Source organism: Leifsonia sp. NPDC058248 (assembly GCF_042881905.1).
GTDB lineage: Bacteria > Actinomycetota > Actinomycetes > Actinomycetales > Microbacteriaceae > Leifsonia.
The window spans coordinates 442,160-555,457 of record NZ_JBHVXB010000001.1; the positions used below are offsets into that span (position 1 = coordinate 442,160).

A 113,298-nucleotide genomic window follows, 5' to 3' on the forward strand; every position below is an offset into this window, starting at 1 on the left:
TCCGTCGTGGTCTTTGAGGAAGCCCGGCATGTCGGGGAACCCGACCTCGACGTCTTCGATGGGCAACCGGCTCGCGATCGCCACTCCGTTCCACTGGTTGAGTCCGTGCAGCACCACCTCGTAGCCGGCGTCTTCGAACAGCTGCATCGGGAACTGCTCGGGTTTGCACTTGATCTCCTGCATGGCGAGGACGTCGACGTCTTCGCGCACCATCCAGTCGACCACCCGGCCGGCTCGGGTGCGGATCGAGTTCACATTCCAGGTCGCAACACGCATGTCCCGATCGTATCCGGCGGTACCGACGCGGCTCGAACGTGCATCCAGGCCTGTGGATGATTCACCCTCAGGCTGTTTTGCGAAGAAGGCGGTTCACCGGCCTTCCCCTCTAGAATCAGAGATGTGACCGACGCAAGACAGCAGCTCATCGACTACATCTCGACGGACGCCGTGTTCCACGGCGACTTCACGCTGACCAGCGGCAAGAAGGCCACGTACTACGTCGACCTGCGCAAAGTGAGTCTCGATCACCGGGTCGCACCGCTCATCGGCCAGGTCATGATCGACCTGATCGCCGAGGTTCCCGATGTCTTCGCCGTCGGCGGCATGACCATGGGCGCCGACCCCGTCGCGGCCGCCATCCTGCACCAGGGTGCGGCGCGCGGGCTCTCCTACGACGCCTTCGTCGTGCGCAAGGAGCCCAAAGACCACGGCCGCAGCAAGCAGGTCGAGGGCCCCGACCTCGAGGGCAAGCGCGTGATCGTGCTCGAAGACACCTCGACCACCGGCGGTTCCCCTCTCAAGGCCATCGAAGCACTCGAGAAGGTCGGCGCCGAGATCGCCGCCGTCGCCGTGGTCGTCGACCGCAACACCGGCGCGCGCGAGGTCATCGAAGCCGCCGGCTACCCCTACTACGCGGCCATCGGCCTCGACGATCTGGGGCTCTCGTAGTGGCCGATGACCGCAACCGGGACGACGACGAGCCCGAGGCCGGCACCGGCCCGGGGTCGGCGGAGCCCGAGTTCGGCAGCTCGGAATGGCTGCTCCAGCAGCTGAGCGGCGGCCGTCTGACGGGGGCCGAGCCCGGCGCCGACGCGCAGGACACCGACACGGTTCCGGATGCCCCGGCCACGGCCGCCGACGCGGTCTCCGCTGCTGCGGCGCCGGGCATGGTTCCGGATGCGACTCCCGGCGATGTCGCGGGCGCGCCGCCCGCAGGCGCCCGGCGCTCCTCCTGGTTCGACCTGGAGACGGCCGGTGCCGCCCCCGCGCCGTCCACTCCGCCCGTGCCGCCGGTTCCTTCGCCGGCTGAAACGCAGGAGGCTCCGATCGCTTCGGCGGAGCGTCCGGTCGCCCCAGCTGCGCCTGTGCCCGGCGACGAGACCACCGCGGGCGCTCCGCTCGAGAACGAACCCGTCATCACCTTCGAGCCGGCCGAACCCTTCGTCTGGCATCTGACGCCGGGAGTCGGTTCGGACCCGCTGGTGGAGGAGCCCGAGCAGTCGTCCAGCCCGTTCTTCGAGCACCCGGCCGAGGCGAGCGCGTCCGGAGCGGACGAAGAGGCGCCTTCCGAGCCCGGAGTACCCGCGGCACCGGCCGCGCCCCCGGTCCTTCCGGTTCCTCCGGCGGCGCCCGCCGATGCGACGCCGACCGCGGCGTTCGCGGGTCCCTCCTTCGCCGAAGCGCTTCGGATGCCCGAGCCGCCGACCTGGGACATCGGAACGCCCCCGGCCGATGCCGAGCAGGGGCCGGCCGCGGGTTCGCGTTCGCCCGAACAGCCGGTCGAGCCGTCGTCGTGGAACCCGTTCGCGACCGGAACGGGCGCAACGAACGTGCAGCAACCGCCCGACACGACCGAGAACCCCTTCACGCCGCCGCCGTTCCCGTCGCTCATCGAGCCTTCCGCGCCCGTCGTTCCCTCCGAGCCCGCAGCCTCGGAGCCCGCAGCCTCGGAGCCCGCAGCCTCGGAGCCCGCAGCCTCGGAGCCCGCAGCCTCGGAGCCCGCAGCCCCGGAGCCCGCAGCCCCGGAGCCCGCAGCCCCGGAGCCCGTCGTGACGCCGCCGAGCTTCTTCACTCGTCCGGTCGACGCGATTCCGCTGACCCCCACGCCCGCGGTCGTGCCGCCGCCTGCGGTCGTTCCGCCGCCCGAACCCGCACAGCGCCCCGAGCCCGCCTCGCCGGACGCCACCGCAGACGACGGGTCGGGGGAGGGTCACGGACTCGCGGCTCTGCTGGGCTTCTTCGACGGAGAGGGCGAAGACGACTCCGCCGAACCGTCCAGACCGACGAGCCGTTCGGTCATCGGCGACACCACTGGGATCATCATGATTCCGGATACCGAGCCCACCGCGGAGGACGGCGCACCCGACCTCGCGACTCCGGAGCCGACGACGGACGGCCTTCCCGCCGCGTTCGGCACGCCCGCGCCCGCGAGCAACGCCCCGTCTGCGGATGCGCCCGGCGCGGCCACGGCGGCGTTCGGCGTCGCGCAGACCACCCCGGGCGTCGACGACGCGCTCCCGATCGTCGCTCCCGCGCCACCGGTGTGGCCGGCTCCTCCGGTGGTCGGTTCGGTCACGCCCGCACCTCCCGTGCTTCCGCCCGTGAACGCCGGGTCCCTGTTCGAACCGGGCTCAGACGTGGCCAACGGCACGTCCGCTGCGGACACGGACACGACCAGGCTCGACACGGCGGAGATGGCGGCGCTCCTCAACGCCCGCACCGGTGACCCCGACCCCGACTTCGTATCCCAGGTCGACGCCGCGGAGGCGGAGGCGGAGAGCGGGATCGCGGCTGCTGTCGAGCCTCCGGAGCCCGTCGCCCCCGAGTCGACCACTCCGGGCGCCGCCCCTCTGCTCGAGGACGCGACGCTGCTGATGGGCGCTTTGCCCTCACCGGCGACGCAGCCGCTCGACGCCGAGAGTCTCGCCGAGGTCAGCGAGCCCCTGGCCCCGGAGCGGTCGGCGGCCGACGCCATCCTCTTCCCGGAGCTGGCGACGACGGCCGCCGTGCCGACCTTCGCGGTTCCGCCGGCCGACGCCGACATCGCCTCCCAACCCACGACCGTGCTCCCGGCCGCGTCCGCTTCGGCCGCCGCAGCCGCTTCGGCAACAGCCGTCCCCGCTCCCGCCGGGCCGGTGGGCCCAGGCGCCGGAACGGGCGACGGAGCCGGAACGACCACCGGCGGCTCGGCCCGCGTCAACCGCATGCTGTTCTGGGTGGCCGGCGGCCTTGCGGTGGTGCTCGTGCTCATCGGACTGTTCGCGCTCGGCACGCAGCTCCCCGCTCTGTTCGGCGGCGCTGCCCCGGCGCCGATCGCAACGACGTCCACCTCGGCCAAGCCGACCCCCACCCCGACACCGACCCCCACCCCGACGCCGAAGCCGACGGTGCAGCCCAAGCCGGCCGCAGCGCAGCCCCCGGGCGTCCACCCCTGGAACACGCTGGGCGGCGGAGAGTGCATCCAGCCGTACACGACGCCGTGGGCCGAGTCCTTCACCGTCGTCGACTGCACGGCGCCGCATCTGGCCCAGATGGTCTACACGAACCTGTTCTCGGCCGACCCGGCGGCGGCATACCCGGGCGCCGACGCGCTCGCGGCGCAGATCAACGTGCTCTGCACCAAGCCCGGGATCATCGACCTGAACGCCGCATCGGCGTATCCCGACCTGCAGCTGCAGGGGACGTTCCCCGCGACCGACCAGCAGTGGAAGGACGGGCAGCGCTCGTACTACTGCTTCGCGAACCGTTCCAGCAACCAGCCGCTCACGTCATCCGTCGCCGGCCCCGGCCCCACCGGCTGACCCGGGCACCCGGCACCGCGCCCTGGCATCCGAGACTGCGCCCGGGCATCCGGACCCCGCACCTCAGAGGTCGGACTCGACCGGCTCCCGGGCGATCAGCTCGGTGACGCCCGAGACGATCTCGTCGGGACGGAACGGGTACCGCTCGATCTCACCCCGGTCGCTGATGCCGGTGAGCACCAGGATCGTGTGCAACCCCGCCTCGATGCCGGCGACGATGTCCGTGTCCATCCGGTCGCCCACCATCGCGGTGTTCTCCGAGTGCGCGCCGATGCGGTTCATCGCCGAGCGGAACATCATCGGGTTCGGCTTGCCGACCACATACGGCTCCATGCCGGTGGCCTTCGTGATCATCGCCGTCACCGCACCGGTCGCGGGGAGCGGCCCGTCCGCGCTCGGGCCCGTGGCATCCGGGTTGGTCGCGATGAAGCGGGCGCCCCTGCCGATCAGCCGGATCGCCTTGGTGATCGCGTCGAACGAGTAGCTGCGCGTCTCGCCCACGACCACATAGTCCGGATCGGTCTCGGTCATGATGAACCCGGCCTCGTGCAGAGCCGTCGTGAGCCCGGCCTCGCCGATCACATAAGCGCTGCCGCCGGGGATCTGCGACTTGAGGAAGTCGGCGGTGGCGAGGGCGGAGGTCCAGATGGCCTCCTCGGGCACATCGAGACCGGATGCCCGCAGCCGGGCCGCGAGGTCGCGCGGCGTGAAGATCGAGTTGTTCGTGAGCACCAGGAACGGCGTGCCCTGATCGCGCCACTGCTGGATCAGCTCCGACGCACCGGGCAGCGCGTGGTTCTCATGGACGAGCACGCCGTCCATGTCCGTGAGCCAGCATTCGATCTCGTCGCGTCGCGCCACGCAAACCCCTTTCGACGGGTACAGCTTATTGGGTGCCCTGTTGCCGAAGGGTTTCGCGGGGGTTCCGCGCGTGTGCCGGGAGCCTGAACGGCTGCCGATACTCTGAAGACGTGGACCCGACCCCCGACCCGACGCCCGACCCTGCCTCCGCGGCCACACCGGAGCTCACGACCTACGGTGTCGGACCGTGGCTGGGCGAGCTGCCCGACGACCCGCACTTCGATCCCGACCTGCTCAAACACGGCGACACCCGCAACGTCATCGACCGCTATCGCTACTGGCGCATGGACGCGATCGTCGCCGATCTCGACGACCACCGGCACCCGTTCCATGTGGCCATCGAGAACTGGCAGCACGACATGAACATCGGCTCGATCGTGCGCAGCGCCAACGCGTTCGCCGCCGACACCGTGCACATCATCGGCCGACGCCGCTGGAACAAGCGCGGCGCCATGGTCACCGACCGCTACCAGCACGTGCAGCACCACGACGACGTCGCCGGCTTCGTCGAATGGGCCCGGGATGCCCGGCTGCCCATCATCGCGATCGACAACGTTCCCGGCTCGGTCATCATCGAGACGTACGCCTTCCCGCGCGACTGCGTCCTGCTGTTCGGCCAGGAGGGGCCCGGGCTCTCGGACGACGCGATCGCCGCCGCCGACGCGGTGGTCGAGATCTCGCAGTTCGGGTCGACCCGCTCGATCAACGCGTCCGCGGCGGCGGCCGTGGCCATGCACGCCTGGATCACGCAGCACGTCACCTTCCCGCACGCACGCTGAGGCTCCTAGCGGTTCGCGAGCCGCCAGACGAGCTTGAGTGCCGACCAGTCCGTGTCGGCGGCGGCGACCTTGACGTCGACCAGCCCACGCGTCAGCGCGGTGTCGCGGATGAGGTTCTCGTCGAGGTCGCTCACATGCCCGGCTGCCTTGCGGGGCCACCCGATCCACAGCATCCCGTCGGGGCGGATGCGCGCGCCGAGAGCGTCCAGTTCCGACACGAAGTCCGCGGCCTCCCGGTAGAAGGCGAGGATGAGTGCGGCGGGCCGGTCGTCGGCCGGCCCGAGCCAGTCGATCCCCTCCGGACCGTCGTCCAGCGGGATGCTCCAGCCGTCGTCGGCGTGGAGCACCTGCACGGTCATCCCGGGCTTGAGCCCGAACTTCCGCCACAGCGGGGTGCCGGAGTATCCGGCCGGTGTCGCGGTCACCGGTCGCTCAGCCGGCGCTGCCGGGCCAGCCGGATTCGTCGGCGATGCGATCGATCGTCTTCTGGTCGAGGTCGTAGACGCTGTGCCCGTCGTCGGCGGCGGGCGCCGTGACGATGTGGGTCCGCACCGGGCCGGCGGCCGGCAGCTGCACGAGCGCGAATCCGGAGCCGCGCACGGCGCGCTCATGCCCGGCCGGCGACAGCACGTCCGTCGTGTTCGCCACGGCCGGTGCGACCACCACCGGGATCGACGTCGGCCCGGCGGAGGTGATGAGCGCGTGATGATAGTGACCGGCCAGGACGAGCCGCACATCCGCCGCCGCGCACACCTCGAGGAACGGCGCCGGGTCGACGAGCTGCAGCCGCTCGAAGAGCCCGGTCGTCGGGGGGACCGGCGGATGGTGCAGCGCCACCACGGTCCCGCGCGGCGCCGGCTCGGCGAGCTCGTCGGCCAGCCGGCGCAGCCGCTCACCGTCGACGAGCCCGTACGCGGCGCCCGCGACGGTGCTGTCGACGGTCACGATGCGCACGCCGTCGACGATCAGGGAGCGCTCGCGGGCGCCCAGCACGCCCTCGAAGTTGCCGGCCAGGTCGTGGTTGCCCATCGCGTAGACGATCTCGGCGCCGCGTTCGGCCGCCCACGGTTCGAGGCGAGCGGACAGCAGCCGGTACGACTCGATGCTCCCGTCGTCGGAGAGGTCGCCCGACGCGACGACTGCATCGACCGATCCGAGGGATGCGGCCCGCGCCAGCACACGGTCGAGTGCGGCCAGCGTGTCGACGAGCCCGTAGTGCAGGCGTCCGTCCCCGTAGAGGTGGGTGTCACTGAGGTGCAGGATGCGCAACGATTCGCTCACGCCGACACCATACCCGCCGCGTCCGTCACGCGGGGGAGTCGTCGCCGGCGGGAACGCCCTCCCACCGGCTGCTCCAGTTCACGAGGGGCTGAAGCCCCTGGATGAGTTCGCGGCCACGCCGGGTGAGCGAATAGCGGATCTGGACGGGCGTGGTGGGGATGACGGTGCGGGCGATCAGGTCGTCGGTCTCGAGTTCGCGCAGTCGCACGGAGAGCATCCGGTCGGACACACCGGCCACGAGGCGACGGTACTCGCTGAAGCGCTCGGCGCCGCGGTAGCCGGCCAGGAGGATCGAGGCCGTCCACTTCTTGCCCGCCAGTTCGGCGGCCTGCTGGAAGCGGCGGCATTCTTCGTCGTCGATGTCGAGGGGAGTGGTCTCGCTGGTAGTCACTTACCCATAGTAAGTCACATACTGTTCGGTTGTCACGGCGAGCACACAGGCGCACGATGAAAGGACGACATGAGAGGAACATCGATGGAACTGGGGATCTACAGCTTCGGCAACGGCCTGAAAGACGAGACGGGTGCCTTCGAGCCGTCCGCGCGGGCGACCCGCAACCTCGTCGAGGCGATCGCGCTGGCCGATCAGGTCGGGCTCGACTTCTTCGGGATCGGCGAACACCACACGAAGGAGATGCCCGCGTCGTCCGCGGCGACGATCCTCGCGGCGGCCGCATCGATCACCACGCGCATCCGGCTGGGTAGTGCCGTGACCGTGCTGTCGACGGACGATCCCGTTCGGGTCTACCAGCAATTCGCGACCCTGGATGCGGTGTCGAACGGTCGCGCCGAAATCACCGCCGGCCGCGGTTCGTCCACCGAATCGTTCCCGCTCTTCGGCTACCGGCTCGAGGACTACGACACGCTCTACGCCGAGAAGCTCGACCTGCTCCTGGCCCTCAACGACTCGGATACGGTCACGTGGCGCGGCACCGTGCGGTCGGCGCTCGAGCAGGCCGTGATCGTCCCGCAGCCCGAGGGCGGCCGCCTGCGCATCTGGCTCGGCACCGGCGGCAACCCGGGCTCGACCCTTCGGGCGGCGCAGCTCGGACTGCCGATCTCCTACGGCATCATCGGCGGCCGTGCTGCGCGTTTCGCGGCGCTCGGCGACCTCTACCGCCGAGCATCCGAGGAGGCGGGCGCGCCGCTGGAGAACCGGATGATCTCGGTCGGCACCCCCGGCTACGTCGCGCCGTCGAGCGGCGAGGCCCACGACACCTTCTGGAACGCGTGGCACACCACGATGAGCGTGATCGGCGAGCAGCGCGGGTTCGCCGCACCACCCCGGGCGCATTTCGACGCCGAGTCGCACGAGGGCGGTGCGCTCTTCGTGGGCGAGCCCGAGGAGATCGCCGAACGGATGATCACATTCCAGCGGCAGATGGGCCACATGCGGCACTTCCTTCAGACCGATGTCGGGCAGCTGCCGCATCGCGAGTTCCTGCGCTCGATCGAACTGCTCGGCACGCAGGTGAAGCCGCTGGTGGACGCCGAGCTCGGCGGCGAGGCGAGCGCGGCGGCCTGAGCGGCTGCCGCGCGCCGCCCTCCGTCACCCGATCAGGCTGGGCCGCAGGTCGCGCAGCGTGCGGAAGTGCGTCATCCGGGTCACCCCGATGGCCGAGACCAGAAGGGCGACGAGCATCCAGAGCGCCAGCACCCCGGCATCCGCCCACGCCGTGGCCGGGTTGCCGCCGTACATCAGCTGGCGCATCCCGTCGACCGCGTACGACATCGGCAGCACGTGGTGCAGTGCCGCGAGGGGGCCGGGCAGGGTCTGCCACGGGAACGTCCCGCCCGCCGTCACGAGCTGCAGCACCATCAGCACGAGCCCGAGGAACTGCCCGACGCTGCCGAGCCACACATTGAGGGCCAGGATGATCGCAGCGAACGTCATCGACGCGAGAGCCATCAGGCCGAACATCCCGCCCGGGTTCTGGATGCTGAACTGCAGCGCTCCGGCGACGATCGCGAACAGGCCGATCATCTGCACGGCCCCGAGCAGGCCGGGTGTGAGCCAGCCGGCGAGCGTGATCTTGATCGGCGAGTGCAGGGCCGTGATCGCACGGCGCGACACCGGCTTGACGATCAGGAACAGTGCGTAGATGCCGATCCACGCGGCCAGTGCGACGAAGAACGGCGCGAGGCCGGCCCCGTAGGTCCCCGCCGACGTGATCGAGGTGTTCTTCAGGTCCACCGGGTCGGCGATCGTGGTCGCCTGCTGCTGCTGCAGCGCGGGGGAGTTGTCCGGGATCTTCGCGACACCGTCCTTCAGGCCGTCGCGCAGCTGGGAGGTGCCGCTGTGCAGGGTGGTGAGGCCGTCACGCAGCTTTGCCGCGCCCGTCGACACCTGGGCCGCACCGCTCGCCGCTTCGCCGGTCTTGGCGGCGAGGGCCGCCGCTCCCGACGCCGCTTGGCCCGATTTCGCCGCGAGGGTCGCGCTCCCCGACGCGACCTGGGCGGCGCCGGCGGACACCTGGTTCGCGCCGGCCGAGAGCTCGTCGACCTTGCCGACGAGGGTCTGCACCTGCGTGTTGCCAGCCTGCACCTGGGCGAACAGCTTCTTGGCCGACGCGAGCTGGTCGGCGCTCGCACCCGCGTCGGTGAGCTTCTGCAGGATGCTCGCCTCCTGTGCCGCGGCCTGATCGGCCAGCTGCTGAGCCGTGGAGCCCGCGCTGTCGGCCGCGGCGGCCAGCTGCTGATTGCCGCCGGCGACCTGCTGCGCTCCGGACGCGACCTGTTGAGCGCCGGACGAGAGCTGCTGCGCGCCGGTCGCGAGCTGCGCGTTCCCGTCGGCCAGTTGCGACGCTCCGGCCGCAAGCTGCTCGGTGCCGTCGGCGAGCTGGGCCGTTCCTGTCGCCAGGGTGGATGCGCCCGACTGCGCCGTGGCGCTCCCGTCGACCAGCTTGCTCGCACCGTCGGCCGCGCTCACCAGGTTGCCGCGGATGTCGGCCAGTCCCAGCAGGAACTGCTCGGCCGCCTGCTGGTTCACCTTCGTGACGATCGCTGTGCGGATCTTCTCCGCCGCCTGCGTCCCGATCGTCGAGGCGAGGTAGCTGTTGGTGTCGTTGGTGGTCAGGGTGACGGTCGCCTGGTGGGGCGAGGTTCCGGATGCCGAGGCCAGCGCATCCGAGAAATCGGCCGGGAACGTGATGCTGAAGTCGTACTTCGAGTCGTCGACGCCGCTGGCGGCGGAGCCGGGCGTCACCCGGTGCCAGTCGAAGGATCCGTCGCGGATGAGCTCCTGCGCCACGTCGTCGCCGTAGTTGCTCGTCTTCCCGTCGACGGTCGCGCCGGTGTCGTCGACGACGATCGCCGCGGGAATCCGGTCGAGGTTCGCGTAGGGGTTCTGGTTGGCCCAGAGGTAGAGGCCGCCGTAGAGCACGGGGACGGCGATCAGCGCGATCAGGGCGACGATCGACATCGGGCTGGAGGTGAGGCGGCGGAGTTCTGCCGCGATCATCGGGGGGATCTTCATACCGTGTCCTCTGCGAACGCTGTCGCGTGGATTTCGGGTTCGGGTTCGGGTTCGTCGTCGGACGCGTCGGGGCCGGCGGCGCGCAGGGTGTTCGCATCGTCGAGCCGGGCGACGAGCGTCGTGGCGGCGATGGCCGCAGCGGACGCGTCGCCGGCGACGATCAGGATGGCGAGGTCGCGGGCGGCGAGCCGGCGCGCGAGCTCCCACCATTCGTTCGGGTCTCCGCCGTGCCGGTCGGGCGAGGTGATGACGAGGCCTTCCACGCCGGGGCGGAGCAGAGCGAGCTCGGCGAGCAGTCCGATGCGCACGGTCGGCAGCACGGTGGCGATGGCGGAGCGCGCCCACTCGGAGACGCCGAGGGTGCTGAGCGCGCGGTTCACGGCGACGGGATTGGAGGCCCGGCCGGCGAACATGAGCTCTTCGGCCACGATCCCGGCGACGGTGACGTCGGCTGCCGGCTCGCACACATCCGGTGCGTCGATGAGGGCGATGCGCTTGCGCATCGCCGAATAGTCGGTGGAGCCGTCGATGGTCACGGTGCCGGAATCGGGTCGCATGCGACCGGACGCGATGAGCCCCAGGACGGTGGGGCGCTGTTCGGTCTCGGCGCGGGCGAGCGTGACCTCACCGGTCTGGAACGACGCCGAGGCAGGCGGCAGTGCGGCATTCCGGGCGCCTTTGGCGACCCGGTCGAGGACGATCTTCACGCAGAGGCCTCCGTGAAGGCGAGTTCCGGTGTCCCGGCGATGAGGGCGTCGGCTTCGCGCCAGCCGAGGCCGGCGGCGCTCAGGCCCGCGAGCATGACGAGCTGGTGACCGGCCTCGCGGGAGAGCCCGGTGCGAGTGGCGTCGTCGAGAACCGAGATCGCCGCGTTCTCGATCAGCCGCGAGACGGTGTCGACGTCGAGGTCGGCTCGCAGCTGACCGGCGGCGACGCCGCGTTCGACTGTGCCGTGCAGGCGTTCGCGGGCCGGGTCGAGGGCGGCCCCGACGCGCTCCCGGTACGGGCCCCGCACGGCAAGGGCGGCGCTCACGCGCACGTGCTCGACCTCCGCCCAGAGGGTGGCGCCGAAGAGGGCGATCTCGACGCGGGCATCCGGATGCGCGACAGGCTCGAGCAGGACGGCCAGACGTGCGGCGCCACGGGTGAACACGTCGACGAGGAGGTCTTCGCGGGTGGCGAAGTGGCCGTAGAGGGCACGGCGGCTGAGGCCGGCGCGCTGGGCGATCGCCTCGAGGGACGCGTCGATGTCGTCGTTCAGGGCTGCGGCTGCAGCGACGAGGATCGCTTCGCGGTTCTCGGTGGCATCGCGTCGCGGGGCACGGGAGGAGGGGGTGGTGGGCACGGCATCCATCGTACTATCTTGCACACGACTGTGCAAGATAAGGCGCCGGAGGCGGCCACGATAGGATCGAGTGCGACGGTAATCCGGCCGGTTGACGGCTGCTCCGGCGCTCCCCATCCCATCGAGAGGACTGAACAGTGCCCGCGATCGTGATCATCGGAGCCCAGTGGGGCGACGAAGGCAAAGGCAAAGCGACCGACCTCCTCGGCAGCCGCATCGACTATGTCGTCAAGTTCAACGGCGGCAACAACGCCGGGCACACGGTCGTCGTCGGCAACCAGAAGTACGCTCTGCACCTGCTTCCGTCGGGCATCCTGACCGAAGGCGTCACGCCGGTCATCGCGAACGGCGTCGTGGTCGACATCGAGGTGCTCTTCGAGGAGCTCGACGGGCTGATCGAGCGCGGCGTCGACGTCTCGCGGCTCAGGGTCAGTTCCAACGCCCACGTGATCACGCAGTACCACCGCACGATCGACAAGGTCACCGAGCGTTTCCTCGGCAAGCGTCAGATCGGCACCACCGGCCGCGGCATCGGCCCCACCTACGCCGACAAGATCAACCGGGTGGGCATCCGGATCCAGGACCTCTTCGACGAGAACATCCTCCGCCAGAAGGTCGAAGGCGCCCTCGACCAGAAGAACCACCTGCTGGTCAAGGTCTACAACCGTCGCGCCATCTCCGTCGACGAGATCGTCGAGGAGCTGCTGAGCTACGCCGAGCGTCTGCGCCCGATGGTCGTCGACAGCTCGCTGCTGCTGCACCAGGCGCTCGACGCCGGCAAGTACGTGCTGTTCGAGGGCGGCCAGGCCACGATGCTGGACGTCGACCACGGCACGTACCCGTTCGTCACGTCCTCCAACTCCACCTCGGGGGGCGCGGCCACCGGCTCGGGCATCGGCCCCAACCGCATCGACCGCGTCATCGCCGTCGTCAAGGCGTACACCACGCGGGTCGGCGCCGGCCCGTTCCCGACCGAGCTGTTCGACGAGTGGGGCGAGTTCCTGCGCGAACGCGGCTTCGAGTTCGGCACCACCACGGGCCGCCCGCGCCGCACCGGCTGGTACGACGCCCCGGTGGCGCGCTACTCGGCTCGCATCAACGGCGTCACGGACTTCGTGCTCACCAAGCTCGACACTCTCACCGGCATCGAGCGCATCCCGGTCTGCGTCGCCTACGACGTCGAGGGCGTGCGCCACGACGAGGTGCCGGCGTCGCAGTCCGACTATCACCACGCGGTGCCGATCTACGAGGAGTTCCCGGGCTGGACCGAGGACATCAGCGGCGCCCGCACGTTCGACGACCTGCCGAAGAACGCGCAGGACTACGTGCTCGCCCTCGAGAAGCTCAGCGGTGCCCGCATCTCAGCGATCGGCGTCGGTCCGGCCCGCGACGAGATCGTCGTGCGTCACGACCTGATCGGCTAGCGGGCGGGCTTCGCCCTCCCGCCCTCCCCTCGGGCTCGCTCGCGCCATCCCACCCTCCCTTCATCCCACCCTCCCATCCCGCCCCCTTGGCCGTGAGTTGCCCCAAAGTGTCGTTATGCGTGCGATTTCGGCGCCCGAAACGACACTTTGGGGCAACTCAGCACAGCGCGCGGCGCTCAGCCTGTGGATAACGCTCGGGGAGCAGCGGCTCCGCCGCCAGCGGCGCCCGGACCACGGCACACGCCGACGCTGCACCCCCGCACCGGTCGCCGCCGGCCCGTGACAGCGTGCGTCCGGGATCGACGGATAGGCTCGTCGCATGGGTCAGAACGAAGAGGAAGCCGAAGCGCTCGCGCAGCTCCACAGCATCCGTCAGAGCATCGACAACATCGACGCTGCGCTGGTGCACATGCTCGCCGAACGCTTCAAGTTCACGCAGCAGGTCGGCACGCTGAAAGCCACCCACGGCCTCCCCGCCGCCGACCCGCAACGTGAGCGGGAGCAGATCCAGAGACTGCGCGCGCTCGCCGAAGAAAGCCACCTCGACCCCGCCTTCGCCGAGAAGTTCCTCAACTTCATCGTCGCGGAGGTCATCCACCACCACGAGCGGATCGCCTCCGAGAGCACGCGTTGAGCTGGGATCCCCGAGCCCTGCCGCACGCGGTGGGCAAGACGGTGATGATCACCGGCGCGAACGCCGGCATCGGGTACTTCGCGAGCGAGCAGCTGGCCGCAGCAGGAGCCCACGTGATCCTCGGCTGCCGCAGCCCGGAACGCGCGGAGGCCGCCGTCGCCGCCATCCGGCGCCGCGTGCCCGGCGCCATCGTCGAGGCGACGCCCATCGACGTGTCCGACCCCCGTTCGGTCACCCAGGCGGCTGAAACTCTCCTGGAACGCGACCGGCTCGACGTCCTGATGCTGAACGCGGGCATCGTCCACCCTCCGGCCACCCGGGCGACGGACGCCCGCGGCAACGAGCTCGTGCTCTCCACCAACGTGATCGGGCACTTCCAGCTGGCGGCACTCACGATGCCGCTGCTCGCACGCAGCGCCGGAGCCCGCGTCGTGTCGCTCGGATCACTGGCGACCCTGCTGTCGCGCTTCCCGCTCGACGGCCTGCAGCTCGAGAAGTCGTACACGTCGTGGACGGCGTACGCCCAGTCCAAGATCGCGCTGCAGGTGTTCGGGTTCGAGCTGGACCGGCGGCTGCGTGCATCCGGAACCGGCGTTTCGAGCCTGGTCGTGCATCCGGGATATTCGACGTCGGGGCGCACCCCCGGCATCCGCGGCGTCAACCATCCGTCGCGCGCCAAGCGCTTCGCCGACAACCTGCAGGCGGCCTGGACGCAGGGCAAAGACCGCGGGGCGTGGTCGGCGGTGCGGGCAGCGATCGATCCGGATGCGGCGGGCGGCCAGTTCTACGGACCGCGCTTCGTGACCAAGGGCGAACCGGCGCTGGCACCGGCGGCGCCCACCACGCGCAGCCCGCGGGTCGGCGCACGGCTGTGGACGCTGCTGGAGGAGTATTCCGGGCAGACGTTCGAGCTGTCGTCGCGTACACCATAGGGGTCCCCCGACCTCACAGGTGCCGCTCAGATCGCTGGTATGGGCTGAGCGTATGGACATCGCTTACACCGCAATCGCGCACGCATCTGGTGGGGGACGGGACGGACACGTCCGCAGCGAGGACGACCTCATCGATTTCGACACCCGCCCGCCCAAAGAGCTGGGCGGCTCGGGAGCGGGCACGAACCCGGAACAGCTGTTCGCGGCCGGCTTCGCCGCCTGCTTCCTCAGTGCGATGCACGCGGTCGGACGGCGCGAGAAGATCGACACGAGCGACTCCGCGGTCTCTGCGAGCGTCGGCATCGGCCCGAACGGCGACGGCGGCTACGGTCTCGCGGTGGAGCTCGACATCTACGCTCCGCGCCTGGGGCGCGAGCAGGCCGAGCAGCTGGCCGAGGCGGCGCACCATGTGTGCCCGTACTCGAACGCCACCCGCGGCAACATCCCGGTGAAGCTCACGATCGTAGAGTGAAGCCGGGCGACCGGATGCTCGGCGGGCATTCGCTCAGCTGGTGGCGATGCGGCCGACCTTCTCGGTCTTGTCCCAGCGCGCCTCCGCGTGGCTGAGCTCTTTGAGGTACGAGTCGAACGTGATCGCGCACAACAGCGAACCGTAGCCGGCCAGGTAGATGAGTGTCGGGGTCAGCCACCGCCCGGCACGCGTCGGCTCGGCCTTGCGCGCCAGCCAGGCGACCACCATCGACACCGGGATCCAGATGTAGATCGCGAGCGTCAGCACGAACAGCGTCGTCCCGCTGAGCGTCGCGCCGAACAGCCCCGGAAGCCAGACCAGCATCAGACCCGGGAACAGCGCGGTCAGCATCACGATCGTGTTGACGATGCCCGGGAACAGGATGATGTGGCCGATGGAGCGCCTGCTCGTGCGCCCGTCGGTGAGCGACCCCAGCACCAGCGTGAACACGTACGCCAGGGCGGCGCCGATCCACAGGATCCGGAACGCGGTCGTCGCGAACTCGCTCTGCAGGAACAGCAGTCCGACCAGGCCGATCGACGAGACGATCATGATGACGGGCAGCAGCCACAGGCTGAACCACGTGATCCCGAACGTCCAGGCGCCCAGGTGGTGCGTTCGTGACGGGCGGAACCACACGTTCCGGTAGCGAGAGGTGACGGTGACGTTGCCACGCGCCCAGCGCAGCCGCTGCTTCCACAGTCCTTCGACGGCGCGCGGCTCTTCGGCGAGCACCTCGGCCATCGGCTCGAAGACGACCTTGCGTCCGGTGAGCTGCGTCTCGAAAGTCGTGATCGTGTCTTCGGCGAGCGACGACGTGTCGATCCGGCCGCCGATCGCGAGCACGTTCTCGCGGGTGTGCAATTGGGCGCCGCCGGCGAGGCAGGCCTGTGCGCCCAGCACGTTCTGCGCGCGGCGCACCGCCGGCTGCGACAGCACGTACTCCACGGCGATGAACTTGGTGAGGTAGTTGCGGTCGGCGCTGCCCTCCCGGATGTACGCCGAGACCGCGCCCACCTCCGGATCGGCCAGGTGCCTGGTCATCCGGCGCAGCGAGTCGGGCAGGTAGATGACGTCGGCGTCCATGATCAGGAGCGCCTCCATCCAGTCGTCCTTGAGGATCTCAGTGATCCCGTGGTTGAGAGTGTGGGCCTTGCCTTCGCCGCCCTTGTCACGCCGCAGCAGCACCACGGAGCCCGGGTAGAGCGCCGCCTTCTCGCGGACCACGTCCGGCGTCGCATCCGTGCTGGCGTCGTCGACGACGTAGATACGTAGGGCCTCGCGCGGGTACTCGAGCTGCATCAGGCGATCGATGGATGCGCCGATCACGGCGCCCTCGTTCCAGGCGGGCACGACGATGGCGACCCGCGGCAGGTACGGCTCGGCCTTGCGGTAGTGGTTCACGAAGGCGTGAAACGGGATGGCGGCGAACGTGGCCGCCGCCGCGATCACCGGGACGAGCCCGGTGAGAGCCAGGACCAGGCACACGATGACGCCGGTCCACGTCAGCACGGACAACAGGTCCATCGACGCCCCTTCCATCTGCGGACACCCTATCGCGTGGGTGGGACGGGGCGTCTGCTGGTGGGCGGTTCGGGTGGGTGGTTCGTGCGGGTGGTTCGTGTGGGTGGGGTTGGGCCCTCGGAGTGCTCGGCGGATCGTGATCGCGGCCGTCGGGGGCGGCGCTGCGGGCATCCGGATGCCGTGTCCGAAAAGCGCGAGCGGATGTCGGCGGCGACCACTAGCGTCGACATGTGAAGGTCGCACTCCAGTTCATCGCCATGGGTCTCGTCTGGGGCGCCAGCTTCCTGTTCATGAAGGTGGGGCTCGAAGGCGTGAGCCCGGGGCAGGTGGCGTGGGCGCGCCTGGTCTTCGGCGCGGTGACCCTCGGCATCATCGCCCTCATCACCCGCAGCCGGCTGCCCCGGGAGCCGATCGTGTGGCTGCACTTCGTCGTGGTCGCGATCACCTACTGCGTCATCCCGTACCTTCTGTTCGCCTGGGCGGAGCAGTACGTCTCGTCGAGCCTGGCGAGCATCTACAACGCGGTCACGCCGATCACCACGGCCATCCTGGTCACCACCGCGTTCCGCGTCGAGAAGCTCAACCGCGACCAGGTGCTCGGAGTCCTCATCGGGGTCGTCGGCGTCGTGGTCGTGGTCGGGCCCTGGCAGGTGGCCACGCTCAGCGGGAGCCTGTGGGGCCAGCTCGCCTGCCTCGGAGCGGTGACCTGCTACGGGTTCAGTTTCGGCTACATCCGCAAGTTCATCAGCCACCGGCAGATCTCCGCCACCAGCACGGCTGTGATGAACATCGGGCTCGCCGCCGTCATCATGCTCGTGCTCACGCCCGTCATCGCCGTCGGCCCGATCACCTTCAGCTGGCCGGTGCTCCTCAGTCTCCTCGCGCTCGGCGCCCTGGGCACGGGAGTCGTCTACATCTGGAACATGAACGTACTGCGCGCGTGGGGGCCGACCGCGACCTCAGGGGTCACCTACGTCACGCCGATCGTCGGGGTCGCCCTGGGCATCCTCGTACTGCACGAGACCCTCAGCTGGAACGAGCCGGTCGGCGCCCTCATCGTGCTGGCGGGCATCCTGCTCACGCAGCAGCGTGTGCGCGTGCTGACCCGCCGGCGGGCACTGCCCGAGCCGCTGCCGGAGCCGTCCGGCCGCCGGTAGGGGTGCGTGCTGCGGCAGGTGCTGTCGCCCGGGCGGGATGCCGCCGCGGGGACGGGCTGCCGCCGCCGGGACGGGGTGCTGTCGCTGGGACGGGGCCCCGCCGTCGGATGTTTCCGCCTTGCCGGGTGCACAGGTCCTGAAAAAGTGCTCGCGGTGGCCGGTGAGCGCTGCCACGCGTCAGCAACTCCGGAGGATTCGGACGACACGCCGTCGATCGAGCGGGAAAGGCCGATCGCAGGCGGCGTGTCGGGCGGATTCTCCGGAGTTACCGACTGCCCAGCCCTGCAGGAGCGTTACGCGACGACCGGGCCGAAGTGCTCGGGGAGCGTAGAGCGGTGGGTGCCGCGCAGTTCCTCGAGGCCGACCGTGAAGAGGTCCTGCACCTCGAGGACCGGCTGGGTGCCGACCTCGGCGTCCGTGACCCCGATGCGGAGGACCGGGAAGTCGCGCCCTTCGCAGAGTCCGCGGAACTTCACGTCGTCTTCGCGGGGCACGGACACCAGCACGCGCCCGGTCGACTCGCTGAAGAGGGCTGTGGCCGCATCCACGGCGTCGCGCTCCATGATCTCGGTCAGCCAGACGCGCGCGCCGACACCGAAACGCATGACGCACTCGGCCAGGGCCTGAGCGAGGCCGCCGTCGGAGAGGTCGTGGGCCGAGGCGACGAGGCTCTCGATGGAGGCCGCGTGGAGCAGCCCGGCGAGGTCGCGCTCGCGATCGAGGTCGACCGAGGGCGGGCGCCCCCCGAGGTGACCGTGCACGGTGCCTGCCCAGGCGGAGCCGTCGAGTTCCTCGCGGGTGACACCGAGAAGGTAGATGTTGTCGCCTTCGTCCTGCCAACCGCTCGGGATGCGCCGAGCGACGTCGTCGATCACGCCGAGCACGCCCACCACAGGGGTCGGGAAGATCGGCGTCGAACCCGTCTGGTTGTAGAAGGAGACGTTGCCGCCCGTCACCGGGATCTCGAGCTCGAGGCAGGCATCCGACAGCCCTTCGACGGCCTGCGAGAACTGCCACATGACCTCGGGGTTCTCGGGGCTGCCGAAGTTGAGGCAGTCGGTGACGGCCGCGGGCACCGCGCCGGTGGCGGCGACGTTGCGGTAGGCCTCGGCGAGCGCCAGCTTGGCGCCCTGCTTCGGGTCGAGCTGGCAGAAGCGGCCGTTCGCGTCGGTCGCGATCGCGAAGCCGAGCCCGCTCTCCTCATCGACCCGGACCATGCCGGCGTCGTCGGGGAACGCGAGGGCTGTGTTGCCGCCGACGAAGTAGTCGTACTGGTCGGTGATCCACCCCTTGTCGGCCAGATTGGCGCTGCCGAGAAGCGCAAGGAACTGGTCGCGCAGCTCGTCCCCACCGGTGGGGCGGGCCAGACGCGAGGCACTGTCGGCCTGCAGGGCGTCGATCCAGGCCGGGTAGGCCACGGGACGCTCGTACACCGGGCCGTCGACGGCGACGGTGCGGGGCTCGACGTTCACGATCTCTTCGCCGTGCCAGTTGATGATCAGCCGGCCGGTGTCGGTGACCTCGCCGAGCACGCTGGTCTCGACATCCCACTTGGCCGTGACGGCGAGGAAGGCGTCGAGCAGCTCCGGCTTGACGACGGCCATCATGCGCTCCTGGCTCTCGGACATGAGGATCTCCTCGGCCGTGAGGTTCGGGTCGCGCAGCAGCACCTTCTCGAGCTCGATGAACATGCCGCCATCGCCGTTGGAGGCCAGCTCGCTGGTGGCGCAGGAGATGCCGGCTGCGCCGAGATCCTGGATGCCCTCGACCAGCTTGTCGCGGAACAGCTCGAGGCAGCACTCGATGAGCACCTTCTCGGCGAACGGGTCGCCGACCTGCACGGCCGGGCGCTTCGTCGGGCCGCCCGCGGAGAACGTGTCAGAGGCCAGGATGCTCGCGCCGCCGATGCCGTCCCCGCCGGTGCGGGCGCCGAACAGCACGACCTTGTTGCCGGTGCCCGAGGCGTTGGCGAGGTGAAGGTCTTCGTGGCGGAGCACGCCGACCGAGAGGGCGTTGACGAGCGGGTTGCCCTGGTAGATCGGGTCGAAGTAGGTTTCGCCGCCGATGTTGGGCAGGCCCAGGCAGTTGCCGTAGAACGAGATGCCGGAGACGACGCCGTGCACTACGCGCGCCGTGTCGGGGTGGTCGATGGCGCCGAAGCGCAGCTGGTCCATGACGGCCACCGGGCGCGCGCCCATCGAGATGATGTCGCGCACGATGCCGCCGACCCCGGTCGCCGCTCCCTGGAACGGCTCGATGTAGGAGGGGTGGTTGTGCGACTCGACCTTGAAGGTGACCGCCCAGCCTTCGCCGACGTCGACCACGCCCGCGTTCTCCCCCATACCGACCATGAGGTTCTTCTTCATCGCCGGGCTGACCTTCTGGCCGAACTGGCGCAGGTAGATCTTGGACGACTTGTAGGAGCAGTGCTCCGACCACATCACCGAGTACATCGCGAGCTCGCCGCTGGTGGGCCGGCGGCCGAGGATCTCGCGGATTCGCGCATACTCGTCGTCTTTGAGGCCGAGCGCCCCGTAGGGCTGCTCCCTCTCGGGCGTCGCCTGTGCGCTGGCGACGGTGTCGACGACGTGCGCGGTCACGGTGGTGGGGGCTTCGGTCACGCTGGCACTCTCCAAGATTCGTGGATGCCGGGGAGGGTTTCAGTCTACCGGCGTTGATTGCGCCTGCTCGCCTGGTCCGCCAAGCTGTGGCTCATGGTGAAACGCCTGGGTCTCGGGGGTGGGCGAGCGGCGCTCGCAGCGACGTTGCTGGTGGCCGGAGGGCTGTTGTGCGGATGCACGGACTCCCCGCCGCCCGCGCCGACCGCCGCTCACGGACCGGCCGCGCGCGTCGGGTCGGATACGACACCGACACCGACACCCACGCCCGTGCCGCTCGACGATCAGTTCGAGTACCTCCCGCCCGCGAACACCGTGCTGGCGACCGGATCGTTCCAGGATGTCACGGGGCGTGCATCCGGAGCCGTCACTGTACGGGTCGCGTCGGATCTGAAGCTCGACGTGGAGCTGACCGGATTCAGCACGAGCGACGAGTCGGGGGTCACGATCGCGCTCAGCGTCGATCGCTTCGGTCCATCGGCCGGGGCGCCGACCGTTCCGGCCGTCGACCTGCCGCTCGGGGTGGTCTACGGCGCCGGGGGAGACACCGCTTTCCGTATCGACACCGAGGGCCGGCGGGATCGCGGCGATCTCTCCTACTTCAACAGTCTGGAGGTCGTGCATGAGGGTGGGACGGTCGTCGCGGCGGCCCCGCTCACCTGGACCGTGCCGGACTTCTACCCCGGGCTGAGGCTCGTCGACTCCGGGCCGGCCGACTATGCGCGCGGGAGGGTCACCGACTACCGGGGACGTCCGGCGAGCTACGAGGTGTGGGGGAACGACAACCCGGGGGCCGTGGCGAGGCGGTTCGGGATCACGCTCAATCAGCTGCTGTACCTGAACCCTCAGGTGCGGCGCGACTCCGGTCTGGAGCGGGACACTCGCCTCAATCTCAGTGTCGACTACCGGTAGGTGGGGGTCTTGTCGCCGGCGCCGCTCCTGAATTAAGGCGGGTGCGCTGCGCGTGCTGACGTGATGGGCGATCCGGATGCGCGTGCGGGCTTGGCTGCGGCCCGCACGGCGGCGGCTAGGCGGCGACGAGGGTCGCGCGGATGACCGACGTGAAGAAGGTGAGGCCGTCGACGCCGGAACGCATCGCGGCCGGAGTGTCGGGGCCGAAGCCGGGCTCGACCGCGTGCTCCGGATGCGGCATCAGACCGACGACGTTGCCGCGCTCGTTGCGAACGCCGGCGATGTCGTTGAGCGAGCCGTTGGGGTTGATGCCCTCGTAGCGGAACGCCACCAGGCCCTCGCCCTCCAGACGGTTCAGCTCTTCGGCGGAGGCGATGAAGCCGCCCTCGCCGTTCTTGAGAGGGATGACGATCTCCTGGCCGGCCTCGAACCCGCTGGTCCAGGGGGTGTCGGTGTTCTCGACGCGCAGGTGCTGGTCGCGGCGGATGAAGTTTCCGTGATCGTTGCGGATCAGGCCGCCCGACACGAGGTGGGCCTCGGCGAGCATCTGGAAGCCGTTGCAGATGCCGAGCACGGGCATCCCCTTGCCGGCCGCGTCGATGACCTCGGTCATGATAGGCGAGAGGCTGGCGATGGCGCCGGCGCGCAGGTAGTCGCCGTAGCTGAAGCCGCCGGGGAGGACCAGAGCGTCGACGCCCTGGAGGTCGTGGTCGCCGTGCCAGAGGGCGACGGGATCGGCGCCGGCGCGACGGATGGCGCGCAGGGCGTCGCGGTCGTCGAGCGAGCCGGGGAAGGTGACGACGCCGATTCGCATCAGGCGCCGGCTCCGTTCGCGAGGGCCTCCGACGGGTAGTGGATGCCGACGACGTCTTCGATCACGGAGTTCGAGAGCACATCGTTCGCGATCTGCTCGACGGCAGCGCGTGTGGCGTCGTCGATGGGGCCCTCGACGGTCAGCTCGAAACGTTTTCCCACGCGGACACTGCTGAACTGGCTCTTGCCCGTGCGCGCGAGGGCGCCGGCGACGGCCTTACCCTGCGGATCGAGCAGCTCGGCCTTCGGCATGACTTCGACAACGATCGTTGGCAATGCTTCACTCACCTTCGCAAGGGTCGGGGATGCCTCGATTCTACCGGGCCTGCGAAGCCGCCGTGTCGCGCACCCCCCGCCTGTGCGCGCAGCGGTGCGATCGCGAGACGAGCACGGATGCGCGACCGCCGTCAGAGCGCGGAGCGGCGCGCGTGCGCGACGGCGCGCGGCTCGAGCGAGGAGCGCAGCGCCGCGAAGAGGGCGGAGCTCGCCGTGGCCGGCCAGTCGGCGGGCAGCGCCGCAGCCGGGAGACCCGGATCGAGGTACGGGATCACGCGCCACTCGTCGAGCACACGGATCCACTGGGCGAACGCGCCCCGGTCGTCGGACGGAGCAGCGGCGTCGCCGAACTGCCGGAGGAAACCGTCGTGCGCGGCACGGATGCGGTCGAGGTCGTACCATCGCTCCAGTGCTCCCGAGAGCGAACCGCGGGTCCGGGCATCCGTGAAGAGCACCGTCTCGGACTGCAGGCCCAGCTCCGCGAGCATCCGGTCGACCTCGTCCTCGAGCTGTCGCGGCGCGATCCAGAGTCCGTCGGCGACCGTTCCGCAGCCGAGCGCCGCGAGCCGCCGACGCAGCTGGTGCCGGCGGTCGCGCTGCCGTTCGGGGATCGAGAACGAGACGAGGCACCAGCCGTCGGCGTCGGCCGGGCGCCGGCCGAAGATGCGGCGGTCGCCCCGTTCGAGCATCGGTAGCGCGGCCGGGTCGAGCGCGTAGCCGGCGACGCCGACCCGAGGTTCGCGCACCAGCACTCCGCCCGCGCAGAGGCGGGCGAGACTCGATCGCGCGGTGCTGGCGGGGACGTCGAGGGCGCCGAGCAGGTCGACGGCACCGGATGCGGTCATCCAGCCCCCGAGTGGCCGCAGCACGCTGCCCACCACGGTCCGCAGGAGCGCGGTCGAGCTCCCGGTCCGTGCTTCGAGGTCCTCCCGGTCAGTCATGTGCGAGGTCGCGGAGCGCGTCGCGGATCGCCGCCACACCCCGGTACGTCTCCTCGAAGCTGGTGCTCAACGGCGAGAGGCCGATCCGGAGGCCGTTCGGGTCGCGGAAGTCGGGGATGACGTCGCGCTCCCACAGCAGAGCGGTCACGTCCTGCATGGCGGGGTGGTTCACCGTCACGTGTCCGCCGCGCCGCTCCGGGTCGCGCGGACTGGCGACGGTCACCCCGAGCGGGCTCAGCAGGTCGTCGCTGAGGGAGATCGCGAACTCGGTGAGTGCGACCGACTTCGCGCGCACGGCCTCGATGCCGCATTCGGCGATCATCGCGATCGTGTCCTGCATGGCGAGCATCCCGACGATCGCCGGAGTGCCGCTGACGAAGCGCCGAACGCCGGCCGCCGGCTCGAACTCCGGCCCCATCCGGAACACGTCCGCCACGCCCATCCAGCCCTGGATCGGCTGCGTCAGCTCCTGCTGCAGGTCCGCTCGCACGTAGCCGAAGGCCGGGGAGCCGGGGCCGCCGTTGAGGTACTTGTAGGTGCAGCCGACCGCGAGGTCGACCCCCCAGGCGTCCAGCTTCATCGGCACCGAGCCGGCCGAATGACACAGGTCCCAGAGCACGAGGGCCCCGGCGTCGTGGGCGATCCGCGTGATCGCGGGGACGTCGGCGAGGAAGCCGGACCGGTAGGAGACGTGGCTGAGCAGCACGAGCGCCGTCTGCGGGCCGACCGCTTCGGCCACCTGTTCGGGCGTGACACCCGCCTCGGTGTCCGCCTCGATCCAGCGCAGGGTCAGGCCGCGCTCGCGGGCGATGCCGTCGACCACGTACCGGTCCGTGGGGAAGTTGTCGGTGTCGATCACGATCTCGGAGCGGCCGGGACGGGCATCCACCGCCGCGCGCGCCAGCTTGTACAGGAGGACCGTGGTCGAGTCGCCGATGAACGCCTGGCCGTGGGCTGCGCCGAGCACGGTGTCGGCCAGGGAGTCGCCGATCGTGAACGGCAGCTCCATCCACTGCTCGTCCCAGCCGCGGATCAGCCGGCCTCCCCAGCCCTCGACGAGGAAGCGCTGGATGCGGTCGATGCCGGCGCGGGTCGGCCTGCCCAGAGAGTTGCCGTCGAGGTAGGCGACGACGTCGCTCGTGCCGTCGTCGATCCCGGCGAAGCGGGTGCGGAAGGCGGCGAGCGGGTCGGCCGCGTCGGCGGCGCGTGCTGCTGAGAGGTGGCCGGCGGCGTTTGCGGTTGCGGCGGCTGTTGCGGCGGCGTCGGCGGTTGCGGCGGCGTGGTGGTCGGTCATGCGAGTCCTCCCGGGATGGTGGTGGTGAGGCCGCGCGCCGTGGCGAGCCAGGCGGGCAACCCGGATGCGGCGGGATCGCCCGTGGGGTCGTCCTCGGGCGCGGGCGGCGGAGTGGGGATCCAGGCGAAGCGGGGACCGACGTCGCCGAGAGGGGCGTCCCCGGCGATGGTGCGGACGAGTGCGTCCCCGCCGAGTCCGGCGGCGGCGATGCCGGTGAGTTCCCTGGCGTTCACGCCGTTCGCGAGCGGGCCGTTGCCGAGATCGGTCCCGTACAGCACGCGGCCGCCCGCCCGGGCGAATCGGCGCAGGTTGTCGACGGCCACGGCGAACTCCGGCGACGGCCGGCCCCACCCGTGGATGTCGAGGGTCGAGACCCAGGTCATGCCGGCCGCGACGGCTCGGAGGATCGTGCCGTCGTCCACCCGTTCGCTGAACGGCGTGTGGGCGAGCTGGTCGATGCCCGCGTCGATCGCTCGAGCGGTCTGGCCCGTTCCCTGCACGTGCACGGTCACGGGGACCCCCGCCGAATGAGCCGCCTCCACAATCGCGCTGAGCGTCAGGTTATCCACAGTTGGCCCCGCGTCGGTGTTCAGCGTGACCTTGATCCGCGAGGCTCCCCGTATGAGTTGTCCACGAACCGCTTCCTCCCCCTCATCCGCACTGCCGACCTCGGCCGACGACCCCGGAGGAGCCCAGCCCGCGTTGATCGGATATCCGCCCGGCGCAGTGAGCAGGGCACCCGCAATCTGCACCGCCGGATGCCCGGGCGCATCGATCAGCCAGCCGGAGGCTACCTCAGGGATCCAGCCGAGGTCGACCGCGTCGGTGATTCCGTTGGCGAACAGCTCGGCTGGGTCGGTGAGACCCAGGTGCGTGTGGTGATCGGTCAGGTGCGGGATGAGAGCGCCGCCGAGTTCGCGGTCGGCCCTCTCCTCGTCGACAGGGCGGAGCATCCCCTGCTCGATCGCGAAGACGGTGTGGCCTCGAAAGCGCTCGCCGTCCCAGGCGGCGTCGAAGCCGATCGTCACTGCGGCGCGCCGATCTCGGTGCGCACGGCGAAGAGCTCCGGAAAGAACGTGAGCTCGAGGGCCTTCTGCAGAAAGGAGACGCCGGTCGATCCGCCGGTGCCCGTCTTCATGCCGATGGTGCGCTGCACGGTCTTGAGATGACGGAAACGCCAGAGCTGGAAGTTGTCCTCCAGGTCGACGAGCTCTTCGCAGGCCTCGTATTCCGCCCAGTGATCGGAGGCGTGCTCGTAGATGCCCTGGAACACGGGGACGAGCTCCGGCGTGAACGTGTACGCCTCGGTCACGTCGCGCTCGAGCACGCTTTCGGGGATCGCGAAGCCGGCGCGCGCCAGGTAGCGCAAGAACTCGTCATAGATGCTCGGAGCCTCGAGCAGTCCGGCGAGCAGCGCGTGCGCCGCTGGATCGTTCTCGAACACGCTGAGCATGCGGCGGTTCTTGTTGCCCAGCACGAACTCGACGGCCCGGTACTGGTACGACTGGAACCCCGACGAGTTGCCGAGGAAGCCGCGGAACTCGGCGTATTCGGTCGGCGTGAGCGTGGCCAGCACCGACCACTGCTCGGTGAGGGTCCTCTGGATGTGCTTCACCCGGGCGATGCGTTTGAGCGCGGGCGGAAGCTGGTCGGCGCGCAGCAGATCGCGAGCCGACTCGAGTTCGTGGAGCACCAGCTTGAGCCACAATTCTGTGGTCTGGTGCTGGATGATGAACAGCAGTTCGTCATGATGCTCCGGGATGCTCACCGGTTTCTGCGCGCTCAGGAGGGTCTCGAGGTCGAGGTACGACCCGTACGACATGCGTTTCCTGAAGTCGGTGACTATGTCGGGATCGAACTCGCGCGTGTTGTCGTCGACGGCCATGCTGCAATTCTGCGCCGGGCGTCACGAAAGTGCAACAAGGAGGCGTCGGTCTCAGGTGCGGAGTCGCTCCGGAGGCGGAGCGTTAACCCTCCCGTAACCTCGGGTTGCCGCATCCGTCGTCCCGCGAACGTAGCCTTGCGGAACGTCGTTCGCAGCGCCGCTGCTCGCGCACTCACGGGAGGTCTTCGATGGAACCGTCCAGCTTCACGACGCTCACCACCGAGACGGATGCCGTCGACGATCGTCGCAGCTACGAGTACTGGGAGAACGGCAACGAACTCGCCGACGATCAGCTCGGCGACGACGAGTTCGCCGACGATCTCGACGCCGACCTCGAACTCGTCGTGCTCGACCTGGCCGGAACCGTCATCGTCGATGACGGGCTGGTAGAGCGCGCCGTCGAGCGGGCGCTGCAGGCCGCGGGAATCGGCGAGACTCCCGACGACTGGGAGGACGCGATCGACTACGTGCGCCTGACGGCGGGCCTGCCCAAGATCTCGGTCTTCCGCGACCTCGCCGACGACGAAGACCAGGCTCAGCACGCCAACGCCGCGTTCGAGAGCGCCTACTCCGAGCTCGCGACCGAAGAGGGCGTCAGCGCCGTTCCAGGCGCCGAACAGCTGATTCTGCGACTGCGTGCCGCCGGCGTGAAGGTCGCCATGACCACAAGCCTCTCGCGGGCCACCCAAGACGTCCTTCTCGACCAGCTCGGCTGGCACGGCCTTGCCGACCTGACTCTCAGCGCGGCAGAAGCCGGCCGTGGGCGTCCGTACCCCGACCTCCCCTTGACCGCGCTCCTGCGCACGGGCACGTCCAGCGTCGAGGGCATGGTGGTCGTCGGCGACACCGCGAGCGACATCGCCTCGGGCATCGCCGCCGGTGCGGGCCTCGTGGTCGGCGTCCTGAGCGGGGCGGATGACGAGGACACGCTGCTCGACGCCGGGGCGGACGCGGTCATCCCGAGCATCGCCGACCTCGCCGAGCTGCTCGGTTTCGATGTGGACGAGGCCGACCTGGACGACGCCGACTCGGATGAAGCCGACCTGGACGACGCCGACCTCGACGACGACGAGCGCGACGACTCCGACCTGGACGACGAAGACCTCGACGACGCAACCCCAGCGAACGACGAGCGGTGACCGTCAGGGCCGTCACTCCGCGCGTCGTCGAGCCACCGGCGCGCGCGGGCAAGGGCGTGAGCGTGTACCCGTCGGCGACGGCGATGGTGTGGCCGGGCCAAAGGCACCACCATGAGGCCGTAGCCGTTCCGGGGGTGCGACTCTCGCCGGGTGACGCGCTGGTGGAGATCGAGCTGGCGACCGTGTGCGAGTCCGATGTGCGCACGCTGGCCGGGCATCGGGAGGCGCCGGCCCCGCTCGTCCTGGGGCACGAGCAGGTCGGGCGCGTCGTGGCGCTCGGACGCGGCGGCGCCAAGTCGACGGACGGGCATCGCATCTCGCTCGGCGAACGTGTCGTATGGTCGGTGGGGGTGCCGTGCGGCCGCTGCGCCCGGTGCCGTCACGGCCTCCCCCAGAGATGCGTGCACCTGCAGCAGTACGGCCACGAGCGGATGCGCCGCGGCTGGGAGCTGTCGGGCGGATTCGCCACACACGTCCACATCCTCGACGGGACCCCGATGGTCGCGGTGCCCGACGACATCCCGGCTCGGGTGCTCGCGCCCGCCTCCTGTGCGACGGCGACGGTCGTGGCCGCGCTGGAGGCCGCCTCGGCGATCACTCCGCTGGAGGGCGCACTCGTCGTCGTCGCCGGGCTCGGGATGCGCGGGCTGACGGCGATCGCGATGGCGACCGAGGCGGGCGCGCGGGTGGTCGCGAGCGATCCGGACCCGGCACGCCGAGACGCCGCCCTGACGTTCGGGGCCGCCGCCGTCTCCGACCCCCGCGTCGCGCCGGACTCGGGCCTCGGCCTCGCTGCCGCGCTCGGGCGGGCGGGCGGCAGAGGAGCGGCGCCGACCATCGCCCTCGAACTGTCGGGAGCCGCGGAGGCAGCCCGCTCGCTGCTCGCGGCGATCGACGTGGGCGGCGCGCTCGTCCTCGTGGGATCGATGTCGCCCGGCCCCGAGCTGGTCGTCGACCCCGAGCAGCTCGTTCGTCGCCTGCTGACTGTGCGCGGTGTGCAGGACTACGCTCCGCGGCATCTCGAGGGGGCCGTGCGCTTTCTCGCCGACGCCTGGACCCTGTATCCGTTCGCCGAGCAGGTGGGGCAGACGTTCGCGCTCGCCGACGCGGATGCAGCGCTCGCCGCAGCCGCCACCGGCGCCTTCGCGCGCGTCGCCGTGAAGCCCTGCTGAACCGCCCGCTGCGCGCACACTCGCACGGGACGGCGAGTGCTCCGGATGCACGGACGAGCGATGCTGGGACGATGAGACCAGCGACGGACCGATTCTTCGAACTCCTGGCGGAGGTGCCCGCGCCTGCCGACGCCGAATACCTGTACGGCAGCGACGATCTCGGCAGGATGCGCGGGCGCAACCTGCGGCGATACTTCCACGCGATCGCCGAGTCCGGCCCACGGGTGCTCCTCCTGGCCGAGGCTCCGGGGTGGCGCGGGATGACCGTCACGGGCATCCCGTTCGTCTCGGTTCGCGAGGTACGCGCCGGGCTCTTCGAGGGGCTCGAGCTGCCGCCGGAGCCGGCGGCGCCCTGGGAGGCGTCGAGCGCGGCGGTCTGGTCCGCGCTCGCGGCCTGGCGCGGACCGCTGCCGCTCGCCTGGCCGATCTACCCGCACCACCCGTTCGTCGCCGGCGACCCGTGCACGAACCGCACCCCGCGCCCGGGCGAGGTGCGCGCCGGCACTCCTGTGGCGCTCGAGCTCGCCCGCGCGTTCGGCATCGAAACGGTGGTGGCCGTCGGGCGCAAAGCACAGGGCGCCCTGGCGGCCGAAGGGGTCGAGGCCCCCGCTGTTCGCCATCCCGCACAGGGTGGCGCTCGCCTCTTCGCCGAGCAGCTCGCCGCGCTGAATCGGGAAACTTCCGATTGACAGCAGGCTAGTCCGCGCCGTATATTCCAAGTGGAATAATCAGCCATGCCCCCCACCACCACCCTCACGCCACTCGGCGTCGCTGCGCTCGCGCTGCTCGCCGAGCGGCCGATGCACCCCTACGAGATGTACCAGACGCTCGTGCAGCGCTCCGAAGACCGCGTCGTCAAGGTCCGGCCCGGCTCGCTGTACCACACGGTCGACCGACTCGCCGGGCAGGGCCTGGTGCGGGCCACGGGCACAGAACGCGAAGGCAACCGGCCGGAGCGCACCACGTACGAGATAACCGAACAGGGCACACTCGCACTGAGCGAGCGGATCGCCGGCATCCTCGGGACGCCGTCCAACGAGTACCCCGAGTTCCCGCTCGGCCTGGGGCAGGCGCACAACCTGCCGGTCGAGACCGTCATCCGGCTCCTGCGCCAGCGTGTGGAGCTGGTGCGCGCCGACCTCGAGGACCTCGAGCAGGGCATCCGGAGCATCGAGGCGAAACAGCTGCCGCGCAAGTACTGGATCGACGTGCAATACACCCGGGACCTCAGCCAGGTCGAAGCGAACTGGCTGGAATCCCTCATCGACGAGCTCGAATCAGGCGTACTGTCCTGGTCCGAGGAGAAGCACCCCTTAGAGAGAAAAGACACATGGAAAAAGAATTGAAGCCGTGGCCGGCGCTGTGGGCGCTCGTCATCGGGTTCTTCATGATCCTCATCGACACGACCATCGTGTCGGTGGCGAATCCCGCGATCATGAAGGGCCTCGACCTCGGCACCGACTACAACGCCGTCATCTGGGTGACGAGCGCCTACCTCCTCGCCTACGCCGTGCCGCTGCTGATCACCGGCCGGCTCGGTGACCGCTTCGGTCCCAAGAACCTCTACCTCATCGGCCTCGTGATCTTCACGCTCGCCTCCGCATGGTGCGGGTTCTCCGGCGTGCTGCCCGGGGGCGGCATCGCGATGCTCATCGCGGCCCGCGTCGTCCAGGGTCTGGGTGCATCCCTGATGACGCCCCAGACGATGGCCGTCATCACGCGCATCTTCCCGCCCGACCGCCGTGGTGCGGCGATGGGACTGTGGGGCGCGGTCGCCGGTGTCGCCACGCTCATCGGCCCGCTGCTCGGCGGCATCCTCGTCGACGGTCTCGGCTGGGAGTGGATCTTCTTCATCAACGTGCCGGTCGGCGTCGTCGCGTTCATCCTCGCGATGCGCCTCGTCCCCAAGCTGCCGACGCACTCGCACAGCTTCGACATCCTCGGGGTCATCCTGAGCGCCGTTGGCATGTTCCTGCTGGTGTTCGGCATCCAGGAGGGCGGCACCTACGACTGGGGCGTCATCGTCGGTCCGATCACGGTCTGGGGTCTCATCATCTCGGGCATCGTCGTGCTGATCGCCTTCGTCGTGTGGCAGGCGTTCAACAAGAAGGAGCCCCTGCTGCCGTTGCAGCTGTTCCGCGACCGCAACTTCTCACTCTCGAACGGTGCGATCACGACGGTCGGCTTCGCCGTGACCTGCATGGCGCTGCCGCTGGTGTTCTACTTCCAGACCGTCCGCGGTCTCACCCCGACCGAGTCGGCTCTGATGCTCGCCCCGATGGCGGTGTTCTCGGGTGTGCTCGCGCCGTTCGTCGGCAAGGCCATCGACCGCATCAACCCGCGCTACTTCGCGACGACCGGTCTCGTGCTGTTCGCGCTCTCGCTGTTCTGGTATTCGCGTCTGCTGACTCCGGATGTCTCGATCTGGTGGCTGCTCGCCCCGAGCGCGCTCCTCGGCATTGCGATGTCGGGGGTGTGGGGCCCGATCTCCACGACGGCGACCCGCAACCTGCCCATGAACCAGGCGGGCGCAGGCTCCGGCGTGTTCAACACGACCCGTCAGGTCGGCGCGGTCCTCGGTTCGGCCTCGATCGCGGCACTGATCTCCGGTCGTCTCGCGGCGGACCTGCCGACGCCTCCCGCAGGCTCCGGCAGTGCGGGAGCCGTGACCGGCGGAACCGAGCTCCCCGAGTTCCTGCACGCCGGCTTCACGCAGGCGATGTCGGAGTCGCTGCTGCTCCCGGCCGCCGTGGCGTTCCTCGGCGCGATCATCGTCGCGTTCTGGCAGAAGCCGAAGCCGCCGGCCTGGGGTCCGAATGCGCCGAAGGCTGCGGGTGTTCCGGTCGGCGTCGGCGCTGGTGCCGGTGCTGGCGCAGGTGCGGGTGCGTCCGCTGGTGCGGCCGGCGAGCCGGTTGGAGCGGGCGTGGCGACCCACGGGTCGCACGCGGCTCCGGTGCCGGTGGATGCGGTGCCGCACGGCTCGCACGCCGCCGATGTCCCGGCGGCCACCGACCTGGCTCCCGACGAGGTGCCGCCGCACGGCCTTCACGCGGGGCCCACCACCGCTGCGGACTAGTCTCAGCGCTCAACGACGGAGATCCCGGCCGCTTCCGGCCGGGATCTCCGTCGTTCGTTTCTCGCACCGGCCGCAACCCGCGTTCCTGAATTCAGGAGAGGTGCGACGCCGGATGCCGTCGGCTCCTTTATTCAGGAGCCGGCGGCCGCGGGGTGCGCGATTCTCCTGAATTCAGGAGTTGCTCAAACCTCTGCGGTCGCCGACGCCTCCGCGGAGACCGCGTCCGCCGGCACCGCTCGCACGACATTCGCCCACGGGTCGTCGAACGTGACCGAGCGGCCGTCGTCGCGGGCATCGATGCCGTAGTGGCGCATCCGTTCGGCCAGCTCGCCCAGGTCGTCGACCGTCGGCACGTGGATCTCGACCTGCCCGAGGCCGAGAGCGAGTCGCCGGCGCCCGGCGCCGCGACTGTTCCAGGTGTTCATCGCCATGTGGTGGTGGTACCCGCCGGCGCTGACGAACAGTGCCTGCGTGCCGAGCTCCGCGGTGGTCTCGAACCCCAGCCGGTCGACGTAGAACGCGCGGGCGGAGGCGACATCGCCCACCGAGAGGTGAACGTGACCGACGACCGCCGTGCCGAACCGCGCCGCCCCCGAACCGGCGCCCGCGTCAGAAGCGGAAACCCCGGCCAGGGCAGCACCCCGATCCGTGAGGTGCTCGCTGAGGAACTCGTTGGGGTCGAGGTACAGAGTCGCCATCTCGACCTGGCCGTGGGTCCAGCTCCACTGCGTGCGGTCGCGGTCCCAGTACAGTTCCACGCCGTTGCCTTCGGGGTCGGTGAAGTAGAAGGCCTTGCTCACGAGGTGGTCGGCGCTGCCGGTGAACGTCCCCGGGGCACGGGTCGCGACCGAGTAGATCGCGGCGGCAAGGGCCTCTTCGCTGTCGAACAGGATCGCCGTGTGGAACAGGCCGGCCTCGTGCGGCGACGCGTGGCGCAGTTCGGGCGCATGCTGCAGGATCACGATCGGCGTGGCACCCCGTCCCAGGATCACCTGGTCGCCGTACTGGGCGAGAACGTCGAGCGTGACGGCATCGCGGTAGTAGGCGGTCATCCCGTCGAGGTCTGCGACGCGCAGAGTGACGGCGCCCATGGCGGAATCGGCAGGCAGGAACTCGTTCATGAACAGTTCAACACGCATGCGCACGCATAAATTTCAGAGCAGGCTCAGCGACCTGTACTGTGAAGCAGGCTGACGATCCCAGGGCTGGGAGTCCGTCGTGAAGGGGAAACGATGAGCGATCCGTCCACGCGTGCAGCGGCGCGCGCCCAGCGAAGTCCTGCCGGGCCCGGCATCGCTCGGCACGGGCGGCTGAAACAGCACCACCCCATCCGCTTCGTCCTCAAGATCATCGCCGCCGTCGTCGGCGTCGCCGTCGTGAGCAGCCTGTCGGTCACCGCGTACGCCGTGCTGAACGTCGCGTCGAGTGCCAAACCGTCGGTGGTGCTGGTCGACGCCAAAGGCAAGCCGATGGATCCGGTGCCGCAGGTCGGCGCCATCGGCGGTGCGTTCAATGTTCTCCTCGCCGGCAGCGACAGCGGTGGCGGCAATGCGGCGTACGGGGATCGCGGCGAAGTGCTCAACGATGTGACGATGCTGCTGCACGTCTCCGCCGACCACCAGAACGCCACCGTCGTGAGCTTCCCGCGTGACATGTTCGTGCCCATCCCGTCGTGCCCGATGGAGGACGGCAAGGGCAGCTACGACGCGATGAGCCGGCAGAAGATCAACAACACGCTCAGCTATGGCGGGCTCGCCTGCACGGTCCTCACGGTCGAGAAACTGACCGGGCTGACCATTCCCTATGCCGGACTGATCGAGTTCGACGGGGTCATCGAGATGTCGAACGCGGTCGGCGGCGTGCCCGTCTGTGTGACCGGCGACATCAGGGACGACAACACCGGGCTCAACATCAAGGCCGGCCAGAACACTCTGCAGGGCTCCCAGGCGCTGGCGTTCCTGCGCTCCCGTCACGGTGTCGGCGACGGCTCGGACCTCGGCCGCATCAGCAGCCAGCAGGTGTTCCTCTCCTCGCTGGTTCGCACGATCAAGAGCTCCGACACGTTGTCGAACCCGGTCAAGGTGTACGGCCTGGCCAAGGCTGCGGTCAAGAACATCAAGCTCTCCGAGAGCCTCAGCAACATGACCACGATCGCATCGATGGCGGCCGCGCTGCGCAACATCGACCTCAACAAGGTCGTCTTCGTGCAGTACCCGAACCATTATGTCCAGGGCGGGGGCGGCGTCGAGCCGACCACCGATGCAGCGGATGCCCTGCTGACCGCCCTCATGGCCGACAAGCCGATCTCGCTGACCGGTGACACAGGAGTCGGTTCGGAGGCCGACCCCAACGCACCTGTGGCGAACCCGCCCGCGCAGGTTCCCGCGACCCAGCCTCCGGCCCCGCAGACGTCCACCGTTCCGGCCCCGACCCCTTCGAGCGCGGCACCAGCGGCGCCGGCGGGCGACCCGGTCGCGCTGCCGTCGGAGGTGCACGGCCAGACCGCCGGTCAGGTCACCTGCACCAAGCCGTTCAGCGACTAGCCCGCCCGCACGCACCTCTCGCGCCCTCAGCTCCCGAGGCGGCGAAGCTCCTCGGAGACGATCGCGCTCGCCTCGTCGGGTTCGAGTGCCGGATACGGTCCGACGAGATGCGCGGCCATCCCGTCGATCAGGGCGCGCAACCGCCCGGCCGCCCGGTCGAGCTCGGACGCCGGAGTCCCCGAGGGCGATCGCGCCGCCACGACCCGCCGGATGACGGCGAGCATCGTCGCGTCCGAGTCGCGCTTCACCGTCGCGAGCGAGGGATCGGAGACCGCGGCTCCGGCGAAGACGAGCCAGACCTCCATCTCCTCGCGCCGTTCCACGTCGAACGGCAGGTACTGCTCGATCAGCTGCTGAGCATCCGGACCCTCGTCGCCGGCCAAGGCGACAATGCCGCGGATGCGCTCGCTCGAGCGGTCGGCGACGAGCTGCATGGCGAATGCGATCACGTCGGATTGACGCGGAAAGTAGTGCCGCAGCGACCCGAGCACCATTCCGGCCTCCGTGGCGACCGAACGCGTGCTGACCGCGTTGATGCCGTCGCGCCGCACGATGCGCCAGACTGCTTCGCCGATCCGTCGCCGGCGCTCGTCCGCGGTTTCGTTCGTTCGCACGGTCTCAGCCTAGAACGAGTGTGTTAGGGCGGGTCCGCGCCTCAGGTCTCGATCGCCCCGCCGGTGTCCTGCAGGTAGCGCCGCAGGGTCAGCTCGGGGTCGAGCGCCTGGCGGCGGCGATACTCGGCGAAGTCGAGCTGCCGTCGCAGGGACGCTCCGCCGCGCATCCGGTCGGACTGCGCTCCCTCGACCGTCTGGATGCGCGCCGCGACCTCCACGAGTTCGTCGCGTCGCTCCGGCCCGATCACGAGCACGCCGTCGTCGTCCGCGACGATCCAGTCGTCGCCCGTCACCGGCACCCCGTCGAGGAAGGCGCTGCGCATCGCGCGTCCCGCGGGGGGCACGCGGCGTGGCCCGAACGGATGCGCGCCGAGGCTGAACAGCGGCAGCCCGATCTCACGCAGCTGCGCCGTGTCCCGGTGGCGGCCCCAGATCACCGCGCCGCGCATGCCGGCCATGGCGGCCTCGAGCAGCATGAGGTCGCCGACGCACGCCTCGTCGTGGCGGCCCCCGTTGTCGACGACGAGGACCGCGCCGGGTGGGGCGTCGTCGATGGTCTCGAGGAGCACGTCGACACTGCCGAGGTGGGTGACCGGTGCGGCCGGGCCGGCGAACGCCCTTCCGGGCAGCAGCGGGACGAGCGCGACCGGTGCGATGCCGATCCGGATGCCGAGGCGCACCGCCGCGTCGGCCAGCGGCGCCGTCGGGCGGGGGATGCTGAGGTCGATCATGCCTCGAACCTACTGCTGACCGTCTACGCGTGCTCGTGCCGTCGCGCATGAGGTGTGTCGGTGCGTCGCCGCACCCCGAGTTCGGCCGAGCCGATGACGATGCCGAGGATCACGACCGCGGCCGCGACACTCGCCGCCGCGGGTAGCGCCAGAGCGGCGAAGACGAGAGCGACGGGAAGACCAATGGCCGGAACCGCCCAGCGGAGCACAATCTGCCACGGGTCGCCGAACCGCCGCGAGATCACGGCGTTGGTCGCGAAGAAGAGAGCGATCCCACCCCCGAGGGAAGCAGCCGACACTGCGGGCAGAGGTTCGTCCGGATGCGCGATAGCGACCGACAGGGCGCCCGCTATCACGGTCACACCGGACACCAGCAGGAACGGCAGGAAGGCGACGGTGTCGCGAATGGCGCGGACGTCTCCTGCCTCCCGCAGCCGCTCGAGTCCGGTGACCATCGCATCCGCGCCGTAGAAGAAGAACGACCACGCCAGGAGGGATGCGATCACCAGGCCCAGTGCGGCGGTGACGCCGGACGCGACGGTCCAGGCGAGGTCGAGCGCGGCGACGACCGACAGGACGGACTCGCCGAGCACAATGATCACGAGCAGCCCGAAGCGCTCCGAGAGGTGCTCGACGTTGAGTCTGCCGAGGACGTCGCCCGACCAACCCGACAGGCTGACCACGAACAGGGTGATCTCGACGACGATGGCGACGGCCCACAGCACGAACGACGCGGGCTGCGGAACCCAGATCGACGCAAGCCACAATGCTGCGGTCACCCCGTTGTAGACGATCACCCGCACGCGCGACGCCGGGCCGGCCCCCCACGACCGGTGGATCCACAGAGCGAGCAGCACGAGGCGCAGGAGCGCGTTGCCCGCCGCGAACAGCCAGGCCCGGTCGCCGGTGGCGTCCGGCGCGGCGACGGCGATCGCGCCCACGGCGAACATCGACACGAGCATCACCAGGGCCAGCGTGCGCCGGCTCAACTCGGGCATCACGTTCACGGCGAACGTCAGATTGACCCACGACCACCACACGGACGCGAAGAGGGCGAAGAACAACGCCAAGGAGCCGAACGACGGTCCGTGACTGAGGTCGTGAGCGAGCTGGCCGACGAGCGCGACGAAGATGAGGTCGAAGAACAACTCCATCCAGTGCACCCGCGACGGATCCCGGTCGGACTCGGCCATCAGCGCGCCCGCACGAACGTCAGTGCGTCCGTCGCCACGGCGTCCCACGGAACGGAGGACGCCGGGTCGAGCGCGAGCCACTCCCTCATCGGCGTGCCCTTGTTCGCGTCGAAACGCTCGCCCTCCTCGGATGCGACCAGCTCATCGACGCGCGAGGCCGGAAGCTTCACGACCAGGCGTCCGCGCACGAGCATCGCGAAGATCCTGCCGTCGACGCGCAGGGCGCTCGAGCCGAAGCCGCGTCCCGGGCTCGGCGGCGTCACTCCGGGGTGCTGGAGGAACCGTGCGACCAGGTCGTCGAAACAAGCGTCGGCATCCATGGGTGCCATGTTCCAGCGTGCGCATCCGGAGCACAAGGATGCTCAGCGAGCGAAGCGGGGTCGGCTAGAAGCCGCCGAAGTCGCCGCCGCCGCCGAAGTCTCCGCCGCCGCCGCCGCCGAAGTCGCCGCCGCCCCAGCCGCCGCCGTCTGCGGATGCTGTTCCGGAGTCCCAGCCGCCGCCGTCTGCACTGGAAACGTCGCCGCTGCCGGCGTCGCCGCCGCCGGAGCCGTCGCCGCCGGAGCCGTCGGAGTTGTCTCCGCCCGAGCCGTCGGAGTTGTCGGCGCCGGCCGCCTGCTGGTCGACCGGGTCGGGGAGGAAGGAGCTCACGATCGCGGAGCCGATCACGTAGCCGGCCACGCTTCCGAGCAGCGAGCTGGCGAACATCCCGCCGAAGCCGATGCCGCCGGCGCCTCCGCCGCCGCCGAGCGAGCGCTCGAGGGTCCCGGGCTGGCGGATCTCCGAGCGCGTGGCGGCCTGGGCGAGCGAACGCGGATCGTCGCTGCGGGGCTGCTCGCCGGCCGGGGCGTTCTCGCTGAGCTGCGTGAAGACGAGCCGGCGCTGTTCGGGGGTCAGCTTGGCGAAGGCTTCTTCGTGCACCTGCTCGATCGTCTCGGGCGGAGCGGTGCGAAGGAGGTAGCGGTAACGCTCGACGGCGATCTCGTCGTCGCTGTGCTGCGGGTTGCCGGGCGCCGGGGCGCTCTGTCGAGGCGCGGCGGACTGCGGCTCTTCGCGACCCAGAAGGCGGTCGAGGAATCCCATGGTGCTCACTCCGATCGGGTGTGCCGCGGATGCGTCGATCCGGGCGAATCTTCGAGTTCGTACAGAAAGAGTCTGGCGTGAGCGGCTGTGCACGGGCTGTGTTGAGAAGGGGTGGCGTCACCAACTCCGGAGAATGGGGACGGCGCGCCGGGCGAAAGCCAGTAGCGACGGCGGAGTCGGCGCGAAAGGAGCCGGATCTCCGGAGTTGCCGACAGCGCGGCGGACGGCCGGTCAGCCGCCGGTCAGCCGCCGGTGAGGCGCTCCAGCAGTTCGCGGTAGCGGGCGGCCGTGCGCTCGACGATCGCGGCCGGGAGCTCGGGAGGCGTGCCGGACTTGTCCCAGTTGGCGGCGAGCCAGTCGCGGACGATCTGCTTGTCGAAGCTGGCCATCCGGTCGGCCGGGGTGGAAGCGGTCGCGTAGACCCCCGCATCCCAGTACCGGCTGGAGTCGCTGGTCAGCACCTCGTCGGCGAGCGTGATCTCGCCCGTGGCGCGGTCGGCGCCGAACTCGAACTTGGTGTCGGCGATGATCACGCCGCGCTTCTCCGCGATCTCGGCGCCGCGACGGTAGACGAGCAGCGACAGGCGTCGAAGCTCCTCCGCGACGCGAGCGCCGACCAGCTCGACAGTGCGTTCGAAACTGATGTTCTCGTCGTGCTCGCCGAGCGGGGCCTTCCAGGCCGGCGTGTAGATCGGCTCGGGCAGCCGGTCGCCGTTCTGCAGGCCGGCGGGCAGCTCCACGCCGCACACACTCCGCGTCTCCTGGTACTCGGTCCAGCCGCTCCCCGTGAGGTAGCCGCGGACGACGCACTCGATCGGGAACATGTCGAGCGGCTTCACCAGCATGGAGCGGCCGGCCACGGCATCCGGGATCTCTTCGACCACCCGGTCGCCCACCAGCCGGTGGTCGGGGATGAGGTGGTTGGGCACTTCGCTGAGCTGGTCGAACCACCACAGGCTCAGCGTGGTGAGCAGTTCGCCCTTGCCCGGGATGCCCGGCTCGAGCACGTGGTCGAAGGCGCTCACCCGGTCGCTCGCCACGACGAGCACGGCATCGGTGTCGTCGAGCCCGGTCGCGGCCTCGGGAACGTAGAGGTCGCGCACTTTTCCTGAGTACGCGTGCGACCAGCTGGGCAAGGCAGGGGAGGAAGTCACGCGTCCATCGTACGGGTCGGCCGCGCAGAGCCGGCCAGCGATCCGCCGCCGCGACCCGCCCGCGCCGCGGCCTGCCCGCGCACCTCGCTCAGCGATCGAGTCCGGGACGAATCCGCCTCCGCGGCCACGGAACGCGGAATCCTCACGGACTCGACGGCGAACCCGCGTCAGACGACGGCCGACTTTCCGCCGTCCACCGCGATCACGGTGCCCGTGACATACGACGACGCCGGCGACGCGAGCCAGCGGACCGCCTCGGCGACCTCCTCGGCTGTGCCCATCCTGCCCATCGGCATGTACTGGCCGACCTGCGTGCGCACCGCCGCATCCTGAGCCATGATCGGCCCGGACTCGATCGGCCCGGGGGCGACCGCATTCACCCGGATGCCGTGCCGCGCCTCGTCGATCGCGGCCGTCTTGGTCAGCCCGATCACCGCGTGCTTGGAGGCCGAGTACGCCGACATGCCCGGCGCGCCGCCGATGCCCGCGCTCGACGCGACATTGACGATCGCCCCCGGGTCCCCGCCCGCGCGCATCGCCCGAAGCTCGGCCCGCATGGCGACGGCGACGCTGCGGAACGTCACCGCGACGATCGCGTCGAACTCCGCCAGGTCGGTCTCGGCGAGCGGCGCCGGCCGATGCCCGCGCCCGACGTTGTTCACGGCGACCGCCAGGCCGGAGTCGGCCGCCGCCGCGATGGCGCGTTCGAGCGCGCCGTCGTCGGTGGCGTCGAGGGCGATCGGCTCGGCGCACTCGGCACCGGATGCACGCAGCTCGTCACGCAGCCGGCTCAACGCTTCGGCGTTCCGGCCCGCAGGAATCACGGTGTAGCCGTCGGCTGCGAGCATCCGGCAGATCGCGTTGCCGATGAGTCCGTTCGCGCCGAGCACGAACGCACCTCGCCCGCCGCTCATGCGTCGGCCCGCTCGGTGCCTGCGCCCCTGCCTGCGCTGCTGCCTGCGTCGGTGCCTGCGCCGCTGCCTGCGCCGCTCCCGGCCCCGGATGCGTCGCGGTCGCGAACGTCGCGCCGGTCCGTCGGGAGCAGGAAGCCCGCGACGATCAGCCAGAGCATGCCGCCGAACCGTCCGATCGGGAGGAGGAACTGCAGCGGTTCGATGGCCAGCGAGAGAAAGCTGAGCTCGGCCAGGGCGGCGATCACGAGCCCCGTCCACGACACCCAGCGCGGCATCAGGCGCAGGATGAGGGAGGGCACGGCGATCCCGGCGAGCAGCAGACCCATGCCGGTGACGTAGCCGACGCCCCCTGTCGCGAAGGCGAGGAACGAGAGGGCGAGCGCGACGGAGGCGTCGGCGGTGACCTCGGGGCGGCTCAGCGCGTAGGTGGCGAGCGACGAGATCATCAGCATGAGGGAGGCGGTGAGGCCGCCGAACAGGCCGATCGCCGGGCCGGGGACGCGCACGCCGAGCTGACGGAGCCGCGCGTAGGCCGTCGCCGCGAAGATGCCGAGCGGAACGGCGGACCCGAACTGCAGCATCGCCGACACCCGGATGCCCGCCCAGTCGGCTTGGGCGTAGGCGGCGACGGCGTCGCGGCCGGCGAACGGAGAGACGAAGCCGGTGCCGCCGGCGAGGGCGGTTCCGAGGATCAGTGCGAGGGCGAAGAGGACCGCCGAGACGATGGCGAGGATGCCGAGGTGCGGGCCGCTCGGCCGCCGCCCCGGCCGGCGCTCGAAAGATGTAGCGTTCATAGTCGTAATGATTACACTTTGTAATCGTTCCTTGCAAGGGGTATTCTGAACCCGTGACCGACGCACCCGCTCCCCGACCCGAACGGCCGAGCCCGCGAACCGCCTTCCTGCTCACGCAGCTCGGAGCGCATGCGGCCGACCTCTTCGCGGCACGCGTTGCCGACCTCGGTCTCAGCCCACGGGATGCCGGCGCTCTGCGCGTGCTCGGCCGCAGCCCGGGCATCAGTCAGCGCGAACTCGCCACCCGACTCGGCACGGTGCCGAGCAGGTTGGTGGCCCTCGTCGACGACCTCGAACGCCGCGGGCTGGTGGAGCGTTCCCGAAGCGCCAATGACAGGCGCAACTACGAACTGCAGCTCACGGCTGCGGGAGCGGCGCTGCTCGCACGACTGCGCTCGGTCGCCGAAGAGCATCAGGGGGACGTGCTGTCCGCGCTCGACGACGCCGAGAGTGCCGCCCTGTCGCGGCTCCTCGCCAAACTCGCCGCCGGCGCGGGGCTCGGCCCGGACGGGCATCCGGGATATCGCGACGCCAGCGACGAGCGAGACGCCGGCGACGAGCGCGACGCCGGCGCGGTCGGCTCGGTGGCTTCGCCTCCGCGGCGCTGAATTCGCCTGGCCGGTGCTCGAAAGGGGCACCCGATCGAACGTTCTCCACCCGGGCGAGCTCGAATGTTCACGTTCACACCATGTGCGAGACTGAGCCGACGAGAGGTTCGAAGGAGACCATGGTGGGCGAGCGCAACTGGGCAGGGAACTACGAGTACCGGGCGGCGCGCATCGCGCATCCGGAGTCGACGGTGGAACTCCGCGACCTGGTCGTCGGTGCGAGCTCCGTGCGTGCGCTCGGAAGCCGGCACTCCTTCAACGACCTGGCCGACGACGCCGAACTGCTCGTGAGCACGGCGGGCCTGCCCTCGACCGTGCGGATCGACGAGGAGTCGCGCACGGTCACCGTCGGCGGCGGCGCCCGCTACGGCGACCTCGCGCGCGAGCTGCAGGAGTCGGGCTGGGCTCTGCACAATCTTGCCTCCCTGCCGCACATCTCGATCGCGGGTGCGATCGCCACCGCCACCCACGGGTCGGGGGACCGCAACGGCAACCTCGCTGCGGCGGTGCGCGGGCTGCGCATCCTGCGGGCCGACGGCGAACTGGTCGACCTGGTGCGCGGCGAGGGCGGGTTCGACGGCGCCGTGGTCTCGTTGGGAGCGCTCGGCGTGGTCACCGAAGTGACCCTCGACATCGAGCCGACCTTCGACGTCGGCCAGCGCCTGTTCGAGAACCTGCCGTGGGATGCGGTGCTCGGCCGTCTCGACGACGTCACCTCGGCCGCCTACAGTGTCTCGCTCTTCACCACCTGGGACGAGGACGCCGTGAGCCTCGCCTGGCTCAAAGAGCGTGCGGATCAGCCGACCGACATCGGCGACGACCTCTTCGGGGCGAAAGCGCTCACCGTCCCGCGGCACATGATCCGGACGATGGATGTCCGCAACACCACCGAGCAGCTCGGTGTGCTCGGCCCGTGGAGCGAGCGACTCGCGCACTTCCGCTTCGAGTTCACCCCGTCGAACGGCGAGGAGATCCAGTCGGAGTACCTGGTCCCACGTGCTCGTGCCGTCGAGGCGATCGAGGCCGTGCGGCGGCTCGGCCCGCTGGTGGCGCCGCTGCTGCAGATCAGCGAGATCCGCACGGTCGCGGCCGATGAGCTCTGGCTGTCGTCGGCGCAGGGCACCGACGTGGTCGGACTGCACTTCACCTGGTTCCGCGACCAGGCGAGAGTCGAGGCGATTCTGCCCGCGCTGGAGGATGCTCTGCTTCCGCTCGGCGCTCGTCCTCACTGGGGCAAGGTCTACGCCGATCGCGACGGCGTCGTTCCGGGTCTCTATCCGCGACTCGGGGACTTCCGTGAACTCGTCGCCGCCCACGACCCGAGAGGCGTGTTCCGCAACGCGTTCGTGGACCGCCTGCTCGGCTGAGTGCTGACCGCTGGAGCCCAGCGTTCGAGATACGAAGGCAAACTTGGTAGTTTGCCTTCGTAAGGCGTAGGATCGTCCCATGACCGACCACCTCGAAGCTCCCGACGCCTCGGAGACCGCGGCCGTGGCCACCGACCTGCGCGTCGTCGTCGCCCGCCTCCGACGACGGATGCGCGAGACCGGCGACGCAGGCGACTTCACCCCGTCGCAGTCGGCGGTCCTCGCGCGGCTCGACAGCGGGGGTCCAGCGACAGTCACCTCGCTGGCGAAGGCCGAAGGGGTGCGGCCGCAGTCCATGGGGAGCACCGTCGCGTCATTGCAGGAGGCGGGCTACATCACCGGGATGCCCCACCCCACCGACGGCCGGCAGACGCTCCTCACGCTGACGGACCGATTCCGCGGAGAACTCCACGCCCACCGGGCGGCGAAGGAGGACTGGCTCTTCCGCACCATCCGCTCCGCCCTCACGCCGGAGGAGCAGCGCGAACTCGCCACCGGTGTCGCCCTGCTGAAACGGATCGCCGCCGCCTGATCCGGCCCCGGCCCCGGCACTCCACCGACCCGCTCGCCGTGGCGCATCCTCGCGCCCCACCGCATGCGCTCCATCCGCCCCGCCCCGCCCTCCCCGGAGTTCCGCCCGTGACCCTCACGACCCTCGACCAGAACACGGCCCTCGTGCTCGCGAAGGTCTCCGCCCTGCTCGCCTCCACCAGCCGATGACAGACATCCCGGCGGAGTCTGCTGCGAGCATCCCGAACCGCAAGCCGTTCAACTGGCGGTTCGTCACCCCGCTCATGGTGGGGTCGGCGCTCAACCCGATCAACAGTTCGATGCTGGCCACCGCGCTCGTCGGCATCGGCACCGACCTCCAGGTCGGCCCGGGCACGACGACCCTGCTCATCTCGGTGCTCTACCTCTCGAGCGCGGTCGCGCAGCCGACGATGGGCAAGATCTCCACGATCCTCGGGCCGCGCCGCACCTTCCTGAGCGGGCTGGTCATCCTGTTCGTGGCCGGCGTGATCGGCGCGTTCGCGCCCGCCTTCGGCTTCCTCCTGGTGTCGCGCGCGCTGATCGGAATCGGCACCTCGGCCTGCTATCCGACCGCGATGGCGCTGATCCGGCAGCGCGCGGACGAAGCGAAGACGGGCGTGCCGACCAGCGTGCTCGGCAACCTGACGATCGCGGCGCAGATCACGGCGACGTTCGGGTTCCCGCTCGGCGGCATCCTGGTGGGAGCGTTCAGCTGGCGTGCGATCTTCGCCGTGAACATCCCGGTCGCGATCATCACGGTGCTGCTCACGTTGTGGGGCGTCCCGAAAGACCCGCCGCGCGCCGAGAGCGAGCGCGGTCACGTGCTGAGGGCGCTCGACCTGCCCGGAATCGTCCTGTTCGCCGCCGCCATCGTGAGCCTGCTGATCTTCCTCTCGAGTCTGGCCGCGCCGGTCTGGTGGCTGGCCGGACTGTTCGTCGCGCTCCTCGCGGCGCTCATCCTCTGGGAGCGGCGCGCGAGCCGTCCCCTGATCGACGTCCGGATGCTCGCCGCGAACGGTCCCCTTCAGCGCACCTACATCCGCAGCGGCCTGGTCAGTCTCGCGAACTACGCCGCCCTCAACGGGCTGAGCCAGTGGCTGGAGCAGGGGCGCGGGCTGAACGCCTGGACGGTCGGCCTCATCCTGATCCCGCTCGCGGGCTTCGCGGCGGTGCTGAGCAGGATCGTGTCCCGCCGCGGGTGGATCCGCTGGCCGCTCATCGTCGGCGGCCTCGCGCAGGCTGTGGCGGGGCTGGCCATGCTGGCGATCACCCACGAGACGAGCATCCTGGTGCTGGTCGGGATGACGTTCCTGCTGTCGTGCTATGCGCTCGGCACGGTCGGGAACCAGGCCACCCTCTACCTGCAGGCTCCGCGCGACGAGGTCGCTGTGGCGTCGGGCCTCTTCCGGACCTTCAACTACATGGGCGCGATCTTCTCGTCGAGCCTGATCGCGATCTCGTACGGTGCGAAAGCGACGGATGCGGGCCTTCACAACCTCGGCCTCGGCATGGTGGGGATCGGCGTCGTGATCGCGCTGTTCGTCGTCTTCGACCGGAGCATCCCCACGCGCGCCAACTGACGGATGCTCGGCAGTGGTACGCCAACTGGTGAGGGGTGTCCAACGCGTCTGAACCTTGCCGGTTTGGGTGCGTTGGACACCCTCAACGGACGGCGCGGAGCGGCTAGCCGGCTACACGGGCGGCGATGTCGGTGCGGAACTGGGCGCCCTCGAGCTCGATACGGTCGACCGCCTCATAGGCGCGCGAGCGGGCCTCGGCGAAGGTCGTTCCGCGGGCGACGACGCTGAGCACGCGCCCGCCGGTCGCCAGGAGTGCGCCGGTGGCCGGGTCGATCGCCGTGGCGGCGTGCGCGATCGTGACCTCGGGAACCGCTTCGGCCGCCTCGAGCCCGACGATCGGCCGCCCCGTCTCCGGAGCCTCGGGGTAGCCTTCGCTGGCGAGCACGACTGTGACGGCGACGTCGAGAGCGAACTCGGGGCGCGCCACAGCGGCGAGGGCGCCGGTCGCGGCGGCGAACAGCAGCTCCGACAGCGGCGTGACGAGGCGCGGAAGCACGACCTGGGTCTCGGGGTCGCCGAACCGGGCGTTGAACTCGATGACGCGGATGCCGCGGTCGGTGACGATGAGGCCGCAGTAGAGGAGCCCGATGAACGGGGTCTGCTCCTTCGCCAGCTCGCGCACGGTCGGCAGCGCGATCGTGTCGATCACTTCGTCGACGAAGGTGTCGGGCAGCCAGGGGAGAGGCGAGTAGGCGCCCATCCCGCCCGTGTTGGGTCCCGCGTCGCCGTCGAGCAGGCGCTTGTAGTCCTGCGCGGGAGAGAGGGGGAGCACGTCGTGACCGTCGCTGACGAGGAAGAGCGAGACCTCCGGGCCGGCCAGGAACTCCTCGACGAGCACGGGGCCGTGCCCGAGCCAGCGCCGGCTGTGCGCGACGGCGGCGCCGCGGTCGTCGGTGACGAGCACGCCTTTGCCCGCGGCCAGGCCGTCGGCCTTCACCACGTAGGGGGCCCCGAATTCGTCGAGGGCCCCTTCGGCCTCCGCAAGCGTGGCAGCGCGGATCGCGCGACCCGTCGGAACGCCTGCGGCATCCATGATGCGCTTCGCGAACGTCTTGGAGCCCTCGAGCTGAGCCGCCACCTTGCCCGGCCCGAACACCGGGATGCCGCGCGTGCGCAGCGGGTCGGCGACCCCGGCGACCAGCGGGGCCTCCGGGCCGATCACCACGAGCTCGATGCCGTGCTCGATCGCGTATTCGGTGACCGCGTCGCCGTCGAGAGGGTCGAGGCCGGTCTCCACGGCGACGTCGCGCGCGATGCCCGCGTTGCCGGGGGCGGCCACGATCTCGTGCTGCGCGCCTTCGCTCAGCAGCGATGTGATGATGGCGTGCTCTCGCGCACCCGAACCCAGGACCAGAATCTTCACGCGACCAATGCTAGAGGACCGGCTCCCGGCGGGGCCCGCGACTGTTGCGCATCCTGTGGAGAACGTGCACGGGTGGAAGGATGTGGAGATGGCCAAGGCGAAGATTCAGGATGCGGACGGCGAGCCCGCGGTCCGCGCTGCCCTCGCAGGCGCCGCCGATCGCAATACGACGGCGATGGCCGTGCGATACCTGCTTCAGCTGCTCGCCGAACGCGCCCCCGGCAACACGGTCGAAGTGCGTGTGCCGCCGTTCGGCGCTGTGCAGTGCATCCCGGGCCCGCGTCACACCCGCGGGACGCCGCCCAACGTCATCGAGACGGATGCACCGACGTGGCTCGCCCTCGCCACGGGCGGCACGACGTGGGCCGACGCCGTCGCGGCCGGAAACGTGCACGCCTCCGGCCAGCGTGCCGACCTCCAGGGACTGCTGCCGCTGCGCGTGGCCGGCGTCTCGTAGGGCACGAGTGCCGGTTGCGAGTGCCGGTGCGACTGCCGCCCAACGGTCCGACTCTCAGGCGAATTAAGCGAGAATGGACTCATGAGCGACAACCCCGAGGAGCACGGCACGGTCACCGAGAGCTCGGTGCGCATACAGCGGTCGCCGCGCTACTTCCGGTTCATGCTCGCGGGCGCGATCCTGTTCGCGATCATCGCGCTCATCCTCACCTTCGCCTTCCCGGCCAACCCCACGTACGACCGCGGAGCCGTCTTCGGCTTCCTGCTGGCCGTCGGCGTCGCGTTCGGCGTGACGATCGGAGCCGTCATCGCCTTGCTGGTCGACCGGTCGAGCATCCGGAAAGCGCGCACGGTCGTGGCCGATAGACTGACGGTGCTCGCCGAGAAACCGGAAGGGACCGTCGCAGACGGTGAACCCGCCGCAATCGACGAAGCATCCGAATCCCGCAAATCCATCGAGAACTAACGAGAGTTAAGGGGTCCCGGTTTGGCCGGAGGCGACGGTCTTCTCAGTCACGATCTTCTTCCTGGTGAGAAGGGGCCACAGGATGCCTGCGGCGTCTTCGGGGTCTGGGCGCCCGGCGAAGAGGTCGCCAAACTCAGCTACTTCGGGCTCTATGCGCTGCAGCACCGCGGGCAGGAGTCCGCGGGCATCGCGACCAGCGACGGCACGAAGATCCTCATCTACAAAGACATGGGTCTCGTCTCGCAGGTCTTCAACGAGAACGCCCTCAACTCGCTCCCCGGCCACATCGCCGTCGGCCACACGCGCTACTCGACCACCGGCGCCTCCAGCTGGCAGAACGCGCAGCCGACCCTCGGCCGCACCGCCAGCGGCACCGTCGCCCTCGGCCACAACGGCAACCTGACCAACACCGCCGAGCTGATGCAGCTCGTCCACGACCGCTACCCCGAGCTCGACGGCGAGCTCGCTCGCGGCAACACCACCGACACCGCCGTGGTCACGGCGCTCCTCACCGGCGACCTCGACCACACCCTCGAAGCGACCTCGCTCGAGGTGCTTCCGCGTCTGCGCGGGGCCTTCTGCCTCGTCTACATGGACGAGCACACTCTCTACGCGGCACGCGACCCGCAGGGTGTCCGCCCGCTGGTGCTCGGCCGGCTGGAGCGCGGCTGGGTCGTAGCGTCCGAGACCGCCGCCCTCGACATCGTCGGAGCCAGCTTCGTGCGCGAGGTCGAGCCCGGCGAGCTCATCGCCATCGACGAGAACGGTCTGCGGACCCAGCGGTTCGCCGCCGAGAAGCGTGCCGGCTGCGTGTTCGAATACGTCTACCTCGCGCGCCCCGACACCACGATCGCCGGTCGCGGCGTCTACGAGGCCCGGGTCGAGATGGGGCGCCGGCTGGCGCGCGAGCACGCGGTCGACGCCGACCTCGTCATCCCCACGCCCGAGTCCGGCACTCCGGCGGCCATCGGCTACGCGCAGGCGTCGGGCATCCCGTTCGGGCAGGGCCTGGTCAAGAACTCCTACGTCGGGCGAACGTTCATCCAGCCGTCGCAGACCATCCGCCAGCGCGGTATCAAGCTCAAGCTGAACCCGCTCAAAGAGGTCATCAAGGGCAAGCGGCTGATCGTGGTCGACGACTCGATCGTGCGCGGCAACACGCAGCGCGCGCTCGTCTCGATGCTCCGCGAGGCGGGAGCAGCCGAGGTGCATGTCCGTATCTCGAGCCCGCCCATCACCTGGCCGTGCTTCTACGGAATCGACTTCGCCTCCCGCGCGGAGCTCATCGCCACCGGCCTGGGTGTCGACGAGGTGCGCCAGTCCATCGGAGCCGACAGCCTCGGCTATCTCTCCGAAGACGGGATGATCGCCGCCACCGAGCAGCCGCGTGAACGTCTCTGCACCGCCTGCTTCACCGGCGTGTACCCGATCGAACTTCCGGATGCCCACCACCAGGGCAAGAACCTGCTCGAGCGCCCGGGCGGCCCGGAGTCGGCCGCCGACGGTGTCGCCGCGGCCGACGGCTGCGACCCCGGACCGGACTCGGAGCTCGAGGTTCTGGTGCAGGGCCAGGCGGGCTTCGGAGACCCCGCACGCAAGGAGTAGCCGGCGACGGCCGACCGCGGCCGCCCGCCTGCCCCGGTACGATTGACCGGTGACCGAACAGCCCGCATCCTCCTCCGCCTCCTACGCCGAGGCCGGCGTCGACACGGCCGCCGGCGACCTCGCCGTCGAGCTGATGAAGTCGGCCGTCTCGCGCACGCACGGGCCCGAGGTCCTCGGCGGTGTGGGCGGGTTCGCCGGGCTGTTCGACGTCTCGTTCCTCACGGCGTTCGACAAGCCGCTGCTGGCGACCAGCACCGACGGCGTCGGCACCAAGGTCGCTATCGCCCAGGCGATCGACAAGCACGACACCATCGGGCAGGATCTGGTCGGCATGGTCGTCGACGACATCGTCGTGGTGGGTGCGAAGCCCCTGTTCATGACCGACTACATCGCCTGCGGCAAGGTGGTCCCGAACCGCATCGCCGACATCGTCGCCGGGATCGCGCGGGCCTGCGAGGCGACCGGAACGGCCCTCGTCGGCGGCGAGACCGCAGAACACCCCGGGCTCCTCGGCCCCGACGACTACGACGTCGCCGGCGCGGCCGTCGGCGCTGTCGAGGCGGATGCTGTGCTCGGCGCCGACCGCGTGCGCGACGGCGACGTGGTGGTGGCGATGGCATCCTCCGGGCTGCATTCCAACGGCTTCTCGCTGGTGCGGCACATCCTCGCCAACAACAGCATCGCGTTCACAGACCGGCTCGACGAGTTCGGCGGCCAGGTGGGTGAGGCGCTCCTCGAGCCGACCCGTCTCTACACGTCCCCTCTGCTCCGCGTGCTGGGCGCCCCCGAACTCGCCGGCGCGATCCATTCGCTCAGCCACGTCACCGGGGGCGGGATCGCGGCGAACCTCGCCCGCGTGCTCCCGGTCGGCTCGTGGGTCGAGGTCGACCGCGGCACGTGGTCGCCGAGTCCGGTCTTCCGGGTTCTGAGCGACCTCGCCGGGTCGAGCCTCGAGTCGAGCGAAGGCACCTGGAACCTCGGCATCGGGATGTTCGCGGTCGTCGCGCCGGACAAGGCCGACGCGGTCGTCGCGGCGATCGCAGCCGACGGCATCCCGGCCTGGACGGTCGGCACGATCTCCACGTCCGCTCGCGACCTGGCCGGGTTCGAGCAGGGCGCCAAGGGTGTCGACGGCGGCGCTGTGCGCCTGGTCGGGTCTTACAGCGCCTGACCGCTTGCGGCGGGTCGGCGTGCGCGTCGCCGATGCTGGGAACTGACTTCGAGGGGCCCTGTACCCAGCCCCGCTCTCTACAATGAGAGCCTGATGAGGATCAGCTGAGGGCGGCAGGACGATGCACATACGAAGGGCGATCGTTGCGGGTGTTCTCGCTGCCGGTCTGGGCATTCTGGCGATGGGCGCGGCGACGGCAGCGTACGCGGAGCCGCCGGTGGCGTTCGGCCCGGGGCACATCGTCGATGACGCCGGAGTGCTCGGGGGCGACGCCGCAGCCGTCGAGAAGGCCGCCACCGATCTCGAGTCGCAGCACCACATCAATCTGTATGTCGTCTACGTAGACACGTTCACGTCGCCGTCCGACGCCAGGACGTGGACGAACACGACGGCCAGACAGAACAACCTCACGCCGAACGACTACCTGCTCGCCGTCGCGGTGAGCGCTCGCACCTACTACTTCTCCGGTGACACCTCCGGACCGGTGAGCAATGCGCAGCTCACGAGCATCCAGAAGAACCTGATCGAACCGCGTCTGCGGAACGACGATTGGTCGGGCGCGGCGATAGCGGCGGCGAACGGGCTGGGCGACGCGGTCGCGTCCGGCGGTGGATCCGGGGGCACCGGGGGCACCGGAGGCTCCTCGATCAGCTCGGGTGCCTTCACCGGTCTCGGCGTGACCCTGGTCATCCTGCTGATCGTGATCGTGGGCGTCATCGTGCTGGTGCTTGTGCGCGCCCGTCGGCGCGGCATTCAAGGGGCGACCGGGTCGGCGCCCGGCCAGGCGGGTCCGCCGGCGCCGGTCGACGAACTGCAGGCCATGCCTCTCGCCGACCTCGAGCGGCGTGCGGCGAGCGCGCTGGTGCGAACCGACGACGCTCTGCAGGCCAGCACGCAGGAGCTCGGCTTCGCCGTCGCGCAGTACGGGGAGGAGGCGGCCCGGCCGTTCGCCGCCGCTGTCGATGCTGCCACCGCGAAGCTGAAGGACGCGTTCTCGCTCAAGCAGAAGCTCGACGATGCGGAGCCGGACACCGAGCAGGAACGGCGCGACTGGAACTCCTCGATCGTCCGGGACTGCGCGGAGGCGAGCCGTCTGCTCGACGAGCAGGCCGAGGCGTTCGCCGAGTTGCGCGCGATCGCGAAGAACATCCCCGAGAAGGTCGCCGGGCTGCGCAGCGGCATCGAGGCGGTCCGGCTCCGCGTCGGGCAGACGCAGACGACACTTGCTCAGCTGACGTCCGCGTACGCCGATTCGGCCCTGACGACGGTGAAGGACAACCCCGCGCAGGCCACCGAGCGACTGACGTTCGCCGAGGCGGCGCTGACGGATGCCGAGTCGAAGGCGGCAGCGGGCTCGACCACTCAGGCGGCCGTGAGCGTCCGCGCGGCCGAAGCGGCACTCGGTCAGGCCGGGTTGCTGCTGGATGCTGTGGATCGGGTGGCGACGGACCTCGCGACGGCGCGCCACAACATCGATGACCTGGTCGCGAATCTGCAGAGCGACATCGCGGACGCCCGGGCGCTCGCCGCTGCGGGTGACCCGAGCGGTGCGATCATGGCGGCGGAGGGCTCCACCCAGGCGGCCGTCTCCGATGTGCAATCGCGACTGGGCGGCGGGCAGGTGAATCCGCGGGAACTGCTGCAGAAGCTGGAGTCCGCCAACCGGGAGATCGACGGCGTGCTGAACGCCGTGCGATCGCGGCAAGCGCAGGAGCAGAGGGCGACGGCGTCGGTCGGGCAGGTGCTCGGCTCGGCCCAGAGCCGGGTCACGGCGGCGACGGACTTCATCGGAGCACGTCGCGGGGCCGTGGGCGCCGAGGCACGCACGCGGCTGGCCGAGGCCGGCCGGCTGCTCGGACTCGCGCAGGCCGCGGCGGCGACCGACACGGTCAGCGCCGTCGCTCAGGCCCAGCGCGCCGATCAACTCGCTTCCGAGGCCATCCAGCTCGCCGAGAACGACGTGAACGGTTTCGGCTCGAACACTGGCAACGGCGGCATGTTCGGGTACCCCGGCGGCCGGCGCGGAGGCGGAAGCGGCCTCTTCGGCGCCGTGCTCGGCGGGATACTCATCGACTCGGTGCTCCGGGGCGGCGGTGGCGGCGGGGGCTTCTTCGGCGGTGGCGGCTACGGCGGCGACGGCGGGGGAGACGGCGGAGGCTCGTTCAACGGCGGATTCGGCGGAGGCGGCTTCTTCGGCGGAGGCGGCGACGGCGGCGGAGGCGGTGACGGCGGCGGCGGCGGCTCCTTCTGACCGGCGTTCCGCCGCGGTGTGTCACCACAACGGGTAGACGCGCCCGTCGGCCCCTCGCGGTTAGACTCACGCCTGTGAGTCGATTCCCTGCCAGCCTTCGTGCGGCATTCGGGATCGCTGCTCTCGGCCTCGCCCTCGGAGGCGTCGTCGTCCTCGCACCGGTGGCCGCGGCAACCGCCGCGTCCCCGTCCTCACAACCGGCGCCGACTGTTCTGACGCCCCTCGTCGACTGTGTCGTCGCCGCCGCCGTCGAGGGCGGGCCGACCACGCGGACCCTCGTGTTCGGCTACCGCAACGACTCCCTCGCGCCGGTCACGCTCGCGGCCGGCTCGGCGGACAACGCTTTTGCGCCGGGAACGCCAGACCGCGGTCAGCCCGCCGTCTTCCCGCCGGGCGTGCACCACGGTGCATTCACCGTCGCGGAGGACGCGGGCGCCGCGACACCCGGCAGCTGGACCCTCGGCGGCGCGTCCGCCGCGGTCACGGGCGAGACGCCTTCGTGCGCCACAGTCACATCACTCGCACTGTCCGCTCCCCTCACCGTCGCAGCGGGGGGAACGGTGACCCTCACGGCATCGGTCTCGCGGATGTTCCTGCCGGCCCCGGACTCCGGCCAGGTGGCCTTCGCCCTCGACTCGGCCGCCGCGTCTCTCGCCACCATCGACGCGAACGGCGTCGCACGCATCGACCTTCCGGCGCCCCGCGCGGGTCGCCACAGCGTGACGGCGACCTACATGCCACCGAAAGCGTCCTCCCTTCTCGCCGCGCGCGCCCAGGCGGACCTCGCGGTCACAGTGGCACCGGCGGCCCTCACCATCGCGTCCTCCGGCCTGACCGGCGACGGCACCAGGGCGATCGTGACCGTGAGCCGTGCGAGCGCCGCAGGGACCGCATCCGTCGACTACACGACCGCCGACGGCACGGCCAAGGCCGGAACGGACTACACCACCACGCGCGGCACCCTCACGCTGCACGACGGTCAGCTCTCCTCGACGATCTCGATCCCGCTGGCCCACCGATCCGCGGGAGCATCCGGCGCCCTGTTCTTCGTCCTGCTCCAGCGGGCGACGACGAGCGTGGAGACGGCGGCCGCGACGGTCACGCTTCCCGCCGTCCCCACGTCCACGTCGGGGGCGGGCGCGGGGACCGTCGCGCCCGGCGGCCGCTCCGGCGGGGGAACCGACTCGGTACTCCCGGTGGCCGACCCGACGGGCAAGCCGCCGCTGTCCGGCGCCAGCGACCTGGCCCTGATGATCGGGGCGGCGCTGCTGACCGGGGGCGGCATCCTCGGCGTCATCGGTCTGGTGCGGTTCGGGAGCTCGCGCAACGCTCAAGCCTGACGGCTCCGGATGCACGGCGGCTCCGGATGCACGGCGGCTCCGGATGCACGGCGGCTCCGGATGCACGGCGGCGCCGAATTCACCCGTGACAAATGTCACCCCGCATCCCTGACGGATGCTCTGAGCACGACGCCCGCGGTCGCGGCACGCTGAGAGGGTGAATCAGACACCCGCCATCCAGCTCACCGACCTGAGGAAGTCGTTCGGCTCCCTGCAGGCCGTCAACGGTGTGAGCATCCGCATCGAGCCCGGAGAGGTCGTCGCCCTGCTCGGCCCGAACGGCGCCGGCAAATCGACGACCATCGACCTGGCCCTCGGCCTCGCCCACCCCACGGCGGGAACGGCCGAGCTGTTCGGCGGCGACCCGCGCCAGGCTATCGAGGAGGGGCGCGTCGGGGCGATGCTCCAGGGCGGCGCGCTACTGCCGACACTCACCGTGGCCCAGTCGGTCGCGCTCGTCGCCGCCGCCCACCGTCACCCGTTGAGCGTTGCCGAGGCGCTGGAGCGCGCGCGCTGCACCGAGATCGCCAAGCAGAAGGTGAGCAGGCTCTCGGGCGGCCAGCTGCAACGGGCGCGGTTCGCCGTGGCCGTGGTGTCCAATCCTGACCTGCTGTTCCTCGACGAACCGACCGCCGCGATGGACGTCGAAGCGCGGCGCACGTTCTGGCAGTCGATGCGCGAGTTCACCGACGAGGGCCGAACGGTCGTGTTCGCGACGCACTACCTCGACGAGGCCGATGCCTACGCCGATCGCATCGTCATGCTGAGCGGCGGCCGGGTGGTCGCCGACGGCACCCCGAACGAGGTGAAGGCGGTCGTGTCGGGCCGTCGCATCCGGGCCGGTTTCGACTTCGCCTGGTCGGCGGCGACATCGGAGGCACTGCGCGCGCTCCCCGGGGTCCGCACGCTCGAGCACCGTGCCGAGCAGTTCACGATCGTCAGCGACGACTCGGATGCGACCCTGCGCGCCCTGCTCGCCGCCCACGACGACATCCACGATATCGAGGTCACCGCCCACACCATGGACGACGCCTTCCTCGCGCTGACCGAACGCGGGGCCACGCTCGGCGCCGCACGCACACCTGTCCTGAACGGAGCCGCGAAATGAGCATCGCCTACCTCGGACTCGAGTCCTTCCGCCAGCTCAAGAACGCCCGGGCGATGATCTTCACGCTGGCCGTCCCGCTCGTGATGCTGGTCGCCTTCGGCGGAGCGTTCGGCGCGAACGGCCAGGTCGACATCGTCACCAAGCTCCCGTGGATCGTCGTCACGACCGTGCAGGTGGCCGGTTACGGCGGCATGATGGCCTCGCTCTCGCAGGCCTTCAACATCGTCACCGAGCGCTCGATCGGCTGGAACCGTCAGCTGCGCATCACTCCCCTCACAGGGACCGCGTACCTTCTGTCGAAGGTCATCACCGCGATGCTGATGGCGCTGGTGTCCATCGTCGTGATCTTCAGTGTCTCGGGCATCCTGTACCACTCCGATCTGCCACTGATGAACTGGCTGACCGCCGGACTCGGACTGTGGTGCGGCGTCATCCCGTTCGCGCTGCTCGGAATCCTGATCGGCCAGTTCGCGAAGCCGGAATTCGCGCAGCCGCTGTTCATGGCAGTGTTCATGGGCATGGCCGTTCTCGGCGGACTCTGGGTGCCGCTGCAGATCTTCCCGGCCTGGGTGGCGAACGTGGCGCAGGTCGTGCCCTCGTACTGGCTGAACCGCATCGGCCAGATGGGCGCCCACCAGAGCGGCGACGTGTTCGCTCCGGCCCTGGTGCTGCTCGGCTGGACGGTCGTGCTCGGCGCCTTCATCGTCTGGCGCTACCGGCGCGACGCGGCACGCAGCTGACGGGATGCGCGGTCAGTGGCGGGCGCGGACCCCGCGGAAGTGAATAGGGTGAGTCGGGTGGAGAGCACGAGCACCAGCGTCGGCACGAGCACGAGCACGAGCACGAGCACGAGCGCGTTCGGAGGCATCGAGTACGCACCGCCGGGCGGCGTGTGGGCGCGACTCACGCACCGCGGCGCCCGCCGCTGGTATCCCGGTGCGCTCATCGGCCTGCTCTACCAGATCTCGACCGTGATAACGGTGTGGAGCAGCTCCGGCCCGCTCGAGACGAAGCTGGTCACGACCCTCGTCCTGGCCGCCGTATACGTCGGCTTCCTCGTGATCCCGCCTCTCTTCTGGTCGTCCCCGCTGAGCCACCGCGTGATCGCCGTACTCGCCTACTTCGCCCTCAACCTGGCTCTCTTCCCGCTCATCGGGCTGGCGGCGTGCTGGACCTGGGTCTACGTCGCCTGCGTGATCGGGATGCTCGGGCTGCCCCCTCTTCCGAGCATCCTGTCGATCGTCGGACTCGGCGCCGCGCAGATCGTCATCGTGCTGGCTGCCGGCGTCTTCGACGACACCTGGTACATCGCGCTCATCACGGTGTCGATCGGGATCATGATGTTCGCGTTCTCGCGTCAGATCGAGTCGTACCGCAAGCTCAAGCAGGCTCAGGGCGAGATCGCGCGCCTCGCCGTCATCGCGGAGCGGGGACGCTTCTCCCGCGACATGCACGATGTGCTCGGGCACTCGCTCACGGTCGTCACGGTGAAGTCGGAGCTCGCACGACGGCTCGTCTCCCTCGACCCGGAGCGGGCCGAGGCCGAGATCGCCGACATCGAAAGGCTCAGCCGTTCGGCGCTCGCCGATCTGCGGGCCGCCGTCGCCGGGTACCGCGAGATGAGCCTCTCCACCGAGCTCGCCGCCGCTCAGGCCGGTCTGGCCGCGGCCGACATCGAGGCGCATCTCCCGCGCAACGGCGACGGCGTCGATCCCGACCTGAGGGAGCTCTTCGGCTGGGTGCTGCGTGAGGGCGTGACCAACGTCATCCGGCACTCAGGCTCGCGCAACTGCTGGGTGAGCGTGACCCGCGACAGTCTCGAGATCGAAGACGACGGGAAGGGGATGGCCGCCGTCGGCGTCGTCGGGGCACCGGATGCGGCACTCGTCGCGCCGGCGCAGGGCACCGGCCTCGACGGCCTCACCGCCCGCGCCCGGCAGGCGGGCGCACGAGTGCTCGTCGGCGTGAGCTCGCACGGCGGAGTCCGGTTGACCGTGCGGAAGGCGAAAGCGTGACAGAACCCATCCGGCTGCTGCTTGCCGACGACCAGGCCCTGGTGCGCGGCGCACTCGCCGCCCTGCTCGACCTGGAGTCCGACTTCACGGTGGTCGCCGAGGTCGGTCGTGGCGACGAGGTGGTGGATGCCGCCCGCGCGCATTCGGCCGATGTCGCGCTGCTCGACGTGGAGATGCCCGGGCTCGACGGCATCCAGGCTGCGGCCGCGCTTCGCGAGTCCCTGCCGTCGTGCCGGTCGCTGATCGTGACGACATTCGGGCGACCGGGCTACCTGCGCCGGGCGATGGAGGCGGGAGCATCGGGTTTCGTGGTCAAGGACACGCCCTCCGGCCGATTGGCGGACGCGGTGCGCAGGGTCGCATCCGGCCTCCGTGTCGTTGACCCCGCGCTGGCGGCGGAGTCGCTCGCCTCGGGGAGTTCGCCGCTGACACCGCGCGAGACGGAGGTCCTCGTGGTCGCCGGTGGTGGCGGGAGCATCACGGACATTGCGCGCACGCTGCAGCTCAGCCAGGGGACCGTGCGCAACCACCTGTCGAGCGCCATCGGCAAAACGGGCGCGCGCAATCGCTCGGAAGCGGCGACGATCGCCGCGGAGAAAGGGTGGCTGTGATCAGCGAGCGCTAGGCGCGCTTCGGTTGGCCTTCACCCTCGTACGTGTCGTCGGTTCGCGCACCGGGGTCGTAGTCGGCCCACGGGTCGTAGTCGTCGTGATGTGAGTGTCCGGTCAGCTCACGTTCGAGCGCGTCGTAGTTCACGTCAGGGCTGAACGACTTCAGCTCGCGCGCAATTTTGGTGTGCTTTGCCTTTTGACGGCCGCGCCCCATGCGTGACCCCCTTACGGTGCCAGGCCGGGTGGGGAATGAGCCACCCGGGAATCCGAACAGGAACAATGAAAACTAGCGGTTAGTTTAGCATGTGGTACCTGGGGAACCCCGGGTTCACGCACAGCGAGAAGTGATGGGATGAACGCGTGACCACGACGAGGACAGACACCCAGGTGGTGATTGTCGGAGCGGGCCAGGCGGGCCTTGCCGTCGCGTACTATCTTCGGCGTTTCGAGCTCACTCCGGGAACCGATTTCATCGTCTACGACCGGGGTCCTTCGACGGGCGGCGCGTGGCAGCATCGCTGGGACGCTCTCAAGCTCGGAAGCGCCCACCACGTCAACGATCTGCCCGGAATGGCGGAGCTCGGCATCAGTTTCGACACGGCCGACCGGTCGCTGCCGGCCAAAGACATCGTGGCCGGCTACTACCGGCGCTACGAGGAGCATTTCGGTCTCGACGTGCAGCGGCCGGTGACGGTGGAGAGCGTGTTCGACCGTGGGGCCGACCTCATCGTGCAGCACTCCCGCGGCGAGACGGCCACCCGGATGCTCGTCAACGCGTCCGGCACCTGGGGTGCGCCCTTCGTCCCGTACTACCCGGGCATGAACACATTCGCCGGACGGCATGTGCACACCTCGTCGTACCTGGACGCGGAGGACTTCGCCGGCCAGTCGGTGATCGTGGTCGGCGGCGGCACCTCCGCCATCGGGTTCCTGCTCGAACTGGAGAACGTGGCGGCACAGGTCACGTGGGTCGCGCGACGCCCGGTGGAGTTCAAAGACGAGTCGGAGCTGACCATCGAGGGCGGAGTCGCAGCCGTCGCCGCCCAGGACGCCGCGGCGCGCGCCGGCGCCGCCCTGCCGAGCATCGTCAGCGGCACCGGCGTGCCGAAGACCCGGCGCATCGCCGCCGGGATCGATCGCGGAATCCTGGTGGAGCGCCCGATGTTCTCGGCCATCGAAGAGAACGGGGTCCGCTGGCCGGACGGCTCGTTCACCCGCACGGATGCGATCATCTGGGCCACCGGTTTCCGTCCGGAGCTCCGGCACCTCGCCCCGCTGAAGTTGCGGGAGAAGTCGGGGGGCCTCACGGTCGCATCCGGCGCATCCTGGCAGGACCCCCGCATATTCCTCGCCGGCTATGGGCCGCAGGCGAGCACGATCGGCGCGAATCGCGCCGGCCGTGTCATCGCGCGCCAGATCATGGCGCAGCTCTAGCCGTTCGTGTGCCGCGCCGCGCTCGGGTGCCCTCGCCGCTCCCGCGCCTATCGGCCCGTCGGTCGTCGTTTGCCAGTAGATGCTGTCACCGCGGGAGTTTTGGGGACATGTAATGGCAAATGACGGCTGCCGGCCCGCCGGCGTCAGCCGCGCGTGACCCTGCCGTCTTGGTCGACCGCGATGTCCAGCGGGGCGCCGTCGAAGCGCAGACCTGTCACGTCCATCGTGCCGACGCCGGGGATCGGGTCGATCGTGAGCGTGCCGGTTCGGGCGTCGCCGGCGAGGCCGAGGCGGGCGGTGAGCACGGCGACGGCGGCCGCGGCCGACCAGGCCTGCGGACGGCAGGCGGCCGGGTACGGGATGGGCGACGCGGCGTCAGCCGACGAGTCGCCGGAGTGCAGCTCGGGCATCCGGTAGCCGAAGCCTTCGGCAGCGCGCAGCAGTCCGTCGGCGAGCAGCTCCGCCTCGGCGCCGAAGCCGTCACGGGCGAGGCCTGCGATGGCGATGGCGGTGTCGTGGGCCCACACCGAGCCGCCGTGATAGCTGAGCGGCCAGAAGCCGTCCGAGTCGCTCGACATCGTGCGCAGCCCGTAGCCGGAGTTCAGTGCGGGGGAGACGAGGCGCCGAGCGACCAGGGCGGCGTGCTCGGCGTCGAGGATGCCGGTGCCGAGCAGGTGCCCGATGTTGCTGGTGACCGTGTCGACCTTGCGCTTCGAGGCGTCGAGGGCGATGGCCGGGTAGGCGCCCGCTGGGTCGTCGATCCAGAACGAGGCGGCGAACCGCTCCTTCATCGCTGCTGCCCAGTCGCGCCATTCGTCGGCACCGGGGCGCCCGAACGCTTCGAGCAGCTCGGCTCCGCCGACGGCGGCCTCGTACGCATAAGCCTGCACCTCGCAGAGCGCGATCGGGCCCTCGGCGAGGGCGCCGTCGCGCCACTGGATCGAGTCACCCGAGTCCTTCCAGCCCTGGTTCGCCAGGCCGTGGCCCGTCGTGTCGACGTATTCGAGGAAGCCGTCTCCGTCGCTGTCGCCGTAATCGCGCATCCAGGCGAGTGCCGCCTCGAGGTTGGGGAGGAGCGCCTCGACCTCGGCGGAGGGCATGCCCCACTTCCACGCGTCGTGCAGCAGCATGACCCAGAGGGCGGTCGCATCGACGGTCCCGTAGTAGAGCGGAGGCAGTACGACGCCCTCACCCGGTAGGGTCAGTGCCGCCGGTCGGAGTTCGTGCATGATCTTGCCGGGCTGTTCGGCGGTCTCGTTCACCACCCGGGTGCCTTGAAGCTCGGCCAGGATGCGCAGCGTGGAGGCCGCGATGTCGGTGCCGAGCGGGAGCAGCATACGGGCAGCCCAGATCGAGTCACGGCCGAAGAGCGTGAAGAACCAGGGGGCTCCTGCGGCGAGGAAGACCTCGTCGGGGCGAGCGGTGGTCGACATGCGGAGCCCCTGCAGGTCGCCCAGCGCCTGACGCAGCCAGGCGGCGAGCCGGGAGTCTCCGGTGGACGCGGTGACCGCATCCCACGCGGGCGAGGGTGCAGCGCCGGCGACGACGGCGGACGGGTCTTCGACGTCGATGCGCCAGCCGAGCGTGACGGCCGAGTGGGCGGGGATCTCCGGCGCCCACGACAGTGTCGCCGTGTCGTCGCCGACAACAACCTCCGCGTCGCCGGCGCTGAGTGCGGCCGTGACGACGCCCGAGGTGAACGTGACGCCGTCGGTGGTGGCGAGTGTCGCGACCGGATGCTCGCTGCCGGTGAGCCCGGCCTTGATCTTCTGCATCGGGCTGAAGTCGGCGCGCACCGACACATCGACGCGGGGCCGGATGCTCGTGCCGAGCGCATTGCGCACCGTGATCGTCTCGACCAGCGAGCCCGCGTGCACTTCGCGCACCCGGTCGATGCGCACGCGCGGGTCGGCCGTGGCGTCGTCGACCCCGCGAGAGAGCGAGGTGAACACCGCGGTGGCGGCGTCGGGGGTCGCCGTGGCGATGTGCTCCGGCAGCGATCCGCCGACCGTGAGGGCGATCTCGCCGAGCACGCGCACATCGGAGTGGTAGAAGCCGTGGATGCCGCATCCGTCCACGGTGCCGTCCGCCGTCGACCAGGCCTGGCTGGGAGCGGTGAGCACCACCACGCTGTCGTGCAGTAAAGGTTGGAGCGGGGTGGTCATCGTGGCGTTCACGCCTCCTCGAGAATGGGGTGTTCGGTGGTGGGTGCGGATGCGGCGCCGAGCACACGCGGGACGACGCGCGTCTCGACCGCCCGTCCGTCGACCGCGTCGACGCGCCAGGCGTGACGCCCGGCCTGCTCGGCGATCACATCGACAAGTCGCGTGCCTTCGTAGACCAGCCCGACCCCTTCGTCGAGCGCATGTCCGGGCGGGATCGTGCCGGCGGCGACGGCCGCCTGATGGACGATGCGGCGGTTCGGGTCCGAGTCGTAGTGGACGCCGAGCGAGCCGGGCAGCAGGCGGAGGCCGTCGGCGACCGCGCTGATCTGGGGCCCGAACGACGCGGTTGTGCCCCCGCTGTGCCAGCACAGGGCTCCGGCGGAGCCGCCGGCGAGCACGACGCCGGACCGCCAGGCTTCCTCGAGGATCGTGTCGAGTCCGTGAGCCCGCCACACGGCGAGCAGGTTGACGAGGCTTCCTCCGCTGACCCAGATGACGTCGCGGCTGAGCACGTGCTCGCGCAGGTTCTCGATGTTGGGGTGCGGGAAGAACCGGATGTGGCTCGCTTCCACGCCCGCGACCCGCGCGGCTTCGAGTTCGGCGCCTTCGACCGAGCGCTGGTCGCCGCCTGCGGTGTTGAGGTGGGCGACGCGCGGAGCGCGGCCGTCGACGCGGGCCAGTTCGATCGCGTGGGTCAGCAGCGGGCCGTACATTGCGTCGGTCCACGTGCCCGGAACGAGGCCGCCGCAGGTGGCCACGATCGTGGGGTGCGCGGCCGTCATTCCTTCACCGCCCCCTCGCTGGAGTTCATGATGCGCCGCTGGAAGATGAAGAACAGCACGGCCACCGGGATGGTCATGAGGGCTGCGGCCGCCAGCTTGATCGGGAACTGGCTTCCCTGGCTCAGCTGTCCGCTGGCGAGGGCGGCGACGCCCTTGGTGAGGGTGGTGAGCGCCGGATCCTGCGTCGAGACGATGAAGTGCGCGAGTTCGTTCCACGACCCTTGGAAGGACAGGATGATGATGGTGATCAGGGCCGGACGGGCCATCGGCAGGACAATCGACCAGAACACGCGGAAGGTTCCGGCGCCGTCGATGCGCGCCTGCTCCTCGACGCTCGCCGGGATCGACTCGAAGAAGTTCTTCATGATGAAGACGCCGGCGGCATCGGTGAGCAGCGGGACGATCATTCCCGCGTAGGAGTCGTAGATGCCGAGCTGGTTGATCACCAGGAACTTGGGGATGAGCAGCACGACGATCGGCACGGCCATCACGGCGACGAGAGAGGCGAAGATCACCCCGCGGCCGCGGAAGTGCAACCGGGCCAGGGCGTAGCCGGCCAGCGAGTTGAAGAACACGCGGCCGAGCGTCACGAAGATCGTGACGATCACCGAGTTCTTCAGCCAGGTCGGGAAGTCGGAGTTGACGAACAGCGTCTTGTACGCGGCCGTGGTCCAGGTCTGCGGGATGAGCGAGACGGGGTTGGCCGTCGCATCCGCATCGGTCTTGAAGGAGGTGCCCACCTGCATGAGGAACGGCATGATGTAGATCACGGCGAGCACCACCAGGATCGCGTACGTGATCGAGGTGGCGACGACGGCGCCCGTCGAGCGGTGGCGGGTGCGCTTGCCGCTGCCGTGCAGCAGTTCGGAGGCGGGGGAGATGAGTCCCGCGTCGGGCTTGGTGGCGATCGACATCAGTTCGTCCCCCGTCCGTCGAGCGATCCGGTCGAGGCGACCGCGGTCGCGGGCGTCAGGCCGCTGTTGCCGTTTGCGTTCGCGCCCCCTCCGGGCGGCACCTCGTAGCGGCGCATCCGCCGCTTGGAGACCGAGCGCTCACGGAGGATCCAGCGCTGGAAGATGGTGAACAGCACGATGATCACGAACAGGATGAACGCGATGGCGGCGCCCTGGCCCCAGTTCTGATCGATGAACGAGCTCTTGTACGAGAGGTAGGCGGGGGTCAGCGTCGTCTTGCCCGGGGCGCCTTTCGTCCCGGTGTAGATCTGGTCGAAGACCTGCCAGCAGCCGATGAGTCCGAGGGTCAGCACCGTGAAGAGGGTGGGGCGCAGCTGGGGGAGCGTGATGCGCCAGAAGCGCTGCCAGCCGTTGGCGCCGTCCATCATCGCCGCCTCGGTGATGTCGCCGCTGAGGTTCTGCAGCGCCGCGATGAAGAGCAGCATGAACGTGCCGCTGGTCGTGAAGACGGCCATGATGACGAACGCGGTCATGGCCACCGAGGGGCCGCCCACCCAGTCCCACCAGGAGACGCCGAGCAGTGTGTTGCCGGTGAGCACCGGGGGGCCCTGCTGGATGCCGAAGTGGAAGATGCCGCTCGGGTCGTTGAACCAGTTCGGGCCGTTGATGCCGAACCAGGAGAGGACCTTGTTGACGGCGCCGGAGGTGCTGAACAGGAAGAGCCAGAGCACCGTGATGGCTACCGAGCTGGTGACCGACGGGAAGTAGAAGGCGGTGCGGAAGAAGCCGCGACCGCGCAGGATGGCCCGGTTGACCAGGACGGCCAGCCCGAGCGAGACGGCGGTCTGGATCGGGACGACGAGAACGACGTACCAGGCGTTGTTCTTGAGCGACATCCCGAAGTCCTGCTCCGCGAGGCCGCCGCCCGTGAGGAGTACCTGGTAGTTCTTGAAGCCGACGAAGTTCACGCCGGACGAGAAGGGGCTGCCGCGGCCACCCCAGTCGGAGAAGCTCACCCAGAGTGCCATGAGCACCGGGATGACGAGGAAGACGCCGAGCAGGATGATGACCGGGGCGGTGAACAACCACCCCGAGGCGGCCTCGCCGCGCCGGATTCCGGAGCGACGAGACCGACTCGTGGTTTGCGACATGGTTGTTGTGACCTGTTTCTTACTTGAGCAGCGCTTCGAGGTTCTTCTGCGTGGCGTCGAGGATCGTCTTGGGATCGCCGGTCTTCAGCGTCTCGAGCTTGCTGTTGAGGTCGGTCACGACGTCGGCCGAGCCCTTGGCGGTCGGGACGCCCTTGGCGTAGTCGGCGGCCGTCAGGAACGGGACGAGGGCCGGGTTGGCCGACTTCCACTCGTCGGCGGCCGACTTGATCGACGGCATGGGGCCGAACGCCTTGGAGAAGGCGAGCTGGTCGTCTTTGCTGGTCAGCTTCTCGACGAGCTTGAGCGCGGCGGCCTGGTTGGGGCTGTCGGCGGCGATGCCCCAGCAGTTGGTGAACTGCAGGGTGCCGTTGCCCGCGCTGCCGGCGGGAAGCTCGGCCACCTTGTACTTGATGTTCGGGTAGTCGGCCTGCATGGCGCCCGTGATCCAGTTGCCCTCGATGGTCATCGCGGCCAGGCCCTTGCCGAACGCCTCGCCGCCCCAGCCGGCGCCGAGGTCTTTGGCGTACTTGAGCTCGCCCCCGTTGAGCATCTTCTTGACCTGCTCGAGCGCCTTGACGTTGGCGTCGCTGTTCGCCGTGGCCTTGGTGCTGTCGTCGTTCATGAGGTTGCCGCCGGCCTGCGTCATGAACGCGCCGATGCGGGCGTACTCACCGGAGATGCCGAGGCCCACGTGGCCGCCGGTGGTGAGCTTCTTCGACACGGCGTCGAGCTGGTCCCAGGTCGTGGGCAGGTCGGAGTCGGTGAGGCCCGCGGCCTTCCACATGTCGGTGTTGATGATCAGCTGCAGCGTCGAGAAGTCTTTGGGCGCGCAGTAGAACTTGTTGTTGTAGGTGAACGACTTGACCAGGCTCGGGTAGAAGTCGCTTTTGTTGGAGAGCTGGTCACCGTAGGCGAGGAGCGAGCCGTTCGAGGCGTAGCCGGCAAGAGCATCCGTCGACAGGTAGAACACGTCGGCCGGCTTCTTGGCGGCGAAGCCCTGCGCGAGCTGCTGGTTGAGGTCGCTGGCCGCGACGACCGACGCCTTGGTGCCCGAGCTCGACGACCAGTCGGAGACGGCCGACTTGACCGCCGCGGTCTCGGCGTCGCCACTGGAGCCGATCATGACCGTGAGGGGCTTGCTCGACGAGGTGAGCTTGCTGCTCGAGTCGCTCGAGCTGGAGCCGCTGAAGCCGGAGCCGCAGGCGGTGAGTGCCAGCGCAGCGGCGACGGCGACGGCGCCGCCCGCGAACCAGCGATGTGTGCTTCGTTGCATTGTTGTCTTCTCCTTGGTGTGAGTGTGCCCGGTCGACGGGCGCACGAGGGGATGGGTCGCAGAAGTCGTGGAGAACTCGCCGTCGGCTGAACTGTGGGGGAGCCGCTCGGAGGGGCTGCTCGCACGCGACGGATGCCGGGCGGGGAGGGACGCGGCGCGCGTGGCGTGCATCAGACCTCCTCTGGTCGCGGAACTGGTTTGATCGTTCAAATCCCGTAATGCCACGTTAGACTTTGAACGATCAAATTGGAGCGTTGTCACCATAGACACGACGTTCGGGACGTGTCAAGCCGGTGGGCTGTATCGTCTTACTCAGCTTTGAACGATCCAAGCGAGCACGAGAGGAGGCGCGATGGGAGCCCAGCCCACCGTGAGCGACGTCGCCATCGCCGCCGGAGTCTCGCGCCAGACGGTCTCCAACGTGCTCAACTCTCCCGGCGTGGTGCGCCCAGAGACCCGCAAGCGCGTCGAAGACGCGATCACCGACCTGGGTTACCGTCCCCACGCCTCCGCCCGCCGCCTGCGCACGCAGAAGAGCTCCACCATCGGCATCCGGCTCGACCCGATCACCACCGACGGCATCTCCGGGAGCATCCTGGACCGCTTTCTTCATGCCCTCACCGAGCAGGCCGACCGCAAGAACCTCCGGATGCTCCTCTTCACCGCCAGCGGACCCGAAGATGAGATCGCCCAGTTCCGCCGGCTCAGCGACGGCGCCGACGTCGATGCGTTCGTGCTCACCTCCACCTTCCACGGCGACCCGCGCACGGAGTGGCTCATCGACCACGGTCAGTCGTTCGTGACCTTCGGGCGCCCGTGGGGCATCGACGACATGGCCGACCCCCAGCACCTCTGGGTGGACGTCGACGGCTGCCACGGCCTGCGCGAGGCGACCACGCATCTCCTCGGCACCGGCGCCCGACGCATCGGCTTCCTGGGCTGGCCGGCCGGATCGGGCACCGGCGACGACCGCCGTCGCGGATGGCTGGAGGCCATGCGCGAGGGGAGCGGCCTCGACGATGCCACCCTGGCGACCCTCGAGGTGTCGGCCGAAGACGGCGTGAATTTCGGCGCCGATGCGATGCGCCGCCTCGAGAAGGCCCCCGGGACGATCGACGCGCTGGTCTGCACGAGCGACTCGCTGGCCCTCGGCGCCCTCATGGCGACCGGCGGCCGCATCCCGGTGATCGGCTACGACAACACCCCGGTCGCCGCCTCGATCGGCTTCTCCAGTGTCGAGCAGCCGCTCGACGAGGTGGCCGCCGGGGTTCTCGAGCTGCTCACCGGCGCGCACGGCGGCAAGGTGGACCGCAACGCGTCCATCGCGGACCCGCGGCACCGCCTGGTCGCGCCCCGCCTGGTGGTCCGCGACGGGCCGTCCGTGCTCGCCTCAGGTCGCTGAAACCTGCGTGAAACGAAGATCGGCGACACTGGAGGCATGCCTCCACAAGAGACTCTCGAGGACGCGCCACAAGCGCAGCGCCTCCCCGTCACCGTTTCCATCACCCGTCGCGTCGACCATTCGCGTCTTCCCGAGGTCACCCGCTGGGTCCAGTCCGGCGTGAACCTCGCCAACGAGCACGAGGGGTTCCTCGGGTCCGGCTGGGTCCGCGCCCACCACGACTCCGACGAGTGGCACATGCTCTACCGCTTCGCCGACGCCGGCACGCTCGACGCGTGGGAGGGGTCCGACGATCGCGCGGAGTGGCTGTACGAGGGCCGCGAGCTCGTCGAGGTCTCCCGTGTCGAGCGCCGCACCGGCATCGAGGGCTGGTTCGATCAGCCGCAGCCCGGCGTCGCGGCGGCGCCCCCGCGCTGGAAGCAGGCCATCACGATCTGGCTCGGCTTCTTCCCGCTGTCGCTGGCGTTCACGTACCTCACGGTCTACCTCGTTCCCGGCTGGCACCAGCTCTGGCCTCTCGCGACGGTGCTCGCGACCACGCTGTGCCTGACGCCGACGATGACGTACGTCATGCTGCCGTTCGTCACCCGGATGCTCCAGCCGTGGCTCCAGCGACCGCGGCGCCGTGGGCGCGCGTAACGTCTCCCTCGGCCCCGCGACCTCTCGGGGTGAACCCTGAGTCGTCCCTGACAAGGGCCCGGGATGTGCATCCGGGTCTTGATTTCGGCGCAAACGCGATATATCGTGACCCTGTCAACAACGCGATATATCGCGAATCACCGAGGGTCGCCCCAGGCGGCACCGCACAGGCAACCAGGAGCAACAAAATGGCACAGGACAAATGGCTGATCCAGCCGGGAGAGACCAAGATCATCGACGTCGAGCTCGTCCGCTCGCTCAAGGTCGGGTTCATCGGCGGGCAGATCGACGTGATCGGCCACGACGAGCCGGGCGCGCGGGTGGAAGTGCACTCCGTCACCGGTCGTGACCTCAAGATCACCGTCGAAGGCGACCGTCTCGAGATCGACCACCCGCAGCTTCGCTGGGACAACTTCATCGAGGTGTTCAAGTCGATGGCCAGCAACGCCAAGGCCGACGTGAGCGTCCTGGTCCCCCGTGACGTTGCCCTCAAGTTCGGCATCGTGTCGGCCGACGCGCTCGTCGCGGGCCTCCGCACCGACGCCAAACTCAGCACCGTCTCGGGCGACCTCGTCATCGACGGCCTCATCGGCGACCTCGAGCTCAACAGCGTCAGCGGCGAGCTCTCGGTGCGCGACCACACCGGCCGCATCTCCGCCCACACGGTCTCGGGCGACGTCACGGCGACGGGACAGATCCCCAAGTTCGCCGTCGACGGCGTCTCGGGCGACGTGATGGTCGACATCAGCGGAACGCCCGACCAGATCTCGACCAACACCGTCTCGGGAGACGTCACCATCCGGATTCCGGATGCGCTCGGCGCCCGCTTCCGCGTGAACACCGTGTCGGGCAAGATCCAGTTCGACAACGCACTCATCAGCTGGATGCCCGGCCGAACGTACAACGCGACCGCCGGCTCGCTCGACGGGTCGTGGGTGGACATCAACGTCAATTCCGTCTCCGGAGGCGTGTCCGTCCTGCGCAGCACGGTCGGCGCTCCGGCCGGCGAGAACGGGGCGTCGGCATGACCCCCGTCTTCGCGCACGGAAATCTGCGCCTCTACCTGCTGAGCCTCCTCGACGAGTCGCCCAAACACGGGTACGAGCTCATCCAGGCGCTCAGCGAGCGCTTCGGCGGCACCTACAGTCCGAGCGCGGGCACGATCTACCCGCGGCTGGCGAAACTGGAAGAAGAAGGACTCGTCACCAAGACGACGGACGGCCGCAAGACGGTCTACTCGATCACCGACGCCGGCCGGGCCGAGCTCGCCGACCGCGAGCACGAGCTCGACGCGATCGAAGACGAGGTGACCGACTCGGTGCGACGTCTCGCCGACGAGGTGCGGGCCGGAGTCAACGCGGCGATGAAGAGCCTGCGCGCCGACCTCGCCTCGGCAGCGCGCGACGCCAAGCGCGCCGCTCCCCGCGTCGACGTCGATCAGGAGTCCCGCGACTCGCGTCAGGCCGCGAACGCCACCACACGCGAGGCCGAGGCGGTGCTCAACGAGTTCCGTCAGCAGATGCGCACCGACCTGCGTTCGCAGGCCGCACGGGGCACGCTGCCGGCCGATGTGATCCCTCAGCTGAAGCTCGAGCTGGCTCGCGTCCGCACCAGCATTCTGGAGGTGCTGAACCGCCGGTGAGGCGGGGCGAGAACCCCCAAAACCGGCGACACAGCCGCACACAGCAAAGGCGCGTTCGACTCTCAGGATCGGGCGCGCCTTCGCTGTAGGCGGCGCAAATCCGCCGCGCCCACGAGCAGTCCCCATCTATTAGAGATCGGCAACGTTCACGGCCGCCGACGCGCCGACTTGACAGTGGATTGGCAGCGAGTATTCTCGACCCTCGTGACAACTGAGGGGAGATCCCCGAAGCGGTGGTTGATCGGCGACCCGCTTCCGAGTGAAAAACTCGAGGGACAGCTACTCCCGAAGCACCTTGCGCTACCCATTTTCGCCAGCGACGCCCTCTCGTCTGTGGCGTACGCTCCGCAGGAACTCCTGATGATCCTGCTCCTCGGCGGGTTGGCCTTTCTGACGTTCGCGCCCTGGGTGGCTGCGGCCGTCGTCGTGCTGCTCATCACGGTCGTCCTGTCGTACCGGCAGCTCGTGAAGGCGTACCCGTCGGGCGGTGGCGACTACGAGGTCGCCCACAAGAACCTGGGCGAGAAGGCGGGACTCGTCGTCGCGTCCGCACTGCTCGTCGACTACGTGCTCACCGTCGCCGTGTCGGTGGCATCCGGAGTCGACAACATCATCTCGGCGCTGCCGTTCCTCAGCGAATGGCGCGTCGAACTCGCCGTGCTCTTCGTCATCCTGATCGCCGCGGTCAACCTGCGCGGTGTCCGCGAGTCGAGCAAAGCCTTCGCGCTCCCGACCTACATCTTCATCGGGTCGATCTTCCTCATGATCGTCACCGCCCTCATCCGCACGGCGTTCGGCGATGCCCCGGTCGCCGAGTCTGCGGCCTACGGTGTGACGGCCGCGAACCTCGGCCAGGTGGCCATGATCCTGCTGCTGCTGCGCGCATTCTCGAGCGGCTGCAGCGCCCTGACCGGTGTGGAAGCCGTGGCCAACGGTGTCCCCGCCTTCCGCACCCCCAAGATCAAGAACGCCCGACGGACGCTCGCCCTGATGGGCGGAATCGCCATCGTCCTGTTCGCCGGCCTCACCGCGGTGGCGCTCATCAGCGGCGTGCACTACGCCGAGAACCCGTGCGACCTGAAGGGCTGGGCTGAGTGCGCCACGTCGCCGCAACGCAGCCTCATCGCGCAGATCGCGGCGGCCACGTTCGGCAACAACTCCATCCTCTTCTTCGTCGTGCAGGCGGCGACCGCCGTCGTGCTGCTGCTGGCCGCCAACACCGCGTTCAACGGCTTCCCGCTGCTCGGCTCGGTGCTCGCCCGCGACTCGTACGCGCCCAAGTCGCTCAACACCCGCGGCGACCGCCTGGTCTACTCGAACGGGATGATCGTGCTGGCGCTCGCCGCCACCGCGCTGCTGCTCGTGTATCAAGCGAACCTGACCCAGCTCATCCAGCTCTACATCATCGGCGTGTTCGTGTCGTTCACGCTGGGGCAGTCCGGGATGGTGAAGCACTGGATCACGTTGCTGCGATCGGGGACCGTGGCTCACGGGGAACGTTCCAGCATCATCCGGAGCCTCTGCATCAACGCTTTCGGTGCGTTCCTCACCGCGGTGGTGCTCATCGTGGTCACCATCACCAAGTTCACCCACGGCGCCTACCTGGTGTTCATCTTCATGCCCATCCTGTGGCTGCTGATGCTCGGCGTGAACCGCTACTACCGCGACGTGGAGAAGGAGATCGAGGTCGACCCGGTCACCACGTTCGGAAGCCGCGGCGACCACGCGATCGTGCTCGTCGGCAAGATGCAGAAGCCGGCGCTCAAGGCGCTCGACTACGCGATCGCCGCGCGGCACGACTCGATCGAGGCCGTGCACGTCGCCATCGACGAGGAGTCGACGGAGCGCCTGCAGAAGCAGTGGATCGAGCAGAACATCCACGTGCCGCTCACGATCATCGAGTCGCCCTACCGTGAGTTCGGCCACCCGCTGATCAAGTACCTCAAGCACCGGCGCGAGGAGCACGGGGCCGAGGTCGTGACCGTGTACCTCCCGCAGTACATCGTCGGCCACTGGTGGGAGGCGCTGCTGCACAACCACCGCGCCCGCCGCATCCGTCAGCAGCTCATGCTGTGCCACGGCGTGACCGTGGCGCTGGTGCCGTGGCTGCTCGACTCGTCGTCGCTCATCTACGGGCGCCGCTCCCGTCCGCTGCCCGGTCAGGACCGCCGCGGTGAGCCGGTGCGCCCTGTCGCGCGGCGACCGCTGGAGCCCGCGTCGAAGACCGCCGGGCACGGGACCGGACATGGCACGGGTCACGGACACGGTTCGCGCGGTGCGGCTGCCGCCCCGACCTCGGCGGGGACGCCGGTGACCGCCGGTCAGCCGCCCGTGGTGCCGCCCGTCGAGAAGCCGGCGACTCCGCCCGCCAAGAAGGTGCCTGCGCGAGCTAAGCGCTGAGCGCCGACCGCCGAGCGCCGAGCTCTGAGCGCTGAGCGCTCCGACTGCGCCTGGGGCATGGCGCCTGGGGCCGGGCATGGGGCAAAGCCACAGACTCGCGCTTGACCTTGACGTTGCGTCAACCTTTACCGTGGAGGAACAACCCACGAGAGGAGGCCGACGATGGACTGGTCCATTCAGGACATCGCGCGACTGGCCGGAACCACCAGCCGGACGCTGCGCCACTACGACGACATCGGCCTGCTCCCGCCCAGTCGCATCGGAGCCAACGGCTACCGGTACTACGACCGTGGCGCGCTGGTGCGGTTGCAGCGCATCCTGCTGCTCCGCGACCTCGGGCTCGGCCTTCCGGCCATCGCCGAGGTGTTGCAGAACCAGACGGATGCGGCCCCCGCGTTGCGAAACCACCTCACCTGGTTGCGCGACGAGCGGGCACGGCTGGCGCGGCAGATCGCTGCGGTCGAGTCGACCATCAGTGCAATGGAAGGAGGAGAACAGATCATGGCAGAAGACATGCTCGACGGTTTCGACCACACCCAGTACAAGGAGGAGGTCGAGGAGCGCTGGGGCAAGGAGGCGTACGCGAAGAGCGACGCCTGGTGGCGGAGCAAGACGCCTGCGGAGAAGAAGGAATGGCAGCAGCTGCAGCAGCAGCTCGCGGCCGACTGGACCGCCGCGGCGACCAGCGGTGTCGCACCCGACGGCGACGAAGCGCAGGCGCTCGCCCAGCGCCACTTCGATTGGCTCGCGTCGATCCCCGGGACTCCCGGCAGCGACGGGAACGGTCCGACGAAGGCGTACTTCGTCGGTCTCGGCGAGATGTACGTGGCCGACCCGCGGTTCGGCGCGAACTACGGCGGCCAGGCCGGCGCCGAGTTCGTTCGCGACGCGCTCCGCGCCTACGCCGACCGCAACCTCTAACCGTCCCCCGCCGCGGGACGCCCCCGCAATCGAGTCCGGACTTGCTGGGTCGAAATCGCGCGATTCGGCCCAGCAAGTCCGGACACGATTTGCGGGAGAACCCCCGAGGGAACGGTTCAGGCGCGAGCGCGGTGCGGCCGGCCGCCGCGGCGGAAGTGGCCGGTGAGACGGTCGTCGAGCCAGTAGGACGCGATGGTCGCGGCCGCCCGGCGCGGGGCCACGATCTCGCCGTCGCCGGGGGCGTCCCCGCCGCGGACGCGGTCGGGCTGGTGCTCCCGGATGACGCTGCCGCGTGCGAAACGATCGGCGCGCATCCGGGACGCCGAGTCGGATTCGAGCAGGATGCCGTCGCGCACGTCGAAGGGCGCCGCATCCCGGTCGCCGGCCTCGGCCGACTGCTCGGCCGTGCCCTCCAGTTCGCGCTCCGTCGCATCCTTTGCTGCATCGCGCGGGAGCCGGATCTCGAAGAACGGGAGAGTCAGGGTGCACAGCGGCCCGATCAGCAGGGCGAAGGCGAGCGTTCCGACGCCGACGTTGCCGCCGAGCAGCCAGCCGACGATCAGCACGGTCACCTCGATGCCGGTGCGGACGCCCCAGATCGGCCATCCGGTGCGCCCGTGCAGCCCCGTCATGAGCCCGTCGCGCGGGCCGGGACCCATCCGCGGGCCGATGTAGAGGCCGGTGGCCGCGGCGAGTAGCAGAAGTCCGCCGGAGAACAGCAGCACCTGCGCCCAGAGCTCCGTCTGCTGCGGGATGATCCCGAGGCCGAGCTGCGCGGCCGGCCCGATCAGCAGCACGTTGAGGATCGTCCCGAGTCCCGGTCGCTGCCGCAGCGGGATCCAGAACAGCAGGACGACGAGCCCGACGAGGTTGGTGATCAGTCCGAACGGCAGGCCCGTCTTGAGCGAGAGGCCTTGCGCGAGAACGTCCCAGGGCGACACCCCGATGCCGGCTCGCACCATCATCGCGATCGCGATTCCGTAGAGGAACAGACCGACGAGGAGTTGCACGAGGCGACGTGTGAGGAGGAGTCCGGTGTTCACTGTTCTATCCAATTTCGAGATTGGCCTTTTATCAAGAGGCCAATTTGCTTAAGGTGGCCTTATGCCGGATGCTCAGCTGACCGCACGTTCCCTCGAAACGCTCCTCGGCGAGTGGCAGGGGAACGGAGCCCACTACCAGGCGCTCGCCGACCGGGTGCGGCTGCTCGTCCTGGACGGCCGCATCCCCATCGACACCCGGCTCCCCGCCGAGCGGGACCTCGCCGGTCGCCTCGAACTGAGCCGCACCACCGTCACCGCCGCCTACCGTGAGCTGCGCGAGGCCGGCTTCGTCGACAGCATCCGGGGCTCGGGAAGCGTGACGCGACTGCCCGGGCCCGTGCTCGTCGCAGCGGCACCGATCGGCGGCGACGGCATGCTCGACTTCACCAAGGCCGCGCTGCCCGCCGCGTCCTCGCTGCCCGCAGCTGCCCGAGCCGCCGCAGAGGAGCTGCCGCACTTCCTGCCGAGCTCCGGCTACGATCCGGTCGGCCTGCCGCACCTCCGCGAGGCGATCGCCGAACGGTATCGCGCTCGCGGGCTGCCCACGGATCCCGACCAGATCCTCGTGACGGTCGGCGCGCAGCAGGCCATCGCCCTCATCGCGCGCACCCTCCTCGCACGCGGCGACCGTGCGCTCATCGAGATGCCCACCTATCCGCATGCGACCGAGTCGCTGCGGCTGGCCGGGGCGCGGCTGGTGCCGATCACGGTGACGCCGCCTGCCGGGCTGGGAGCGCATCCGGTGCGTGTGCCCGGTGGGTCGGGCGGGGTGCCGGCAGACGCGACCGGCGCGGCCGACGGCTGGGACGTGGAGGCGATCGAGCAGACGATCCGGCGCGCCAACCCGGCGCTCGCGTACCTGATCCCTGACTTCCACAACCCGACCGGGGCGTCCATGTCGCCCGAGACGCGCGCCCGAGTCATGTCGGCGGCGACGGCGCAGGGGACGATCGTGGTCGGCGACGAGACCACCGCCGACCTCGACATCGACCGGGTCGGGGAGCATCCGTCCATCGCGACGTACGGCACGCGGCACGCGGGCGACGCGCCCGTCCTGCTCATCGGATCGGCGTCGAAGAGCCTCTGGGGCGGCCTGCGGATCGGCTGGATCCGGGCAGACCGGCCGCTCATCCGCAAGCTGCTCGCGGCCAAGCCGGCGACCGATCTCGGCACGCCGATGATCGAGCAGCTGGTGGTGGCCCGGATGCTTCCGCACCTCCCCGAGATCATCGAGGAGCGCCGCGCACAACTGCGGTCGGGGCGGGACGCCGTGCGCCGGATGCTCGCAGAGACGTTCCCGGACTGGATCGTCCCCGACCTGCACGGCGGCCTCGCGGCCTGGGTCGGGATCGGGGCGCCGGTCAGTTCGGCGCTCGCGCTCGGCGCCCGCAACTACGGGCTGCTGCTGGCCGCCGGTCCGCGCTTCGGCCTCGACGGCGCCTTCGAACGGTTCCTGCGCATCCCGATCACCTACAGCGAAGACGAGACCGCCCGGGCGATCGCGGCCCTCGCGCGCGCCTGGTCGAGCTCGCTGCACGACCCGGTGCCCTACCCCGACCCCGTAGCGCTCGCCGACGTCGTCTGACCCGCACCCCATCCGGCCGTCGTTTGCCACTAGCTGCTACCAACACGCCCGGGTTGACGACATCGAGTGGCAAACGACACCCGCACTCTGTGGATAACGCCTGCACGCCACCGGCCGGCTGGTGCAGAGTCGGTGGATGCACCAGCCGCAACCGCTCCCACCGGCATTGCGCTCGCGCCCATTCGCCGTCGGCGAAGCGTTCCGTGCGTCCGTCGGCCCGGGACGCCTCCGTGCCGGCGACCTCCGGGCGCCCTTCCGGGGCGTCCGCGAACCGTCGGATGCCGAGATCACCCTCCTCTCGCGCTGCGCGGCCTTGAACACCCGGATGCCGCCGGCGGAAGCGTTCAGCCACACGACCGCCGCCCTCCTGCTCGGCCTTCCGCTCCCGCTCAGGCTGTCTCGGCCCGACGTCCTCCACCTCTCGGTGCCTCGTCCGAACCGCACGCCGAGGATCCGGGGCGTCATCGGGCATCAGCCGGCGCTCCGCGACGGTGATGTCGTCGAGTCGGCCGGGTTCAGGGTGACGAGCCCCGCCCGCACGTGGTGCGACCTGGCGCCGCACCTGTCAGTCGCGGAACTGGTGGCCGTCGGTGACGCGATCGTGCACTGGCGAAGGCCGCGTGCATCCGTCGCCGAATTGAGCTGCGCGGCAGCGCGGCTGCGCGGCAGGCCCGGTGCATCCGTCGCGCTGGCCGCAGGAGGACTCCTCCACGAGCGGTCGGAGTCGCCGCAGGAGTCCGAGCTGCGCGTGAGGTTCGTGCAGGGTGGGCTGCCGAGGCTCGACGTGAACGTCGACCTCCGGGATCGGCACGGGCGGTTCGTCGCGCGCCCCGACCTGAGGTTCCCCGAGTTCCGGGTGATCGTCGAGTACGAGGGCGACCACCATCGCACCGCGCGCACGCAGTGGCGTCGTGATCTCAAGCGCACGATCGCGCTCCAGGGGATGGGCGAGACCGTCCTCCGGCTCGGTGCCGACGATCTGACTCCCGGCACGGTCGACATCGTCGGCGACGTCCTCCGACAGCGGGGGTGGTCGTCGTTTGCCAGTAGACGTCGTCAACCCGGGCGTGTCGGCGGCAGCTAGTGGCAATCGAGTGCGAGCAGGGCGGGGCGGGAGAGGCGGTAAGTCGTACCACGGCATGAGGAATTTGCACAGGGTGCAATGAGATACTTCGGAGGCGGCGATGGGGTCGCGCTCCAAGCATCCGGATTTCACAAAGGGTACGTCTGTGCATTTTCTCGCCGTTCTCAGCATGAAGAACCGCGCACTCATCGCGCTCGTGACGATCGTCGCCGCCATCTTCGGCGGACTGGCTCTCTCGAACCTCAAGCAGGAGCTCGCCCCGTCCATCCAGTTCCCGCAGCTGGCGATCATCTCCTCATACCCGGGCGCCTCGCCCGAAGTGGTGAACAACGACGTGAGCACGCCGGTCGAGACGGCGATCCAGGGGGTGCCGAACCTCGACAGCACGTCGGCGGTCAGCAGCACCAACCAGTCACTCATCACCGCGAAGTTCACCTACGGCACCGATCTGGCCACGGCCGAGCAGAAGATCGACCAGGCGATCAACCGCATCAAGGCGACTCTGCCGTCCGGTGTCGACCCGCAGGTGATCTCGGGCAGCATCGACGACCTCCCGGTCATCCAGCTCGCCGTCACCAGCAGTCAAGACCAGAAGACTCTGGGCGACAGCATCACCAAGCTCGTCCTGCCCGACATCAAAGACGTGAAGGGCGTCAACGACGCGCAGCTGGTCGGCGAGGTCGGCCAGCGCATCACCATCGTGCCCGACCCCGCCAAGCTGGCGGCCGCCGGTCTGACGACGCAGTCGATCAAGGATGCCCTGCAGCAGAACGGCGTGCTTGTGCCGGGCGGGTCGATCACTGAGGACGGCAAGACGCTGTCGATCCAGTCGGGCACGCAGCTGACCTCGATCGACGACCTCACCAAGCTCCCGCTCATCGGCTCGAACACCGCGGCACGCGCGGGCGCTGGCGCAGCGAGCGGCGCGGGCGCAGCGAGCGGTGCAGGCGCTGCCGCCGGTGCCGCAGCCGCCGCCGCGACTCCGCCGACGCCCACGACGATCGGCGCCGTCGCCTCCGTCGCGGAGACGAGCGATCCGACCACCTCCATCTCCCGGGTCGATGGCAAACCCGCCCTCACCATCGCCGTCACCAAGCTGCCGTCCGCCAACACCGTCGAGGTGTCGAAGGGCGTGAACGACCTCATTCCGAACCTCGAGACCAAGCTCGGCAGCGGCGCGACGATCACCGTCGTGTTCGACCAGGCTCCGTTCATCACGCAGTCGATCAACTCCCTCACCGAGGAGGGCCTGCTCGGCCTCTTCTTCGCCGTCGTCGTGATCCTGGTGTTCCTGCTCTCGATCCGGGCGACCTTGGTCACTGCGATCTCGATCCCGACGAGCGTGCTGATCACGTTCATCGTGATGCAGGCCACCGGATACACCCTCAACATCATCACGCTGGGCGCGTTGACCATCGCCATCGGCCGTGTGGTCGACGACTCCATCGTGGTCATCGAGAACATCAAGAGGCAACTGGTGGCCGGCGTCGACCGGGCCACGACCATCGTGAAGGCCGTGAGGGAGGTCGCCGGAGCCATCACCGCCTCGACCATCACGACGGTGGCCGTGTTCCTTCCGCTCGCGTTCGTGGGTGATGTCACGGGTGAACTCTTCCGTCCGTTCGCCCTCACGGTGACCATCGCGCTCCTCTCGTCGTTGCTCGTCGCGCTGACGATCGTGCCCGTGCTGGCCTACTGGTTCCTCCGTCCTCCGAAGGCCCGCAAGCACGAGGGCGGCGGCAAGGAGGAATCCGCCGTGTCGCACCTCTCGATCGCGGAGGCGGCCGCCGCGGGCGAGGACGAGCTCGAGCATCCGTCGCGCCTGCAGAAGGGCTACCTGCCGGTCATCCACTGGACGCTCAAGCACTCGGTGGCGACCGTGCTGATCGCGGTGGTCGTACTCGTCGGCACCTTCGCGCTGACCCCGCTGATGAAGACGAACTTCCTCGGCTCCACCGGGCAGAACACGCTCAACGTCTCACAGACGCTCCCGCCGGGCACCAGCCTGGAGGCGCAGGACTCCGCCGCGAAGGTCGTGGAGCAGAAGCTGCTCGCCGTCGACGGCGTCAAGACGGTTCAGCTCTCGATCGGTTCGAGCGGCAGTTCGCTGCGCGACGCGTTCAGCGGTGGCGGCGGAGCGATCACGTTCTCGGTGACCACCGACCCGAACGCCGACCAGGAGAAGATCCAGAACACCGTCGAGTCCCAACTCGGCGCGATCAAGGACCAGGGCGAGATCACGGTCTCGAGTTCCAGCGGGTTCGGCGCCTCGAACGACATCGCCATCGACATCACGGCCACCAGCAACGCCGACCTGCAGAAGGCCACCGACTCGGTGGTCGCGGAGGTCAAGAAACTCGACTCGATCAAGCAGACGAGCGACAACCTGAGCGCATCCCTGCCCTACGTCGCTGTCAACGTCGACCGGAGCAAGGCGGCGGCCGTGGGCCTGAGCGAGGTCGCCGTCGGCGGCATCGTGTCGCAGGCCGTGCAGCCGACCCAGGCGGGCTCGATCGCGATCGACAACAGCTCGCTGAAGATCTACCTCCAGAGCAAGAACCCGCCCACCACTGTGGCCGCCCTGTCCGCGCTCCCCGTACCGACGGCCGCCGGACCGGTGGCGCTCAGCACGCTCGCGAGCGTGACCGAGACGAACGGCCCCGCGACGGTCACCACCCAGCGCGGCCTGCGAACCGCGACCGTCACGGCCACCCCGGGCACCGACAACCTCGGCACCGCGAACGCCGACGTCACCACGGCCCTCAAGAATGCCGATCTTCCGGCCGGCGCGACGGCGAAGATCGGCGGGGTCTCGTCGAGCCAGTCGGACGCGTTCTCGCAGCTCGGCCTGGCCCTGCTGGCGGCCATCCTGATCGTCTACATCGTGATGGTCGCGACGTTCCGCTCGCTTCGCCAACCGCTCCTGCTGCTCGTCTCGGTGCCGTTCGCCGCGACCGGCGCCATCCTGCTGCAGATCATCTCGGGCATCCCGCTCGGTGTCGCGTCGCTGATCGGCGTGCTGATGCTCATCGGAATCGTCGTTACCAACGCGATCGTGCTCATCGACCTGGTCAACCAGTACCGCACGAGGGGGATGTCGGTGACCGAGGCGGTCACGCACGGTGCCTCACGTCGTCTGCGCCCCATCCTGATGACCGCGCTTGCGACCATCGCGGCGCTCTTCCCGATGGCGATCGGCCTGACCGGCCACGGCGGCTTCATCTCGCAGCCGCTCGCGATCGTGGTGATCGGCGGCCTGATCTCGTCGACCGTGCTCACGCTCGTCGTGCTCCCGACGCTCTACAACCTCGTGGAGGGCGCCCGGGAGCGCCGGATGGCCAAGCGCGCAGCCAAGGCGGGGCGCGCACCGCACGGTCCCGAGGAGCCCGAGGTCGTGGCCGAAGCGCGCAGCTGAGGCCGGGGTCTGGCGGCCCGGCGCGCTTCGGCGCCAGGGCCGCGCCGGTCGCCGTCCGCGATCCCGGACAGGGATGCCCTGCTGGTGTTCCCCGGCGCCGCGCGCGTTGATACCGTCGGCATATGAGCACACGCCCCCTCTCCGTCGACCCGCTCTGGCCCCGCAGCGGTGACTGGCCGTCGATGGACGACGTCTACGCCGACGAGCGGATCGACCTGGCCCTGCTCGGCATCCCGACGTGGCGCACGTCCCTCTCGGCCAGCGGTGCGGGGGCGACACCGGCCGCCGTCCGCGCAGCGCTGCGCTACTACGCGGCATTCCTGTCGCCCGATCGGTCCGCGCCCGGCCTCCCGCCGCGGCTGCTCGGCGATCTGGGGTTCGCCGACGCCGGCGATGTGATCGAACCCGACGGCCCCGAGGGCGAGGGACGGGCGATCGCGGCGATGGCGGATGCGGTGTCGCGTGCATCCGTGACCGTCGCGGTGGGCGGCGACAACGCGCTCACGGTTCCCGCCGCGCTCGGCTCGTGGGGCGACGACCTCGCCACGGCCGGACTCGTGACCCTCGATGCGCACCACGACCTCCGCGACGGCGTCTCCAACGGCTCGCCGGTCCGGCGTCTGATCGAGGCCGGCATCGACGGCCGCCGCGTCGTGCAGGTCGGGATCGCCGACTTCGCGAACTCACCGGCCTACGCGGCGCGCGCCGAGGACTACGGCATCACGGTCATCCACCGCGACGAGCTGCACCGCAGGCCCATCGACGACGTGATGGCCGAGGCGCTCGACATCGCGGGCTCCGCCGGAGGTCCGGTGCACGTGGATCTCGACGTGGACGTGTGCGACCGCTCGGTGGCTCCCGGATGCCCGGCCTCGGTGCCGGGCGGCATCGCAGCGTGGGAGCTCCGGCGGGCCGCACGGGTGGCGGGGTCGTGGGAGAGCGTGCGATCGGTCGACATCGCCGAGGTGGACGCGACGGCGGATGCTCCCGACGGCCGAACCGTTCGCCTGGCGGCGCTCCTCGTGCTCGAGGTCGCGGCGGGGCTCGGCTCGCGCTGACCCGACCGGCTGACGGCCGGAAGGCGGCCGGTCAGGCGACGCGCGAGCCCGCGCGCCAGACGGAGTCGACGAGCGGCACTCCCGGACGATAGGCCAGGTGCACGTAGCCGGGCACGCGCAGCGCGACGAAGTCCGCCCGCGCACCAGCGGCGAGGTGCCCGACGTCGGTGCGGCGCAGGGCGGCCGCCCCTCCGGCCGTCGCAGCCCACACGGCCTCTGCGGGGGTCATCCCCATGTCGCGGACGGCGACGGCGATGCAGAACGCCATCGACGAGGTGAACGACGAACCCGGGTTGCAGTCGCTGGCCAGAGCGACCGTGACGCCGGCGTCGATGAGGCGGCGGGCATCCGGATACGGCTGACGGGTGGAGAACTCGACGCCGGGCAGCAGCGTGGCGACGGTGTCCGAGTCGGCCAGGGCGGCGACATCGGCGTCGGTCAGGTAGGTGCAATGGTCGACGCTCGCGGCATCGAGCTCGACCGCCAGTGCGATTCCGTCGCCCGGCCCGAGCTGGCTGGCGTGCAGCCGGACACCCAGGCCGCGCGCCGCTCCCGCCTCGAGTATGCGCCGGGACTGCTCGACCGTGAAGGCGCCGGTCTCGCAGAACACGTCGATCCATCGTGCGTTCGGTGCGCAGGCGTCGAGCATCGGCCCGGTGACGAGGTCGACGTAGCCCTCCGGATCGTCGGCGAACTCGGGCGGCACGACGTGGGCGCCGAGAAACGTGGTTTCGTCCGTGACGCGCGCAGCGAGGGCGAGCAGGCGGGCTTCGTCGTCGACGGTGAGCCCGTAGCCGCTCTTGAGCTCGAACGTCGTCGTCCCCTGGGCGTGCAATTCGGCGACGAAGGCATCGAGGCGCGCCGCCAGTTCGTCGTCGGACGCCGCGCGGGTGGCACGGACCGTACTGCGTATGCCGCCGGCGGAATACGCCTGGCCGGACATCCGGGCCTCGAACTCGGCGGCACGGTCGCCGCCGAAGACGAGGTGCGTGTGGGAGTCGACGAACCCGGGGATGACGGCGGCGCCCCCGAGGTCGATCGTCTCGCCGATGTCGCTGCCGACGCCGGCCGGGTCCGTCACCAGCTCGGCTGCCGGCCCCGACCAGAGCACCGTTCCGTCGCGCACGAGGAGCGCGGCATCCGTCACCAGGCCCAGCAGATCGGGACGCGCGGGGTCGTTGGTGACCAGCTGGCCGATGCCGGTGACGAGGGTGGCCGGGGCGGGCATCCTCAGCCCTCCTGCATCGGGATGCGCAGGCCGCGCTCGCGGGCGACCTCGGCCGCACGCTCGTAGCCGGCGTCGACGTGGCGCATGACGCCGGTTCCGGGGTCGTTGATCAGCACGCGCTCGATCTTCTCGGCGGCCAGCGGCGTTCCGTCGGCGACGATGACCTGGCCGGCGTGGATGGATCGCCCGATGCCGACCCCGCCGCCGTGGTGGATGGACACCCAGGTGGCTCCGGATGCGGTGTTCAGCAGCGCGTTGAGCAGCGGCCAGTCGGCGATGGCGTCCGACCCGTCGGCCATCGACTCGGTCTCGCGGTACGGCGAGGCCACCGAGCCGGAGTCCAGGTGGTCGCGGCCGATCACGACCGGCGCGCTGAGCTCGCCACTGGCGACCATCTCGTTGAACTTGAGGCCCGCGAGGTGCCGCTCCTTGTAGCCGAGCCAGCAGATGCGGGCGGGCAGGCCCTCGAAGTGCACCTTCTCGCCGGCCTGCGTGATCCAGCGGCGCAGGTGCTCGTCGTCGGGGAACAGCTCCAGGATCGCGCGGTCGGTCGCGGCGATGTCGGCGGGGTCGCCCGAGAGCGCCGCCCAGCGGAACGGTCCCTTGCCTTCGGCGAACAGGGGCCGGATGTACGCCGGGACGAACCCCGGGAAGTCGAAGGCGCGCTCGTACCCTCCGAGCTTCGCTTCCGCGCGCAGCGAGTTGCCGTAGTCGAAGACCTCGGCTCCGGCATCCTGGAACCCGACCATCGCCTCGACGTGCTTCGCCATCGAGGCACGGGCCTTGTCGGTAAACCCTTCGGGGTCGGCCGCCGCGGCGTCGTGCCACTCTGCGACCGTGATGCCCTCGGGGAGGTAGCTGAGCGGGTCGTGGGCGCTGGTCTGGTCGGTCACGATGTCGACGGGGACGCCGCGGGCGAGCAGCTCGGGGAACACGGTCGCCGCGTTGCCGACGAGGCCGACCGAGAGGGCGCGGCGGTCGGTCCGGGCGGCGAGCACGCGCTCGACGGCGTCGTCGAGGTCGGTCGCCAGCTCGTCCAGGTACCCGTGGTCGATGCGGCGCTGAAGGCGCGTCTCGTCGACGTCGACGATGAGAACCGCGCCCTCGTTCATGGTGACGGCGAGCGGCTGTGCGCCGCCCATGCCTCCGGCGCCGCCGGTGAGGGTGAGGGTGCCGGCGAGGGTTCCTCCGAACCGCTTGGCGGCGACCGCGGCGAACGTCTCGTAGGTGCCCTGGAGGATGCCCTGGGTTCCGATGTAGATCCAGGATCCCGCGGTCATCTGCCCGTACATGGTCAGCCCGAGAGCCTCGAGCCGGCGGAACTCGGGCCACGTCGCCCAGTCGCCCACGAGGTTCGAGTTGGCGATGAGCACCCGCGGCGCCCACTCGTGCGTGCGGAAGACGCCGACGGGCTTGCCGGACTGCACCAGCAGGGTCTCGTCGGATTCGAGGTCGCGCAGAGTGCGCACGATCGCGTCGAACGCCTCCCAGCTGCGAGCGGCGCGGCCGGTTCCGCCGTAGACGACCAGGTCGTCGGGACGCTCGGCGACATCGGGGTCGAGGTTGTTCATGAGCATCCGGAGCGGTGCCTCCGTCTGCCAGCTCTTCGCGGTCAGCTCGGTTCCGCGCGCGGCGCGGACCTCCCGTGCTCCGTCCATGTGGTTCTCCTTCGTTGTGCGTGCGTTCCGTAATCGAGTCCGGACTTGTTGGGTCGAAATCGTCGCGTTCGACCCAACAAGTCCGGAGTCGATTGTGTGGGGGGTCAGGCGAGGGCGCCCGTGACGGACTCGGCGGCGGCGAGGACGCGCCCCGACTGGACCAGGGCGACGACCGCCTCGATCTCGGGCGAGAGGTACCGATCGGGGCCGGGCCCCTCTGCGACCTCGCGGACGGCGGCGATCACAGCGCCGGTGGCGGCGCCCGGCTTCAGCGGAGCGCGCAGCTCGGCGCCGCGGGCGGCGGTCATGACCTCAATGGCGAGCACCCGGCCGAGACCGTCGAGCGACCGGCGCAGCTTGCGCGCGGCGGCCCAGCCCATCGACACGTGGTCCTCCTGCATCGCCGACGACGGGATCGAGTCGACGGATGCCGGAGCGGCGAGACGCTTCAGCTCCGAGACGATGCCGGCGGCCGTGTACTGCGCGATCATCAGGCCGGAGTCGACCCCGACCTCATGGGCGAGGAACGGCGTGAGGCCCTGATTGCGGGAGGGGTCGAGGAACCGATCGGTGCGGCGCTCCGACATGCTCGCGACATCCGCGACCGCGATCGCCAGGAAGTCGAGCACGTAGGCGACGGGCGCCCCGTGGAAGTTGCCGTTCGACTCGACCCGGCCGTCGAGGGTGAGCACGGGATTGTCGACGGCGGATGCGAGTTCGCGATCGGCGACGAGCTCGGCATGCCCGAGGGTGTCGCGGGCGGCGCCGTGCACCTGGGGCGCGCAGCGGAGCGAATACGCGTCCTGCACGCGCGTGCACTCGGGGCCCTTGTGGCTGGCCACGATCGGCGACCCGCGCAGCAGCGCGCGCAGGTTGGCCGCGGCCAGAGCCTGACCGTGCTGGGGGCGGAGGCGCTGGAGGTCGTCCGCGAACACGGCATCGGTGCCGAGCAGCGCTTCGACGCTCATCGCGGCGGCGATGTCGGCGGTGCGGAGGAGGGCCGCGAGGTCGTGGGTGGCGAGCGCGAGCATCCCGAGCATCCCGTCGGTGCCGTTGATGAGGGCGAGACCCTCCTTCTCGGCGAGCGCGACGGGCCGGATGCCCGCAGCGGCGAGTGCCTCGGCGGCCTCGGTCAGCGTTCCGGATCCCTCCGAGGCGGAGCCCACCCGCGCCTGGCCTTCGCCCATCGCGACGAGGGCGCAGTGGGCGAGGGGGGCGAGGTCGCCCGAGCATCCGAGCGAGCCGTACTCGCGCACGAGGGGGGTGATCCCGGCGTTGAGTATGGCCGCGTAGGTCTCGACGGTGGCGCGCTGCACGCCGGTGCGGCCGGTCATCAGCGTGGAGAGGCGGAGCAGCATGAGGGCGCGCACGACTTCGCGCTCGACCTCGGGGCCGCTGCCTGCTGCATGCGAGCGCACGAGGCTCGCCTGCAGCTGAGCGCGGCGGTCGGCCGGGATGAACGTGGTCGCGAGTGCGCCGAATCCGGTGGAGATGCCGTAGTGCGGTTCGACGTCGTCGGCGAGTGCGTCGACGATGGCGCGGGAGGCTTCGACGGCGTCGAGCGACGCGGGGTCGAGGGCGACCGGGGCGTCGTGGCGGGCGACGGCGACGACTTCCGCGACGGTGAGCGGTCGCGCGCCGACGGTGACGCGGTTCTTCGTGAGGAGCATGACCCCATCCCACACTCTCGCGCCCGCGCGCGCTCCTCCCCTAGACTCATCCCCGTCCGGTATCCCAGACGCGCCCCTGCGTTCCGCTCCCGCGGCTCCCGCGGCTCCCGCGGCTCCCGCGGCTCCCGCGGCTCCCGCAATCGAGTCCGGAGTTGCTGGGTCGAACGGGCCGATTTCGACCCAGCAACTCCGGACTCGATGGCGGAGGAGCCAGCATGAGCAAGGTGCCGGCGGCGGACAACACGCTGCGGATCCTGGTGCACCTCGCCGGGCAGCGGGGGCCCGTGCCGGCAGCCGCGATCGCCCACGCGCTCCAGCTGCCGCGGTCCACGGTCTATCACCTGCTCGCGGTGCTCGTGGATCACGGTTTCGTGCTGCACTTCCCGGAGGCGAAACGGTACGGCCTGGGCGTCGCATCGTACGAGCTCAGCTCGGCGTTCTCGCGCCAGGAGCCCCTCAGCCGACTCGGCCGGCCGATCCTCGCCGGGCTCGTCGACGCCATCGGAGAGTCCGGCCACGTCGCCGTGCTGCACGGCCGCGACGTCGTGTACATCGTCGAAGAGCGCGCTCCCCGGCGTCCCCGCCTCGTGACGGATGTGGGGGTGCGGCTGCCCAGTCATCTCACCGCGAGCGGCCGCGCACTCCTCGCGACGCTGCCTGCCGGTCAGCTGCGGGCTCTGTACCCGGATGCCGACGCGTTCGAGGACCGCACGGGAGCCGGACCCCACAGCTACGCCGAGCTGAAGGGCGTCGTCACGGCCGTACGCCAAGCCGGATTCGCGACCGAGGACGGCGAGGTCACGCCCGGTTTCGCGTCGGTCGCGGTGTCCGTGCGCGACCACGCGGGCTGGCCGGCGGCCGGGATCGCGATCACCTTCCCGAGGGAGAACCTCCCGGCGAGCGAGTGGCCGGCGCTCGCGGCGCGGGTGGGCGAGGCGGCGGCGGAACTGTCGCGGCGCATCCGGGGCAGCTGAACGCCGTCGGCGCCTGCCGGCATGCCGCTCGCGGCCCGTCGACCTGCCCGCCTACGGCTCTGCCAGCGTCACCTTCGTGGTGTGCATCCGGCCGTTCCGCAGATAGTCGACCGTGATCGTGTCGCCCGCCTCATGGGTCAGCTGGATCGTCGTCAGCACGTCCAGGTTCACCGCCCGCTGCCCGTTCAGCCCCGTGATCACATCACCGGCCCGGATGCCCGCCCGAGCCGCCGGCCCTCCGGGGTCGACCGCCTGCACGAACAGTCCGTCGGCGACGCCGTAGCGCACCGCCACCGCGTGCGGGATCGGGATCACCTCGACCCCGGCCGTCGGATAGGCGACTTTTCCGTGCTCGATCAGCTGGTGCGCGAGAGGCACAGCGAGAGACTGCGGCACCGCGAACCCGATGCCGACGCTGCCCGTGCTGGCCTGCCCGCCGCTGCCCGGCACGGTCGCGATCGCCGTGTTCACACCGATCAGGCGGCCGTTGCAGTCCACCAGGGCGCCGCCGGAGTTGCCGGGGTTGATCGAGGCGTCGGTCTGGATGGCGCCCACCAGGATGGCGTTGCGGTCGTCGTCGCTCGGCACCGGGACGGTACGCCCGAGGGCGCTCACGATGCCGGCGGTCACGGTGCTGGACAGTCCCAGCGGCGCGCCCAGGGCGACCACAGGCTGACCCACGGAAAGGGAACCGGAGTCGCCGATGTCGACGACCGGCAGAGCATCCGGGCTCTCGACCTTGATCACCGCGAGGTCGGTCTTCGGGTCACGGCCGATCAGCCGGGCAGGCGCCTCGTGACCGTCGCTGTAGCGCACGGAGAGCCGGGCCCCCGACGCCGCCGGCGAGATCACATGGTTGTTCGTGAGGATGTAGCCGTCGCTGGTGATGATCTCGCCGCTGCCGTTGCTGCTTCCGCCGCTGGACGCGACGAGGATCGTGACGATCGTCGGCAGCACCCGGTCGGCGACCGATGCGGCGTTGCAGGCCGCGCGCGATCCGGCGTTGAGGGCGACGGTGGTGATGGTCGCGGCGATGAATCCGCCGGCGATCAGGATGAGCGACGCGGCCACGGTGAGACCGGCGATCAGCCAGGCGCGGCCCTTCGAAGTGTGGTGCGCTGCTGTCGTGGTGGTGGGGTCGGCCGGCGTCGTGCTGGGGTCGGGCCCCGTCGGTTCGCCCGCCCCCGCGGTGCTCTCAGTCGGTTCCCGCGTCATCGTCCGCCCTTTCGCGATGCCCGTGTGCGACGCCCTACCGCGACGCCCTACCGCGACGCTCTGGCGTCAGGCTAGTGGGAGGCGCGGGCGGCGCGCTAGGAGCCGGTCCCGGCGATGGCCTTGGCGTAGCAGATCGAGTGCGGGTCGCCGACGTACGGGCCGAAGTTCGGGATGCGCTGGTAGCCGCGTCGTTCGTAAAGCGCGATGGCGGCGTGCTGCAGCGGGCCGGTCTCGAGCTGCAGCGTGCTCACCGCGGACTCGGCGGCACCCTCCTCGATCGCCGCCAGCAGTGCGGACGCGAGACCCCGGCCGCGGGCATCCTCGTGCACGAACATCCGCTTGAGCTCGGCCGTGCCGTCGCCCTTCTCGACGAGGGCGGCCATGCCGAGCGCGCGTCCCTCCGCGTCGCGGCCGACGAACACGGTGACGCCGGGCCTCTCCAGCTCCGACACGTCGAGCAGGTAGCAGCTGTCGGCCGGGTAGAGCGCGAGGGTGAACTCGTCGCCGAGCTTCAGCAGGGCCTCGACCTCGGGTGTGCGCGGCGGTTCGGCGGTCACGGTCAGGGTGCTCGGCATGCGTCCACGCTACGGGATGCTCGTAACGGCCGTGTTTCGGGGCGCGGGCGCGGGCAGGACTGTCGAGGGGCGGCGAACGCACCCAAAACCGCGCGAGACACGTGCGTTACCCGCCGCTCGGCGCCGGTCGGCGCCGCCGACGCTCAGGCGGCGGCGAAGCGGCGAGCCGAGCGGGCCTTCGCCTTCGCGGCCTCCTCGTCGCGGTTCTTCGGCGGCGCAGCCGTCACCAGGTCGTCGAGGAGATGCTGGGTGAGGTGCGCGATCTCGGCGACAGCCCGGTCGAAGGCCTCCGCGTTCGCGTGGGAGGGCTTGTTCGTCCCGCTGATCTTGCGCACGTACTGGAGGGCCGCGGCATGCACTTCGTCACTGGTCGCGGCCGGCTCGAAATTGTGAAGGGTGTGGATGTTCCGGCACATGCGTAGAGGGTACGCCGAGCTACCGACCTGCACGACCCCTCGCCACCCACTCCAGCCGGCGAAGGGTCTCCAGGTTCCGGATGTGCAGGAGGGCATCCGCGATCGGTTTCGGTATCAGCCGCACCGGCCCCGACACCGGGTACTCCTTCATCCGCACGACGCATCCGGCGCCCCGCGGCTTCACCTCGAGGATCACCCGCTCCTCGCCGGCAGGCCGGGTCTTGGCCGTGAGGACCATGCGATGCGGCGGAGCCCACACCTCGACGATCGTCTCGTCGTCGAGCACGAACGGCCAGACGCCGATGGAATGGTGCAGTTTGGCGCCGGGCGCCGGATACGCGTTATCGGCTCCGCGCATCCGGGAGGCGCCGACCACCCAGGTCGGGTAGACCCAGGGGTCGGCGAGTACGGCGAACAGCTCGTCGGGGGTGCAGTCGAGTGTGCGGGTCGTGACGGACACGGCTACTGCTCCGGCGATCCGTGGGGACGGAGGTGGAGGTCGTCCGGCAGCCCCGGGAACGGCGGGATGGGCGGCGGCACCTCGGCAGGGACGTTCGCCGAATCCACGGCGAGCGAGGGCAGCTCACGCATCCCGAACTCGTGTCGCAGTGCGCTTCGCGCCGCGTAGTAGCCCGCGAGCCCGTGAACCCCGGGGCCGGGCACAGCGGAGGCGGAGGCCAGGTAGAGGCCGCGACCGGGCATCCGCCACGGCTCGGTCGAGACGACCGGCCTGGCGATGAGCTGCTTCAGGGTGGGGGCGCCGGCGGAGATGTCGCCGCCGACGTAGTTGGGGTTGTAGAGCTCCATCTGGGCGGCGGTGCGTGAGGCGGAGCCGAGGATGAGGTCGCGGAACCCGGGGGCGAAGCGCTCGATCTGCCGGATGATCGCCTCCTTCTGGTCGACCGTCGATCCGCGAGGCACGTGGGTGTACGCCCAGAGGACGTGCTGCCCGGCGGGGGCCCGCGTGGGGTCGAACAGAGACGGCTGCGACACCAGCACGTACGGGTCGTCGCTGAGCCGGCCGGCGGCGACGTCGCGCTCGGAGCGGGCGATGGCTGCGCGGGTGCCTCCGAGGTGCACGGTCGCCGTCTCGTAGAGCTCCGGGTTCGCCCACGGCACCGGACCCGACAGCGCGAAGTCGACCTTCGAGACGCCGTTGCCCGTGCGGAAGGCGGCGATGCGGCGCAGGTAGCCGGCCGGCAGTCGGTCCTCACCGAGACGTGCGGCGGCCTCCGCGCCGGTGTCGAAGAGGACGACGCGCGAGTCGGGCAGGTCGCCGAGGCTCGCGACGTCGGCGCCGGTGGTCACCTCGCCTCCGTGGGCCTCGAGATCGGCGACCATCGCATCCGCGATCGCCTGACTGCCGCCGATCGGGATCGGCCAGCCGCGCGCGTGCGCATACGTGGCGAGGGTGAGGCCGGCGGCGGCGCCCGCCAGGCTCGGCAGCGCGAGCGTCGAGTGCGCGAACACGCCCGTGAGCATGGCGCCCGCCTCCTCCCCGCGGAATCCGGCGTCCCACCACGGTCCGGCCTGGCTGAGCGCGGCCAGCCCGAACCGGGCGGCCGTCATCGGATGCCGCGGCACCTGGAACAGCTGCGATCCGGTGAACTGCGCCACCTCGTCCGCATGCCGGGCGAGCGGGCCGAGCAGTCTGCGCCAGGCGGGCCCGTCCGCTCCCAGCCCCTCGGCCGTGCGCTCGATGTCGCGGTAGGCGATCGCGGCGCGGCCGCCGTCGAGCGGATGCCCGTACGATGCGGTCGGCACGACGAACTCGACGCGGCGATCGAGTTGGAATCGCTGGAAGAACCCGGAGGCGAAGGCGAGCGGATGCACGGCTGAGCAGACATCGTGCGCGAAGCCCGGCAGCGTCAGGGCCTCGGTGCGTATCCCACCCCCGACCGTGGTGTTGCGCTCGTAGACGTGCACCGAGAGTCCGGCGCGGGCCAGCGTCACGGCGGCGGCGAGCCCGTTGGGGCCCGAGCCGACGACGATCGCGTCGGGAGTGGTGGTCATCCCTCTCTTATACCCCCTGCGATCGGGTGTGCCCAGGTGTGCGCTCGTATAGCCGCGTCGATCAGAAGTCTCCGACCATTCCCAGCATCGATCCTGTAATGTAGGTAAGTCGGCTCTTGACACCGCGCTTTTCTGTGCGGATGGGTTTGTAAGTCAGGTGGGCCGGTTTCGTCGCCAATCGGCGGGCGAATGATCACAAGTATGTGAACGGCCCCGGCCAAAGACTGCCCGGGTTCTCCCGAAGCGCGAGATCTCATCGCGCGCTCCGTTATGCACACGAGAACAACCCAGGAAGAAACAGTCATGCCCGGATTCAAGAAGCATGGAAACAACGCCGCCGGCGGCGCCCGCAAAGGTGGACCGAAGGCAGGCAGCCGCAGCGAGGGGCACCGCGGGTACCGACCCGTCGAAGAGGCCCCCAAGAAGCAGCGCTGGAACGCCGACGAGCGTGCCGCCCGTGGCCGCGCCACGTACGGAAGCCGTACCGACGCTCCCGCGGGCGCTGCCGCCAACGGCCGCAAGGAGCGCCCGAACTGGGAGCCCCGCGGCAAGGATGCCCGACGCACCTGGCAGGCCAACGACGAGCGCGCCGGCCGCACCGGTGAGCGCACGGACCGTGACGCTCGTGGAGACCGCGACGCTCGTGGAGACCGCGGCAACCGCTTCGGCGACGACCGTGCGCCCCGTCGCGACTTCGGCGGCGACCGCGCACCCCGCCGTGAGTACGACAACGACCGTCCGCGTCGTTCGTTCGATGACCGCGCGCCGCGTCGTGACGACAACGACCGTCCGCGTCGTTCGTTCGACGGTGACCGTGCCCCGCGCGGCGACGCCGGAAGCGACCGTCCGCGTCGTTCGTTCGATGGCGACCGCGCACCGCGTCGCGATGACAACGACCGCCCCCGTCGTTCCTTCGACGGCGATCGCGCTCCGCGTCGGGATGACCGCGCGCCCCGCCGTGAGTTCGACAACGACCGTCCGCGTCGTTCCTTCGACGGTGACCGCGCTCCGCGTCGTGACGACAACGACCGTCCGCGTCGTTCCTTCGACGGCGACCGCGCCCCTCGTCGCGATGACAACGACCGTCCCCGTCGTTCGTTCGACGGTGACCGCGCCCCGCGCCGCGACTTCGGCAACGACCGCGCCCCGCGCCGCGACTTCGGCAACGACCGCGCCCCGCGTCGCGACAGCGACTCCTCCTTCTACCCGAAGCGCGACGAGAAGCCGGCCTTCACCGCGCACGACGACGTCGTGCTCGAGCGTCTCGAGGCCGACGCCATCCAGGCAGCGGACGTCGACGGCGTCAGCTTCGGCGACCTCGGCATCGGTGGGAACATCGAGCGCGCGCTCGCCGAGCTCGGCGCCGCGAAGCCGTTCCCGATCCAGGCCGCGACCATCCCGGACGTGCTCGCCGGCAAGGACGTCCTCGGCCGTGGACGCACGGGCTCCGGCAAGACCATCGCCTTCGGCGCCCCGCTCGTCGAGCGTCTGATGACGCTCTGGGCGGAGTCGGGCAAGTCGGGCGGAAAGCGCCAGATGGGCCGCAAGCCGCGCGCCCTCATCCTGGCCCCGACACGTGAGCTCGCCCTGCAGATCGACCGCACGGTGCAGCCGATCGCGCGCAGCGTCGGCCTCTTCACCACCCAGATCTACGGCGGCGTTCCGCAGCAGCGCCAGGTGGGCGCGCTGCAGCGCGGCGTCGACATCGTGGTGGGCACCCCCGGCCGCATCGAAGACCTCATCGAGCAGGGCCGTCTCGACCTCAGCGAGGTCGTCATCACGGTGCTCGACGAGGCCGACCACATGTGCGACCTGGGCTTCCTCGAGCCGGTGCAGCGCATCCTGCGCGAGACCGCCGAGGGCGGCCAGAAGCTGCTGTTCTCTGCGACCCTCGACAAGGGCGTGGCACAGCTCGTCAACGAGTTCCTCCCGGAGCCGTCCGTGCACGAGGTCGCCGGCGAAGACCAGGCGTCCTCGACCATCGACCACCGCGTTCTCGTGGTGGAGCACCGCGACAAGGGCGCCATCATCGAGCAGCTCGCCGACCGCGAAGGCAAGACTCTGGTCTTCGCCCGCACCCGCGCCTTCGCCGAGATGCTCGCCGACCAGCTCGACGACGCCGGCATCCCGGCTGTCAGCCTGCACGGCGACCTCAACCAGTCCCGCCGCACCCGCAACCTCGCGCAGCTCACCAGCGGCCGGGTCAACGTGCTGGTGGCGACGGATGTGGCCGCGCGCGGCATCCACGTGGACGACATCGACCTGGTCATCCAGGCCGACGCCCCGGATGAGTACAAGACCTACCTGCACCGCTCGGGCCGCACGGGCCGCGCCGGCAAGCAGGGCACCGTGGTCACGCTCATCCCGCGTCAGCGTCAGCGCCGCATGAGCGAGCTGCTCGGCCGTGCCGAGATCGAGGCCGAGTTCGTGTCGGCCATTCCCGGCGACCAGCTGATCACCGACCTCGCGCAGCTCGGCGCGTAAGCACCGCCTGTCGCGTCACGGAACGCCCTTCCCGCCTGCCGGGGAGGGCGTTCCTGCGTGTGCGCCCGTCGGTCGTGCGCTCCGATCGGGTGAAGCGGACCGCTTCGCGGACAGCGCGGCGCTCCCGAGTGAGGATCCGACCCGCAAGGCGTTCGTTTCCGCGCTCCGGGACTGCTTATCCACAGCCTCCCGGCGCTCCCCGCCCCCGAGTTGCCCCAAAGTGTCGTTATAACGCCGGAATCGGGGCTCATAACGACACTTTGGGGCAACTCAGCGGGCGCGCCTTGGCGGCGACGCGATGGGGCGCGCTGGGCGCGGCGTGATCACGCGGGCAGGGATAGCTGCCCCAGCGCGTGGCGCCCGAGGGACGCCATCCGGGGGTTGTCGTCGGAGTGGGCGGCCAGGGCCGACCCCATCGCGACGGCCCAGCCGTGGGCGCGGAGCCACGTGTCGTCGTTGACGGGGGAGAGCTGCTGGAGGCGCTCCCGGAACACCGCTCGCGCATCCGGTTCGAAAGTCAGCCAGGCCGTGGCGAGGTCGGTGGCCGGGTCGCCCGCGGTCAGGTCTCCGAAGTCGATGACCGCGGCGAGCTGACGCGGCGATTCCGCGGTGAGCATCAGATTGCCGGGGTGGAGGTCGCCGTGCAGCCAGATCGCGGGCCCGCTCCACGGCGGAGTCGCGAGAGCGCGCTCCCACGTCGCGATCAGCGGAGCGACGTCGTGCCGTTCCGCGAGGTGTTCGAGCCGCTCGCGGACCGCCCGGTCCCGGGTGGCCAGCGGCACCCCACGCACCGGATTGTGCGGGACGTCCTGGCCGGCCGGTGCGGGGATGTGCAGAGCGGCCACGAATTCGGCGAGCGGCCCCGCGATGGGCGAGCGCTCGGCACCGGAGACGTCGGCGCCGTCGATGCCGTCGACCCACCGGACGATGCTCCACGGCCAGGGGAAGTCGCTACTCGGCATCCCGACCCGCACCGGCACCGGCACGGCCACAGGGAGTCTAGGGGCCAGACGCGGGAGCCAGGTCTGCTCGTTGACGATCAGCTGCACGGCGACCTGACGGCGGGGGATGCGGACCGCGAGGTCGCCTCCGAGGCGGTAGATCACGTTGTCCCAGCCGTCCGCGACCAGTGCCAGCGGCCCGGCGAGGTCCGGATGCTGCGCCTCGATCAGCGATGCGACCAGGGCGGCGTCGACGTGGATGTCGGCTTCGGGGGTGAGCACACCCGACGATATCAAGCGCCGGATGCCCTACCCGCCGCTCCCCGCCCCTCGCGGCCGTCGTCACCCCACATCGAAGCGCAGCAGCGCGACGGTCACCCCACCGACGACCGCAGCAACGCGAACGACGACGGCCCGAGCGTCAGCGCGGCCGCTTCGCCGAGCACCAGCTCGGTGTCGCTCGACAGCTCCAGCGTCCACGCGCCGCCCGGCGCAGCGGGCAGTGCGAAGTCCACCCCGTTGCCGGCCGCGTTGAGGAGCAGTGCGAACGAGTCCGTGCCCTCGTGCATCAGCACGAAGGTGATCGCCTTCGCGTCGGGGTCGTCCCAGTCGGCGTCTTCGAACGCGGCACCGTCGGCGCGCACGATGTCCACCGTCAGCGGGCCGCCGACCTCCGGCGAGCGGCGGTACCAGTCCGGGCGCAGCGCGGGCTCGGCGAGGCGCAACCGGATGAGCGCCTGCGTGAACTCCCGCAGCTCCGTGTCCGCGGCGTCCCAGTCGAACCACGAGATCTCGTTGTCCTGGGCGTAGGCGTTGTTGTTGCCCTGCTGCGTGCGGCCGATCTCGTCGCCGCCGAGGATCATCGGCACACCGGCCGAGAGCAGCAGCGTCGCGAGGAGGTTCTTGCGCTGCCGCGCGCGGCGGGCGAGGATCTCCGGGTCGACGGTCGGGCCCTCGGCGCCGTTGTTGCTGGAGCGGTTGTCGGACTCGCCGTCGACGTTCCCTTCGCCGTTGGCCTCGTTGTGCTTCTCGTCGTAGCTGGTGAGGTCGGCGAGCGTGAAGCCGTCGTGGGCGGTGACGAAGTTCACGCTCGACAGAGGCGAACGGCGCGAGTCCTCGTAGACGTCCGGGCTGCCGAGCACACGCTGCGAGAGCGTGGCGAGCACCCCGTCGGTCCCGCGCCAGAAGTCACGCACGTCATCCCGGAACTTGCCGTTCCATTCCGACCAGTCGGCGGGGAAGCCGCCCAGCTGATAGCCGGCCGTGTCCCACGGTTCGGCGATCATGTGCACCGGGGCGAGCGTCGGATCCTGCTGGATGAGCGTGAGGAACGCGCTGTGCAGGCTGGCGTCCCCGCCCTGACGCGTGAGGGTGGTCGCGAGGTCGAAGCGGAAGCCGTCCACGTGCATCTCGGTCACCCAGTAGCGCAGCGAGTCCATGATCAGCCCGAGGGCCGCCGGGTGGCTGACGTTCACGCTGTTGCCGGTGCCGGTCGTGTCGAAGTAGTGGGCGAGGTCGCCGTCGACCAGCCGGTAGTACGACTCGTTGTCGATGCCTTTCAGCGACAGGGTCGGCCCGAGGTCGTTGCCTTCGGCGGTGTGGTTGTACACCACATCCAGGATGACCTCGATGCCGGCCGCGTGCAGCGACTTGACCAGGTTCTTGAACTCGTCCACCTGTCCGCCGAGGTCGCCGGCGGCCGAGTACTCGTTGTGCGGGGCGAAGAAACCCAGGGTGTTGTAGCCCCAGTAGTTGCGCAGCCCCTGCTCTTCGAGGTGCGCATCCTGGGCGAACTGGTGAACGGGCATGAGTTCGACCGCGGTCACGCCCAGCGAGGTCAGGCTCTCGATGGCGGCCGGATGCGCGAGCCCGGCGTAGGTGCCGCGCAGCTCCTCAGGCACCCCCGGATGCCGCATGGTGAAGCCCTTCACGTGGGTCTCGTAGAGGATGCTCTCCGACAGCCGGGTGCGCGGCGGACGGTCGTCGCCCCAGTCGAACGAGTCGGGGTCGGTGACGACTCCGAGCATCACGTGCCCGGCGCCGTCGGTCGTGTCGAGCTCGGCCGGGTCGTCCAGGTCGTGGCCGAAGACCGCCTGTCCCCAGTCGTAGGCGCCGGTGATCGCGGTGGCGTGCGGGTCGAGCAGCACCTTGGCCGCGTTGAACCGCAGCCCAGCATCCGGAGCCCACGGACCGTGGACCCGCAACCCGTAACGGGTGCCGGGGCGCATCCCCTCGACGAGCCCGTGGAACACATGGCCGGTGCGGCTGATCAGTTCGGTGCGGGTCTCCGAGCCGTCGTCGGCGAACACGGAGACCTCGATGGTCTCGGCGCGCTCGCTGTAGACGGCGACGTTGGCCCCGCCGTCCATGAGGCTGACGCCGAGCGGATATGGGAACGAGTTCGAGTCGCTCAGCACGGCGGCGAGACCTTCTCCACCGTCGGGGCTTCCCCGTCGGCCTGGTGCACCGTTGCCGTCATCACTACGTCCTCCTCGAATCTCACCGCAGCACCGCGACCCCGGGCCCGTCGAGCAGCAGCGTGCCGCCTTCGAACCCGAACGCCCCGAACGCCACGCAGAACTGCTTCTCGCTCACCCGCACTTCGCGGTGTCCTTCGCCGAAGCCCGCGACCACGCGCAGGTCTCCCCGCTTGAACGTGAAGACCCCGGATGCCGGGTCGGCCGACACCTCCGTCGCCGGAGCCTGCGGGTCCACCGTGGCGCGCAGGGCGGCGAGCTCCCGGTAGAACGCGAGCAGCCGCGCGTGATCCGGATGCTCGAGCTCGCTCCAGTCCAAGTGGGAGCGTTGGAACGTCGCCGGGTCCTGCGGGTCGGGCACCTGTGCCGGGTCCCAGCCCATCCGCGCGAATTCGGCGATCCGGCCGCGGGCGGTGGCCTCGCCGAGTTCCGGTTCGGGGTGGGAGCTGAAGAACTGCCAGGGGGTCGTCGCTCCCCATTCCTCGCCCATGAACAGCATCGGCGTGAACGGCCCGAGCAGTGTGAGCGCCGCGGCGACCGCGAGCGATTCGTCGTCGAGCGTCGCCGTGAGGCGGTCGCCGGCCGCGCGGTTGCCGATCTGGTCGTGGTCCTGGCTGAACGCCACCAGCCGGGTGAACGGCGTCCCGGCGTCGAGGGGGCGACCGTGGTGGCGCTCGCGGAAGCTCGACCAGGTGCCGTCGTGGAAGTAGCCGCGCTCGAAGACTTTCACGAGGGAGGCGAGCCCGTCGAAGTCCGTGTAGTAGCCGTTCGTCTCGCCGGTGAGGTTGGCATGGAGCGCGTGGTGAGCGTCGTCGTTCCATTGCGCCGACAGCCCGTAGCCGTGTTCGACGCGCGGCCGGATGAGCTGGGGGTCGTTGAGGTCGCTCTCGGCGATCAGGGTGAGCGGACGCCCGACCTCGTCGCTCAGCGCGTCGATGCGCGCCGCGAGCTCTTCGAGCAGGGGGAGTGCCCGGCTCTCGTGCAACGCGTGCACCGCATCCAGTCGCAGGCCGTCGACGTGCAGGTCGCGCATCCAGTAGACGGCGTTGTCGACGATGTAGCGGCGCACCTCGTCGGACTGCGGCCCGTCGAGGTTGAGCGCATCGCCCCAGGGGCCGGCGGCCGCGCTCAGGTAGGGGCCGTAGACCGGCAGGTAGTTGCCGCTCGGCCCCAGGTGGTTGTAGACCACGTCCTGGATCACGGCGATCCCTCGCGCATGGCAGGCGTCGGCGAACCGCTGATAGGCGACGGGCCCGCCGTACGGCTCGTGCACCGCATACCAGAGCACGCCGTCGTAGCCCCAGCCGTGCGGGCCGTTGAAGGCGTTGACCGGCAGCAGTTCGACGGCGTCGACACCGAGCTCGACCAGGTGGTCGAGCCGGCCGATCGCCGAATCGAGCGTGCCCTCCGGCGTGAACGTGCCGACATGCAGTTCGTAGATCACCGCGCCGAGCAGGTCGCGGCCGTTCCAGTCCGTGTCGGTCCAGTCGAACGCGGCCGGGTCGAATTCGCGGCTCAGTTCGTGCACGCCGTGCGGCTGACGCCGCGAACGGGGGTCCGGATGCGGTCCCGCGCCATCGACGACGTAGCCGTAGTCGAGGGGTGCGGGTTCCGCCTCGAGTGCGGCAGCGAGGGCCCACCATCCGCCGGTGTGCCGCTCCAGCGGGTGCTGCTCGCGCCGCTCGCCCGAGACGGTCACCAGCGACACGTGGTCGGCTTTCGGCGCCCACACCGGGAAACGGCGGTTCACGGAACCACCAGGAGCGCGACGGGGTACGTCGCGAACAGTTCGGAGAGGAGGGTGACCCCGCTGAACGTGTCGCCCGTCAGTTCGTCGCGCAGGCGGCGCTCGCCGAGGTCGACGGTCGTGTCCGCCCATCCGCCGGCCGCGGCCAGCCTGACGGAGAGGCGGGTGGCCAGCGCCAGCGCGCCGCCCCTGCTGAACCCGACCAGATGCTCGGCCCGCGGTCCGCTCGCCACGATCGGCCGGTACTCTGTGAACAGTTCCGGCCGGTCGCGCCTCACGCGGAGCGCGCGCGACGTGACGAGCAGTTTGACCGCGTCCGACGCGTCCGGTTCCGGCCTCCAGCCGTCGTCGAGGCGGCGGAGGAGAGCGTCCGAGACGGCGAAGTGCACCGGCCGGCGGTTGTCGGGGTCGACCAGCGAGCGATCCCACCGCTCGGTGCCCTGATAGACATCCGGCGTGCCGGGCGACAGGAGCTGGAGGAGCTTGAGCCCGAGACCGTTCGACTCGCCCGCGCCGTCGATCTCGTAGACGACGGCCTCGACTTCGCGGCGGACATCCGGATGCTCGAACGCGGCGTCGACGAGACGCGCGAGTGCCGCCTCGAATCGTTCGTCGCCGTCGGTCCACGACGTGGACTCGCCGGCCTCCCGCGCGGCCTTGAGGGCGTAGTGGCGCAGCCGGTCCTGCGACGCGGGCCACGAGCCGACGACTGCCTGCCACACCAGGTTCTCGAGCGGTCCGTCGCCCACCGAGACGAGCGGCCGGACGGCGAGGATGAAGCGCTCCCACCGCTCGGGGAGCTCCGAGAGGACGGAGATGCGGGCGCGGGTGTCCTCGCTGCGCTTGGTGTCGTGCGTGCTCAGGGTGGTCATGCCGGCCGGGTGCCGCCGCATCCGGTCGGACTGGCGCTCGTGGAACTCCTCGGGCGTGACAGAGAACTCGGCCGGGTCGGCGCCGACCTCGGTGAGAGACGTCAGGCGGGTGTAGCGGTAGAAGGCGTTGTCTTCGACACCTTTCGCCATGATCATCCCGGAGGTCTGCTGGAAGCGCCGGGCTGCGGGCTCGGCCGGGTCGGCGAGTCGCGCGGCGACCCTCCGGATCGTCTGTTCGAGCTCGGGGCGCGACGCGATCGCCCCGGCTTCGGCCTGCTCGAGGTAGGCGAGGCCGAACGGGAGGTAGCTGCGGTAGACCGGCAGAGCGGCGGCCAGTTCGGCGATGGCGTCGGCGACGGCGTCCGGGCCGGGCTCGGGCTCGCCGAGTTCACCGAGCTCGCGGACCAGCCGCTGCACCTCGGAGTCGAGCATCCCGTCGGCGACCGCGCGCTTGCGGCGTCTGACCAGCTCGGCCCAGTCGCCCGACTCGAACCTCTCGTCCAGCTCTACGGCCAGCGCTGTCAGCGGCTCCTCGCCGCGCGGGTCGACGAACAGCCGGTCGAGAGTGGCGAGAGCCTCGTAACCGGTCGTGCCGGCGATCGGCCACTCGGCGGGCATCCGCTCGTCGCCTTCGAGGATCTTCTCGACCCAGATCGGCCGCCCGCCCGCCAGCTCGTCGAGACGCGTCAGGTAGGCGCCGGGGTCGGCGAGTCCGTCGGGGTGGTCGACGCGCAGGCCGTCGACCAGTCCGTCCACGATCCAGCGGCCGATCTCGACGTGGGAGGCGTCGAACACCCGGGCGTCCTCGACCCGGATGCCCGCCAGCGTGTTGACCGCGAAGAACCGCCGGTAGTTGAGGTCGCGGTCGGCGCGCCGCCAGGAGACGAGCTCGTAATGCTGCCGGTCGTGGACCTCGCGGGCGCTCCCTCCGCCGGTGCCCTCGGCGATCGGGAAGCGCTGATCGTAATAGGCGAGCTCACCGTCTTGCAGGGTGAGCGCGTCAAGTTCGTCCGGGCCGTCGCCGAGCACGGGCATCCGGACCCTGCCGGCCCCGGCCGCCCAGTCGATGTCGAAGAAGCCGGCGAACTCGGAGGCGCGGCCGCGGGCGAGCACGTCCCACCACCAGGCGTTCACGCGAGGCGATGCGATGCCGACATGGTTGGGCACGATGTCGACGAGCACGCCCATGCCGAGCGCGTGCGCGGCGCCGGCCAGCGTCGCGAGACCCTCGGCGCCCCCTCGGGCCGGATCGACCCTACTGGGGTCGACCACGTCGTAGCCGTGGTCCGAGCCGGGCTCGGCCTCGAGGAGCGGCGACAGGTAGACCCAGTCCGCGCCGAGCCGTTGCAGATACGGAAGCACTCCGGCGGCGTCGTCGAGCGTGAAGGCGGCACTGAGCTGCAGCCGGTAGCTGCTCGCGGGCATGCGCGCCGGCCCGCTCGCGCCGTTCACGCGGTCAGCGGCTCAGCGCTGAGTCTCTCCGTCGAGAGCGCAGCCTTCGCCTCGTCGAGCGACACGAAATGCCCGGCGAAGTTGCCGCGTCCGTCGCTGGCGACGAAACCGTGCGGGGATCGTTCGATCATCCCGATGTAGGTCCCGTTCGCGTTGCCGACCCACAGCCCGGCCTCGAGCAGAGCCCACAGTCCTGTGCCCGTCTGCTGCTCGCCGGGTCGCTGGAAACGCGGTCGCCCGCTGAATCGCTGGGGCACTCTCGCCGTCTGAACGGCCATCCCGCACCTCATTTCGAAAGATCGTCTTGTTGTTTATACGGTGCCCGCGGACACCCCCGCAATCCGAGGGGGAGGGGTTGACAGGCGTTCGCGGGCATGAGTAGCTCGTGCCACTGACGGCCGAGGAGGCCAGCAGTGGGAGTGCGGGCCGGCGCAACTCAGCCGATGACCGCTGAATCGGTGGCCGGCTCGCGTCGGCCGGTGGCCCACCTAGGCGACGTGGTGTTCGACGACCGTGTCGGTCCCGGGGAAGATGAGCGTCTCGTGACCGTCGTCGAAGCGCACCAGGAAGGGCGGGTCGCCGTTCGCTCCGCGCACCTCGATGACCACGCCGAAACGATCCGGCGTCTCGACGGTCTTGCCGCGGACGCAGAGCCGGTCGCCAACCGATGCTTGCATGACGCATCATCTCCTTCGACGATATGTCCCAGGCTACGCTCGCGGACCCGGCGCGGAAAGGGCGCGCGCGCCCCAGCCCGTCGCGGCCGCTAGAGGCGATCGCCGACGAAGTCGGTCAGGGCATCCAGGTAGCCGGGTGCGAACGCCTCCGTGCCGGGAATCCGCAGGCCGTGGTCGCCCCCGGCGAGCACGTGCAACGTCAGCAGGTGCGGCGGGACCAGCTCGGCGTACCGGTCGGCGCTCTCCTCCACCGGCACGATGTCGTCGCTTCCCCCGAACAGCGCGAGCAGCGGCACCCGGATGCTCCGCAGGGACTCGGCCGCGTCGTAGTCCACGATCGTCACGACGAAGTCCCACAGCGCCTCGTCCGCGGGGAGCGCGGCGTCCGCGTCGGCGAGGTCGGCGAGCGCGCGATGCCGTGACGGGTCGCTCATCCACTCGTTCGCCTCCTCGAACGTGGTCCCGCCCGACAGCATCCACATCAGCTCGTCGAACGTAGCCGACGCCTCGATCTCGCGTTCCAGCTCAAGTCCGAGCCCGGCGAGGTGGGCGCGAGTGGTGAACGCCTCCTGGGCACGCGGGGTCACGCCGGGGGTGGAGTTGCAGATGACGAAATCGGCGGATGCGGGGCCGGCCGCGGCCAGCGCGGCCCAGCCGCCCTGGCTGTGCCCGAACAGCCCGGTGGCGAGACCCGGCAGCACCGCCTGCGCCGCTGCGACGGCCGCCGTGAGATCGGCCGTCTGCGTGTCGATGTCCGCCTGGAGCCAGGAACCGCCCGATTCGCCGACGCCGCGCTTGTCGAACGAGCAGACGGCCACCCCCTCCTCGAGCAGGGCAGCGCGGATGGGCGGGAACAGCCCTCCGGCGTCGCGGTCGGCCGGCCCGAAGCCCGGGTGCATCGCAATGAGTGCGCGCGGTGCGCGAGCATCCGGTGCCCACAGCGAACCGGCCAGCCCGACTCCGTCGGCGGCGACAGCGGTCAGTTCGCGTCTGCTCATCCGACCGGCCTCACGAGCCCAGCCATTCGCGGGCGGCAGTGACGAGCGCATCCACGCCGCGATCGAGCGTCGGCTGGATCTCCGGCGCGAAGTGCGGCGAATGGTTCGACGGGACGTCCCGGTCGAGGGTCCCCGCGCTCGCGGCGGCGAGGTACGACTCCGGATGCGCGCCGCCGAGGATCCAGTAGACCAGGGGCACGCCCGCGGCCGTCGCGAGCAGGCCGACGTCCTCGCTTCCGGACACCGGACCCGGGTCGACGACCGACGCCTCGCCGAACGCCGCCCGGAACGCGGCCATCGTGCGCTCGGTGGCGACATGCTCGTTGACCGTCACCGGGAAGGACTCGGCGAACTCGATGATCGGCTCGGGCGCGCCCGACGCCACGCATTCGGCGCGGGCGATCCGTTCGATCGCGGCGAGCATGCCCAGTCGCACCTCCTCGCTGTACGCGCGGACGGTCAGCCCGAGCTCCGCCCTCTCCGGGATGATGTTGTTCTTGGTGCCGGCCCTCAGCCGACCGACGGTGACGACCGCGGTGTCCTGCGGCGCGATCTCGCGCGAGACGATCGTCTGGAGCCGGCCGACGATGGCCGCCGCGATGACCACGGGATCGATCGTGGTCTCGGGCCGTGAGCCGTGGCCGCCGCGTCCGCGCACGATGATGTCGATGCTGTCGGCCGAGGCGAAGGCGGCGCCGGGATGGGCTCCGAGCAGGCCGGCGGGCGCCGGTCCCACGTGCTGGCCGAGCACCACGACCGGAACGGGCACCTTCTCGTACAGGCCGTCGTCGAGCATCGCCTGCGCGCCGCCGCCGACCTCCTCGGCCGGCTGGAACACCGCGACGACCGTGCCGTGCCAGTCGGTCCGGGTGGCCGCGAGCTGCTGGGCGGCGCCGATCAGGCAGGCGACGTGAACGTCATGCCCGCACGCGTGCATGACACCGGATGCGCTGCTCGCGTACTCGAGGCCGGTGTCCTCCTCGACGGGCAGCGCGTCCATGTCGGCGCGCAGGAGCACGGTCGGTCCGTCGCCGTTGCGCAGGACGCCGACGACGCCGGTGCGCCCGATGGCCTCGATGACGTCGAACCCGGCTGCGCGCAGTTCGGCGGCGGCGATGGCGGCCGTGCGCACTTCTTCGAAGGAGAGCTCCGGATGTTCGTGCAGGTCGCGGTACAGTGCGTCGAGGGTCATGGCCTCATACTGCCGTGTCCAGCACCTCGCGGGCTATGCCCTCCGGCGTGCGCCCGGTCGTGTCGACGATCGGGCCGGGGATACCGGCGGCGTCGATCACCGCATCCAGTTCGCCGTGACGATGAAGGTGCCAGGCGAGTCCTTCCGTGTCTCCGACGTGACGCAGGCGCAGTCGTCGTTCGGCCTCGGCCGGCTCGACGCGCAGCCGGATCACGGTCGGGCGGACGCCGCCGAGGGCATCCGTGTACAGGTCGATGGCCCGTGCCTCTTCGATAACGCCGGCGAGAACCAGGATGCGCGCCCCGGACGCGACGTAGTTGGCGGCGACAGGTCGCAGGTTGGCCAGCTCGATCGCGAAGTTGAACCGGTCGCCCTCCGGTGGCGGCCAGCCGCGTCGGAGCTCGTCGAGGTCGATCACGGCGTGCGGAGTGCCGCGGGTCTCCAGCATCGCGCCGATCGCGGCGGCCACCGTCGACTTGCCGGCGCCCACGGCGCCGTTGAGAAAGAGGACCCGCACCGTCGTCGCGCCGGGTCGTTCCGGCGTCACTTGCCTTTGCGCTTCTCGTCCTGCAGGGCGGACTTGGCGCCGTGCTCGACCAGGACCGCGATGTAGTCGCGCAGCTTGGCGTGCTGGAAGGTTCCGTAGGTGTCTTCCACGACCTGTTCGATGTGCTTGCCTGAGAGGTTCGGGTACTTCTTCTTCAGACGTTTGATGACGTCGTCGATCGCTTCGCGTTCGGACTTCTTGCCGGCCATGTTCGAAGCGTGGCGCAGCAACATGGCCGAAAGCTGTGAGTTCGGCGAGCGGTTAGAGACCGGTCCCATCAGGTGGCGGCGCCGTCGACCGCGGCTCCCTAGCCGCTACTGCAGTGCCGAGGTGAGCCGTGCGACGCCGTCGAGGAAGGTCGCGGACGCCGGCTCCTTCTTCCACTCCTCGAGGGTGAGCTCCCGCCCGGCGTCGCGATACCCCTGCTCCACGGCGCGCATCTGCGCGACGAACGACGGACCACGCACGAGCAGGGAGCTCTCGGCGTTCAGCGCGAAGGAGCGGATGTCCATGTTGCTCGAGCCGATCACGGCGACGTCGTCGTCGATCGACAAGTGCTTCGAGTGCAGGATGTACGGGGCCGGGTACATCCATATCGCCACGCCCGCTCGCAACAGGACCTCGTAGTAGGAGCGCTGGGCGTGCCAGACGGAGCCCTGGTCCCCGATCTCGGAGACGAACAGCTGCACATCGAGGCCTCGCTGGCACGCGGAGGTGATCGCGTACACCATCGCTTCGTCCGGCACGAAGTACGGACTCGTGATGATCACCCTGCGCTGAGCGGACGTGACCAGGGTGAGGAAGAGGCGCAGGTTGTTCTCTCCGTCGTAGCCCGGCCCGCTCGGCACGACCTGGCACACGAGCGCCCCGGGCGAGGGGTCGGCCGGCATGTCGGTGACGCGCACGTTCTCCTCGTCGCCGAGGAGCTCATCGGTCTCGATGTACCAGTCGGACAGGAAGACCGTGTTGATCGCGCTGACGACGGGTCCGGTGGCGCGGGTCATCAGCTCCTGCCACTGCAGCCCGCGTTTGAGGTTCTTCGGGGAGTTGTAGCTGCGGTCGATGAGGTTCTGCGACCCCATGAACCCGACGCGCCCGTCGACCACGACGAGTTTGCGATGGTTGCGGAGGTCGGGTCGCTGGTATTGGCCTTTCAGCGGTCGCACCGGGAGCATGTAGCTCCACTTCACGCCGATGCGGTCGAGCTCGGCGAAGGTCTCGTCGTGGGCGGCCACACGCCTCGATGCGACGAAGTCCGCGAGGAGGCGCACCGTGATTCCGCGCTGGACGGCGTGCTCGAGTGCCGCGAAGAAGTCTTTCGTCGTCGCGTCGAACGACACGATGTAGAACTCCACGTGCACGAACCGCGTGGCGGCTTCGATCTCGGCCGTCATGGCATCGATCGATGCCCGGTAGTCGCCGATCAGCTCCGCCGTGTTGCCTCCGAGTGCGGGAAGAGCGCCCAGTGTCTCGTTCTGCCTCACGAGCGACTCGAACCACTCCGGCCACTCCGCCTGACCGGCCGGCGGCTCCAGCTCCGCGGACCGCTCAGTGATCATCCGGTCGATGTCCCTCTGCTTCGCGCGCCGGGCCTTCGGCAGCTTGGAGTTGCCGATCAGCAGGAAGAGGATGATGCCGATGAAAGGGATCAGGAAGATCGCCAGCAGCCAGGCCATCGCGGCCGTGGGCTTGCGATCCCGCGGAACGATGATGAGCGCGGTGATCCGGATCGCGAGGTCGAGGAGGATGAGGATGCCGCCGATGAGGGCGGAGAGCTCCGCGCTCACGTGTGCACTCCGCGCATGACGGCGCGCAACGCGTCGTCGATCCTGTCCGTCATGGTGGTTCCATTCGCCGGGTGGGGACACAGGGTGCAGCAGAGCTGCACACTCATCTCAGCCCGAAACCACGCGGGTCGCATCATGCCGAAAGGGTGATACGCGAGCATCTGAGAGACTGGTGAGCACTGTGACACCGACATCCGACGCATACTTCGAGCAGGTGGGGGAGACCCTCTTTCGTCCGACTCCGCACGCGGGCGGCGCATGGAGCGACGCCGAGATCCATTTCAGCCCGCTGGGCGGCCTCGTGGTGCACGCGATCGAGAGGCACATCGCCGAGCACCACGACGACGACCTGGTGCTCAGCAGGATCAGTTTCGACATCCTCGGCTTCCTCGCCGCCGAGGTGTGCGAGGTGCGGGTGGAGACCATCCGGCCCGGGCGGACGATCCAGCTCATCGAAGCCACGGTGCTGATCGCCGGACGGACCGCCGTGCGCGCCAGGGCGTGGTACCTCAGCACGATCGACACGCGGAGTGTCGCCGGGGGCGCAGACGACCGGCTCGCCTCGCCCGAGGACCTGGGATCGCATCCGCTGACCGCGGTCTGGCCCGGCGGATTCGTCGCGTCCCTCGATGTGCGCCCGATCGCGCCGGCACAGCCCGGCCGTGCGGCCGTGTGGCTCACGAGCGACCTGGCCCTGGTAGCCGGCGAGGAGGCGAGCGGGCTCGCATCGTGGATCGCGCTCGTCGACACGGCGAACGGCATCGCGGTGCGGCAGTCCCCGGATCGGTGGATGTTCCCCAACGTCGACCTCTCCATCCACCTCCATCGGCAGCCGGAGGGCCGCTGGGTGGGCATGGACACGACCGTCACGTTCGGCCCGACCGGCCAGGGCGTCACGAGCACGGTCCTGCACGACCTCGCCGGCCCGGTCGGGTATGCGCAGCAGTCGCTCACCGTGCGGCCGCTGAAGCCCCAGCCGGACCCGGCGTAGAGCCTGTCGAGCGCTGGCCGTACGCGCCCCGCAGCGACCCCCGCGAATCATTCCGTTCGGGTGATGCGGCGCCCGTTCACGGCGTCATACCGTCAGTCCAACGCGCAAGTGACAGCCACTTCGCGATACGAACGGAGTTGCTGTGACCATCTGGGAATTCTTCGCCTGGTTCTTCTGGTTCTACATCGCGGTCGCCTGCATCGTGATCTTCGTCCGGGTCATCTTCGACATCTTCCGAGATCCGACGCTCAACGGGTGGATGAAGGCACTGTGGGTCCTCTTCCTGGTATTCTTCCCGTTCCTCGCCGCCTTCATCTACCTGATCGCACGCGGGAACAGCATGGCGCAGCGCAGCATGGCGCGAGCGCGGGGGTCCGAGGTCGAGACCGAGGACTACATCCGCTCGGTCGCCACCACGAGCTCCGCAGCGTCTGAGATCGAGTCGGGCAAGAAGCTTCTCGACTCCGGAGCGATCACTCCCGCCGAGTTCGACGCCCTCAAGGCGAAAGCATTGAGCGGAACCGCCTAGAGAACGAGGCGGTCGCGGGATGACTGCGCCGAACGAAGCGCCTGAGGCTGTCGCCTTCAACGGGAGGCTGGCCCTTCTGCTGGCGATGGCGATGTTCGTGCTCGTCGTCGACACGTCGATCATGAACGTCTCCATCTCAGCGGTGGTCAAAGACATCGGCGCCACCGTCAGCGACGTTCAGTCCGCGATCGCCTTGGAGGCGCTGGTCTCGGCGGCGTTCATCCTCATCGGCAGCAAGGTCGGCGACCTCATCGGGCGCAAGCGCGCGTACGTCCTCGGGCTGATCGGATACGCCATCGGCGCCATCGCCATGACACTGGCTCAGAGCATCCTGCCGATCATCATCTTCTGGGCCGTGATCGGCGGGCTCGGCGCGTCCCTTCTGCTTCCCGCGATGCAGTCACTGATCCACGGGAACTTCGAGGGGAAGAGCCAGCAGCGTGTCTACGCCCTCGTCGGCGCGTCGGCCGCGATCGCCGCTGCGGTCGGGCCGCTGCTCGGCGGGGTCATCACCACGTTCCTCTCCTGGCGCATCGCCTTTCTGCTCGAGGCGGTGATCATCGCGGTCGTCCTCTCGGGCATCAGGCTCGTCCACGATGTCCCGTACACCGGGGATCGGCACGTCGACGTCGTGGGATCGCTGCTCTCCGTCGCCGGCATGGGCGGAATCGTGCTCAGCATCCTGGTCTGGCAGGAAGGCGGCGAATGGGTCGGCCTGCTCCTGACGGTGGGCGTCGTCGCGCTCATCGGGCTGGCCTTCTGGCTCCGACGACGCAAACGGCACAAGAAGGCGACCCTGCTGGATCCCGAGCTCTTCCGGCGGAAGGCCTTCCGCTTCGGGATCTCCTCGCAGATGCTGCAGCAGATCACTCTCGGCGGCACGATGATCGTGTTGCCGCTCTACCTCCAGATGGTGCTCGAATACAACGCATTGCTGGCCGGGCTCTCCATCGCGCCCCTCTCGCTCACCATGTTCGGCGTCGCGCTGCTCGCCGGAAGGCGGGTGGGCAGACGACGCCCCGCTGTGCTGATCCTGTGGGGGTTCGCGCTCCTCACGGTGGGACTGGTCATCCTCATCCCGATCGTGCCGCGCGCCGACTCGGGATGGTGGCTCTTCATCCCGCTGGTCATCTCCGGATCCGGTCTCGGCCTGCTCGTGTCGCAGCTGAACAACTACACGTTGTCCCCGATCTCGGATGAGCGGGTGAGCGAGGCTGCCGGCGTGAACTCGGCCGCCGGTTCATTCGGCCTGTCCTTCGGGCTGGCCTTCGCCGGCGCCATCATGCTCGCAGCACTCGCCCCCATCTTCACCAGCATGGCCAACTCCAGCACCGTCCTCCCGCAAGCCGAGCAGCAGCAGGTCGCGCAGGCGCTCGACGAGGACGCCCAGATCTTGAGCAACACGCAGCTCGAGCAGCAACTCCAAGGTCAGCCCGAGCCGATCCAGGACGAGATCATCCGGATCAACACGGATGCGCGCCCGATCGCCCTCCAGATCGCGTTGCTGATCCCCATCCTCGCCGGTCTCGCCGGGCTCGGTGTGTCCATCCGGATGCTGCGTATCCCCGACCCGAAGCCGGCGGGCGAGGGCGCCGGAGTCGTCCTGGGCTAGGAAGCAGTCTCCCTCCAGGGCGCTGGCGGCACTATGGCAACGTGGCGGCACCCGCGCAGGTGCCGCCACATCCGGGACTGCAGTCTGTCGTCCGCCCATGCAGTCCGACCTGCCATCCGGCCTATGGATTCCGAACGCTGGCGTCGGCCCCCGAGGGAAGCGAGTCGTACACGTCGCCCCATTCGGCTTCGTAGTCGACGGGATCGATCAGCCCGGCTCGGCGGCGAGCCTCCAAGTCGTCGAGTCGCGCGGTCGTCGCACGCAGAAGGTACGCGTTGCCGAACTCCTTCAGGTCACCGCCGACGTACATCGTCGCGACAGTGATGGTCCGGATGCGGCTGCGCAGGTTGTGCGTCAGGCGGGCGCCGACCCAGAACCCTCCGAGATAGAGGACGAGGACCGCTGCCAGGCCGGGGACCGGCGACCAGCTGCCGGCCATCATCACGATCACGAGCAGGCCGGCGATGGCGCCGGCGATCGGCCACGTGTGCGCGAAATGCAGCGCGCGCCGTTCGGCCCGCGAGGTGCCCGGCGGGTAGACGGTCACCCGGGTCCGCCGCCAGAGCCCACGGCTCGCCGGCGAGATCTCGATGGTGCCCCAGGGCACGCTGCCCTCGGTCAGCCTTCTGACGAACTCATTCACGGATTCAGGATGCTCCGCGTGCGCGCCACCGCTGCCGATCCTTGCGAAGTCCCTACGCGGGACTCCGGAAAACTAACGACCCGCAGACGGACGAGCGGGTGGTCGAAGGCGCAGCATTCATTCATGGGCAAAGAACAGGGCTTCGGAACAGGTGAACTCAAGGCAATCGTGGACATCGTGAAGAAGGACACGTCGCGCCTCAGCGTCGTCGTGCCCGAGCTGATCCTGTTCGACAGTCGCTCGCGACGCGGAACCACGGCAAAAGCGAAACAGCTCGCCCGGCACCCGCATGGCGTGGCGGCTGCGCACGCTCTGCTCGCTCAGTTCGGAACGCACTCGTTCCGGCTCGAAGACGACCAGGTCGAGCGCGCCGCCGCCTCTGTGTTGCGTGAGGTGCAGGGGGACATCTGCCTCCTCCTCGGCCGGGAGTGGCCGCAGCTCTCCGAGCCGGCCGGCCCGGTGGTCACGCTCAAACCGGACCTCGATTCGCAGGGCCGCGGCGGATGGTTCGCCGGCCTCTACGAGTGCTGCTCGATCGGTCAACTGGGCTCGGCCGTCGGCGACAAGATCCGCTGGTAGGCCGTCTCAGGCGTCGGCAGCGGCGAGAGCGCGGTGCCGGAGTGCGGAGAGTTCGTCGGGGAGCACATTGACGAGGACGACGATCAGGCCGCACGACGCGAGCACGACGCAGACGGCCGCCCCGAAGCCGTTCGAGGCGTGGGCGAGCGTGGTCGCCTGGCCTCGCCCCATCGCCCGCCTCGACTCAGCGGATCCGCAGGCCGCAGTCGGACGGGCCATAGGAGGCCCATAGCGACCGCAAATGAGTGAGAGGAACTCTTGGTGCTGAGCAAAGGAAGGCCAGCAATGAACTCACAAGATCCGACACCTGACAACAACCAAACCCCCACCCCGCGGCACACGAGAAGGCGGGCTGCGTGGATCACCGCGGCGGTCCTCTCGGCTGCGATGGTCGGACTCGCCGGATGCGCGGCCACAGCCTCCCCTGCGACGACCACGTCCCCCTCGGCGACCTCAGCAGCGAAGGGCATGCCCGGCGGCGGCGCCGGGGGATCCAACGTGCGGTCCGGGCCGGCCGCTGGAGGCTCATCCGGCACCGTCGACACCGTGACCGCATCCGGCTTCACCCTAACGACGTCAGCGGGTCAGAAGGTGACGGTCACCGAGGCGTCATCCACGACCTACCTCGACGGCACGAGCTCGACCTCGGCGAGTGCCGTCGAGAAGGGCGATTCGGTGCTCGTGCTGGGAACGACGAGCAGCACGGCGATCACCGCCACGCAGGTCGTCGTCCAACCAGGGGGAGACGGAGGATCCGCAGCATCGACCGCGGCAGGAGTGGTCCCGTTCAAGCAAGGTGCGCCGAGCTCGGCCAAGTCGAATGGACAGATCCCCGCGAACTACACCGAGGGTTCCGGAACCATCGTCAGCGGAACCGCGGCGGACAAGGCGACGGAAGCGGCGCTCGCCGCCTACCCGGGAGGCGTGGTCGACCGTGTCGTGCAACTGGCCGGCGGCGAGTATGAGGTGCACTACATCGGCGTCAACTGGCCGCACCACATCTTCGTGAGCCAGGACTTCACGGTGCTCGGCGCAGACTGACGCAGGTCAGCCCGGTTGCGGTGCGGTTGCAGGGGCGAACGTCGCCGGGTCTCGTCTGGCCCATAGCAGGAGGCCGATGTAGGCGAGGTCGAAGACGCTGCAGAGCAGGCCGACGCCGATGACGAATGCGGAGTCGGCGAAGAATCCGAACAGGAAGGTGGGTGCCAGGGTTCCCAGCCATTTGGCTACAGCGATCACGAGACTCTGGCCCCGCGGACCCTTTCGAGCGACGAACATGGCGATGAACAGCCCCGACATGAGGAGGTTCTGCAGAAACGCGCTGTAGGTCGCCGCTTTGTGGTCTGCCGTGCCGAACTCGACGATGAACAGCCACTGGACCAGGAACGAGGTCACGATGATGGCCGCACCCCACGCGATGAAGAGAGGTCGGGAGACGAACCCGGGGAGCTCCCTCCGCCCGAAACGGAAGAAGGTGATCAGGATGACGACGTCCGCGAGTGCCCAGACGAGGTTGATCCAGGCTTGCAACTGCGGGTCGGTGGCGAGGCCCTGCACGGCATAGGTCCACTCCCACGCGATGTTGAGCCCGAGGGCTGCGATCGGCATCGCGTAGGTCTTGTAGCGGAATCCGAGACGGATGGCCTCGATGTAGACGATCGTCCACGCGAGACCGCTGAGCGCGGTGAGAAAGAGGTCCATGGTCGCTCTCCTAAGTTGCGGCACCCGCCTCCGCCGCGACAGACCGGTGGGTCGGCTCGGCGGCGCTGCGCGTTGCGATCACCGACGCCTCGGGGAGGAAAGGCGGACGCTCCGAGTGATGCTCAGGGCCGATCGCCGTAACGCCATTCTCCTGAGCCGCCGTCGTCGTCATCGTCGACGCGGTCATGCTCCGGTTCGATCACGCCGTCGGCGTCGTACGGTCCGCGTCCACCGAACTCGTCGTCCAGGTCCGCGTCCGGCTCCAGATCCATGCCCAGCGGATCTCCGGATGGTGTCTCGGGTGGTGTCTCTCGTTCGTCGGTCATTGCCGTGCTCCCGTTCTCTTTCTTCGACGTTGTCGCAGACGATACGCCCACGGATCGGTCGCCGCAGCTTCGTCTCAGCTCGGAGTCCGTTCCCACCGGTCCTACCGGTCGTGCAACGTAGGTCAAGACCTCGCGGTTCCTCGCCTCCGCCACGGGTGACCCGACTCCGGTCGGCGAGGTCGAGCGCTCCGGGTTCGAAGCCTCACTGCTGGTGCCGAGGGCGGCCAGGGTCGCCGTGCAAGCGCTCGCGCCGACGGGACGATTTTGGCGATGTCGAAGACGATCACGGCCTGACGGCGCCCGCCGTCCGGGACGCGATGGGGATCTCGCCGGGCGCTTCATAGACTGGCGAGGTAACCGTCCCAGCGAAAGGACCCCTCGTGAAATATGTGAACCTCGGCGGCACAGGTCTGAAGGTGTCGGAGATCGTGCTCGGCTGCATGAGCTTCGGTGAACCGGCTCGGGGCGGGCATCCCTGGTCGCTCGGGGCGGAGGAGAGCGAGCCGTTCATCCTGGCGGCACTTGAAGCCGGCGTCACCACGTTCGACACGGCCGATGTGTACTCCGACGGCAGCAGCGAGGAGATCGTCGGGGACGCGCTCGGCAGGCACGCGCGTCGCGACGAGGTCGTCATCGCCACCAAGGTCCACGGACGGATGGGCGCCGGACCGAACGATGCGGGACTGTCGCGCGGGCACATCCTGTCGGCGATCGATCACAGCCTCCGTCGGCTCGACACGGACTTCGTCGACCTGTACCAGATCCACCGGTGGGACCCGGAGACGCCGATCGAGGAGACGATGGAGGCGCTGAACGACGTGGTGCGCTCGGGCAAGGCGCGGTATATCGGGGCATCGTCGATGTGGGCCTGGCAGTTCGCTCGAGCGCAGGAGGTGGCGCGAGCGAACGGATGGACGCCGTTCGTGTCGATGCAGGATCAGTACAACCTCGTGCAGCGTGAAGAGGAGCGGGAGATGCATCCTCTCTGTGAGGATCAGCGGGTCGGAGTGCTCCCCTGGTCGCCGCTCGCGCGCGGCCTGCTGACGCGAGACTGGGGCGCCACGACCGATCGCTCGCAGACGGACCGCTTCGGGCAGACTCTGTACCGCAGCACGGACGAGTCGAACCGCGCGATCGTTGAGGCGGTCGCGACGGTGGCCGAGGAGCGCGGCATCTCACGGGCGCAGGTAGCTCTGGCATGGGTGCGGCAGAAGAGCGCTGTGACCGCTCCGATCGTCGGCGCGACGAAGCTGCGGCACCTCGAAGACGCGGTGGCGTCGGTCGACGTCGTGTTGTCGGACGAGGAGATCGCCCGACTCGAGGCGCCGTACACACCGCGTACTCCCGAAGGGTTCTGAGCCGTTCGAGACAGTTCTCGAAACGAACAATCCTGTGCGAGGAGAATGGCACGTGTGACGGAACCCAAGACGAAACCCACCATCGCGGACGTGGACGCATTCATCAGTGCGGCCACCCCCACCCGCCGGCAGGACGAGGGACATCGGCTCGCCGAGCTCTTCCGTGACGTCACTGGGGTCGACCCGGTGATGTGGGGCCCGACGATCGTCGGATACGGCAGCTACCGGTACATCTCTCCTTCCAATCCTCGGAATCGTGGGAACTGGCCCAAGGTCGGGTTCTCGCCTCGGAAAGCTCGACTCTCGCTGTACGGGCTGAAGGATCTTCCCGAAGGGGCGGCGCTCCTGCCGCACCTGGGCACCTACACAGAGGGAGCGGGCTGCGTCTATGTGAACAAGCTCGCGGACATCGATCTCGACGTG

Annotated in this window: 108 protein-coding genes (2 of these 108 only partly in view); 52 read left to right on the plus strand and 56 right to left on the minus strand. The window is 69.9% G+C overall.

What is annotated here, in order from left to right:
• Nucleotides 1-276, minus strand: partial view of an exodeoxyribonuclease III gene (locus ACFVV5_RS02315; RefSeq protein WP_387238312.1) — the beginning only. It extends 573 nt beyond the left edge of the window; only the first 276 of its 849 coding nucleotides appear in the window; the start codon lies at nt 274-276; the stop codon falls past the left edge of the window.
• 123 nt (nt 277-399) lie between these two features.
• Between ACFVV5_RS02315 and pyrE the strand changes: the two genes are divergently transcribed.
• Nucleotides 400-948, plus strand: coding sequence for an orotate phosphoribosyltransferase (pyrE, locus tag ACFVV5_RS02320; RefSeq protein WP_387238315.1), 549 nt, complete (start codon nt 400-402; stop codon nt 946-948).
• Nucleotides 948-3,800: a hypothetical protein gene (locus ACFVV5_RS02325; RefSeq protein WP_387238318.1), complete on the plus strand. Its 2,853-nt coding sequence runs from the start codon at nt 948-950 to the stop codon at nt 3,798-3,800. The genes pyrE and ACFVV5_RS02325 overlap by 1 nt, the downstream gene beginning before the upstream one ends.
• Nucleotides 3,801-3,863: 63 nt before the next feature.
• Here ACFVV5_RS02325 and ACFVV5_RS02330 read toward each other — a convergent pair whose 3' ends face one another.
• Nucleotides 3,864-4,661, minus strand: a complete 798-nt coding sequence (locus ACFVV5_RS02330) for an HAD-IIA family hydrolase (protein ID WP_387238321.1) — start codon at nt 4,659-4,661, stop codon at nt 3,864-3,866.
• Nucleotides 4,662-4,771: 110 nt separating this feature from the next.
• Between ACFVV5_RS02330 and ACFVV5_RS02335 the strand changes: the two genes are divergently transcribed.
• Nucleotides 4,772-5,440: a TrmH family RNA methyltransferase gene (locus tag ACFVV5_RS02335; RefSeq protein ID WP_387238324.1), complete on the plus strand. Its 669-nt coding sequence runs from the start codon at nt 4,772-4,774 to the stop codon at nt 5,438-5,440.
• A gap of 5 nt (nt 5,441-5,445) precedes the next feature.
• On the opposite strand, the gene ACFVV5_RS02340 is transcribed toward ACFVV5_RS02335, so the two are convergent.
• From ACFVV5_RS02340 to ACFVV5_RS02350, 3 genes are read right to left on the minus strand one after another with little or no spacing between them, the layout of a single operon-like run.
• Nucleotides 5,446-5,865 carry a DUF3052 family protein gene (locus tag ACFVV5_RS02340; protein ID WP_387238327.1) on the minus strand — a complete coding sequence of 140 codons (420 nt, stop codon included), beginning with the start codon at nt 5,863-5,865 and terminating at the stop codon, nt 5,446-5,448.
• A 7-nt stretch (nt 5,866-5,872) separates the two neighbouring features.
• Nucleotides 5,873-6,721, minus strand: a complete 849-nt coding sequence (locus ACFVV5_RS02345) for a metallophosphoesterase family protein (RefSeq protein ID WP_387238330.1) — start codon at nt 6,719-6,721, stop codon at nt 5,873-5,875.
• A gap of 25 nt (nt 6,722-6,746) precedes the next feature.
• On the minus strand, nt 6,747-7,112 hold the full coding sequence (locus tag ACFVV5_RS02350; RefSeq protein ID WP_387238332.1) for a winged helix-turn-helix transcriptional regulator: 366 nt from the start codon (nt 7,110-7,112) through the stop codon (nt 6,747-6,749).
• 84 nt (nt 7,113-7,196) lie between these two features.
• Here ACFVV5_RS02350 and ACFVV5_RS02355 point away from each other — a divergent pair, with 84 nt between their 5' ends.
• Nucleotides 7,197-8,246 carry an LLM class flavin-dependent oxidoreductase gene (locus tag ACFVV5_RS02355; RefSeq protein WP_387238335.1) on the plus strand — a complete coding sequence of 350 codons (1,050 nt, stop codon included), beginning with the start codon at nt 7,197-7,199 and terminating at the stop codon, nt 8,244-8,246.
• Between the two features lie 24 nt (nt 8,247-8,270).
• Here the strand turns inward: ACFVV5_RS02355 and ACFVV5_RS02360 are convergent, their stop codons facing one another.
• Genes ACFVV5_RS02360 through ACFVV5_RS02370 form a run of 3 tightly spaced genes read right to left on the minus strand, consistent with a single transcriptional unit; the run spans nt 8,271 to nt 11,541 of the window.
• Nucleotides 8,271-10,196: a YhgE/Pip family protein gene (locus ACFVV5_RS02360; protein WP_387238338.1), complete on the minus strand. Its 1,926-nt coding sequence runs from the start codon at nt 10,194-10,196 to the stop codon at nt 8,271-8,273.
• Nucleotides 10,193-10,903, minus strand: a complete 711-nt coding sequence (locus ACFVV5_RS02365) for a hypothetical protein (protein ID WP_387238341.1) — start codon at nt 10,901-10,903, stop codon at nt 10,193-10,195. The genes ACFVV5_RS02360 and ACFVV5_RS02365 overlap by 4 nt, the downstream gene beginning before the upstream one ends.
• A complete protein-coding gene (locus tag ACFVV5_RS02370) occupies nt 10,900-11,541 on the minus strand; it encodes a TetR/AcrR family transcriptional regulator (protein ID WP_387238344.1) in 642 nt (213 codons plus the stop codon). Before ACFVV5_RS02370 ends, ACFVV5_RS02365 begins: the two co-directional genes overlap by 4 nt.
• Before the next feature lie 137 nt (nt 11,542-11,678).
• Here ACFVV5_RS02370 and ACFVV5_RS02375 point away from each other — a divergent pair, with 137 nt between their 5' ends.
• The 4 genes from ACFVV5_RS02375 to ACFVV5_RS02390 all read left to right on the plus strand — a co-directional run bounded on the left by ACFVV5_RS02375 (nt 11,679) and on the right by ACFVV5_RS02390 (nt 15,003).
• A complete protein-coding gene (locus ACFVV5_RS02375) occupies nt 11,679-12,965 on the plus strand; it encodes an adenylosuccinate synthase (protein WP_387238347.1) in 1,287 nt (428 codons plus the stop codon).
• A 319-nt stretch (nt 12,966-13,284) separates the two neighbouring features.
• Complete coding sequence (locus ACFVV5_RS02380) at nt 13,285-13,599, plus strand: chorismate mutase (protein WP_387238350.1); 315 nt, start codon at nt 13,285-13,287, stop codon at nt 13,597-13,599.
• Nucleotides 13,596-14,531: an SDR family NAD(P)-dependent oxidoreductase gene (locus ACFVV5_RS02385; protein WP_387238353.1), complete on the plus strand. Its 936-nt coding sequence runs from the start codon at nt 13,596-13,598 to the stop codon at nt 14,529-14,531. The genes ACFVV5_RS02380 and ACFVV5_RS02385 overlap by 4 nt, the downstream gene beginning before the upstream one ends.
• Nucleotides 14,532-14,583: 52 nt before the next feature.
• On the plus strand, nt 14,584-15,003 hold the full coding sequence (locus ACFVV5_RS02390) for an organic hydroperoxide resistance protein (protein ID WP_387238356.1): 420 nt from the start codon (nt 14,584-14,586) through the stop codon (nt 15,001-15,003).
• A gap of 33 nt (nt 15,004-15,036) precedes the next feature.
• On the opposite strand, the gene ACFVV5_RS02395 is transcribed toward ACFVV5_RS02390, so the two are convergent.
• Nucleotides 15,037-16,530, minus strand: a complete 1,494-nt coding sequence (locus tag ACFVV5_RS02395) for a glycosyltransferase (protein ID WP_387238360.1) — start codon at nt 16,528-16,530, stop codon at nt 15,037-15,039.
• Between the two features lie 227 nt (nt 16,531-16,757).
• Between ACFVV5_RS02395 and ACFVV5_RS02400 the strand changes: the two genes are divergently transcribed.
• Nucleotides 16,758-17,684 (plus strand): DMT family transporter, encoded by a 927-nt coding sequence (locus tag ACFVV5_RS02400; RefSeq protein WP_387238363.1) that lies wholly within the window; start codon nt 16,758-16,760, stop codon nt 17,682-17,684.
• Between the two features lie 293 nt (nt 17,685-17,977).
• Here the strand turns inward: ACFVV5_RS02400 and purL are convergent, their stop codons facing one another.
• Entirely contained in the window at nt 17,978-20,305 is a 2,328-nt protein-coding gene (purL, locus tag ACFVV5_RS02405) for a phosphoribosylformylglycinamidine synthase subunit PurL (RefSeq protein WP_387238366.1), read from the minus strand.
• A gap of 93 nt (nt 20,306-20,398) precedes the next feature.
• On the opposite strand from purL, the gene ACFVV5_RS02410 reads away from it, so the two are divergent.
• Nucleotides 20,399-21,214 (plus strand): hypothetical protein, encoded by an 816-nt coding sequence (locus ACFVV5_RS02410; RefSeq protein WP_387238369.1) that lies wholly within the window; start codon nt 20,399-20,401, stop codon nt 21,212-21,214.
• Between the two features lie 115 nt (nt 21,215-21,329).
• On the opposite strand, the gene purQ is transcribed toward ACFVV5_RS02410, so the two are convergent.
• From purQ to kynA, 6 genes are all read right to left on the minus strand, one after another.
• Entirely contained in the window at nt 21,330-22,028 is a 699-nt protein-coding gene (purQ, locus tag ACFVV5_RS02415) for a phosphoribosylformylglycinamidine synthase subunit PurQ (RefSeq protein WP_387238372.1), read from the minus strand.
• Nucleotides 22,028-22,303 (minus strand): phosphoribosylformylglycinamidine synthase subunit PurS, encoded by a 276-nt coding sequence (gene purS, locus ACFVV5_RS02420; RefSeq protein ID WP_387238375.1) that lies wholly within the window; start codon nt 22,301-22,303, stop codon nt 22,028-22,030. The genes purQ and purS overlap by 1 nt, the downstream gene beginning before the upstream one ends.
• Before the next feature lie 131 nt (nt 22,304-22,434).
• A complete protein-coding gene (locus ACFVV5_RS02425; RefSeq protein WP_387238378.1) occupies nt 22,435-23,244 on the minus strand; it encodes a PaaX family transcriptional regulator C-terminal domain-containing protein in 810 nt (269 codons plus the stop codon).
• Complete coding sequence (locus ACFVV5_RS02430; RefSeq protein WP_387238382.1) at nt 23,237-24,538, minus strand: kynureninase; 1,302 nt, start codon at nt 24,536-24,538, stop codon at nt 23,237-23,239. The genes ACFVV5_RS02425 and ACFVV5_RS02430 overlap by 8 nt, the downstream gene beginning before the upstream one ends.
• Nucleotides 24,535-25,566, minus strand: a complete 1,032-nt coding sequence (locus ACFVV5_RS02435; protein ID WP_387238385.1) for an amidohydrolase family protein — start codon at nt 25,564-25,566, stop codon at nt 24,535-24,537. The genes ACFVV5_RS02430 and ACFVV5_RS02435 overlap by 4 nt, the downstream gene beginning before the upstream one ends.
• Nucleotides 25,563-26,423, minus strand: a complete 861-nt coding sequence (gene kynA / locus ACFVV5_RS02440; RefSeq protein WP_387238388.1) for a tryptophan 2,3-dioxygenase — start codon at nt 26,421-26,423, stop codon at nt 25,563-25,565. Before kynA ends, ACFVV5_RS02435 begins: the two co-directional genes overlap by 4 nt.
• Nucleotides 26,424-26,611: 188 nt before the next feature.
• Here kynA and ACFVV5_RS02445 point away from each other — a divergent pair, with 188 nt between their 5' ends.
• The 5 genes from ACFVV5_RS02445 to ACFVV5_RS02465 all read left to right on the plus strand — a co-directional run bounded on the left by ACFVV5_RS02445 (nt 26,612) and on the right by ACFVV5_RS02465 (nt 31,810).
• On the plus strand, nt 26,612-27,562 hold the full coding sequence (locus tag ACFVV5_RS02445) for an HAD family hydrolase (protein WP_387238391.1): 951 nt from the start codon (nt 26,612-26,614) through the stop codon (nt 27,560-27,562).
• The gene (locus ACFVV5_RS02450) at nt 27,559-28,734 is read left to right on the plus strand and encodes an alcohol dehydrogenase catalytic domain-containing protein (protein WP_387238394.1); all 1,176 of its coding nucleotides are present in this window, start codon (nt 27,559-27,561) and stop codon (nt 28,732-28,734) included. Before ACFVV5_RS02445 ends, ACFVV5_RS02450 begins: the two co-directional genes overlap by 4 nt.
• Before the next feature lie 71 nt (nt 28,735-28,805).
• Nucleotides 28,806-29,423 (plus strand): uracil-DNA glycosylase, encoded by a 618-nt coding sequence (locus ACFVV5_RS02455; RefSeq protein WP_387238397.1) that lies wholly within the window; start codon nt 28,806-28,808, stop codon nt 29,421-29,423.
• Nucleotides 29,424-29,468: 45 nt separating this feature from the next.
• Nucleotides 29,469-30,080, plus strand: a complete 612-nt coding sequence (locus tag ACFVV5_RS02460) for a PadR family transcriptional regulator (RefSeq protein WP_387238400.1) — start codon at nt 29,469-29,471, stop codon at nt 30,078-30,080.
• Complete coding sequence (locus ACFVV5_RS02465; RefSeq protein ID WP_387238403.1) at nt 30,065-31,810, plus strand: DHA2 family efflux MFS transporter permease subunit; 1,746 nt, start codon at nt 30,065-30,067, stop codon at nt 31,808-31,810. Before ACFVV5_RS02460 ends, ACFVV5_RS02465 begins: the two co-directional genes overlap by 16 nt.
• 182 nt (nt 31,811-31,992) lie before the next feature.
• On the opposite strand, the gene ACFVV5_RS02470 is transcribed toward ACFVV5_RS02465, so the two are convergent.
• Nucleotides 31,993-32,949 (minus strand): VOC family protein, encoded by a 957-nt coding sequence (locus ACFVV5_RS02470; RefSeq protein ID WP_387238811.1) that lies wholly within the window; start codon nt 32,947-32,949, stop codon nt 31,993-31,995.
• 93 nt (nt 32,950-33,042) lie between these two features.
• Here ACFVV5_RS02470 and ACFVV5_RS02475 point away from each other — a divergent pair, with 93 nt between their 5' ends.
• Nucleotides 33,043-34,353 (plus strand): LCP family protein, encoded by a 1,311-nt coding sequence (locus tag ACFVV5_RS02475; protein WP_387238406.1) that lies wholly within the window; start codon nt 33,043-33,045, stop codon nt 34,351-34,353.
• Nucleotides 34,354-34,379: 26 nt separating this feature from the next.
• On the opposite strand, the gene ACFVV5_RS02480 is transcribed toward ACFVV5_RS02475, so the two are convergent.
• The 8 genes from ACFVV5_RS02480 to ACFVV5_RS02515 all read right to left on the minus strand — a co-directional run bounded on the left by ACFVV5_RS02480 (nt 34,380) and on the right by ACFVV5_RS02515 (nt 40,833).
• On the minus strand, nt 34,380-34,967 hold the full coding sequence (locus tag ACFVV5_RS02480; protein WP_387238409.1) for a TetR/AcrR family transcriptional regulator: 588 nt from the start codon (nt 34,965-34,967) through the stop codon (nt 34,380-34,382).
• A 41-nt stretch (nt 34,968-35,008) separates the two neighbouring features.
• Nucleotides 35,009-35,698 (minus strand): RraA family protein, encoded by a 690-nt coding sequence (locus ACFVV5_RS02485; protein ID WP_387238412.1) that lies wholly within the window; start codon nt 35,696-35,698, stop codon nt 35,009-35,011.
• A 23-nt stretch (nt 35,699-35,721) separates the two neighbouring features.
• Entirely contained in the window at nt 35,722-36,891 is a 1,170-nt protein-coding gene (locus ACFVV5_RS02490; RefSeq protein WP_387238415.1) for a low temperature requirement protein A, read from the minus strand.
• A complete protein-coding gene (locus ACFVV5_RS02495) occupies nt 36,891-37,211 on the minus strand; it encodes a hypothetical protein (protein WP_387238418.1) in 321 nt (106 codons plus the stop codon). The genes ACFVV5_RS02490 and ACFVV5_RS02495 overlap by 1 nt, the downstream gene beginning before the upstream one ends.
• Before the next feature lie 64 nt (nt 37,212-37,275).
• Entirely contained in the window at nt 37,276-37,971 is a 696-nt protein-coding gene (locus ACFVV5_RS02500; protein ID WP_387238814.1) for a hypothetical protein, read from the minus strand.
• A 242-nt stretch (nt 37,972-38,213) separates the two neighbouring features.
• A complete protein-coding gene (locus ACFVV5_RS02505) occupies nt 38,214-39,125 on the minus strand; it encodes a phosphoribosylaminoimidazolesuccinocarboxamide synthase (protein WP_387238421.1) in 912 nt (303 codons plus the stop codon).
• 167 nt (nt 39,126-39,292) lie between these two features.
• Nucleotides 39,293-40,039, minus strand: a complete 747-nt coding sequence (locus ACFVV5_RS02510; protein ID WP_387238424.1) for an SDR family NAD(P)-dependent oxidoreductase — start codon at nt 40,037-40,039, stop codon at nt 39,293-39,295.
• Nucleotides 40,036-40,833, minus strand: a complete 798-nt coding sequence (locus ACFVV5_RS02515) for a hypothetical protein (protein WP_387238427.1) — start codon at nt 40,831-40,833, stop codon at nt 40,036-40,038. The genes ACFVV5_RS02510 and ACFVV5_RS02515 overlap by 4 nt, the downstream gene beginning before the upstream one ends.
• 53 nt (nt 40,834-40,886) lie before the next feature.
• On the opposite strand from ACFVV5_RS02515, the gene ACFVV5_RS02520 reads away from it, so the two are divergent.
• The 5 genes from ACFVV5_RS02520 (at nt 40,887) to ACFVV5_RS02540 (ending at nt 44,919) form a co-directional block, all read left to right on the plus strand.
• Nucleotides 40,887-41,441, plus strand: coding sequence for a MarR family winged helix-turn-helix transcriptional regulator (locus ACFVV5_RS02520; RefSeq protein ID WP_387238430.1), 555 nt, complete (start codon nt 40,887-40,889; stop codon nt 41,439-41,441).
• An 80-nt stretch (nt 41,442-41,521) separates the two neighbouring features.
• Nucleotides 41,522-42,808, plus strand: a complete 1,287-nt coding sequence (locus tag ACFVV5_RS02525; RefSeq protein ID WP_387238433.1) for an FAD-binding protein — start codon at nt 41,522-41,524, stop codon at nt 42,806-42,808.
• 79 nt (nt 42,809-42,887) lie between these two features.
• Nucleotides 42,888-43,340, plus strand: coding sequence for a MarR family winged helix-turn-helix transcriptional regulator (locus ACFVV5_RS02530; protein WP_387238436.1), 453 nt, complete (start codon nt 42,888-42,890; stop codon nt 43,338-43,340).
• Nucleotides 43,341-43,378: 38 nt separating this feature from the next.
• Nucleotides 43,379-43,528 carry a hypothetical protein gene (locus tag ACFVV5_RS02535; protein ID WP_387238439.1) on the plus strand — a complete coding sequence of 50 codons (150 nt, stop codon included), beginning with the start codon at nt 43,379-43,381 and terminating at the stop codon, nt 43,526-43,528.
• Nucleotides 43,525-44,919, plus strand: coding sequence for an MFS transporter (locus ACFVV5_RS02540; RefSeq protein WP_387238442.1), 1,395 nt, complete (start codon nt 43,525-43,527; stop codon nt 44,917-44,919). Before ACFVV5_RS02535 ends, ACFVV5_RS02540 begins: the two co-directional genes overlap by 4 nt.
• Before the next feature lie 103 nt (nt 44,920-45,022).
• On the opposite strand, the gene purD is transcribed toward ACFVV5_RS02540, so the two are convergent.
• Nucleotides 45,023-46,282 carry a phosphoribosylamine--glycine ligase gene (purD, locus tag ACFVV5_RS02545; protein WP_387238444.1) on the minus strand — a complete coding sequence of 420 codons (1,260 nt, stop codon included), beginning with the start codon at nt 46,280-46,282 and terminating at the stop codon, nt 45,023-45,025.
• A gap of 88 nt (nt 46,283-46,370) precedes the next feature.
• Here purD and ACFVV5_RS02550 point away from each other — a divergent pair, with 88 nt between their 5' ends.
• The 11 genes from ACFVV5_RS02550 (at nt 46,371) to ACFVV5_RS02600 (ending at nt 57,305) form a co-directional block, all read left to right on the plus strand.
• A complete protein-coding gene (locus tag ACFVV5_RS02550; protein WP_387238447.1) occupies nt 46,371-46,739 on the plus strand; it encodes a sterol carrier family protein in 369 nt (122 codons plus the stop codon).
• A gap of 81 nt (nt 46,740-46,820) precedes the next feature.
• The gene (locus tag ACFVV5_RS02555) at nt 46,821-47,204 is read left to right on the plus strand and encodes a hypothetical protein (protein WP_387238450.1); all 384 of its coding nucleotides are present in this window, start codon (nt 46,821-46,823) and stop codon (nt 47,202-47,204) included.
• Nucleotides 47,205-47,225: 21 nt separating this feature from the next.
• Nucleotides 47,226-48,809: an amidophosphoribosyltransferase gene (gene purF, locus ACFVV5_RS02560; RefSeq protein WP_387238453.1), complete on the plus strand. Its 1,584-nt coding sequence runs from the start codon at nt 47,226-47,228 to the stop codon at nt 48,807-48,809.
• A 49-nt stretch (nt 48,810-48,858) separates the two neighbouring features.
• Complete coding sequence (purM, locus tag ACFVV5_RS02565; protein ID WP_387238456.1) at nt 48,859-49,980, plus strand: phosphoribosylformylglycinamidine cyclo-ligase; 1,122 nt, start codon at nt 48,859-48,861, stop codon at nt 49,978-49,980.
• Between the two features lie 121 nt (nt 49,981-50,101).
• Entirely contained in the window at nt 50,102-52,231 is a 2,130-nt protein-coding gene (locus ACFVV5_RS02570) for a TPM domain-containing protein (protein ID WP_387238459.1), read from the plus strand.
• A gap of 74 nt (nt 52,232-52,305) precedes the next feature.
• Nucleotides 52,306-53,571 carry a Calx-beta domain-containing protein gene (locus ACFVV5_RS02575; protein WP_387238462.1) on the plus strand — a complete coding sequence of 422 codons (1,266 nt, stop codon included), beginning with the start codon at nt 52,306-52,308 and terminating at the stop codon, nt 53,569-53,571.
• A 9-nt stretch (nt 53,572-53,580) separates the two neighbouring features.
• Entirely contained in the window at nt 53,581-53,724 is a 144-nt protein-coding gene (locus ACFVV5_RS02580; protein ID WP_387238465.1) for a hypothetical protein, read from the plus strand.
• 4 nt (nt 53,725-53,728) lie between these two features.
• Complete coding sequence (locus ACFVV5_RS02585) at nt 53,729-54,679, plus strand: ABC transporter ATP-binding protein (RefSeq protein WP_387238468.1); 951 nt, start codon at nt 53,729-53,731, stop codon at nt 54,677-54,679.
• On the plus strand, nt 54,676-55,419 hold the full coding sequence (locus ACFVV5_RS02590; RefSeq protein ID WP_387238471.1) for an ABC transporter permease: 744 nt from the start codon (nt 54,676-54,678) through the stop codon (nt 55,417-55,419). Before ACFVV5_RS02585 ends, ACFVV5_RS02590 begins: the two co-directional genes overlap by 4 nt.
• Nucleotides 55,420-55,476: 57 nt before the next feature.
• On the plus strand, nt 55,477-56,694 hold the full coding sequence (locus tag ACFVV5_RS02595; protein ID WP_387238476.1) for a sensor histidine kinase: 1,218 nt from the start codon (nt 55,477-55,479) through the stop codon (nt 56,692-56,694).
• A complete protein-coding gene (locus ACFVV5_RS02600; RefSeq protein WP_387238479.1) occupies nt 56,691-57,305 on the plus strand; it encodes a response regulator in 615 nt (204 codons plus the stop codon). Before ACFVV5_RS02595 ends, ACFVV5_RS02600 begins: the two co-directional genes overlap by 4 nt.
• Nucleotides 57,306-57,315: 10 nt before the next feature.
• On the opposite strand, the gene ACFVV5_RS02605 is transcribed toward ACFVV5_RS02600, so the two are convergent.
• Nucleotides 57,316-57,519: a DUF3073 domain-containing protein gene (locus ACFVV5_RS02605; protein ID WP_387238482.1), complete on the minus strand. Its 204-nt coding sequence runs from the start codon at nt 57,517-57,519 to the stop codon at nt 57,316-57,318.
• Between the two features lie 146 nt (nt 57,520-57,665).
• Here ACFVV5_RS02605 and ACFVV5_RS02610 point away from each other — a divergent pair, with 146 nt between their 5' ends.
• Nucleotides 57,666-58,739: an NAD(P)-binding domain-containing protein gene (locus ACFVV5_RS02610; protein WP_387238485.1), complete on the plus strand. Its 1,074-nt coding sequence runs from the start codon at nt 57,666-57,668 to the stop codon at nt 58,737-58,739.
• Nucleotides 58,740-58,882: 143 nt separating this feature from the next.
• On the opposite strand, the gene ACFVV5_RS02615 is transcribed toward ACFVV5_RS02610, so the two are convergent.
• The 5 genes from ACFVV5_RS02615 to ACFVV5_RS02635 are packed head-to-tail and all read right to left on the minus strand — an operon-like array spanning nt 58,883 to nt 65,024.
• The gene (locus ACFVV5_RS02615) at nt 58,883-60,916 is read right to left on the minus strand and encodes a glycogen debranching N-terminal domain-containing protein (protein WP_387238488.1); all 2,034 of its coding nucleotides are present in this window, start codon (nt 60,914-60,916) and stop codon (nt 58,883-58,885) included.
• Complete coding sequence (locus tag ACFVV5_RS02620) at nt 60,913-61,686, minus strand: Type 1 glutamine amidotransferase-like domain-containing protein (RefSeq protein WP_387238491.1); 774 nt, start codon at nt 61,684-61,686, stop codon at nt 60,913-60,915. Before ACFVV5_RS02620 ends, ACFVV5_RS02615 begins: the two co-directional genes overlap by 4 nt.
• On the minus strand, nt 61,683-62,600 hold the full coding sequence (locus tag ACFVV5_RS02625) for a carbohydrate ABC transporter permease (protein WP_387238494.1): 918 nt from the start codon (nt 62,598-62,600) through the stop codon (nt 61,683-61,685). The genes ACFVV5_RS02620 and ACFVV5_RS02625 overlap by 4 nt, the downstream gene beginning before the upstream one ends.
• Entirely contained in the window at nt 62,600-63,751 is a 1,152-nt protein-coding gene (locus ACFVV5_RS02630; protein WP_387238498.1) for a carbohydrate ABC transporter permease, read from the minus strand. The genes ACFVV5_RS02625 and ACFVV5_RS02630 overlap by 1 nt, the downstream gene beginning before the upstream one ends.
• A gap of 19 nt (nt 63,752-63,770) precedes the next feature.
• Entirely contained in the window at nt 63,771-65,024 is a 1,254-nt protein-coding gene (locus ACFVV5_RS02635; protein ID WP_387238501.1) for an extracellular solute-binding protein, read from the minus strand.
• Nucleotides 65,025-65,376: 352 nt separating this feature from the next.
• Here ACFVV5_RS02635 and ACFVV5_RS02640 point away from each other — a divergent pair, with 352 nt between their 5' ends.
• The 6 genes from ACFVV5_RS02640 to ACFVV5_RS02665 all read left to right on the plus strand — a co-directional run bounded on the left by ACFVV5_RS02640 (nt 65,377) and on the right by ACFVV5_RS02665 (nt 72,028).
• Nucleotides 65,377-66,426: a LacI family DNA-binding transcriptional regulator gene (locus ACFVV5_RS02640; protein ID WP_387238504.1), complete on the plus strand. Its 1,050-nt coding sequence runs from the start codon at nt 65,377-65,379 to the stop codon at nt 66,424-66,426.
• A 36-nt stretch (nt 66,427-66,462) separates the two neighbouring features.
• Nucleotides 66,463-67,065: an antibiotic biosynthesis monooxygenase gene (locus ACFVV5_RS02645; RefSeq protein WP_387238507.1), complete on the plus strand. Its 603-nt coding sequence runs from the start codon at nt 66,463-66,465 to the stop codon at nt 67,063-67,065.
• Nucleotides 67,066-67,253: 188 nt separating this feature from the next.
• On the plus strand, nt 67,254-68,093 hold the full coding sequence (locus tag ACFVV5_RS02650; RefSeq protein WP_387238510.1) for a DUF4097 family beta strand repeat-containing protein: 840 nt from the start codon (nt 67,254-67,256) through the stop codon (nt 68,091-68,093).
• Nucleotides 68,090-68,707, plus strand: coding sequence for a PadR family transcriptional regulator (locus ACFVV5_RS02655; RefSeq protein ID WP_387238513.1), 618 nt, complete (start codon nt 68,090-68,092; stop codon nt 68,705-68,707). The genes ACFVV5_RS02650 and ACFVV5_RS02655 overlap by 4 nt, the downstream gene beginning before the upstream one ends.
• 237 nt (nt 68,708-68,944) lie before the next feature.
• Nucleotides 68,945-71,107 carry an APC family permease gene (locus tag ACFVV5_RS02660; protein WP_387238816.1) on the plus strand — a complete coding sequence of 721 codons (2,163 nt, stop codon included), beginning with the start codon at nt 68,945-68,947 and terminating at the stop codon, nt 71,105-71,107.
• Nucleotides 71,108-71,269: 162 nt separating this feature from the next.
• The gene (locus tag ACFVV5_RS02665) at nt 71,270-72,028 is read left to right on the plus strand and encodes a MerR family transcriptional regulator (RefSeq protein WP_387238516.1); all 759 of its coding nucleotides are present in this window, start codon (nt 71,270-71,272) and stop codon (nt 72,026-72,028) included.
• A gap of 116 nt (nt 72,029-72,144) precedes the next feature.
• Here the strand turns inward: ACFVV5_RS02665 and ACFVV5_RS02670 are convergent, their stop codons facing one another.
• Nucleotides 72,145-73,071: a YitT family protein gene (locus tag ACFVV5_RS02670; RefSeq protein WP_387238518.1), complete on the minus strand. Its 927-nt coding sequence runs from the start codon at nt 73,069-73,071 to the stop codon at nt 72,145-72,147.
• 61 nt (nt 73,072-73,132) lie between these two features.
• Between ACFVV5_RS02670 and ACFVV5_RS02675 the strand changes: the two genes are divergently transcribed.
• The 4 genes from ACFVV5_RS02675 (at nt 73,133) to ACFVV5_RS02690 (ending at nt 80,213) form a co-directional block, all read left to right on the plus strand.
• Nucleotides 73,133-74,656, plus strand: coding sequence for a PLP-dependent aminotransferase family protein (locus ACFVV5_RS02675; RefSeq protein ID WP_387238521.1), 1,524 nt, complete (start codon nt 73,133-73,135; stop codon nt 74,654-74,656).
• 136 nt (nt 74,657-74,792) lie between these two features.
• A complete protein-coding gene (locus ACFVV5_RS02680; RefSeq protein WP_387238524.1) occupies nt 74,793-75,740 on the plus strand; it encodes a hypothetical protein in 948 nt (315 codons plus the stop codon).
• Nucleotides 75,741-75,885: 145 nt separating this feature from the next.
• The gene (locus tag ACFVV5_RS02685) at nt 75,886-79,155 is read left to right on the plus strand and encodes an efflux RND transporter permease subunit (protein ID WP_387238527.1); all 3,270 of its coding nucleotides are present in this window, start codon (nt 75,886-75,888) and stop codon (nt 79,153-79,155) included.
• A 122-nt stretch (nt 79,156-79,277) separates the two neighbouring features.
• Nucleotides 79,278-80,213: an arginase family protein gene (locus ACFVV5_RS02690; protein WP_387238530.1), complete on the plus strand. Its 936-nt coding sequence runs from the start codon at nt 79,278-79,280 to the stop codon at nt 80,211-80,213.
• Nucleotides 80,214-80,244: 31 nt separating this feature from the next.
• On the opposite strand, the gene hutI is transcribed toward ACFVV5_RS02690, so the two are convergent.
• The 3 genes from hutI to hutH all read right to left on the minus strand — a co-directional run bounded on the left by hutI (nt 80,245) and on the right by hutH (nt 84,769).
• The gene (hutI, locus tag ACFVV5_RS02695) at nt 80,245-81,441 is read right to left on the minus strand and encodes an imidazolonepropionase (RefSeq protein ID WP_387238533.1); all 1,197 of its coding nucleotides are present in this window, start codon (nt 81,439-81,441) and stop codon (nt 80,245-80,247) included.
• Between the two features lie 2 nt (nt 81,442-81,443).
• Nucleotides 81,444-83,099 (minus strand): urocanate hydratase, encoded by a 1,656-nt coding sequence (gene hutU / locus ACFVV5_RS02700; RefSeq protein ID WP_387238536.1) that lies wholly within the window; start codon nt 83,097-83,099, stop codon nt 81,444-81,446.
• Nucleotides 83,100-83,203: 104 nt separating this feature from the next.
• The gene (hutH, locus tag ACFVV5_RS02705) at nt 83,204-84,769 is read right to left on the minus strand and encodes a histidine ammonia-lyase (protein ID WP_387238539.1); all 1,566 of its coding nucleotides are present in this window, start codon (nt 84,767-84,769) and stop codon (nt 83,204-83,206) included.
• Nucleotides 84,770-84,984: 215 nt separating this feature from the next.
• Between hutH and ACFVV5_RS02710 the strand changes: the two genes are divergently transcribed.
• Nucleotides 84,985-85,743, plus strand: coding sequence for an IclR family transcriptional regulator (locus tag ACFVV5_RS02710; RefSeq protein WP_387238543.1), 759 nt, complete (start codon nt 84,985-84,987; stop codon nt 85,741-85,743).
• A gap of 51 nt (nt 85,744-85,794) precedes the next feature.
• Here the strand turns inward: ACFVV5_RS02710 and ACFVV5_RS02715 are convergent, their stop codons facing one another.
• The 5 genes from ACFVV5_RS02715 to ACFVV5_RS02735 form a co-directional block, all read right to left on the minus strand.
• Complete coding sequence (locus tag ACFVV5_RS02715; protein ID WP_387238546.1) at nt 85,795-86,958, minus strand: S1C family serine protease; 1,164 nt, start codon at nt 86,956-86,958, stop codon at nt 85,795-85,797.
• A 95-nt stretch (nt 86,959-87,053) separates the two neighbouring features.
• Nucleotides 87,054-87,533 carry a GNAT family N-acetyltransferase gene (locus ACFVV5_RS02720; protein ID WP_387238549.1) on the minus strand — a complete coding sequence of 160 codons (480 nt, stop codon included), beginning with the start codon at nt 87,531-87,533 and terminating at the stop codon, nt 87,054-87,056.
• 143 nt (nt 87,534-87,676) lie between these two features.
• Nucleotides 87,677-87,949: a DUF2277 domain-containing protein gene (locus ACFVV5_RS02725; RefSeq protein ID WP_387238552.1), complete on the minus strand. Its 273-nt coding sequence runs from the start codon at nt 87,947-87,949 to the stop codon at nt 87,677-87,679.
• Nucleotides 87,950-87,968: 19 nt separating this feature from the next.
• Nucleotides 87,969-88,409, minus strand: a complete 441-nt coding sequence (locus ACFVV5_RS02730) for an SRPBCC family protein (RefSeq protein ID WP_387238555.1) — start codon at nt 88,407-88,409, stop codon at nt 87,969-87,971.
• Nucleotides 88,410-88,411: 2 nt separating this feature from the next.
• Nucleotides 88,412-89,962 carry a phytoene desaturase family protein gene (locus ACFVV5_RS02735; protein ID WP_387238558.1) on the minus strand — a complete coding sequence of 517 codons (1,551 nt, stop codon included), beginning with the start codon at nt 89,960-89,962 and terminating at the stop codon, nt 88,412-88,414.
• Nucleotides 89,963-90,265: 303 nt separating this feature from the next.
• On the opposite strand from ACFVV5_RS02735, the gene ACFVV5_RS02740 reads away from it, so the two are divergent.
• A complete protein-coding gene (locus ACFVV5_RS02740; protein ID WP_387238561.1) occupies nt 90,266-92,446 on the plus strand; it encodes a DEAD/DEAH box helicase in 2,181 nt (726 codons plus the stop codon).
• A gap of 323 nt (nt 92,447-92,769) precedes the next feature.
• On the opposite strand, the gene ACFVV5_RS02745 is transcribed toward ACFVV5_RS02740, so the two are convergent.
• From ACFVV5_RS02745 to cls, 11 genes are all read right to left on the minus strand, one after another.
• Nucleotides 92,770-93,669, minus strand: a complete 900-nt coding sequence (locus ACFVV5_RS02745; RefSeq protein ID WP_387238564.1) for an aminoglycoside phosphotransferase family protein — start codon at nt 93,667-93,669, stop codon at nt 92,770-92,772.
• A 92-nt stretch (nt 93,670-93,761) separates the two neighbouring features.
• Nucleotides 93,762-95,804, minus strand: a complete 2,043-nt coding sequence (glgX, locus tag ACFVV5_RS02750) for a glycogen debranching protein GlgX (protein ID WP_387238567.1) — start codon at nt 95,802-95,804, stop codon at nt 93,762-93,764.
• 82 nt (nt 95,805-95,886) lie between these two features.
• Nucleotides 95,887-97,614: a malto-oligosyltrehalose trehalohydrolase gene (gene treZ, locus ACFVV5_RS02755; protein ID WP_387238570.1), complete on the minus strand. Its 1,728-nt coding sequence runs from the start codon at nt 97,612-97,614 to the stop codon at nt 95,887-95,889.
• Complete coding sequence (gene treY, locus ACFVV5_RS02760; protein ID WP_387238819.1) at nt 97,611-99,908, minus strand: malto-oligosyltrehalose synthase; 2,298 nt, start codon at nt 99,906-99,908, stop codon at nt 97,611-97,613. The genes treZ and treY overlap by 4 nt, the downstream gene beginning before the upstream one ends.
• A 23-nt stretch (nt 99,909-99,931) precedes the next feature.
• The gene (locus ACFVV5_RS02765) at nt 99,932-100,213 is read right to left on the minus strand and encodes a hypothetical protein (RefSeq protein WP_387238572.1); all 282 of its coding nucleotides are present in this window, start codon (nt 100,211-100,213) and stop codon (nt 99,932-99,934) included.
• A gap of 210 nt (nt 100,214-100,423) precedes the next feature.
• Complete coding sequence (locus ACFVV5_RS02770) at nt 100,424-100,612, minus strand: DUF1918 domain-containing protein (RefSeq protein ID WP_387238575.1); 189 nt, start codon at nt 100,610-100,612, stop codon at nt 100,424-100,426.
• An 89-nt stretch (nt 100,613-100,701) separates the two neighbouring features.
• Nucleotides 100,702-101,610: an alpha/beta hydrolase gene (locus ACFVV5_RS02775; protein ID WP_387238578.1), complete on the minus strand. Its 909-nt coding sequence runs from the start codon at nt 101,608-101,610 to the stop codon at nt 100,702-100,704.
• A gap of 10 nt (nt 101,611-101,620) precedes the next feature.
• Nucleotides 101,621-102,802 (minus strand): amidohydrolase, encoded by a 1,182-nt coding sequence (locus ACFVV5_RS02780; RefSeq protein WP_387238580.1) that lies wholly within the window; start codon nt 102,800-102,802, stop codon nt 101,621-101,623.
• Nucleotides 102,803-102,806: 4 nt separating this feature from the next.
• A complete protein-coding gene (locus ACFVV5_RS02785) occupies nt 102,807-103,349 on the minus strand; it encodes an adenylyl-sulfate kinase (RefSeq protein ID WP_387238583.1) in 543 nt (180 codons plus the stop codon).
• Entirely contained in the window at nt 103,346-103,558 is a 213-nt protein-coding gene (locus ACFVV5_RS02790; RefSeq protein ID WP_387238586.1) for a three-helix bundle dimerization domain-containing protein, read from the minus strand. Before ACFVV5_RS02790 ends, ACFVV5_RS02785 begins: the two co-directional genes overlap by 4 nt.
• Before the next feature lie 105 nt (nt 103,559-103,663).
• Complete coding sequence (gene cls, locus ACFVV5_RS02795; RefSeq protein WP_387238589.1) at nt 103,664-105,136, minus strand: cardiolipin synthase; 1,473 nt, start codon at nt 105,134-105,136, stop codon at nt 103,664-103,666.
• Between the two features lie 181 nt (nt 105,137-105,317).
• Here cls and ACFVV5_RS02800 point away from each other — a divergent pair, with 181 nt between their 5' ends.
• From ACFVV5_RS02800 to ACFVV5_RS02810, 3 genes are all read left to right on the plus strand, one after another.
• Nucleotides 105,318-106,127, plus strand: coding sequence for a thioesterase family protein (locus tag ACFVV5_RS02800; protein ID WP_387238592.1), 810 nt, complete (start codon nt 105,318-105,320; stop codon nt 106,125-106,127).
• A 142-nt stretch (nt 106,128-106,269) separates the two neighbouring features.
• Entirely contained in the window at nt 106,270-106,656 is a 387-nt protein-coding gene (locus tag ACFVV5_RS02805; protein ID WP_387238595.1) for an SHOCT domain-containing protein, read from the plus strand.
• A 19-nt stretch (nt 106,657-106,675) separates the two neighbouring features.
• Nucleotides 106,676-108,268, plus strand: coding sequence for an MFS transporter (locus ACFVV5_RS02810; protein WP_387238598.1), 1,593 nt, complete (start codon nt 106,676-106,678; stop codon nt 108,266-108,268).
• 121 nt (nt 108,269-108,389) lie between these two features.
• Here ACFVV5_RS02810 and ACFVV5_RS02815 read toward each other — a convergent pair whose 3' ends face one another.
• Complete coding sequence (locus tag ACFVV5_RS02815; protein WP_387238601.1) at nt 108,390-108,911, minus strand: DUF6611 family protein; 522 nt, start codon at nt 108,909-108,911, stop codon at nt 108,390-108,392.
• A 123-nt stretch (nt 108,912-109,034) separates the two neighbouring features.
• On the opposite strand from ACFVV5_RS02815, the gene ACFVV5_RS02820 reads away from it, so the two are divergent.
• Nucleotides 109,035-109,490 (plus strand): hypothetical protein, encoded by a 456-nt coding sequence (locus ACFVV5_RS02820; RefSeq protein WP_387238604.1) that lies wholly within the window; start codon nt 109,035-109,037, stop codon nt 109,488-109,490.
• Between the two features lie 6 nt (nt 109,491-109,496).
• Here the strand turns inward: ACFVV5_RS02820 and ACFVV5_RS02825 are convergent, their stop codons facing one another.
• Complete coding sequence (locus ACFVV5_RS02825; protein ID WP_387238607.1) at nt 109,497-109,661, minus strand: hypothetical protein; 165 nt, start codon at nt 109,659-109,661, stop codon at nt 109,497-109,499.
• Between the two features lie 114 nt (nt 109,662-109,775).
• Between ACFVV5_RS02825 and ACFVV5_RS02830 the strand changes: the two genes are divergently transcribed.
• Entirely contained in the window at nt 109,776-110,531 is a 756-nt protein-coding gene (locus ACFVV5_RS02830; protein ID WP_387238610.1) for a hypothetical protein, read from the plus strand.
• A gap of 6 nt (nt 110,532-110,537) precedes the next feature.
• Here ACFVV5_RS02830 and ACFVV5_RS02835 read toward each other — a convergent pair whose 3' ends face one another.
• Together ACFVV5_RS02835 and ACFVV5_RS02840 are read right to left on the minus strand one after the other, a co-directional pair.
• Nucleotides 110,538-111,191, minus strand: coding sequence for a hypothetical protein (locus tag ACFVV5_RS02835; protein ID WP_387238613.1), 654 nt, complete (start codon nt 111,189-111,191; stop codon nt 110,538-110,540).
• 122 nt (nt 111,192-111,313) lie between these two features.
• Nucleotides 111,314-111,517 (minus strand): hypothetical protein, encoded by a 204-nt coding sequence (locus ACFVV5_RS02840; protein WP_387238616.1) that lies wholly within the window; start codon nt 111,515-111,517, stop codon nt 111,314-111,316.
• 380 nt (nt 111,518-111,897) lie between these two features.
• Between ACFVV5_RS02840 and ACFVV5_RS02845 the strand changes: the two genes are divergently transcribed.
• The gene (locus tag ACFVV5_RS02845) at nt 111,898-112,875 is read left to right on the plus strand and encodes an aldo/keto reductase (protein ID WP_387238619.1); all 978 of its coding nucleotides are present in this window, start codon (nt 111,898-111,900) and stop codon (nt 112,873-112,875) included.
• Between the two features lie 54 nt (nt 112,876-112,929).
• Nucleotides 112,930-113,298, plus strand: the 5' portion of a protein-coding gene (locus ACFVV5_RS02850) for a DUF1801 domain-containing protein (protein ID WP_387238622.1). It continues 57 nt past the right edge of the window; 369 of the gene's 426 nt are visible here — the first part of the coding sequence; its start codon is at nt 112,930-112,932; its stop codon lies beyond the right edge, outside the window.

Bases quoted from the DNA above. Each gene is read 5' to 3' on its own strand.
- hutI (WP_387238533.1), bottom strand. From the start codon at position 81,441: ATGCCCGCCCCGGCCACCCTCGTCACCGGCATCGGCCAGCTGGTCACC.
- ACFVV5_RS02355 (WP_387238335.1), top strand. From the start codon at position 7,197: ATGGAACTGGGGATCTACAGCTTCGGCAACGGCCTGAAAGACGAGACG.
- ACFVV5_RS02740 (WP_387238561.1), top strand. From the start codon at position 90,266: ATGCCCGGATTCAAGAAGCATGGAAACAACGCCGCCGGCGGCGCCCGC.
- ACFVV5_RS02605 (WP_387238482.1), bottom strand. From the start codon at position 57,519: ATGGGGCGCGGCCGTCAAAAGGCAAAGCACACCAAAATTGCGCGCGAG.
- ACFVV5_RS02830 (WP_387238610.1), top strand. From the start codon at position 109,776: ATGAACTCACAAGATCCGACACCTGACAACAACCAAACCCCCACCCCG.
- ACFVV5_RS02510 (WP_387238424.1), bottom strand. From the start codon at position 40,039: ATGAGCGGCGGGCGAGGTGCGTTCGTGCTCGGCGCGAACGGACTCATC.
- ACFVV5_RS02820 (WP_387238604.1), top strand. From the start codon at position 109,035: ATGGGCAAAGAACAGGGCTTCGGAACAGGTGAACTCAAGGCAATCGTG.
- ACFVV5_RS02490 (WP_387238415.1), bottom strand. From the start codon at position 36,891: ATGGCCGAGTCCGACCGGGATCCGTCGCGGGTGCACTGGATGGAGTTG.
- ACFVV5_RS02380 (WP_387238350.1), top strand. From the start codon at position 13,285: ATGGGTCAGAACGAAGAGGAAGCCGAAGCGCTCGCGCAGCTCCACAGC.
- ACFVV5_RS02835 (WP_387238613.1), bottom strand. From the start codon at position 111,191: ATGGACCTCTTTCTCACCGCGCTCAGCGGTCTCGCGTGGACGATCGTC.
- ACFVV5_RS02620 (WP_387238491.1), bottom strand. From the start codon at position 61,686: ATGACGGCCGCGCACCCCACGATCGTGGCCACCTGCGGCGGCCTCGTT.
- hutU (WP_387238536.1), bottom strand. From the start codon at position 83,099: ATGGACGGAGCACGGGAGGTCCGCGCCGCGCGCGGAACCGAGCTGACC.
- ACFVV5_RS02780 (WP_387238580.1), bottom strand. From the start codon at position 102,802: ATGACCCTCGACGCACTGTACCGCGACCTGCACGAACATCCGGAGCTC.
- ACFVV5_RS02460 (WP_387238400.1), top strand. From the start codon at position 29,469: ATGCCCCCCACCACCACCCTCACGCCACTCGGCGTCGCTGCGCTCGCG.
- ACFVV5_RS02770 (WP_387238575.1), bottom strand. From the start codon at position 100,612: ATGCAAGCATCGGTTGGCGACCGGCTCTGCGTCCGCGGCAAGACCGTC.
- purQ (WP_387238372.1), bottom strand. From the start codon at position 22,028: ATGCGAATCGGCGTCGTCACCTTCCCCGGCTCGCTCGACGACCGCGAC.
- ACFVV5_RS02630 (WP_387238498.1), bottom strand. From the start codon at position 63,751: ATGTCGCAAACCACGAGTCGGTCTCGTCGCTCCGGAATCCGGCGCGGC.
- ACFVV5_RS02530 (WP_387238436.1), top strand. From the start codon at position 42,888: ATGACCGACCACCTCGAAGCTCCCGACGCCTCGGAGACCGCGGCCGTG.
- ACFVV5_RS02665 (WP_387238516.1), top strand. From the start codon at position 71,270: ATGGACTGGTCCATTCAGGACATCGCGCGACTGGCCGGAACCACCAGC.
- ACFVV5_RS02650 (WP_387238510.1), top strand. From the start codon at position 67,254: ATGGCACAGGACAAATGGCTGATCCAGCCGGGAGAGACCAAGATCATC.
- ACFVV5_RS02825 (WP_387238607.1), bottom strand. From the start codon at position 109,661: ATGGGGCGAGGCCAGGCGACCACGCTCGCCCACGCCTCGAACGGCTTC.
- ACFVV5_RS02690 (WP_387238530.1), top strand. From the start codon at position 79,278: ATGAGCACACGCCCCCTCTCCGTCGACCCGCTCTGGCCCCGCAGCGGT.
- ACFVV5_RS02395 (WP_387238360.1), bottom strand. From the start codon at position 16,530: ATGGACCTGTTGTCCGTGCTGACGTGGACCGGCGTCATCGTGTGCCTG.
- ACFVV5_RS02735 (WP_387238558.1), bottom strand. From the start codon at position 89,962: ATGACCACCACTCCCGACGCGATCGTCGTCGGCTCGGGCCCCAACGGG.
- ACFVV5_RS02430 (WP_387238382.1), bottom strand. From the start codon at position 24,538: ATGACCGACCACCACGCCGCCGCAACCGCCGACGCCGCCGCAACAGCC.
- ACFVV5_RS02425 (WP_387238378.1), bottom strand. From the start codon at position 23,244: ATGACTGACCGGGAGGACCTCGAAGCACGGACCGGGAGCTCGACCGCG.
- ACFVV5_RS02410 (WP_387238369.1), top strand. From the start codon at position 20,399: ATGGTGAAACGCCTGGGTCTCGGGGGTGGGCGAGCGGCGCTCGCAGCG.
- ACFVV5_RS02445 (WP_387238391.1), top strand. From the start codon at position 26,612: ATGGAACCGTCCAGCTTCACGACGCTCACCACCGAGACGGATGCCGTC.
- ACFVV5_RS02765 (WP_387238572.1), bottom strand. From the start codon at position 100,213: ATGGCCGTTCAGACGGCGAGAGTGCCCCAGCGATTCAGCGGGCGACCG.
- hutH (WP_387238539.1), bottom strand. From the start codon at position 84,769: ATGCTCCTCACGAAGAACCGCGTCACCGTCGGCGCGCGACCGCTCACC.
- ACFVV5_RS02590 (WP_387238471.1), top strand. From the start codon at position 54,676: ATGAGCATCGCCTACCTCGGACTCGAGTCCTTCCGCCAGCTCAAGAAC.
- ACFVV5_RS02470 (WP_387238811.1), bottom strand. From the start codon at position 32,949: ATGCGTGTTGAACTGTTCATGAACGAGTTCCTGCCTGCCGATTCCGCC.
- ACFVV5_RS02555 (WP_387238450.1), top strand. From the start codon at position 46,821: ATGAGCGACAACCCCGAGGAGCACGGCACGGTCACCGAGAGCTCGGTG.
- ACFVV5_RS02655 (WP_387238513.1), top strand. From the start codon at position 68,090: ATGACCCCCGTCTTCGCGCACGGAAATCTGCGCCTCTACCTGCTGAGC.
- ACFVV5_RS02515 (WP_387238427.1), bottom strand. From the start codon at position 40,833: ATGAACGCTACATCTTTCGAGCGCCGGCCGGGGCGGCGGCCGAGCGGC.
- ACFVV5_RS02550 (WP_387238447.1), top strand. From the start codon at position 46,371: ATGGCCAAGGCGAAGATTCAGGATGCGGACGGCGAGCCCGCGGTCCGC.
- ACFVV5_RS02485 (WP_387238412.1), bottom strand. From the start codon at position 35,698: ATGATCGACCTCAGCATCCCCCGCCCGACGGCGCCGCTGGCCGACGCG.
- ACFVV5_RS02390 (WP_387238356.1), top strand. From the start codon at position 14,584: ATGGACATCGCTTACACCGCAATCGCGCACGCATCTGGTGGGGGACGG.
- ACFVV5_RS02495 (WP_387238418.1), bottom strand. From the start codon at position 37,211: ATGGATGCCGACGCTTGTTTCGACGACCTGGTCGCACGGTTCCTCCAG.
- ACFVV5_RS02570 (WP_387238459.1), top strand. From the start codon at position 50,102: ATGCACATACGAAGGGCGATCGTTGCGGGTGTTCTCGCTGCCGGTCTG.
- ACFVV5_RS02715 (WP_387238546.1), bottom strand. From the start codon at position 86,958: ATGACGCGGGAACCGACTGAGAGCACCGCGGGGGCGGGCGAACCGACG.
- ACFVV5_RS02790 (WP_387238586.1), bottom strand. From the start codon at position 103,558: ATGGCCGGCAAGAAGTCCGAACGCGAAGCGATCGACGACGTCATCAAA.
- ACFVV5_RS02625 (WP_387238494.1), bottom strand. From the start codon at position 62,600: ATGTCGATCGCCACCAAGCCCGACGCGGGACTCATCTCCCCCGCCTCC.
- ACFVV5_RS02360 (WP_387238338.1), bottom strand. From the start codon at position 10,196: ATGAAGATCCCCCCGATGATCGCGGCAGAACTCCGCCGCCTCACCTCC.
- treY (WP_387238819.1), bottom strand. From the start codon at position 99,908: ATGCCCGCGAGCAGCTACCGGCTGCAGCTCAGTGCCGCCTTCACGCTC.
- ACFVV5_RS02540 (WP_387238442.1), top strand. From the start codon at position 43,525: ATGACAGACATCCCGGCGGAGTCTGCTGCGAGCATCCCGAACCGCAAG.
- ACFVV5_RS02710 (WP_387238543.1), top strand. From the start codon at position 84,985: ATGAGCAAGGTGCCGGCGGCGGACAACACGCTGCGGATCCTGGTGCAC.
- ACFVV5_RS02580 (WP_387238465.1), top strand. From the start codon at position 53,581: ATGCACGGCGGCTCCGGATGCACGGCGGCTCCGGATGCACGGCGGCTC.
- ACFVV5_RS02635 (WP_387238501.1), bottom strand. From the start codon at position 65,024: ATGCAACGAAGCACACATCGCTGGTTCGCGGGCGGCGCCGTCGCCGTC.
- ACFVV5_RS02525 (WP_387238433.1), top strand. From the start codon at position 41,522: ATGTGCGAGACTGAGCCGACGAGAGGTTCGAAGGAGACCATGGTGGGC.
- kynA (WP_387238388.1), bottom strand. From the start codon at position 26,423: ATGGCCGTCGACGACAACACGCGCGAGTTCGATCCCGACATAGTCACC.
- ACFVV5_RS02640 (WP_387238504.1), top strand. From the start codon at position 65,377: ATGGGAGCCCAGCCCACCGTGAGCGACGTCGCCATCGCCGCCGGAGTC.
- ACFVV5_RS02645 (WP_387238507.1), top strand. From the start codon at position 66,463: ATGCCTCCACAAGAGACTCTCGAGGACGCGCCACAAGCGCAGCGCCTC.
- ACFVV5_RS02810 (WP_387238598.1), top strand. From the start codon at position 106,676: ATGACTGCGCCGAACGAAGCGCCTGAGGCTGTCGCCTTCAACGGGAGG.
- ACFVV5_RS02465 (WP_387238403.1), top strand. From the start codon at position 30,065: ATGGAAAAAGAATTGAAGCCGTGGCCGGCGCTGTGGGCGCTCGTCATC.
- ACFVV5_RS02680 (WP_387238524.1), top strand. From the start codon at position 74,793: ATGCACCAGCCGCAACCGCTCCCACCGGCATTGCGCTCGCGCCCATTC.
- ACFVV5_RS02775 (WP_387238578.1), bottom strand. From the start codon at position 101,610: ATGAGCAGACGCGAACTGACCGCTGTCGCCGCCGACGGAGTCGGGCTG.
- ACFVV5_RS02455 (WP_387238397.1), top strand. From the start codon at position 28,806: ATGAGACCAGCGACGGACCGATTCTTCGAACTCCTGGCGGAGGTGCCC.
- ACFVV5_RS02675 (WP_387238521.1), top strand. From the start codon at position 73,133: ATGCCGGATGCTCAGCTGACCGCACGTTCCCTCGAAACGCTCCTCGGC.
- ACFVV5_RS02720 (WP_387238549.1), bottom strand. From the start codon at position 87,533: ATGCCGAGCACCCTGACCGTGACCGCCGAACCGCCGCGCACACCCGAG.
- ACFVV5_RS02840 (WP_387238616.1), bottom strand. From the start codon at position 111,517: ATGACCGACGAACGAGAGACACCACCCGAGACACCATCCGGAGATCCG.
- ACFVV5_RS02725 (WP_387238552.1), bottom strand. From the start codon at position 87,949: ATGTGCCGGAACATCCACACCCTTCACAATTTCGAGCCGGCCGCGACC.
- ACFVV5_RS02500 (WP_387238814.1), bottom strand. From the start codon at position 37,971: ATGGGATTCCTCGACCGCCTTCTGGGTCGCGAAGAGCCGCAGTCCGCC.
- ACFVV5_RS02475 (WP_387238406.1), top strand. From the start codon at position 33,043: ATGAGCGATCCGTCCACGCGTGCAGCGGCGCGCGCCCAGCGAAGTCCT.